This is a genomic window from Lujinxingia litoralis, from assembly GCF_003260125.1.
GTDB classification, from domain to species: Bacteria; Myxococcota_A; Bradymonadia; order Bradymonadales; family Bradymonadaceae; genus Lujinxingia; species Lujinxingia litoralis.
Genome location: NZ_QHKO01000002.1, coordinates 288,358 through 403,700, shown reverse-complemented (window position 1 = coordinate 403,700; position 115,343 = coordinate 288,358). Strand labels below are relative to the sequence as shown.

General features: G+C 63.9%; 76 protein-coding genes, 2 tRNA genes and 1 pseudogene (2 of these 79 only partly in view). 43 read left to right on the top strand and 36 right to left on the bottom strand.

What is annotated here, in order from left to right:
• The 5 genes and pseudogenes from DL240_RS06300 to udk all read left to right on the top strand — a co-directional run.
• Positions 1 to 508, top strand: a pseudogene (locus DL240_RS06300) (ABC transporter ATP-binding protein) (its annotated part extends 173 nt beyond the left edge of the window); the annotation flags it as partial.
• Positions 509 to 717: 209 nt separating this feature from the next.
• On the top strand, positions 718 to 3,201 hold the full coding sequence (bamA, locus tag DL240_RS06295) for an outer membrane protein assembly factor BamA (RefSeq protein ID WP_111729019.1): 2,484 nt from the start codon (positions 718 to 720) through the stop codon (positions 3,199 to 3,201).
• Positions 3,202 to 3,269: 68 nt separating this feature from the next.
• Positions 3,270 to 3,818 (top strand): OmpH/Skp family outer membrane protein, encoded by a 549-nt coding sequence (locus DL240_RS06290; protein ID WP_158542392.1) that lies wholly within the window; start codon positions 3,270 to 3,272, stop codon positions 3,816 to 3,818.
• 81 nt (positions 3,819 to 3,899) lie between these two features.
• Positions 3,900 to 5,879, top strand: coding sequence for a hypothetical protein (locus DL240_RS06285; protein ID WP_111729017.1), 1,980 nt, complete (start codon positions 3,900 to 3,902; stop codon positions 5,877 to 5,879).
• Between the two features lie 53 nt (positions 5,880 to 5,932).
• Positions 5,933 to 6,586 carry a uridine kinase gene (udk, locus tag DL240_RS06280; RefSeq protein WP_111729016.1) on the top strand — a complete coding sequence of 218 codons (654 nt, stop codon included), beginning with the start codon at positions 5,933 to 5,935 and terminating at the stop codon, positions 6,584 to 6,586.
• 27 nt (positions 6,587 to 6,613) lie between these two features.
• Here the strand turns inward: udk and DL240_RS06275 are convergent, their stop codons facing one another.
• Positions 6,614 to 7,990, bottom strand: a complete 1,377-nt coding sequence (locus tag DL240_RS06275) for a serine/threonine-protein kinase (RefSeq protein ID WP_158542391.1) — start codon at positions 7,988 to 7,990, stop codon at positions 6,614 to 6,616.
• A gap of 106 nt (positions 7,991 to 8,096) precedes the next feature.
• Here DL240_RS06275 and DL240_RS06270 point away from each other — a divergent pair, with 106 nt between their 5' ends.
• Positions 8,097 to 9,863: an N-6 DNA methylase gene (locus DL240_RS06270; protein WP_158542390.1), complete on the top strand. Its 1,767-nt coding sequence runs from the start codon at positions 8,097 to 8,099 to the stop codon at positions 9,861 to 9,863.
• Here the strand turns inward: DL240_RS06270 and DL240_RS19580 are convergent.
• Positions 9,860 to 10,051 carry a hypothetical protein gene (locus tag DL240_RS19580; protein WP_146618139.1) on the bottom strand — a complete coding sequence of 64 codons (192 nt, stop codon included), beginning with the start codon at positions 10,049 to 10,051 and terminating at the stop codon, positions 9,860 to 9,862. The two genes, DL240_RS06270 and DL240_RS19580, sit on opposite strands and share 4 nt — an antisense overlap.
• A 22-nt stretch (positions 10,052 to 10,073) precedes the next feature.
• Positions 10,074 to 11,828 carry an asparagine synthase-related protein gene (locus tag DL240_RS06265; protein WP_158542389.1) on the bottom strand — a complete coding sequence of 585 codons (1,755 nt, stop codon included), beginning with the start codon at positions 11,826 to 11,828 and terminating at the stop codon, positions 10,074 to 10,076.
• A gap of 68 nt (positions 11,829 to 11,896) precedes the next feature.
• Here DL240_RS06265 and DL240_RS06260 point away from each other — a divergent pair, with 68 nt between their 5' ends.
• The 11 genes from DL240_RS06260 (at position 11,897) to DL240_RS06210 (ending at position 29,998) form a co-directional block, all read left to right on the top strand.
• Positions 11,897 to 12,091 carry a hypothetical protein gene (locus DL240_RS06260; protein WP_111729013.1) on the top strand — a complete coding sequence of 65 codons (195 nt, stop codon included), beginning with the start codon at positions 11,897 to 11,899 and terminating at the stop codon, positions 12,089 to 12,091.
• Positions 12,092 to 12,216: 125 nt separating this feature from the next.
• Complete coding sequence (locus DL240_RS06255) at positions 12,217 to 13,569, top strand: cytochrome P450 (protein WP_111729012.1); 1,353 nt, start codon at positions 12,217 to 12,219, stop codon at positions 13,567 to 13,569.
• A 151-nt stretch (positions 13,570 to 13,720) separates the two neighbouring features.
• Positions 13,721 to 17,410 (top strand): chromosome segregation protein SMC, encoded by a 3,690-nt coding sequence (gene smc / locus DL240_RS06250; protein WP_111729011.1) that lies wholly within the window; start codon positions 13,721 to 13,723, stop codon positions 17,408 to 17,410.
• Between the two features lie 155 nt (positions 17,411 to 17,565).
• Positions 17,566 to 19,353 carry a signal recognition particle-docking protein FtsY gene (gene ftsY, locus DL240_RS06245; RefSeq protein WP_199589756.1) on the top strand — a complete coding sequence of 596 codons (1,788 nt, stop codon included), beginning with the start codon at positions 17,566 to 17,568 and terminating at the stop codon, positions 19,351 to 19,353.
• A gap of 251 nt (positions 19,354 to 19,604) precedes the next feature.
• The gene (locus DL240_RS06240) at positions 19,605 to 20,339 is read left to right on the top strand and encodes an outer membrane beta-barrel domain-containing protein (RefSeq protein WP_111729010.1); all 735 of its coding nucleotides are present in this window, start codon (positions 19,605 to 19,607) and stop codon (positions 20,337 to 20,339) included.
• A 47-nt stretch (positions 20,340 to 20,386) separates the two neighbouring features.
• Positions 20,387 to 21,139, top strand: coding sequence for an outer membrane beta-barrel domain-containing protein (locus DL240_RS06235; RefSeq protein ID WP_111729009.1), 753 nt, complete (start codon positions 20,387 to 20,389; stop codon positions 21,137 to 21,139).
• 39 nt (positions 21,140 to 21,178) lie between these two features.
• Positions 21,179 to 24,196, top strand: coding sequence for a tetratricopeptide repeat protein (locus DL240_RS06230; RefSeq protein WP_111729008.1), 3,018 nt, complete (start codon positions 21,179 to 21,181; stop codon positions 24,194 to 24,196).
• A complete protein-coding gene (locus DL240_RS06225; protein WP_158542388.1) occupies positions 24,193 to 26,010 on the top strand; it encodes a hypothetical protein in 1,818 nt (605 codons plus the stop codon). The genes DL240_RS06230 and DL240_RS06225 overlap by 4 nt, the downstream gene beginning before the upstream one ends.
• A complete protein-coding gene (locus DL240_RS06220; RefSeq protein WP_146618138.1) occupies positions 26,007 to 27,404 on the top strand; it encodes a DUF4350 domain-containing protein in 1,398 nt (465 codons plus the stop codon). The genes DL240_RS06225 and DL240_RS06220 overlap by 4 nt, the downstream gene beginning before the upstream one ends.
• 25 nt (positions 27,405 to 27,429) lie before the next feature.
• Positions 27,430 to 28,413: an AAA family ATPase gene (locus DL240_RS06215; RefSeq protein WP_111729252.1), complete on the top strand. Its 984-nt coding sequence runs from the start codon at positions 27,430 to 27,432 to the stop codon at positions 28,411 to 28,413.
• Positions 28,414 to 28,417: 4 nt separating this feature from the next.
• A complete protein-coding gene (locus DL240_RS06210) occupies positions 28,418 to 29,998 on the top strand; it encodes a DUF58 domain-containing protein (protein ID WP_146618137.1) in 1,581 nt (526 codons plus the stop codon).
• A 583-nt stretch (positions 29,999 to 30,581) separates the two neighbouring features.
• Here the strand turns inward: DL240_RS06210 and pgsA are convergent.
• Complete coding sequence (pgsA, locus tag DL240_RS06205) at positions 30,582 to 31,202, bottom strand: CDP-diacylglycerol--glycerol-3-phosphate 3-phosphatidyltransferase (protein ID WP_111729004.1); 621 nt, start codon at positions 31,200 to 31,202, stop codon at positions 30,582 to 30,584.
• Complete coding sequence (locus tag DL240_RS06200; RefSeq protein ID WP_111729003.1) at positions 31,199 to 31,909, bottom strand: lytic transglycosylase domain-containing protein; 711 nt, start codon at positions 31,907 to 31,909, stop codon at positions 31,199 to 31,201. Before DL240_RS06200 ends, pgsA begins: the two co-directional genes overlap by 4 nt.
• 264 nt (positions 31,910 to 32,173) lie before the next feature.
• Here DL240_RS06200 and DL240_RS06195 point away from each other — a divergent pair, with 264 nt between their 5' ends.
• The gene (locus DL240_RS06195; protein ID WP_111729002.1) at positions 32,174 to 34,477 is read left to right on the top strand and encodes a glycosyltransferase family 39 protein; all 2,304 of its coding nucleotides are present in this window, start codon (positions 32,174 to 32,176) and stop codon (positions 34,475 to 34,477) included.
• A 193-nt stretch (positions 34,478 to 34,670) separates the two neighbouring features.
• Positions 34,671 to 35,936 (top strand): citrate synthase, encoded by a 1,266-nt coding sequence (locus tag DL240_RS06190; RefSeq protein ID WP_111729001.1) that lies wholly within the window; start codon positions 34,671 to 34,673, stop codon positions 35,934 to 35,936.
• Between the two features lie 232 nt (positions 35,937 to 36,168).
• Here the strand turns inward: DL240_RS06190 and DL240_RS06185 are convergent, their stop codons facing one another.
• The 10 genes from DL240_RS06185 to DL240_RS06140 form a co-directional block, all read right to left on the bottom strand.
• A complete protein-coding gene (locus DL240_RS06185; RefSeq protein ID WP_111729000.1) occupies positions 36,169 to 37,719 on the bottom strand; it encodes an acyl-CoA carboxylase subunit beta in 1,551 nt (516 codons plus the stop codon).
• Between the two features lie 124 nt (positions 37,720 to 37,843).
• Positions 37,844 to 39,382 carry a glycogen synthase GlgA gene (glgA, locus tag DL240_RS06180; RefSeq protein WP_111728999.1) on the bottom strand — a complete coding sequence of 513 codons (1,539 nt, stop codon included), beginning with the start codon at positions 39,380 to 39,382 and terminating at the stop codon, positions 37,844 to 37,846.
• Positions 39,383 to 39,393: 11 nt separating this feature from the next.
• A complete protein-coding gene (locus DL240_RS06175) occupies positions 39,394 to 40,389 on the bottom strand; it encodes a galactose-1-phosphate uridylyltransferase (protein WP_111728998.1) in 996 nt (331 codons plus the stop codon).
• 159 nt (positions 40,390 to 40,548) lie between these two features.
• On the bottom strand, positions 40,549 to 42,528 hold the full coding sequence (locus DL240_RS06170) for a hypothetical protein (RefSeq protein WP_111728997.1): 1,980 nt from the start codon (positions 42,526 to 42,528) through the stop codon (positions 40,549 to 40,551).
• Between the two features lie 564 nt (positions 42,529 to 43,092).
• Entirely contained in the window at positions 43,093 to 43,272 is a 180-nt protein-coding gene (locus DL240_RS06165; RefSeq protein ID WP_111728996.1) for a hypothetical protein, read from the bottom strand.
• Positions 43,273 to 43,315: 43 nt separating this feature from the next.
• The gene (locus DL240_RS06160) at positions 43,316 to 43,777 is read right to left on the bottom strand and encodes a hypothetical protein (protein ID WP_111728995.1); all 462 of its coding nucleotides are present in this window, start codon (positions 43,775 to 43,777) and stop codon (positions 43,316 to 43,318) included.
• 304 nt (positions 43,778 to 44,081) lie between these two features.
• Positions 44,082 to 44,771 carry a hypothetical protein gene (locus DL240_RS06155; RefSeq protein ID WP_111728994.1) on the bottom strand — a complete coding sequence of 230 codons (690 nt, stop codon included), beginning with the start codon at positions 44,769 to 44,771 and terminating at the stop codon, positions 44,082 to 44,084.
• Between the two features lie 21 nt (positions 44,772 to 44,792).
• Positions 44,793 to 48,281 carry a hypothetical protein gene (locus tag DL240_RS06150; RefSeq protein WP_111728993.1) on the bottom strand — a complete coding sequence of 1,163 codons (3,489 nt, stop codon included), beginning with the start codon at positions 48,279 to 48,281 and terminating at the stop codon, positions 44,793 to 44,795.
• 329 nt (positions 48,282 to 48,610) lie between these two features.
• Positions 48,611 to 50,947, bottom strand: a complete 2,337-nt coding sequence (locus DL240_RS06145) for a glutamine amidotransferase (RefSeq protein WP_111728992.1) — start codon at positions 50,945 to 50,947, stop codon at positions 48,611 to 48,613.
• 19 nt (positions 50,948 to 50,966) lie between these two features.
• A complete protein-coding gene (locus DL240_RS06140; RefSeq protein WP_111728991.1) occupies positions 50,967 to 51,731 on the bottom strand; it encodes a DUF4159 domain-containing protein in 765 nt (254 codons plus the stop codon).
• Positions 51,732 to 51,997: 266 nt separating this feature from the next.
• On the opposite strand from DL240_RS06140, the gene DL240_RS06135 reads away from it, so the two are divergent.
• Complete coding sequence (locus DL240_RS06135) at positions 51,998 to 52,744, top strand: Bax inhibitor-1/YccA family protein (RefSeq protein ID WP_158542387.1); 747 nt, start codon at positions 51,998 to 52,000, stop codon at positions 52,742 to 52,744.
• A 189-nt stretch (positions 52,745 to 52,933) separates the two neighbouring features.
• Here DL240_RS06135 and DL240_RS06130 read toward each other — a convergent pair.
• From DL240_RS06130 to DL240_RS06120, 3 genes are all read right to left on the bottom strand, one after another.
• Positions 52,934 to 53,006 (bottom strand) — tRNA-Ala (locus DL240_RS06130).
• 25 nt (positions 53,007 to 53,031) lie between these two features.
• Positions 53,032 to 53,104: transfer RNA gene (locus tag DL240_RS06125), tRNA-Ala, on the bottom strand.
• 145 nt (positions 53,105 to 53,249) lie between these two features.
• The gene (locus DL240_RS06120; RefSeq protein WP_146618136.1) at positions 53,250 to 54,224 is read right to left on the bottom strand and encodes a hypothetical protein; all 975 of its coding nucleotides are present in this window, start codon (positions 54,222 to 54,224) and stop codon (positions 53,250 to 53,252) included.
• 180 nt (positions 54,225 to 54,404) lie between these two features.
• Between DL240_RS06120 and DL240_RS06115 the strand changes: the two genes are divergently transcribed.
• From DL240_RS06115 to DL240_RS06075, 9 genes are all read left to right on the top strand, one after another.
• Complete coding sequence (locus DL240_RS06115) at positions 54,405 to 55,028, top strand: MotA/TolQ/ExbB proton channel family protein (RefSeq protein ID WP_158542386.1); 624 nt, start codon at positions 54,405 to 54,407, stop codon at positions 55,026 to 55,028.
• Between the two features lie 15 nt (positions 55,029 to 55,043).
• Entirely contained in the window at positions 55,044 to 55,472 is a 429-nt protein-coding gene (locus DL240_RS06110; RefSeq protein WP_111728987.1) for an ExbD/TolR family protein, read from the top strand.
• 22 nt (positions 55,473 to 55,494) lie between these two features.
• Positions 55,495 to 56,424 carry an energy transducer TonB gene (locus tag DL240_RS06105; protein WP_146618135.1) on the top strand — a complete coding sequence of 310 codons (930 nt, stop codon included), beginning with the start codon at positions 55,495 to 55,497 and terminating at the stop codon, positions 56,422 to 56,424.
• Between the two features lie 416 nt (positions 56,425 to 56,840).
• A complete protein-coding gene (locus tag DL240_RS06100) occupies positions 56,841 to 57,329 on the top strand; it encodes a hypothetical protein (RefSeq protein WP_111728985.1) in 489 nt (162 codons plus the stop codon).
• A 212-nt stretch (positions 57,330 to 57,541) separates the two neighbouring features.
• Entirely contained in the window at positions 57,542 to 58,246 is a 705-nt protein-coding gene (locus tag DL240_RS06095) for a glycosyltransferase family 2 protein (protein ID WP_111728984.1), read from the top strand.
• Positions 58,246 to 58,986, top strand: a complete 741-nt coding sequence (locus tag DL240_RS06090; RefSeq protein WP_111728983.1) for a TIGR04282 family arsenosugar biosynthesis glycosyltransferase — start codon at positions 58,246 to 58,248, stop codon at positions 58,984 to 58,986. Before DL240_RS06095 ends, DL240_RS06090 begins: the two co-directional genes overlap by 1 nt.
• A gap of 67 nt (positions 58,987 to 59,053) precedes the next feature.
• The gene (locus DL240_RS06085; protein ID WP_111728982.1) at positions 59,054 to 59,686 is read left to right on the top strand and encodes a Crp/Fnr family transcriptional regulator; all 633 of its coding nucleotides are present in this window, start codon (positions 59,054 to 59,056) and stop codon (positions 59,684 to 59,686) included.
• A gap of 17 nt (positions 59,687 to 59,703) precedes the next feature.
• A complete protein-coding gene (locus tag DL240_RS06080) occupies positions 59,704 to 60,981 on the top strand; it encodes a bifunctional folylpolyglutamate synthase/dihydrofolate synthase (RefSeq protein ID WP_146618134.1) in 1,278 nt (425 codons plus the stop codon).
• Positions 60,982 to 61,081: 100 nt separating this feature from the next.
• Complete coding sequence (locus tag DL240_RS06075; RefSeq protein ID WP_111728980.1) at positions 61,082 to 61,306, top strand: RNA polymerase sigma factor region1.1 domain-containing protein; 225 nt, start codon at positions 61,082 to 61,084, stop codon at positions 61,304 to 61,306.
• Positions 61,307 to 61,466: 160 nt separating this feature from the next.
• On the opposite strand, the gene DL240_RS06070 is transcribed toward DL240_RS06075, so the two are convergent.
• From DL240_RS06070 to DL240_RS06045, 6 genes are all read right to left on the bottom strand, one after another.
• On the bottom strand, positions 61,467 to 63,440 hold the full coding sequence (locus tag DL240_RS06070) for an Ig-like domain-containing protein (protein ID WP_158542384.1): 1,974 nt from the start codon (positions 63,438 to 63,440) through the stop codon (positions 61,467 to 61,469).
• Between the two features lie 248 nt (positions 63,441 to 63,688).
• Positions 63,689 to 66,610 (bottom strand): sensor domain-containing protein, encoded by a 2,922-nt coding sequence (locus DL240_RS06065; protein WP_111728978.1) that lies wholly within the window; start codon positions 66,608 to 66,610, stop codon positions 63,689 to 63,691.
• A gap of 378 nt (positions 66,611 to 66,988) precedes the next feature.
• Positions 66,989 to 70,645: an amidohydrolase family protein gene (locus DL240_RS06060; RefSeq protein WP_146618133.1), complete on the bottom strand. Its 3,657-nt coding sequence runs from the start codon at positions 70,643 to 70,645 to the stop codon at positions 66,989 to 66,991.
• Between the two features lie 282 nt (positions 70,646 to 70,927).
• Positions 70,928 to 74,023, bottom strand: coding sequence for an error-prone DNA polymerase (locus DL240_RS06055; protein ID WP_111728976.1), 3,096 nt, complete (start codon positions 74,021 to 74,023; stop codon positions 70,928 to 70,930).
• A 23-nt stretch (positions 74,024 to 74,046) separates the two neighbouring features.
• Positions 74,047 to 75,495 carry a Y-family DNA polymerase gene (locus DL240_RS20665; RefSeq protein ID WP_111728975.1) on the bottom strand — a complete coding sequence of 483 codons (1,449 nt, stop codon included), beginning with the start codon at positions 75,493 to 75,495 and terminating at the stop codon, positions 74,047 to 74,049.
• On the bottom strand, positions 75,473 to 76,090 hold the full coding sequence (locus DL240_RS06045) for a P-loop NTPase family protein (protein ID WP_111728974.1): 618 nt from the start codon (positions 76,088 to 76,090) through the stop codon (positions 75,473 to 75,475). Before DL240_RS06045 ends, DL240_RS20665 begins: the two co-directional genes overlap by 23 nt.
• Before the next feature lie 283 nt (positions 76,091 to 76,373).
• On the opposite strand from DL240_RS06045, the gene DL240_RS06040 reads away from it, so the two are divergent.
• Positions 76,374 to 77,609: a glycosyltransferase gene (locus DL240_RS06040; protein WP_111728973.1), complete on the top strand. Its 1,236-nt coding sequence runs from the start codon at positions 76,374 to 76,376 to the stop codon at positions 77,607 to 77,609.
• Between the two features lie 12 nt (positions 77,610 to 77,621).
• On the opposite strand, the gene galE is transcribed toward DL240_RS06040, so the two are convergent.
• The 5 genes from galE to DL240_RS06015 form a co-directional block, all read right to left on the bottom strand.
• Positions 77,622 to 78,602 carry a UDP-glucose 4-epimerase GalE gene (gene galE / locus DL240_RS06035; protein WP_111728972.1) on the bottom strand — a complete coding sequence of 327 codons (981 nt, stop codon included), beginning with the start codon at positions 78,600 to 78,602 and terminating at the stop codon, positions 77,622 to 77,624.
• Positions 78,602 to 79,771 (bottom strand): hypothetical protein, encoded by a 1,170-nt coding sequence (locus DL240_RS06030; protein WP_111728971.1) that lies wholly within the window; start codon positions 79,769 to 79,771, stop codon positions 78,602 to 78,604. The genes galE and DL240_RS06030 overlap by 1 nt, the downstream gene beginning before the upstream one ends.
• Positions 79,772 to 79,839: 68 nt before the next feature.
• Complete coding sequence (locus DL240_RS06025) at positions 79,840 to 81,105, bottom strand: glycosyltransferase family 4 protein (protein ID WP_111728970.1); 1,266 nt, start codon at positions 81,103 to 81,105, stop codon at positions 79,840 to 79,842.
• A gap of 114 nt (positions 81,106 to 81,219) precedes the next feature.
• Entirely contained in the window at positions 81,220 to 82,713 is a 1,494-nt protein-coding gene (locus DL240_RS06020; protein ID WP_111728969.1) for a M16 family metallopeptidase, read from the bottom strand.
• The gene (locus tag DL240_RS06015) at positions 82,710 to 84,203 is read right to left on the bottom strand and encodes a M16 family metallopeptidase (RefSeq protein WP_158542383.1); all 1,494 of its coding nucleotides are present in this window, start codon (positions 84,201 to 84,203) and stop codon (positions 82,710 to 82,712) included. The genes DL240_RS06020 and DL240_RS06015 overlap by 4 nt, the downstream gene beginning before the upstream one ends.
• Before the next feature lie 881 nt (positions 84,204 to 85,084).
• On the opposite strand from DL240_RS06015, the gene DL240_RS06010 reads away from it, so the two are divergent.
• From DL240_RS06010 to DL240_RS05970, 8 genes are all read left to right on the top strand, one after another.
• A complete protein-coding gene (locus DL240_RS06010) occupies positions 85,085 to 86,794 on the top strand; it encodes a peptide ABC transporter substrate-binding protein (RefSeq protein ID WP_111728967.1) in 1,710 nt (569 codons plus the stop codon).
• Between the two features lie 88 nt (positions 86,795 to 86,882).
• The gene (locus DL240_RS06005) at positions 86,883 to 87,905 is read left to right on the top strand and encodes an ABC transporter permease (RefSeq protein ID WP_111728966.1); all 1,023 of its coding nucleotides are present in this window, start codon (positions 86,883 to 86,885) and stop codon (positions 87,903 to 87,905) included.
• Positions 87,906 to 87,918: 13 nt separating this feature from the next.
• On the top strand, positions 87,919 to 89,319 hold the full coding sequence (locus tag DL240_RS20945; RefSeq protein WP_199589754.1) for an ABC transporter permease subunit: 1,401 nt from the start codon (positions 87,919 to 87,921) through the stop codon (positions 89,317 to 89,319).
• 1 nt (position 89,320) lies between these two features.
• A complete protein-coding gene (locus tag DL240_RS05990) occupies positions 89,321 to 90,451 on the top strand; it encodes an ABC transporter ATP-binding protein (RefSeq protein WP_233497047.1) in 1,131 nt (376 codons plus the stop codon).
• Positions 90,451 to 91,584: an ABC transporter ATP-binding protein gene (locus tag DL240_RS05985; RefSeq protein WP_111728964.1), complete on the top strand. Its 1,134-nt coding sequence runs from the start codon at positions 90,451 to 90,453 to the stop codon at positions 91,582 to 91,584. The genes DL240_RS05990 and DL240_RS05985 overlap by 1 nt, the downstream gene beginning before the upstream one ends.
• Positions 91,581 to 95,366, top strand: coding sequence for a hypothetical protein (locus tag DL240_RS05980; RefSeq protein WP_111728963.1), 3,786 nt, complete (start codon positions 91,581 to 91,583; stop codon positions 95,364 to 95,366). Before DL240_RS05985 ends, DL240_RS05980 begins: the two co-directional genes overlap by 4 nt.
• Positions 95,367 to 95,441: 75 nt before the next feature.
• Complete coding sequence (gene uvrA, locus DL240_RS05975) at positions 95,442 to 98,219, top strand: excinuclease ABC subunit UvrA (protein ID WP_111728962.1); 2,778 nt, start codon at positions 95,442 to 95,444, stop codon at positions 98,217 to 98,219.
• Between the two features lie 124 nt (positions 98,220 to 98,343).
• Positions 98,344 to 98,508 carry a YqaE/Pmp3 family membrane protein gene (locus DL240_RS05970; protein WP_111728961.1) on the top strand — a complete coding sequence of 55 codons (165 nt, stop codon included), beginning with the start codon at positions 98,344 to 98,346 and terminating at the stop codon, positions 98,506 to 98,508.
• A gap of 78 nt (positions 98,509 to 98,586) precedes the next feature.
• On the opposite strand, the gene DL240_RS05965 is transcribed toward DL240_RS05970, so the two are convergent.
• The 4 genes from DL240_RS05965 to DL240_RS05950 form a co-directional block, all read right to left on the bottom strand.
• A complete protein-coding gene (locus tag DL240_RS05965) occupies positions 98,587 to 99,357 on the bottom strand; it encodes a DUF3825 domain-containing protein (protein ID WP_111728960.1) in 771 nt (256 codons plus the stop codon).
• Positions 99,358 to 99,586: 229 nt separating this feature from the next.
• Entirely contained in the window at positions 99,587 to 101,209 is a 1,623-nt protein-coding gene (locus DL240_RS05960; protein ID WP_111728959.1) for a hypothetical protein, read from the bottom strand.
• Entirely contained in the window at positions 101,206 to 101,865 is a 660-nt protein-coding gene (locus DL240_RS05955; protein ID WP_111728958.1) for a HEAT repeat domain-containing protein, read from the bottom strand. Before DL240_RS05955 ends, DL240_RS05960 begins: the two co-directional genes overlap by 4 nt.
• Before the next feature lie 149 nt (positions 101,866 to 102,014).
• A complete protein-coding gene (locus tag DL240_RS05950) occupies positions 102,015 to 104,063 on the bottom strand; it encodes an ATP-dependent helicase (RefSeq protein WP_111728957.1) in 2,049 nt (682 codons plus the stop codon).
• Positions 104,064 to 104,801: 738 nt separating this feature from the next.
• Here DL240_RS05950 and mnmG point away from each other — a divergent pair.
• Entirely contained in the window at positions 104,802 to 106,760 is a 1,959-nt protein-coding gene (gene mnmG / locus DL240_RS05940; RefSeq protein ID WP_111728955.1) for a tRNA uridine-5-carboxymethylaminomethyl(34) synthesis enzyme MnmG, read from the top strand.
• Between the two features lie 72 nt (positions 106,761 to 106,832).
• Here mnmG and DL240_RS05935 read toward each other — a convergent pair whose 3' ends face one another.
• The 3 genes from DL240_RS05935 to DL240_RS05925 are packed head-to-tail and all read right to left on the bottom strand — an operon-like array spanning position 106,833 to position 110,840.
• Positions 106,833 to 107,717, bottom strand: a complete 885-nt coding sequence (locus tag DL240_RS05935; protein ID WP_111728954.1) for an ATP-binding protein — start codon at positions 107,715 to 107,717, stop codon at positions 106,833 to 106,835.
• Between the two features lie 11 nt (positions 107,718 to 107,728).
• The gene (gene ybeY, locus DL240_RS05930) at positions 107,729 to 108,151 is read right to left on the bottom strand and encodes an rRNA maturation RNase YbeY (RefSeq protein WP_233497046.1); all 423 of its coding nucleotides are present in this window, start codon (positions 108,149 to 108,151) and stop codon (positions 107,729 to 107,731) included.
• The gene (locus DL240_RS05925) at positions 108,138 to 110,840 is read right to left on the bottom strand and encodes an HD family phosphohydrolase (RefSeq protein ID WP_158542382.1); all 2,703 of its coding nucleotides are present in this window, start codon (positions 110,838 to 110,840) and stop codon (positions 108,138 to 108,140) included. The genes ybeY and DL240_RS05925 overlap by 14 nt, the downstream gene beginning before the upstream one ends.
• Positions 110,841 to 111,199: 359 nt before the next feature.
• Between DL240_RS05925 and DL240_RS05920 the strand changes: the two genes are divergently transcribed.
• From DL240_RS05920 to DL240_RS05905, 4 genes are all read left to right on the top strand, one after another.
• Complete coding sequence (locus DL240_RS05920; protein WP_146618132.1) at positions 111,200 to 111,703, top strand: hypothetical protein; 504 nt, start codon at positions 111,200 to 111,202, stop codon at positions 111,701 to 111,703.
• A gap of 97 nt (positions 111,704 to 111,800) precedes the next feature.
• Entirely contained in the window at positions 111,801 to 114,110 is a 2,310-nt protein-coding gene (locus DL240_RS05915) for a PrkA family serine protein kinase (protein ID WP_158542381.1), read from the top strand.
• A gap of 46 nt (positions 114,111 to 114,156) precedes the next feature.
• Positions 114,157 to 114,609: a hypothetical protein gene (locus DL240_RS05910; RefSeq protein WP_146618131.1), complete on the top strand. Its 453-nt coding sequence runs from the start codon at positions 114,157 to 114,159 to the stop codon at positions 114,607 to 114,609.
• A gap of 53 nt (positions 114,610 to 114,662) precedes the next feature.
• On the top strand, positions 114,663 to 115,343 hold the 5' portion of the coding sequence (locus DL240_RS05905; RefSeq protein WP_158542380.1) for an OmpA family protein. It continues 534 nt past the right edge of the window; only the first 681 of its 1,215 coding nucleotides appear in the window; its start codon is at positions 114,663 to 114,665; the stop codon falls past the right edge of the window.

Sequence of the window (115,343 nt, the reverse complement as noted above, 5' to 3'; positions counted from 1 at the left end):
GCTGGGCACGCTGGATGCGCCGACCGACGGAACGATGCGCTTTGATGGCGAGGATATCTTCGCGCGCAGCTCGTCCGGACTGGCACGTTTTCGCAATGACCAGGTGGGATTTGTCTTCCAGTTTCATCATCTTCTGCCCGAGTTTACGGCTCTGGAGAACGTGATGATGCCCGGGTTAATCGGGCGCATGCGAAAGAGCGTGGCCGAGGAGCGGGCGATGGAGCTCCTGGAGAAGGTCGGGCTCAAGGAGCGGGTCCATCACCAGCCCGGAGAACTCTCCGGCGGGGAGCAGCAGCGGGTGGCGATTGCACGCGCGCTCTTCAAAAAGCCGCGGCTTCTGCTGGCCGATGAGCCCACCGGGAACCTTGACCTTAAGACCGGTGCCGGGATACACGCCGTGTTGCGTGAGCTCAATCAGAGCACCGGGGTGACCGTGGTGGTGGTGACGCACGACCCGAATCTGGCTGAGACGATGCCCATTCGGGTGCTGGTCGACCAGGGGCAGCTCATCCCGCAGATTCCGGGCGATGCGCGTCTGGAAGGGCGGCTTCCCGAGGAGCTGCTTCACCGCGAGCCTCGCGACCCCCGCCAGATGGCTGTTGCTGCGGAAGAGGCCGCCGGTGCCGACGGAGTCGCTACCACCTATGATGCTCATGACTCCCCCTCTGCTTAAGCGCGTTGGCGCCCCACTTCGGAACGCTCTCAGGAACAGATGTGATGGTTGATGGAAAGCTACGGGCGGCAACGCTGTTAGGCGCGCTGGTGATTGCGCTGGCCGCGCCCGGCGCGCTTTACGCCCAGGGGATGCCCCGGCTTGAGCGCCCCGATATTTTGGAGGCGGCGCCTGCCGCGCCGCGGCAGACCGCCGAGCTCCCCCGGGGGCAGGCCGGCGCCGAAGGGCAGGAGGTTGTCGAGGTGCGAACCTCGGGCAACCGTCGGGTGGAGACGGCCACGATTCTGGACCGGGCCCAGGTGCGCGCGGGTATGGCGCTCTCCCGGGAGCAGATCAGCAAGGATATCCAGCGAATCTTCAGCCTGGGGTACTTCGACGACGTCAAGGTCGACGCGACCCAGGGTGAAGAGGGCCTGGTGGTGACCTTTATCGTCGAGGAGAAGCCGGCCATCGACGAGGTGCGCTACCGGGGCAATGATGCGGTGAACACCGACGATATCGAAGAAGTCGTGGACCTGCAGCGCTTCTCGATCGTCAACTTTGCCGATGTCAGCCGCAGCGCGGCGGCCATCCAGGAGCTCTACCGCGAGAAGGGACACTTCCTGGCCGAGGTCGATTACGAGATCACCAGCCCGCCGGGGCGAGAGGATCTGGCGATCGTGACCTTCGAGATCCGCGAGCATGCCAAGGTGCGTGTGAAGCGGGTGACGCTGCTGGGCAACGAGGCCATCGACGATGCCGAACTCAAGAACATCATGGCCACGCGCGAGGGGCACTGGCTCTCGTTTCTGACGCGATTTGGCAACTTCCGGGAGCAGGATTTCCAGGAAGATCTGCAGCGCCTGATGCTCTACTACTACCATCAGGGCTACCTGGCGGTGAAGATCGGGGAGCCGACCATCCGCCTCTCGGCTGATAAGCGCGACCTCTACCTGACGGTGCGCATCGAAGAGGGGCCGCGCCACTATGTCGAGTCGGTGGGGGTTCAGGGCGACCTGATCACCGATGCCGACACCCTCACGGAGATGGTGGGGCTGGATGCCGGTGATGTGCTGGCCTATGGCGAGATGCAGATGGGCATGCAGCGCATCAAGCGTCTGTATGAAGATGCCGGCTACGCCAACGCCCGGGTGGTTCCGTTGACCCCGTCCTCCGGAGAGGACGCTTCCCGGGTCAATCTGATGCTCAACATCACCCGGGGCCCGATGGTTTCCATCGGTCGCATTGAGGTGGTGGGTAACGTCAAGACCCGCGATCTGGTGGTGCGGCGCGAGATGGTGCTGGGAGAGGGGGACCTCTACTCGGCCACGGCGCTGGAGGAGTCACGACAGCGTATTGAGCGTCTGGGCTACTTCGAGCAGGTTACGGTGACCAGTCAGGCGACCTCGTCACCGGAGGTTGTGGACCTGCGGGTGGAGATCAAGGAGCGCCCCACCGGGACCTTCCAGGTGGGGGCGGGCCTCTCCAGTCAGGAGAGCTTCATTTTCCAGGGGCAGGTCTCTCAGGAGAACCTCTTCGGGCGTGGGCAATCGCTGGCGTTGAGTGTGCAGGCGTCGGGGATTCGCCGACTCTTTAATCTGCGCTTCTCGGAGCCCTGGTTGATGGGGAGTCGCTGGCAGTTTGCCATCGATCTCTACAACTTCGATTACCTCTATCAGGACTTCTCGCGCGTCTCGACGGGGGGGAACCTGACCTTTGGGTATCCGCTGGGCGAGCTGCTCGGATTGGATATTGGCGACTCGTTGACGACGGCGCTTACCTACAAGCTCGAAGACGTCGAAGTTGCCCCCGGCGGGTATTCGGGCACCAACGTGCAGCCGGCCTCGCCGCTCTTTACCGGCGGGCTGACCAGCAGCGTGCGCCTGGCGGCGTATCTGGACACCCGGGATAACCGCATCTTCCCGACCCGGGGGATGTACCACTCGGCCAAGGTTGAGATTGCCGACGGGACACTGACGGCCAGTGAGAACGAGTTCGTGAAGTACGATGTCGATGCTCGCTTTTACATGCCGCTCTTCTGGAACTTTGTGCTCCGGCTCAATGGTAATCTCGGGTATGTGGCGAGTACGTCGGCGGAGCGTCCGGTGCCGATTTTTGAGCGCTACTTTGCTGGTGGTCCCGATACGATTCGCGGCTTCGATCGCTACACGCTCGGTCCGATGCGGCGAGTGCCCTCGTCGAGCGGTGACCCGTCGGGTGCGCTCTCGGAGTTTCACTACGGCGGGAACAAGCGCCTGGTGCTGACGGCAGAAGTGGAGTTCCCGATCTTTGAGGCCATGCGCGTCAACGGGGTGGTCTTTGCCGATGTGGGGAATGCATTCGATGACGGGACGCCTTTCACCCTGAAGCTCGACCTCTTCAGCGACGAATCGCTTGAGTATGCCGATGCGCTGCGGACGTCCGTGGGCCTGGGAGTGCGTTGGTTCAGTCCCATCGGCCCGCTGCGCTTTGAGTGGGGTGTGCCCCTGCAGCCGCTTTCCGGCGAACGCAACGTGGTCTTTGATTTTAGTATTCAAAACGCATTTTGAGTCGGGGGTGACGTCTATCCATTGAAGACCTGATGGAGATGTGACCCACCATGACCCGAGGAGATGGAATGAAGGTTCAACAGTCCAACACGATGAGCCGTCTGGCGGTAGCACTGCTGATGGCGATGGCGGTGATCTTCGGCGGGCTCGCTACCGCGAGTGCGCAGGATGTGAAGATCGGCTACGTCGATATGCAGGAAGCGCTCAATTCGATCGAAGAGGGCAAGCGCGTTAAGGCTCGGTTGGAGCGGGAGTTTGCGCAGCGTCAGGAGCGCCTCGATGCCAAGCAAAACGAGGTGATGCAGATGCGCCAGGAGCTGGAGCAGCAGGCGATGATGCTCTCGGAGGATGCCCGTCGCGAGCGCGTGACGACATTGCAGACGCGAATGCAGGAGCTTCAGGAACTGTACCTGCAACTTCAGAGCGAGCTGGCTCAACAGGAGGCCGAGGCCACCAAGAGCATCTTTGACCGGATGCGCGGCATCATCGCGACGATGGCCCGTGAACAGGGCTACACGCTGATTCTGGAGCGCACCGAGTCGTCGGTGCTTTACGCCGCCGACGGGATGAACCTGACCACCGAGCTGGTGCGCCGCTACAACGCCGCGCGCAACTAAGACGACGTTCTTGTCCAAACGAAGCTCGAGATACAACGAGGCCGGCCTGAACCCAGGCCGGCCTTTGCCATGAGAGAGACGATGCGATCACGCCTTTACCTGCTGTTGATTCCTGGCCTGGCTCTCGCGGTCGGAGGCTGTGACATCGAGGGTAAGGTGCGCTCGCTCCTGGGGCAGAGCGAAGACGAGCGGGTGATCCCGGCCGAAGAGCGGCAGCAGCGCGCGGAGCTTCGGGAGGCAGAGCCCAACGACACCGCCGACCAGGCCACGCCACTGGCACTGGGCTCCCAGATGCGTCCGCTTCATGCGAGCCTGGAGCCCGAGGGCGATACTGACTGGTATGTGCTCGAGGCGCCCGGGGAAGAAGACTGGGTGGTTGACATTCGCGTGGTGCCTGAGACGCCCGGGCTGGACCTGGGGGTGTATCTCGATGTGGGAGGGGAGGAGGAGCATCCGCCGCTACTCTACAAAGTGGCCGAGGCCGGTGAGCCGGAGGAGGTTCCGATGATTTCGGTGCCTGCCGAGGGAGGGCGACGCTTCTTTGTGACGGGGATGGGTAAGGGCAGCGGGAACTATCGTGTGGAACTAAGTCGCCGTATTAGCGCGGGCGCCGTGGAGCGAGAGCCCAACGACTTTCCTCGTTTGGCGTCGCCGCTGGCGGTCCCTGGCGAGGTTCAGGGGGTCTACGATCGTCCTGACGATCGGGACATCTATTTTGTGAAGCCCGAGGCGTTGGATCCCTCGCGGGTTTACAGTCTGGAGATCAGTGCGATTCCGGAGCTGGAGCAGACTTTGCGGGTGTACGGTTCTCCCGACTTTGGGGCAGCGCTGCTGCAGCTTACGGTGTCTTCGGAGCGTCCGGCGTTGATTCCGAATATCGCGTTGTCGGGTGGGGCGCAGGGGCTGTGGTTTGTGCTGACCTCTGGGGAGGCGTACGACCGGGAGCGCGGTTATCGCCTGCGGGTGATCGAGCACCCGCCGGAGCCGGAGTTTAAGATCGAGCGTGAGCCTAACGATATTGCCGCCAGCGCTCAGATCATTGCGTTTGACGATGTGCTGCGGGCGTATCTGCACGCGCCGGGCGATGTGGATCGCTACCGTTTTGAGGTGGCGGCCCCCGAGGTTGAGATCGCTCCCTCGCTGTTGGAGGGGCGTCTGGAAGACGAGGCGGAGCGTGAGGAGCGTGCCGACGCTGAGCCGGGCGGGGTTGATCCCTGGGCCGGGGTGCCGGAGAAAGAGGCGCCCGAGCATGTGGCGCAGCTCACGGTGCGTCCGCTGGGAGAGCATCACCGCCTGGCGTTGAGGTGGCTCCCTCAGGAGGGCAGCACGCAGGCGGCGTTGTCTCTGGAGGCCGGTGAGGTCGACGATGAGCTTACCGTGTGTAACCAGGTGCTCGGTCCGGGAAGCTACGATGTGGAGGTGCGCTCGGTGGAGTCGAATTTCAATCTGGTCAACCGGGGGTATGACTACGAACTCCGGCTGCGCAACGTGGCCAGTACCCCGGGGCTGGAGGTCGAACCTAACGATGAGGCCAGTCAGGCCGACCGTCTGGTCGCTACGGCGTCGCGGGTGGGCTTTATTGCCAGCGAGGGAGACGTGGATGTCTATGCCTTCGTGGTTGGCCCGCAAGAAGAGGAGGCTCGCGTGGAGCCCGTTGAGGTTGAGGCCACGGAAGGAGAGGTGAGCGAGCCTGGTGAGCGGGCGCCGCAGCCCGGAGGTCAGATTCGCGACGCGGAGGTCGAGCAGGTGGAGGCCGCCACCGAGCCGGGTGCGATCCCGGCCGCGGATCCCGGGGCTGCGGCGCCGACCGCCGGTGGGTTGGCGGGCTGGCAGCCTCCGGAGACGGCGCCGGTGCGAGTGCGTCTTAAGGGGAACCGGCTCAATCTAGGATTTGAGCTTCTCGACGATGAGCGGGCGCGTGTGGCGCGGGTTAATCGGGCCGGACCCGGTGCAGATGAAGAGTTGACGATTGACTTGCCTCATGGCCTCTACTATCTCGCCGTCAGCGCGAGCGGGGGCTCAGCCTGTGAGCCCTACGAAGTTACGGTGGAGAAGCCTTAAGGCGCTCGCGCCTCCACCTTCTTTGATGCGGGAAGCGGCCAGCGAGGTAAGGCGTGAGCAACACCAATCCAATTTTAGTCGGAATCGCCGGGGGTACCGGTTCGGGAAAGACCACGGTGGTGCGCCGTATCCTGGAGGCCTTCGATGAGGATGTGATCTGCCTCGATATGGACTCGTACTATCGAGATCTGAGCGAGATGCCGATCGAGGAGCGTCGCAAGTTCAACTTCGATCATCCCGATGCGTTCGACACCGAGCTCTTCATCGAGCATCTGCAGCTGCTCTCGGAGGGGCAGGCGGTCAATAAGCCGGTGTACAGCTTTGCCGAGTCGGTGCGGACCGCCGAAGTCGTCGAGGTGAAGCCGGCGCCGATCGTGATCGTCGAGGGGATCCTGGTGCTTGCTGATGAGCGGGTGCGCGACCTTCTGGAGGTGAAGATCTTTGTGGATGCCGATGACGACATCCGCTTCATCCGTCGTCTGGAGCGCGATGTGGCGGAGCGCGGGCGCACGCTGGAATCGGTGATCTCGCAGTATCAGCGCACCGTGCGCCCGATGCATTACAGCTTTGTCGAGCCGAGCAAGCGCTACGCCGATGTGATCATCCCGCGTGGCGGTAAAAATGAGATCGCCATCAACATGGTGGTGGCCGATATCACGTCGCGTCTGACGCACTTTAAGGTGAGCAATCAGCTCGACCTGATTTGAAAGGGAGACTTCCTCTGGAGCTGCCGATCAGATCGGCAGCTGGAGGATGCCCAGCGCGCTCAGGACCACCAGCGCGATGAGTATGAGCATAAGGGCCAGCATCAGCGCGATTTTCGGGCTGGAGCTGGCCTTTTTCATGTTCTGGTAAGGGGACACCAGCAGCTGCGAGCCGCTGGCGTCGGGGGTGGTCTCGTCGGTCCAGCTCCAGGTCTCGTCTGGGGGTGAGGCGAGCTCGGGAGGGCGCGGAGAGGCGCTGGCGGGGGCTGGTTCGGGAGAGGGGGGATCAGGGGATGCAGTCGGCGTGGGGTGAGCTTTGCGCCGAGTAAGTACGATCACCTCGTCTCGGGGCGCCGGGGGCTCGAGCACGGTGATGATCGAAGAGCCCGCCGAGGCTTCGGAGGGAGCGATGGCCGGCGGGGGCTCGGCCTCGCGCTTGCGCAAGGCATCAAAAGGCACGGCGTCCGCGGGGCTGGGAGAGGGGGGAGTGTTTTCGGATGTCGGGCGCTCAAAGAAGCCCAGGGCTCGCTGCTCAAGTCCCGGGTCGGCCAGGGCTTCGAGAAGCTCCCCGGCGTTTTTGAAGCGATGATCGCGATCTTTTTCCAGGGCGCGGCGGACCACCGACTCCAGACGCGTATTTCGAAGCGCCGCGTTGGTGAAGGAGGGCAGGGGTTCGAAGAGGTGGGCGCGCATGACCTTGACCGGGTTAGGGTCTTGAAAGGGAGGGTGCCCGTTGATCATTTCGTAAAGGATGATACCCAGTGCGTAGATGTCGGTCTGAGGATCGACCTGGTCGCCGGCGGCCTGTTCGGGCGACATGTAGGGCGGTGTGCCCACCGTGGAGCCGCTCAGTGTGAGCGGACGCTGGCCGGTGTCGGCGTGGGGGTCGAGATTGCCCTGGGCCATCTTGGCGATGCCAAAGTCCAGAACTTTGACGAAGTCGGGATCGTCGCCGATCTGAATGAGGAAGATGTTTTCCGGTTTGAGATCGCGGTGGACGATGCCCTGTTCGTGCGCTTCCTGGAGGCTGTAGAGGGTCTGGCGAGCGATGTGCAGAATCTGGCTGAGTTTGAGGTGTTGCGAGGTATGAAGGCGGTCGGCCAGATCCTGCCCGCGCAGGAGTTCCATGACGATGAAGAAAAGATCGTCTTGCTGGCCGTAGTCGTGCACGGTGATGGTATTGGGGTGTTGTAGGCGGCTGGCCAGGCGAGCCTCGCGACGAAAGCGTTCCACAACATCATCGACCGAGGCGAAGCGTGGCGGCAGAATTTTGATGGCGACGTCGCGATCGACATTGAGCTGGCGAGCGCGGTAGACCATGCCGAAGCCGCCCTCGCCGATGGCTTCGGTGAGTTCGTAGCGGTCGGCCAGTCGGGTGCCGGCGCTCAATGTGGAATGGGTCGTCATAGCCCTGGCGAAGCAAAAGGAGATGTCGGGTCCGGGAGGTGCCGGGCGCGACGAAGTTGCAAATTGTGCAGAAAGTGGTCCCCTCGGAAGCATAGGAAAGGGAAGAGTGTCGAGGCAAGGAGGAGCCCTGAATCCGGCAAAAAAAGTCGCCTCCACGCGTACGGAACCGGGCGGCGATGAGTTGTGGCAAGCGCTGGCCCGCGCCGTCATGTGGGAGGCCGCAGTTTGCGGGATGCCGACTCCGGAGATCGTGCGTCGTCTGGAGCAGGTGGTGGAGGGGGCTTCTGTGGAGAGGCTTCGTCAGGCGATCTTGACCTGCGAGGCGTCGGGGCTCGCTGGCAAGGTGGAGGCCGATGGCGAGCGCTGGGATGCGTTGCTGGGCGACGCGGAGCGACGCGCGTTTGGGGTGCATTTTACCCCGGCCCACGTTGCCGATCGTCTGGTCAGCCTGCTCGATGACGGCGAGGAGTCGGCGGTGGCAGAGGCGGGGCTCGTGGTCGACCCGGCCTGTGGCGCCGGGGCGCTCTTGCTGGCGGCCGGGCGCAGGTGGCCCGGGCGGGCGTTGGTCGGTGTGGAGCGTGAGGAGGGACTGGCGTTGGCCTGCGGGCTTCGTCTGCTTGCCGCACAGCGGCGTGGCGAGGCCGGGGATGTCCGGGTGATCGTCGGCGATGGGCTCGATCGTCTGGAGGATGATACGGAGGGGCGGGCCGGTGTTGTGGTGATGAATCCGCCCTATGTGCCGGAGAAGGGCAACGGGGCTTTTCTGGCCGGGGTGCTGGCGGACCATCCGCGTTTCGAGTGTGTCCGAGGCGCGAGGGTAGATTTGCTCTATTACTTTCTGGCCCGTTCGGTGGAGCTCTTGTCGGATGGGGGGCAGGCGGCCTGGCTGACCCCTCCGCACTGGCTTGGGGCGGACGGAGCCGACGCGTTGCGCGCCTACCTCCTGGATGAGGGCGCCATGGAGCGCTTTGCCTGGTTGAAGGCCGGTGACGTCTTCGATGCCGCGCCCGGGACCGAGGTATTGCTCGCGAGTTTTCGTAAGGGTTCGGCGCGACGTGAGGCGATGTGGGGGGGCTCGGTCTCGGCAGGAGAGTTTCGCTGGACGGCGGTCGCTCCCGGCAGTCTAGGCTCGGGGCGGTGGCGCCCCCGCGTGGATCAGGGCGGTTTGGACTGGGGACGTCGGGTGCGTCGGGAGGGGCGTCCGTTGGGGGAGCTGGTACGTGACTTCCAGGGCGTGGTCAGTGGAGCCGACCGCGTGACCCGGCGGCATGTTGCGCACTTTGGCGGCGTGGAGGAGGGCTGGGAGGTTGGAACGCCGATCTTTTTGAGCGAGGAAGCCGAGCCACCGGCGGGGTGGGCGGTGTTGGGAGGGTATGTGCGCCCATTGTTGCGTTCCGGAAGGTTAGAAGCGTCGCGGGTTTATCGAGGGGAGGAGGTGCACGGGTGGATGCTCTATCTTTGCGAGGAGCTTCCCCAGGAGCACCTGGAGGCTGTGGAAGAGGTGCTGGGACCGTATCGACCGATCCTGGAAAGGCGTCGAGAAGTCGTGCAGGGGAAGATGCCCTGGTATCGACTGCACTGGCCGCGTGATCGGGCAGCGATGGCCGCGCCCAAACTTGTGGTGCCGCGTCGCGCCCCGCGACCTTGCTTTGCGTTGGATCTCTCCGGCGCTATCGTTTCCAGCGACTGTACCATCCTCCTGGCACCGCCCGACATCGAAGACGCCGAGGGCTATCTTTGCGCGCTGATGAAGGCACTCAACAGCGCGCATACTGAGCGTTACCTGGGGACCTTTGGGAAGCGAAAGGGAGCGTTGCTGGAGTTTTACAGTTCTCCGTTGCGTGAACTCCCGGTGCGCTTTGAGTGGCCTTAGCCCGGGTAGGGCATGTCCAGGTCGACCCCGCCAGTGATATCGACCCCCTTGGAGGTAGCGCCGCGAATCAGCGCGCGGATTGGGCCGAGCCGCTCCAGTCTCGGGGGCTGGTAGCCGGGCTCTGGCGAGCGGCGGCGGTCGCGATCTTCTGGAGTGCGGGGATGACGAGGGGGTTGGCGAGTAACCATAGGAACCTCCACCAGTGAAGCATCAGGGGGCGCCAGGGGGCGACGAACGCTGGCGAGAATGTAGCCAGAGCTCGGCGGCCACGGCGCGCCAGATCTCCCAGGAGCCGCGCCAGAGCCGCGAGGGCTGTGACAGGTAGTCGGCCAGGGCATGTTGAAAGCAAGGCCCATCAATGACTCGGAGTTCAGCGAGCTGCGCGCCGGCAAACAGACGCAGCGCGCGGCGGGTTTCGCGCTCGGCCAGCCCGCGCTCCACGAGCGCGTCGAAGCTGCCGAGTTTTTTGCGTGTGCGCACCGCTTCGGGCAACACCCCCTGGGTGAGGCGCCGAAGGGGGGCTTTTTGTCGTCCCCCCTCGATGAGTTCCTCAGGGGTTAGGGTTAAAGCTAAGTCCCAGATACGAGCATCAAGGTAAGGGGTACGCACTTGCAGGCGTGCGCGTCGGGCGATGCGCGCCAGGCTGCGCATAATGAGCTCCCAGGCCCAGGAGTTGAGGCGGGCCGCGCGGTAGAGCGCGAAGCGATGCATCGGTGAGAGCAGCGCGGCGCGTGCCGGGCCGGCGGCGCCGGGAAGCCAGGCCGGGCCGGGAGCCGGGAGCGCGCGGAGGCGTTCGCGCCAGGGGCGAAGCCCCAGGCGCTCAATCAGCGCGCCCCGCGCCGGGGCCAGGGTGGTGCGGGCTCCCAGAGCGCGCCCGGCGGCCAGGAGTTCGCGCCAGGCGCCCCGGTCCCACTGGTGGATTAACCAGAGGCCGGGGGGCATCCACAGCGCGTCGTCGGCGCCGTGGCCGGTGTAAAGGACGGAGGGGGTTTGGTCCGCGCAATGGGCCTGGAGCTGGTTTAGAGCAGCGGGAAACCAGGCCAGATCCGGATGAGCGTGGGGGCCCCAGCCGGCCAGGCGTTCGTGTTCGGCCGGGGAGCGGAGGGGCCAGCGCGCATCCACGCCGCAGTGTTCCCAGTGGGTGCCCAACGCGCGGGTGAGCGTGTCGGCGGTGGCGAGCTCGGCCGGGGCGTCGCGCAGGGTGACGGTGAAGGCGCAGCAGCGCCGTGGGTCGGGGCTGCTGGCCAGAAGGGTCGCCGAGTCGAGCCCTCCGCTCAGGGCGAGCCAGGCGCCGGGGGAGGTGAGTCCCGAGGTGCCAAGACGCAGGCGGGCGCCGATCTGGGCCAGGCGCTCGTGGTAGGGGGCGAGCTGGTGGCGTGTGGGAAGCGTGGGAGACCACCAGCGTCGCACCCAGTGCAGGCGCTCCTCGTCGGCGAGAGCCAGCTCGCCGGGGCGAAGGCGCTCCACGCCCCGGATGAAGTCGGCCCGGGAGGTGGAGCGACCGCCGGCCAGGAAGTCGGTCAGGCGCTCGGGATTGATGCCGGCACTGCCGGCGGCCCGGACCACAAGCTCCGGATCGGTGGTGGCTAGCAGGGCATGGCCGCTGAGGAGTTGCCAGGGGATGCGTCCAAAGCGGTCCCGCCAGAACCAGCGCCGGGGGGAGCCCGGGCGCCAGGCAACCCCGGAGTGCACGCCCTCAACCGCAGCGATCGCCCCGCTGAGAGCGTCATCCGGGCATGCTAGCAACGCGCCCCAGTCGGCCTGCAGTGCGCAGGGCTCTCCGATGATCAGGGCATGCCAGGGGCCCCGGTCCATCACTTGATGGCCCCAGCTCGGACCGGGGCGCACCCAGATGCCCTCGGTCAACTCTTGGACGTCCGTCGGCAGAAATGGGGCGCATCTCTGCCCCAGATATAACTCCCCCATGATGGGCTCCTGAAGGGCGATGGTGTGTCTAGCTTTCAAAGATAGTCTCGTTAAAGACGTCTTCATCCGCGCGAGTGCTAAGAAGGTCTCGCGCAAAGGGAGCTACTATGCAGGGGGAGCAAAGCGAGCCACAGATGGCGTCGCTGGCCTTGATGATCTTCTTGATCGGAGCACTGACGCTGGCGTTATGGCCGGCCGCCGCACCTGCCAGCGCTACGCTTCGGGCCACCCAGAACGCGGAGACGGCAGAAGCCGCCGCTTCACGCAACGTGTGGGCCGATCTGGCGCACGGCCGGCGTTAGAGCGCCGGCAAAGAACAGGGGCCTTGACCACAGCGCTCGATGTGCCAACCTTGAGCCATCTTTAAACCATCTTGAGGTTGTGCAGGCTTTCGCTGCGTTGGCGGCGAAGGCAGCGGAGCGCCAGCATGTCTATGCCTTCTACCACGTCATGTTCGCGGCGATCGCCGGGCCCCCGGGGCCTGGCGATTGCGCCGACGTTAGTTGATTTTGTCCGCGGCCCCATTCCGATGCTCCGCGGCCTGCAGCGGCGCTATGGCGAGGCCGTACGTTTTCGTTTCGCGGGAAGTGCGTTCTGGCTTTTCAGCGATCCGGCGCTTATCGAAGAGGTGATGCTGCGCAAGGCCGAGTGCTTCATCAAAGATGAACTCACTCATGAGCTGGATGAGCTGCTCGGTCAGGGCCTTCTTACCAGTGAGGGGGAGCTCTGGCGTCATCAACGCCGGCTCGCCGCACCGACGCTCAAACGCCGCCATATTCAGGGGTACGCCGATGCGATGGTGGGCTTTACCCGTGCCATGATCGCGAGGTGGGGAGAACGGGTCGACCTGGATTTCCACCGCGAAAGCATGGAGCTGACGCTGCGCATCGTCGTGAAGACCCTCTTTAATCTGGAGATGGATCACGAAATAGAGCGCATTGACCGAGCTTTCGGGGATGCGATGGACGCCTTTCACCAGCGCGCGCATACGCCCTGGCGCTTTGTGATGGACTATGTCGATCCGCCACTGACGTCGCTGAATAAGAGCGCGGTGCGCACCCTCAACGAGGTTATCGGCGCGTTGATCCGTGAACGTCAGCAGGAGAAAGAGCAGGGCGATGACCTCTTGTGGCGACTGATTGTGGCCCGCGACGAAGAGGGCCGGGCCATGGACGATCAGCAGCTCCGCGATGAGGCGCTCACGATCTTTCTCGCGGGCCACGAGACCACGGCGTTGGCCATTACCTACGCGCTCTACCTGCTGGCCAATCACCCCGGCGCGCAGCAGCGGGTTCATGACGAACTCGATGCATTCGGCGATGAATTCGGCTCCGACGCGGTGGCAAGACTTCCCTATCTGAAGGCTGTGGCCAACGAGGCTCTGCGCCTCTATCCGCCGGCCTGGATCGTCGGACGCGAAGCCGCCAGAGACGTTCAAATAGGTCCCTGGAAGCTGAAGAAGGGAGAGCAGGTGGTGGCCTCCCCGCTGATGATGCATCGGCACCCGGCCTACTTCGAGGAGCCAGATCGCTTCGTGCCTTCACGCTGGGCCGGAGATCTCGAAAAACGATTGCCGCGTTTTGTGTACTTCCCCTTTGGCGGGGGGCCACGAATCTGCATCGGCAATCACTTTGCGATGATGGAGCTGGTGTTAGTGCTGGCCGTAATTCTGCGCGCGTACCGCGTGGAGGATTTGAGTGAAACTCGCCAGCGGCTCGCCCCTTCGGTCACGCTTCGACCAAAGGGGGAAGTGCCGTTGAGGTTTGTGAGGAGGGGTTAAGTGGTTGTGCTGGAAAGGGAATTTTGGGGTTTGGCTGGGGTGAATGCGGTGGTTGAATACGGAGCCGGGTTAGGGTTAACGTGCGCCCCCTCTGACGGGCTCACCGGGAGCGCGTGGAGATTGGTCGACACCCTGGGGTTGAGCCACCGGCATGAAGCTACGTCGAATTGAGATTGTGGGGTTTAAGTCGTTTCGCGATCGGGTCACCGTTGATATCAGCGACGGGATGACCTGCATTGTAGGGCCAAACGGCTGTGGCAAGAGTAATGTGGTGGATGCCATCAAGTGGGCTATGGGCGATATGTCGCCGAAGAGTCTACGCGGCGACTCGATGCAAGATGTGATTTTTGCCGGCACCGAGAAACATCGTCCCGGGGGGATGGCTGAGGTCACGCTGGTGTTTGAGAACACCGCGCGCGTGCGACAGCTCGCCGAAGATGAGGAGCATCAGGAAGGTGAGGCTCCGCTGGACGAGCTGAGCCTCACGGGACCGGAGGCGGAGCCTGAAGATGCTGAGGGGTTGCCACTTCAGGGGGCCCTGGTCGTTGACGACCCGGTAGATGCCGAGAAGGCGCCCGAGGTTGCGCCAGGCTGGAACTCCGGTGACGGACTGCCACGAGAGCTGCGCCATGTGGCCGAGATCGCGATCACCCGTCGCCTGCATCGGTCCGGCGAGAGTGAGTACCTGATCAACAAGATCTCCTGCCGCCTGATGGACATTCAGAACCTCCTGGCCGGGACCGGCGTAGGCAAGCAGGGCTACTCGATCATTGAGCAGGGGCAGATCGGCTTTATCGTCAACGCCAAGCCTCAACAGCGCCGTTTGATCATTGAAGAGGCCAGCGGGATTACCCGTTATAAAGGCCAGCGCGATCGGGCTGAGCGCAAACTGGAGCGCACCGAGCTCAACCTGCAGCGCACCCGGGATGTGCTCGACGAGATCACCAAGCAGCTGGGCGCTCTGGAGCGGCAGGCGAAAAAGGCCGAAGAGCACCAGCGCTTCAGTCAAGAGTTGCGCGCGTTGGAGATCGCGTTGCTGCTCGACAAGCGTCGCGAAGCCATGGGGCGAGCGACCGAGTCTCGTCGTCAACTCGGCGATGCCCGACGTAGCCAGCATCAGGCGAAAACGGATCTGGAGCAGGGCGAAGGTCTGCTGAGTACGGCCCGCGTCGATGCGCACCAGGCCGAGCGTCGTCACGCCGACTTGACCGAGTCTTTTTATAAGCTCGATACCCGGCTCAACCTGACGCGATCCCAGCTGGAACACTCTACGGAGGCGATCACGCGGGCCGAAGATCGCGCGCTGACGCTGGCCGATGAAAAGCGCAGTCAGGAAGAGCGTCGTGAGCATCTCAAGGTGGAGCTCCTGCGAGTTGAGGAGGAGCTTGAAACTTTTGTGATGCAGCCGGAGGACGATGACGATGCGGTGCAGCGCGTGCAGCAGGAGTTGGAGGCGCTTCGAGAGCGTCGTGATCAGCTTCAGGCCGAACGCGACAGCGCTCAGCGAGAGTTGTCGGAGAGTCGGAGCGATTCCGGGCGCGTCAGTGATCGTTTGCAGTGGGTGGAAGCTCAGCTCGGTGAGATGGATGCCCGGGCTGCCACCACCGGTGAGAATCTGGAAGCGGCTCGCGAGGATGTTGAAGACCTCAGCAGGGCTGTCAGCCGCCTGACCATGGATCATGAACGGGTGGCCGAAGAGGTTGAGCAGCTCAAGCGTCAGAGCGGGGATGCTCAGGAGCGTCAGGCCGAGGCCCGCGAGACCTTAAAAGAAGCCGAAGCCCACGCCCGTGATATTGCGGGGCGCCTGGCTGCCACACGCGCGCGGGTCGAGAGCCTGGAGGAGATGCGTGAGCGAGGCGAAGGCTATCAGGAGGGTGTGCGGCGAGTTGTGAGCTGGGCCAAGGAGCAGGGGCGCGATGATGTGCTCGGGCCGGCCGGCGACTTTCTGGCGGTGCCCGAAGGGCTGGAATCGGCGTACGCCGCCTACCTGGGCGATCGTATTGGCGACATCGTGGTGCGTGACCGTCAGGCAGCGCTTGATGCGTTGGCGATGTTGGCCAGCGAAGATGTGGGGCGCGTCGCCTGCTACATTCTTCCAGAGCCGACGCAGGACCCTCGTCAGGCCCTGGCGGGATGGCTGGAAGGTCTGGCGATTGTCGAAGAGCTGGCCGAGGTTCCGGCCTCCATCGACGATTCGAGGCATCGTGCGTGGGCGACCGCGCGAGGCGATATCATCTTCGCCGATGGTCGGGTGATCGGTGGGGGCGTTGGTGAACAGGCCGAAACTCTTCTGCGCCAGGCGCGTGACCTGGAAAGCGGCCGGGAGGCGCTGTCCGAGCTGAGCGTGGCGGACGAAGATGCTCAAGAAGAACTTGAGGTTGCTCAGGAAGACCTTGTGGTCGCCGAAGATGAGGTCGAGTCGGTACGCGAAGCGCTGCAGGATGCGGTTCATCGGGCACGTGGCTTGATGCAGGAGCGCGACAACGAAGAGCGCGAGCGTATGCGCGCGCTCAAGCGGGTCGAGGCTTTTGAGGGCGAGCTCAAAGAGCATCAGGAGCTGCGCACCGGTCTTAAGGCAGAGCTTGAGGTTCTTGGTGCCCGAGAGGTCGAACTCTCCGAGGCGTTGCCGGCGCTTGAGCAGGCGTTGAATGCATACGTGGCCACGCTCACTGAACTCAATGAGGCCATGGAGGCGCGCAACGCCGAACTCACCGATGAAAAAGTTCGCGTGGCGCAGGTTCGCGAACGCCGCCGCCATCTCGAAGAGAGTGCGCAGCGATTGCGTGGTGCCATCGGTCATGCCGAGGGGCAGATCGCGCGCTTTACCCGTGAAATCGAGGAGCAAGGCGAGCGGGCACGAGATGCGCGGATGCGCACGGAAGCTCTGACGACGGAGCTGGCGGAGGTGGAGCGCGATCACAAGGCGCACCGTGACGAAGTGAAGCAGGCTAAAGTAACACTTGAGGAAGTGGCGCAGGCGGTGCAGGCCCATGAACTCAAGGTGCGTGCGCTGCGTAAGAGTCTCGACGAAGCTCAAGCGTCACTTCAGGCCCTGGAGGTCGCCACCCGCGAAGCCGAGCTGGCCATGGAGCACATCGACGAGCAACTCGCCGAACGCTTCGAACTCACACTGGCTGAGGCTCAACCGCTGGTGCGGGAGATCGAACTGGGGCCCGAGGAGCGCAAGTCACGCGCGGAGTTTTTGCGCAAGCGCATCGAGCGCCTGGGGCCGGTCAACCCGCTGGCGATCGAGGAGTTTGCCGAGACTCAAGAACGCCATCGTTTCCAGGCCGAGCAACAGGCCGACCTGGAACGCTCGGTGGCTGACCTGCGTGATGTTATCGCGCGCATGGATGCCGAGAGTCGGAAGCGCTTTCGAGAGACCTTTGAAGCGGTCAATGCAAAGTTCCAAGAGGTCTTCCCTCGACTCTTCCGTGGTGGTCGAGCCAGTCTGATTTTGACGGACCCTTCGAATATGTTGGAGACGGGGGTCGATATCGAGGTTCAGCCGCCGGGTAAAAAGCTGCAGAACGTGACGCTGCTTTCGGGGGGGGAAAAGGCGCTGACGGCAGTGAGCTTGATCTTCTCGATTTTCTTGCTCAAGCCGACGCCTTTCTCGGTGCTGGATGAGGTTGACGCTCCTCTTGATGAGGCGAACGTGGGGCGTTTTGCCGAGATGGTGCGCGACCTCAGTGGGACCAGTCAGATGATCGTTATCACCCACAACCGTCGTACGATGGAGGCGCCTCAGATGCTCTACGGGGTCACGATGGAAGACGCCGGAGTCTCCAAGATCGTGTCGGTACGCCTCTCCGAGGTGGATGAGGAAATGGCCTCATGAGGGCGTGGCTTCGCCGCCGGGGCGGTTGACGTGCACGCGGAGAGCGGGGCAAAAGGGGCAGGCACGATCACGCGCGCCGGTACCCGAAGGAAGGCTCACCCGTCGGGGTGAGTCGTTGAGCCCGGCCAGGATCAACTTCAAAGATGGAAGGACGGATGAGTGAGACGCTTTTGAGCAGTGCCACGGAGCTGACGCTTCTGGGTCAGGCCGCTGAGGTGGAGCCGGTCAGTTGGTTGCCGATTGTTCTGGTAGCACTTGTGCTGCTGGCAGTGGTCGCCTTCTTGATGTTCCTGCGCAAAGGGAAGGGCGCCGATGTGGAGCGTCCGCGAGCCACGCCGCCAGAGCGAGGGCAGGCCCCCACGGCGGATGTGCTCGAGGATCGCCCCGAGGTCGAGGCCCCGGTCGAGATTCATGAGGGGATGTCACTGGCCGAGATCAAGCTCGCGAAGCGCGCGCGGGTCAAGGGCGAGGGGGCGCGTCGTGAGACGGCCGCCGAGGCGACCGAGCGTTCGGCTCAAGAACATGCTGAGGTTCAAGCTCCACGGGGGGCTGAGCGTGCAGCCGAGCCTTCCCTGGAGCCGGAGCCTTCTGCCGAAGAAGTGGTGTCGGAGGCTGTTGAAGCCGGTGAGCCTGAAGTTGAGGAGGGCGCGGTCGAAGCGGGAGCTCCCGCGCTGGAGGAAGAGGCCGCGGCCGAAGCGCCTGAGGTTGAAGAAGAACGCCAGGCTGAGGTGTCTGAGAGCGAGGCTGCCACGGAGCTTGCCGAGGCCGAGGCGCCCGAGGTTGAGACCAAGCCCGCGCCTAAGCCCCGTCTTAGCCTGCCGAAGGTCTCCACTCCGGAGGCGCCCGGTGGAGTGCGAGAGGAGGGGGGGATCAGCCTCCCTGCGCCAAAGCCCACGAGCGGTCGTACGAAGAGTGGCGCCGGGGCTCTCCCGAAGCCCAAACTGCCTAAGCCCGCGGCCCAGGCAGCGCCCGCGATCGAGACGGCACCCGAGCCCGTGGTGACCAGGGCGCCCGAGCCGGTTGCCAAGCCCGCTGCGGAAGAGCCTGCTTCGCTTCGAGATGGCCTGCAGAAGACGCGCACCGGTTTTGTCGATCGCCTGGGCAAGCTCTTTAGCCACGAGACGATTCCTGACGATATCATTGATGAAGTGGAAGAGATTCTCTTCACGGCGGATATCGGAGCGAAGATCGCTCAGCGAATCATCGATACGGTCGAAGACGAACTCTCCAGTGACGAGAAGCGTGATCCGGCGGCGATCTGGGGGAGTATTCGCTCGTATTGCGAAGATATCCTCAGTAAGCACGAGGGCTCGATCGATTTCGATGCGCATACGCCCTTTGTCATGCTGGTGATCGGAGTCAACGGTGTGGGTAAAACCACGACCATTGGCAAGATTGCCAGCAAGTTGAAGCGCGAAGGTAAGAGCGTGATGCTGGTCGCTGGCGATACCTTCCGCGCGGCGGCCGTCGAGCAGTTGGATGTGTGGGCCCAGCGAACCAACATCCCGATCCATCGCGGCGAAGACGGTGCCGATCCGGCTTCGGTCATCTATGCCGGTATTGAGAAAGGCATGGCTGAGGGGGCCGACGTCATCATCTGCGACACTGCAGGGCGTCTGCATACCAAGGTCAACCTGCTTGATGAGTTGGGCAAGATCGGTCGGGTGACCGGCAAAGCCCTGGAAGGGGCGCCTCACGAGACGATCCTGGTGCTCGATGCCAATACCGGTCAGAACGCCATTCAGCAGGCGTCCATGTTTAAAGAAGCCTGCGATATCACCGGGGTGGTGCTCACCAAGCTCGATGGTACGGCCAAGGGCGGAGTGATCCTGGGGATCTGCGACGAGTTGGACGCGCCGGTGCGTTACATTGGCATTGGCGAAGGGGTTGAAGATTTACGTCCCTTCGACTCCAGAGAGTTCGTGGAGGCGCTTTTCATGTGAGCGCGATCGCGTCGATGGAGGGTGTGCGTCTTTTTACAAGTCACCTGAAGCCGCAGCACGCCACGCCCGAAGCCAGGTCGGGCGCGCTGTGGGCCCCGAAAGGGGCAAGAGGGTGACTTGCCGCTTCAAAAATCCCTGTGCTATATCTCGGCCAGCGATTCGAAGGTAAACCCGTGCGGGGCACTTGCCCCGGTCGAGCTGTAGTGGGCCTGGAGCCAAAAATCTCCCAGGTCCCAGCCTCTGGATGAATCATGTCTCACCGTTGTTTCGCCGCTCGTCATTTGCTTGCTCTTGCTGCGCTGTGCAGTGCTGCTGCCGTGAGCGCGCCGGCTGCCGCTCAAGAAAGCGTGCAGCAGTTCTCCGACACCATTCACGTCATTCAGCGTCGGCCAGTGCTTCAGAAGAAGCGTCTGGACGTGTCGCCGCGTTTTGGCGTGAATGTTAACGACGCGGTGTATCGAAATTTCCGGGTCGGAGCCAACGCCAACTTCCACTTCTCCGAGCGCTTTTACGCCGGGCTGGTCTTTGACTGGTACAACTTTGGCGATGTGCTCGGAGGTCCCACTCAAACCTTCCGGGATGTGGACAGCGAGGCGCGTGCGCGGACTGATGCGGCCTATCTGAACTGGGCCGGTGGCGCCGAGCTGGGGTTTGCGCCGCTGGTTGGGAAGTTTGCCCTCTTTAATCGCGGGCTCTTCTTTTACGACGTGTCGATTTCGGCGGGGGCGCTCTTTGCGAACTCGGCCTCGATCGCGCGCCCCGGCGGTACGAGCGGGTTGGCTGGAACGGCGGCGGTGACCTCCCGGGTGTTTTTGAACGACTGGATGGCGCTCAACCTGGAGGTTCGAGACACGATCTACAGCGCCCAGCTGCGCGGGGTCAGTGAGGGCGTGCTCACCCACTCGGTATCGGTGGGGGCGGGAGTAAGCCTCTACCTGCCCACCAGCTTTGAGTACTCCGATAGTGAAGCCTCGGCGCAGCGCTGAACGCGACGCCTGTGCACTGAATTGTAGCCTGTCTGGTTGAGAAGCTCATGAAGAAGTCGAATCGCTGGCCCCTGGTCTTCGCCCTGGTCTTGAGCGCGATGTGGATGCCGCATACGCCGGCTCAAGCTGCTGAAAGTGACGAGATCGCCGCCGTGGAGAGCGGGCCTATTGTACGGCGTCAGCTCTTGCATCGTTCCGCGCGTTTTGAGCTTCAGCCCATGGTGGCGTTCACCATGAATGATGCTTACACCCGCAATGGTATGGTGGGCGTCAGTGGAACTTACTTTCTAAACAACTCCTTCGGGTTGGGCGCCTCGTTTCAGTATGGTGCCTTTCATCCGCAGACCAATTTGCGTGAGAATTTGGAGCGGACCCTGGCCGAGGGGAACGAAGATGCGCGGCTGGAACGCCTGAGCTACTCCTCCATCGGGTGGGCCGCCGACGTGGGCTTTACCTACGTGCCGATCTTCGGGAAGTTCTCGGTGATGAACTCCTTCTTCTCTCATTACGATCTTCATCTCTTTGGCGGGATGGTGATTGTAAACGAAGGGGTTGAGCCTGCCATTGAGGGCTTTGCCACCGATGAGGGCATCGCAGGAACGCGCCCGGGAGGCTACTTCGGTGGCGGTGCCCGGTTCTTCCTTAGCGACATGTTCGCACTGAACTTCCAGGTGCGTAATTACCTCTACAACCGCGCCGAGATCAGCAGCGGCTCCGCCAGCCCTCAGCTCTCCAATACGGTGATGCTCTCGGTGGGGCTGGGAATCTTCCTCCCGGGCGAAGTGAAGATCTCGCGCTGATTCGCGGCCGCGTATGTGCGGCCCGGTGGCGCTCCTGTTATGGACTTTTTGCTTCGCGCACAGAAGGCTCTCGACCGCGGCGACGCGGTGCGGGGCCTGGTGCAGTTGGTCGAAGGGCTGAGGCGGCACCCAGAGCGTGAAGACGCGCTCGACTTGCTTCTCTATACCTATACGCGTTCGGTCGAATATCCCGGGGTGGAGTCCGATATGCTACGCGCGCTGGAGTTTCAGCCGGCGCGCGGGGAGCTTCTGGGACTGCTCTGCGAAGACCTCGAGTCGCGGGAAAAGGTGGCGATGGCTCGGGCGCTGCGGCAGCTGGCCCGGGAGCAAGGGATGGATGTGATCGTGCCGGCGCCGGCCGTGCCTGGCGCACGTGATGGGGATGCCGAACAAGGTACGGATGACGCAGAGGAGTCGGCGGCAGGGGAGCCCCCCGGGGAGGGGAATGGGGGCCTTGCCGCGGAGGCTTCCGTCAGCGGGGAATCTCTGGCGAGGGAGTCAGAAGAGGCTCCGGAGCAGGGGGAGCGGGAGGGCGCTCGCAAGCGAGGAGAGGTGCTGCAAGATCCTGTGGAGGTGGAGCGCGCGCAAGTTGTGCGGCGCGATGTAGGGCTCCCCACCACCGAAGAGATCGAGCGGCGTCGCCCGAGCCATTCGCCCCGTCATCTTCGCCGCAGGGTTGCGCTCGTCGCGCTCGGGGCCGTGGCGCTTGCGGTGCTCGGGGCAACGACCTGGGCAGGGTGGGAGCATACCCGACGAGTGCGCTTGCAGGCAGAGCTGGATACGCGTCTGGAATCGCTGGATTACATGGACTTGACTCCGCTGGACGATGCGCTGGCCGGAGCGAGTCGGGGGCATCGCGAGAGCTCCGAAGTGGTGGAGCGGTGGGCCTTTGCCAGTGCGGTGCAGACTGTGGAGTTGGGGCCTGGCGAGGAGGAGGTAGGCGATGGCGAGTTGGGCGAAGGCGCATCCACGGCGTGGGGGATGGCTGCCCGGGCGCTTCTGGCGACGGCAGCAGCGGACTGGGAAGCGGCCACCGAACACGTGGTTCTGGCAGAACATAGCGAGCCGATGAGTCTGGCAGCGCTCTATGCTCGGGGGCGCCTGTGTGAGGCGCGCGGGCAGTGGGATTGCGCGTTGGGAGGTTATCAACGCCTGCTGGCTCGCCATCAGCAGTTTGTGCCTGCGCACGCCGGGATGATGCGATTGGCCGCGCACCGCTACGATCAGGCGTTGTGGGAGGCTCATCGTCAGGCGTTGGAGAGGGCGCATCCCGAACACGTCTACGTCGGGTTGACGTGGTTCGAACTCGGGGAACACGACGCCCGACATCAGACGCCGGCGGATGGGGGAGAAGACCTGTTTGTCCGGGCGTGGAGAGGCCTGGCCGGTGCCGCGGAGGCGCTTGATGAAGACGGCGTCCTGGCCATGGATCGTGTGCGTCCGGCGGTGGAACGTACGCCAGCGCTGGCGCCGGGGTTGGTGGTGGCCGGGCAGGCCTCCGTGTTGCTTTTTGAGCCCGAGGCAGCGCGAGACTACTTTTTGGCTGCCCTGGCGGATTCAGGGCTGCGCGCGGAGTTCTACCACCAGGTTCAGGTGATTGCTCCCAAAGGGCTGGTTGCTCTGGGGCGTCCCGACCTTGCGCTACCATTGTCGCTCGCGGTGGACGATGCTCCGACATTGCCGACTGATGCCCAGGCGCAGACCCGAGGGCAGGTGCTTGCGCGCTATGAGGCAACGCGTCCTGCTCATCTGAGCGAGCCTTACGAGGTCGGGGACGCGCCCACTGACATCCGAATCGAGGCGTTGCAAGTGCGGGCGTCGGTATTGCGTGAGTTGGGCTCGTCGGAGCAGGCCGTGCGTACGCTGGAGCCGCTGCTTACGCAGGAGCGGTGGTCCGATGAGGCGCGATTGGGCATCGCCCGGGCCCATATGGTGGCCGGGCGTCGCCGGGCGGCCCGTACGATCGTGGGTCAGATCAAGGATGAGGCACAGCGTGCACAGGGGGTGGCGGCCCTGGCGTATGCCTCGGGCAAGTTTGAGGAGGCTGTCGACGCCCGGGAGGTTCCCGGGGAGTGGGAGAGCCGAAGGATACTGGCGCTGAGCTTTTTAGCGCTGGGTCGGGGCCGTGATGCAGCGGGTGTGTTGGACGAGCGTATGGAACTCGACCTGACCCGGTTACGTATTTATGCGCGTTCGGGAGAGGTGCCCGCGGACTTTGAGTCTGCGGTGGAGCGCTGGAATCAAGTTGGGCCGGTCGGGGTTTCGCACCTTGTTGATCTGGGCACGACGGCATTCTGGCGTCGGGATCTGGAGCGTGCCCAGGCCTTGTTTGAGCAGGCTCTGGAGCTCGCTCCCGGGCATCCGGAGGTCAACTGGCAGATGGGGCTCCTGGAACGCCTGGCGGGTGAGGACGCGCGGGCCCGGGGGTATTTTCGGCGTTCGTGGCGAGGGGATGAGAATGATTCCTCCTTGCTGATCGAACTTGGGAGAGTTCACCTGGACTTTGAGCGTTACGAGATGGCCCGCGAGGCTTTTTTGCTGGCAACGTTACGCGATCGTCGAAGTGTGGCGGCGGTCGAGGGGCTGGGGCGTGCCTACATGCTGGGCGATCCGGCGCGGGGGCGGCGAGATCTGCCCCAGCTGCTGAGAGACTACTCCAGTTCGGCCGGTCATGCGCCGGCGGTGGCGGAGATGAACAAATGGTTGGCCATCTTGCATGGCTCTCGCGAGGGCGATGAGGCCGCCGCACCCCATTTGCAACGCGCCCGCGAGGTCGGCGGCAATCGTGCCGATGTACTCGCCGAGATGGGGCGCTACCACCTGGCGCGTCAGGAGAGCGAGCTGGCGCGTGAGTACTTCGCGCGCGCGCTGCAGAAGAATCCCACCGCCCCTGCACCTCATTGGGGCCTGGCACAGGTTGCCCTGCAGGATGGCGAGCAGCAACGTGCGGCCGAACATCTGGACCGACTCGAAGCACTCGACGCGGAGGCTCCGTGGCCGGAGCTTCTGAAGGCTGCCCGCACTGCGCTTAAGCCGGTGGCGGAGGTCGCTGAGTGAGATCAGGGCCGAGACTGCTGGTAACCTGTACGTTGATGATGGCCGTGATCTGCGGACCTGAGATCGGACGGGTTTCTCCGGCGGCGGCCTTTGAAGTGCGGGTTCGTGGCCATGCTTCGCTGGAGCTGGAGGCCACAGGGGCCGGAACCACGCTGGGGGTAAGAGGACGTCTTGTTGATGACGTGGGGGCGGGGCTTGTCCAACGCCGGGTGGATCTGGTCGTTCGTGATGAGCGGCTGATCGAGGTCGAGCGCGCACGTGTTTACACCGATTTTAATGGGGGCTTTAGCTGGTCAACGGAGCGTGCTCCCGGGGTGTATTCGGTCGAGGCAGGGCATGCCGGATCTGAACACCTGAGTGTCGCCAGCGCGAGGGCCTCCGCCCGTCTCGTGCCTGAGGAGGTGGAGCTGCGCGTGCAGGCGCCAGCTTTCGTCCTCGGTGGGGCGCCGGCTCCGGTGGAGCTTCAGGCCAGCAGTGGTGGGATAGGGGTGGCCACGTATGTCTCGGTCTACCGCGCCAGGGAAGCTGTGGCGGCGGTGGAACTCGATGCCTATGGACGAGGCACCATTGAGCTCGCGCCCTTTCTTAAGCAGGGAGACAATCGCTTCGATTTTGTGGTGGAGCCTTCGCCGTATCGCGACGAGGTGCATCAGAGTCGGAGCGTGCGCCGAGGGGATAGCGTGGCGGTGACGGGGCAGGTTGAACAGGTGTTTTTACGCCTGCAGCGTGGTGTAGAGATAGGGATTGAGGTTTCCGATGAACGCGGGGGCGTGCCGGATCTCAGGGTGGTCTGGGAGGTTCGGCACGATGGGGAGGTGGTGCGGGAGTTGGAGGGGATGACCGATGCTGCCGGGCGAGCGCGCGGGTTTGTCGAGGTCGCCGGTGCGGATGAGGGGCGTTGGGAGGTTTCGGCCGAGGTGTTTCCTGATGCCGGGGCGCCCCTGAGCTGGCCCGGAGAGCGTTGGGACGTGAAGCCTGCGCCCTGGGAGCGTCCGGTGCGCGGGCTCGCTGTGTTGGCCGCCGTTCTGGCCTTGTTGTGGTTTGGTCGCGGGGCGTTGTTGAGTTTTGTGCGCCGGGCACGTCAGATCATCACCGGGTTTCGTGCACGGGAGGCGTCCCGGGGGGGCGAGGAGGGATTTCGGGCCGAGCTCGACCGAGGTCACGAGCAGGTGTGCCTGGACCGGCTGCCGGAGGTGTCGGATGCGTTGGCGTCGGAAGAGCGCCGGGTTGTGGTGGAGCTCTGGGATCGTTGGCGGGAGCGTCCTGTCGCGGAAGGGGTTGTGCGGGTGGAGGGGCCCGAGGGCGTCGAGGAGAGTGTGCGGGGTGGGCCGCAGGGGCGATGTTCTGTGAGCCGTCCGTCGGTCGGTCAGGTGACGCTGATGGCCCAGGCACCGGGGTTTGTGCTGGCGAGTGCGCGCCTGGATGCCTCCAGTCCGGCACGGGTCCGTCTGAGTATGACGCCAGTGCCGTTGAAGATTCGCGAACTCTACCGATGGCTTATTCAACGTGCCCACGGCGACGACCTCTGGGGGACGCTTACCCCGGCGCAAATCGCGGGAGCGCTCTCGCGTCATATGGGGCCCCAGCACGCGGCGGGCCAGGGCTGGCAGCAGGAGCTGGAGCGCTGGCGGGAACTTGCTCCCCAGGAGCGTCCCAACGCGTTGCTTCGGGTGCTGACTGCGGCTGTCGAGGAAACCAACTTCAGCGGACATCATTATGATGTCGAGGTCTGGCACCGGGTACGCGAGGTGGTGCTGGAACTCGATCGTCTTGGGGTAGAGCCGGTGGCCGGCGCTGTGGGGCAAGCGGAATGAGTGCTCGTGTCGTGCATAGGGGCCTGGCCCTGGCGATGATGGTGGCCTGGAGTCTGGTTGCTCACCCGGCCCGTGCTGGGGAATACGATCCTGACTCCACCGACTGGCAGGGGATGGCTCGTTTTGCGGAGCTTGTCCGGCGCCAGAGTGGTGAGCTTCACGTCGTCGATGAGCTCGATTGGTCCCGGGTTCATCCCGAAGACGTGCTTGTGGTGGTGTACCCAACCCGCGCGCTTGACTCTGAGAATTTCGCAGCGTTTCTGGTCGACGGTGGGCGCCTGCTTCTGGCCGATGATTTTGGAGGGGGGGCAGGGCTGATGGAGCGCCTCTCGCTTCAGCGGCTTGAGCCACTGCCCGAGGCCTTGCCTCATCACAACTTTGTGGGGGGGGAGCCCGAGTGGCCGCGTCATGTCACCCGGGGACGCCACCCGCTGCTTGTCGAGGTTGAGGAGGTCATTTCTAATGTGCCCGCGCTCCTTCTGAATCAGGGCGGTCCGGTGGTCGCCTTTGATGAGGGGGCGGGGTTGGTCTACGACATGACCCTTGGTGAGGGCAGGGCGGTGGTGGTCTCCGATCCCAGTCTGTGGATCAATGCCATGCTCCCGGTGGCCGATAATGAGCGGTTGGCTGTTAACAGTGTGGACTATCTCTGCGAGCCTGTTGGTGAGGGTTGTCGGGTCTGGCTGGTCCACGGCGACTTCGACACACGGCATGGCTATCGGCGACGAGGCTCCGGAGATGGGGCCGAAGGGGCGGTGGTCGCGCGCATTGAGAGGATCAATGAGCGGGTTCGCCATATTTTTAAAGAACTGGCGCAGACGGAGTTGCTCTACTTTCTAGGGCTTCTGCTCTCGCTGGGCAGTGTGTCGTATCTGGCGACGGTGTTGCCCTGGCGGCGTTCGCGTCGCCTCAGCGAGTTTGTGCAGCGAGAGCGTCACGAGCTCGCTCCACCTCAGACCGAATTTGATTGGAACGTGGCGCGTTTCTCCCGGCTGGACCGGAGCATCAATCAGGCGCTCCCGATGGCAATTCTTAAAGAGGTGTTCGAAGAGATCTTTCTCGATGCTCTGGGGCTGTGGCCTTCTACCAGTAAGACGCGCCCGCCGATCGACGTGGTGGCCCGGGAGTTTGATGCCCGTTATTCAGGGCGCTTTCCCGATGCTGAACGCGGCCGGCGCCGTAAGCGTGTCCAGGACTTTTTGAGTCTCCTGGCCGGGGTGCCTACCCGTCATCGGGTTTTTCTCGAGAGTGATATTCACTACAGCGCGGGTGACCTGGCGCGCTTTTACCAACAGGCCCACGAGATCTTAGGGTGGATGGGCAAAGAGGCCGACTATGAGCGACGGACCCGTCAACATCACAAACCCCAACTCGCTGCGCGCCGAGGCGGCTGACGAGGGTAGGGAGGGGGCCGCGGCGATGGTTGCCGCGGTGCAGACGCCCGACGGTGCCGCCTCGGCTATTGCGCAGCAGCGGCTGAAGGAGGTGCGTGCGTGCTGCGAGGCGATCCGCGAGGAGGTGGCGTCACTTTTCATCGGCCCGGCCGAGGTAGTGGACGCGTTATTGGTCGCGCTTTTTGCCCGCGGGCATATCCTGCTAGAGGGCGTTCCGGGGGTTGCAAAGACGACTCTGTGCCGGGCCTTCGCTCAGACGCTAGCGGCGGACTTTCGTCGGGTTCAGTTCACCCCAGATCTGCTCCCCAGCGATATCACCGGGACCTACGTGCCTGACCTGCGTACCAGCGAGTTTACGCTGCGTCGGGGACCGGTGTTCACGAATGTTCTGCTGGGTGATGAGATCAATCGGGCCCCGGCCAAGACGCAGTCGGCGATGCTGGAGGCGATGCAGGAGCGCCAGGTGACCATTGAGGGGGTGACTCATCGGCTGTCGTCGCCCTTTATTGTGCTGGCCACCCAGAACCCGGTGGAGCAGGAAGGGGTCTACCCGCTGCCGGAGGCTCAGCTTGACCGCTTTCTGATCAAACTCACGCTGGGTTACCCCAGTGCCGATCAGGAGTTGGAGGTGCTGAAGACGCACCGGCGTCATCGTCCGGAAGCCCGGCAGGTGATCGGTGGCGAGGAGGTCGCGGCGATCGCTGAGCTTGTGGAGGAAGTGCACGTGAGTCACGAGCTGATGCGCTACATCCTGGGGTTGGTGCGTCAGACGCGCACCGATACCCGGGCGCTGCTGGGAGCTTCGCCGCGGGCCTCGCTGGCGCTGCTTAAGGCCGCGCAGGCCCGGGCGTTGATTCGGGGGCGAGGCTACGTGCTGCCCGACGATATTCAGGCGATGGCCGTGTCGGTGCTCGCGCACCGCATTGTGCTGCATCCCGATGCGGAACTCGATGGGACGACCGGCGAGTTGTTGATCGAGAGTGCCCTGCGCGCGGTGCGCTACGGGTGATGTGATGAGTCCTTACCTGACCGGCGCCGGTAAATGGCTCTTTGCCACCGGCGCGATCTTCACCACGTTCGGAGCGCTGGCGCGGGAGCCCCTGGTGGTGCTCTTCGGGCAGATCCCCTGGTGGGTGTTGCTCGGTGCGATGATGCTGATTCTGACGCAGTCCCGTGCGCTGCAGCGGCGTCAGGTTGTGATTGCTGTGGCCTTGCTTCAGGGGCCGCTGCGCATGCGTTATGGTCAGGGGCAGACGCTCAAGCTCAGCATCTCCAATGCCGCGCCGGTCCGTCTGGGGCGGCTGGCCTTTGAGCCGGTGGTCAGTGGCGGCGTGGAGGTGATGGCCAGTCCCATGATCCCGGGGCTGAAAAGCGGATGCCAGGTGGGCTTTGAGGCTCGGGTGCAGGCAAAGCACGTGGGCCGGGCCAGCCTCCAGGGGTTTGAGGTTGTCCTGAGTGGGCGTTGGGGGCTGGTTAAGACCCGGGACTATCTCCCCTGTGTGCAGGTGATTGAAATCTACCCGGAGCAGGCGCCCGACGTGCGCAGGCGAGTGGCACGAGCGCCGGGTAGCGCGGCGCAGCCTCAGCGGTCGGTGGGGCGGCCCGCTTCGGCTGGGACCGACCTGCGGGAGCTTCGTGACTATCAGCCCGGCGATCCGCTGCGTGCTATCGCCTGGAAGGCGACCCTTCGGCAGCGTCGGCTGATCTCGCGCGACTACGATGATGAGCGTGGTCGCCGCCATGTCCTGGCGCTGGACATTTCTACCTCGATGCGCTCGGGAACACCGCCGGGGCTCAAGCTCGACTTTGCGATTCATCAGCTTTGTGCGCAGGCGCGTGCGCTGCTGGCGGAGGGCGATGAGGTGGCGGTCTACAGCTTCGATCACGCGATCTTCGGTGCGATTAAGCCCGGCGTCGGACTCGGGCACTTCCAGCGGGTGCTTCATCACGTGGTGGGGCTGCGCACCATTGTAGACCCGGCGCGCACCGCCTGGGATGAGGACGCCGTAGAGCGCTACATTGCTGACTACCTTCTGGTTCAGGAGCGTCTGGACTTCCGCTGCCAGCAGGGGCTCGACGCGCCGGTGGATCAGCGTCTGCTGCGTCGGTGGTTGCGCGCGCAACTCAGCTGGGAGCTAGCCCGCTGGAAGAGTGAGGCCGAAGCGCACGGGGTGCTGGAGCCTCATGTCAGCGATGCGCGTCGCTTTGCCAGACTTCGGGGGCTGGAGCTGCCGCCTCCTCCTGAGATGCGAGCGGGCACTAAGATCAATGGCCTTCAGGCGCTCTTTGAAGCGGTGCTGGGTCTTGGGAAGGGGCCGGTGCAACTGACGATCTACAGCGATCTCTGTGGGCTAAATGAGGTCGATGTGTTGGAGCGCTATGTGCGCCTGGCCCGGCGTCGCGGCGTGCGTGCTGGTGTCGTTGCCCCTTTTACGCCCGAGTTCGGTCGCGAGGAGCTCCCGGCTGACGAGCACCAGGCTCGTGTGCGGGAACTTTTTGCCATTGCGGAGGCTGGTGAGCGAGCAAGTGCTGCATCGCGTATGGAGGCGCTGGGCGTGCCGGTGGAGTTTGTGGGGCCCCGAAGGGGGGCCTGACTCGGAGTTGGGACTCGAGTCTCAGCGTGAGGGGAGGAATACCCTGGCCCATGAGGGGTAAGTCCGAGAGGTAGGGGAGGGACACCGGCCTTGTTCGGGGTTGAGTCCCAGCCCCCGGGGTAGGATGTCCCCATCGATTCGGTGTTGAGTTCGAGTCGCGGAGGTGTGCGTCTGCCCCGAAGGGGGTAACGGGTGCCATTTGTGGGGATGTTTGTCTCCCCGGGGTCAGTGTCGACTCTGAGCGGCAGGGGGGGGGCTTTACCCCGTGTGGGTTATGGAGTGGCAGTCCGGGGGGAACGCGTCCGCAGCGGTCGGGAGTCGAGTCCGAATTGTGGGGTGCTCGACCCTGTCCAGATGGGAGTGGCGTTCGGGAGTAGGAGGAGGGGGAGCGCTTCGGATGGCGAGCGAGGCTGCCGAGGAGGGGAGGCGCTGCGCAAGCTCTCGGGCCGAGGTGATGTTTCGGCGGAAGAGGCCGCGCTCGGGGCGAGGGTGGGGTCTGGCTGGGAGGGGGCGCGTTGTGCTCGGGAGCGGTCGTGGCTTCGGCCCCGAGCGGTCGGGCCGGGGGGGCGGTGAGGATTTGGGGTCAGGCGGTGGCGTCCGCGTTGTCTTCGCCGCGGGCGCCGATGGCTTTGAGGAAGCCCCAGAAGTACTCCCAGGCGCTCCAGAGGCTGAAGAAGACCGAGATGGCCAGGAGCCAGAAGCCGATACGGTGGAAGTTCAGGGTCAGCGTGGCGAGTCCGTAGTCGATCTCATAGGTGTAGTGAGTGATGAGGAAGACCAGCCCCAGCATCTGGAAGGCGGTCTTCAACTTCCCGCCTTCGCCGGCGGCGATGATGAGGCCCTCTCCGGCAGCCAGGCTGCGCAATGAGGAGATGGAGATCTCCCGGGCTACGATGATAATGACGATCCAGGCCGGGAGGCGTCCCAGGGGGATCAGCATTACCAGGGCGGTCATGACCAGGAGCTTATCGGCCAGCGGGTCGAGGAACTTCCCGGTCATGCTGACCAGGTTGAGTTTGCGGGCCAGGTACCCGTCGACCCAGTCGGTGAAGGAGGCCACCCCGAAGAGAATGACGGCAATCAGGCAGCTAAGTGGGTCGCCAAAGGCGATGAACATGGCCACGACGGGGATCAGGGCGATGCGTATCAGCGTCAACACGTTGGGGATGTTGACGATGTCTTGCCGAATCGTTGAGGCGCTCAAGGCATCTCCGCCTGGGCTGAATAGACCTGGTACCAGTGATAGACCGACGCGACATATTCACGGGTCTGCGGGTAGGGGATTCCATCGTAGCGTCGCACCGCTACATCGCCGGCGTTGTAGGCAGCGAGTATCAGGTTGATATCCCCATCGTATCGGTCGATCAAGATGCGTAGAAACTTCGCACCGCCGAAGACGTTCTGACGAGCATCAAAAGCGTTGGTGACGCCCAGGGATTCTGCGGTGCGCGGCATCAACTGCATCAGGCCCATGGCGCCCGCGTGGCTGACGACCTGGGGTTGAAACGCGCTCTCAATGCGAATGACCGCTTTAATGAACCCGAAGGGCAGGTCGTAGGCCAGGGCGGCCTCCTGGATCAGATCATCGAAGTAGGTCTCGCGCTCGGAAAACGAGGAGGGCAGGCCGCGGCGAGCCCGGGCACGGGCCTCTTGCGCCTGCTCATTGTCGGCGTCGGCAGGGCTGGCGCGAGCCGCCTGGTTTGCCGCGCGGGCGCTTGATGTGCGGGTGGATCGACGAGGGGAGGGACCTTCGCTGAGGACCTCGAGGAGTTTGTATTCCGGGTGGCGCTCGTTGGTGATGAGTACCTCTCCGGAGGGCGTCTCATAGGAGTAGAGTTGGGCGGCGGCCGGCAGGGCCCAGAGCGTGGCGAGGGCGCTCAGAATCCATGGTGCGATGGTGCGACCTGGCATCAGTCGACTCTCTGTAGGGCTGTGGCTAGGGCAGGGGCAGAGCCCCGGCAGCGGCGATCGTTGAGGACATTAAAGTGCAGCCCGAGGTTCCAGGCAAGAAAAGCCCGGCAGGGTACCTCGGGGCGGTTTGGTGGCCCGAAACGGGGGGAAGGCGGTGAGATTGACACCGCCTCTGGGGCTTCCCTACACTCCGCGGGCTGCGCGCTCTTTTAGAAAAGACAGGTATGGCGCGTTCAAACAGGCAAACAGCGACGGATACGATCGATGAGTGAGCGCGCCCCCGGCCCCACGCCCGCGCGGCAGTGGTGGCGAGAGCTTGATACCTTTGTGCAACGTCCCTCGGACTTCTGGCGCGAGCACGCCTGGGTCTTTGTGCTGGCCCTGGCGGTGGTTCTTCCCTTTGTGGGGAGCTTTGGGCTGTGGGATCCCTGGGAGACCCATTACGGGGAGGTGGGGCGCCAGATTACCGAGCGCAACGACTGGATCAGCACGTGGTGGGGCTCTCACTGGGTTGATTCCAAAGGGGGGACCGAGGGCTCATACTTCTATTCGAAGCCGATCCTCTTGATGTGGATGATGGCCATCGGCATGGAGCTCTTCGGAGTCAATGCGTTTGCGGTGCGGCTGGGGGTGGCTCTGACCGGTGCGCTGGGGATCCTCTCGGTCTACGCCTTTGGGGTCAGCGTGTTCACGCGTCGGGCCGGGGCGTTGATGGCGCTGGTGCTGGCGAGTTCTCCCTTCTGGTTTATGCTGGGACGTCAGGCTCAGACCGACATGCCCTTTGTGGGCATGATGACGGTGGGTATGTGCTTTTTCATGATGGGGGCGTTTGGGAAAGACCGCGATCTTGCTGCCAGCCGGGTGACCTGGGGGCTGGGGCTCGGTTGGATCGGGGTGCTGACAATTCCGCAGATCTCGTTGGTGCTTATCGGGCTCTCACGCTGGCGCGGGGCGGATAACACTTTGATCGACCAGATGGGGACGAACCTCAATCTGATCGTCATGATCTTTGGTGGGATGCTCCTGGTGAGCGGGTTGCTGGTGGTGGCGTCGATGGTGTGGAACGACGCACGGCGCAAGAAGCTGGCGCTGGGGGCGGTGCTGCTGACCTGGGGGCCGCTCTTTATCGCGCTGCTCGGGGTGGTGATCAGCGCAGAGGATCGCCCGATGGCACTCCTGGGTTGGTTTATCTGGGGGCCGACGCAGGCCGCGATCTACGCCAGCTGTCTGCTGGGCGTGCTCTACCTGACGCTGGAGCGGCCCACGGTAAGTCGTGGGCGCATCTACATGCTGACGTTTTACGCGTTTATCGGGTTGGCGACCCTGGCAAAGGGGTTGCTCGGCTTTATGCTGCCCGGGGCGGTGCTCTTCCTGTACATTCTGACCACACGGGAGTGGGGGCTGCTGAAGCGCGTGGAGTTCTGGCGAGGCGTGCTGGTGTTTATCGCGGTGGCCTTCCCCTGGTACGCGGCGATGCTGATTCGCCATCATCCGGGCTTCTGGAATCGCTTCTTTGTGCACGATCACTTCAAGCGCCTCACCAGCGGTGTGCATCAGCTGACCACGGGTTCTTTTGAGCACTTTCTGCGCTGGTTGGGATACGGGCTGTTCCCGTGGGTGGGTTTTGTGCCCGCGGCCATCGCGCGTTTCTTTGGCGGGCATAAGGTGCGCCTGAACCGCGATGAAGGTCGCGCCAGCTTGATGCTGCTTTTGTGGGCGCTGGTAGCCTTTACGCTCTTTACGCTCTCGAGCACCAAGTTCCATCACTATATCTTTCCGGTGGTGCCGGCGCTGGCGATGCTGGTGGCGCTGGCGCTCGACGATCTCCTGGACGGTGATCTGAAGCCGGGTGGTGTGCTCTTTGGAGTGGGGGCGTTGATCGCGGCGGTGATCGCCGTGGAGATCGTCAGCGATCCGCAGACCATTAAGAACCTCTTTTCTTATCGCTACGACCGCGAATGGAATCATGAGGCATGGGACCCCTACTTTCAGATGTGGCTCCGGCCCCTGGTGGCCATCTGCGTGGTGGGAGCGCTGGGGACGGGGATTGCGCGAAGCGCGCGTTTTAGGCGGATCAGTGTGGGCGCCATGGTGGTGGGTGGACTGGGCATGGCGTACTTCGGCCTCAATGTGTACATGCCAACCATCAGCTCAACGATGAGCCAGAAGCAGCTCTGGGATCGCTACTACGAGCTTTGCACCGAGGTGGAGCCGCCACCCGGAGCTGACCGGCGCAAGACCTATTGCGAGGAGCCCGTCATCGCGTTTCGCCTCAACTGGCGAGGAGAGGTCTATCACACCCACAACCTGGTCATCCCGATTCGCAGCAATGAGGATTGGGAGAAGTATAAGAAGGAGCAGATCGAGGGGCCGATCTACGCGATCATGCAGAACGCGCGTTATCGTGGGGAGTTTCAGCGCAAGCTCCCCGAGCGTTGGAAGGGGAAGGCCTGTCTGGTACACAATGACAACTTGAAGTTTGTGCTGGCCAAGATTCCCTGTGCGGCTGACGACCCGGATCGCGTCGATCGTAAGGAGAACGAGGGAGGGGATGACGCAGAGCGTTGAGAGGGGGGGCTTTGTTCGGCGTGGGTTTGGAAGAGTGCAATGATATCAAAGCGTTGCGGTGGCTTCCCAAGGAGGGGGTTTGCTGTTACGCTCTGCGCGCCCTGGCGTGTGAATTTTTGGTCCCTATGTTGGGGCCCGCGCAAGCAAGCAACCTGTTCGTTTTTAGTGACATAGTCTTCGACGGAGATAGTCAATGAGCACAGCGAAGTTGACCCTGAATGGTAACGAGTACGAACTTCCCACCTTCGTGGGCAGCGAAGGTGAGGTCGCCATCGAGATCGCCAAGCTGCGGGGCACCACCGGGGCGGTGACCCTGGATAGCGGCTACGGCAATACGGGCTCGTGCAAGAGCGAGATCACGTTCATCGATGGTGAGAAGGGGATCCTGCGCTACCGCGGCTACTCCATCGAAGAGCTGGCCGAGAAGGTCTCGTTTGAAGAGGTCGCCTACCTGGTGATCTGGGGTGAGCTGCCCAACCAGGAGCAGCTGGCCGAGTTTCAGGCGAAGCTGGCGAAGTACGCCATTGTTGATGAAGGCGTGAAGACGATTCTTTCGGGCTTCCCGCGCAGCGCGCACCCGATGGCGATGCTCGGCGCGGTGATGGCTGCGTTCGGCTCCTATTACGAGACGACGGGCGACTCCGAAGAAGACATTCTGCGGATCATCGCCGGGATGAACTCGCTGGCGGCCTACATCTACCGCTACCGCCGTGGTCTTCCCTACGTGTACCCGGCCAGCGGTTTGAGCTACGCCGGTCAGTTCCTGCACCAGATGTGGGGTGAGCCCACCGGTGAGCCGAAGGTCAACTCGGTGGTTGAGCAGGCGCTCAACAAGCTGTTGATCCTTCATGCGGATCACGAGCAGAACTGCAGCGCCTCGACCGTGCGGATGGTCGGCAGCGCCCACGCCTCGCTTTACGCCTCGATCTCGGCGGGTGTCGGAGCGCTCTCCGGTCCGTTGCACGGTGGTGCGAACCAGGCCGTTCTGGAGATGCTCGAAGAGATCCAGAACGATGGTGGCGACTTTGAGAAGTACGTCGGTCTGGCCAAGGATAAGGAGTCGGGCTTCCGTCTGATGGGCTTTGGTCACCGCGTGTACAAGAACTTTGACCCGCGTGCCAAGATCCTGAAGTCAGCCTGTGACGACGTGCTGGAAGACCTGGGTGTCGATGACCCGCTTCTGGACATCGCCAAGAAGCTTGAGAAGGTGGCGCTGGAAGACGAGTTCTTCGTCAAGCGTAAGCTCTACCCCAACGTCGACTTCTACAGCGGCATCATCTACCGCGCTCTGAACATCCCGACTGAGATGTTCACCGTGATGTTTGCTCTGGGTCGTGTGCCGGGCTGGATCGCGCAGTGGCACGAGATGCGTAACGACCCGACCGGTCGTATTCACCGCCCGCGTCAGATCTACACCGGAGCTACCGAGCGTTCGGTGCAGCCGATCGAAGAGCGCTAAGTCGCGTCTGAGATAAGCTGAATGAAAAGCCCCGGCGATATGGCCGGGGCTTTTTTTGTTCGGGTCGGGGCGGCCCGGTGAGGGAAGAGGGAAAGGGAGGGGCCGGGCGCTTTGGGGCCCTGGAGCGATGGTGGTCGGTCTGTGTCTCAAGGGGGGATAGGTCTGGCGGGACAGGGGAACAAAAAAAGGGCCCCGTAAGGGGCCCTGGTTCTGCATCTGAGGAAGGAAAGGCTCAGAGTGGGATGTTGCCGTGTTTGCGAGGCAGGTTCTCAGCGCGCTTATTCTCGAGCATTTCGAGGGCCTGGATCAGGCGGGGGCGAGTGTCTCGCGGGAAGATGATTTCGTCGATGTAGCCGAGTTCGGCGGCCTTGAAGGGGTTGGCAAAGGTCTCACGGTACTCGGCCACGAGCTCGTCTTTTCGGGCTACGGGGTCGTCGGCCTCGGCCAACTCCTTACGGAAGATAATGTTCACCGCGCCATCGGGGCCCATCACTGCGATCTCGCCGGTGGGGTAGGCAAAGTTGATGTCGGCGCCGATGTGCTTGGAACTCATGACGTCGTAGGCGCCGCCGTAGGCCTTGCGAGTGATCAGGGTGACCTTGGGTACGGTGGCCTCGGCGTAGGCAAAGAGGAGCTTGGCGCCGTGCTTGATGATGCCGCCGTACTCCTGATCAACGCCGGGCAAGAATCCGGGGACGTCGACCAAAGTGACGATCGGAATGTTAAAGGCGTCGCAGAAGCGTACAAAGCGCGCGCCCTTGAGGCTGGCGTTGATGTCCAGACAACCGGCCAGGTGGGCGGGCTGGTTGGCCACGATGCCCACCGAGCGGCCTCCCATACGGGCGAAGCCCACGACCATATTTCGGGCGAACGCCTCCTGGACTTCGAAGAAGTATCCGTCGTCGACCACGTGGCCGATGAGTTCTTTGATGTCGTAGGGTTTGGAGGGGTTCTCCGGCACCAGGGTGTCGAGCGCGCCGTCGCGACGGTCAAACGCGTCGTCGGTGGGGACGAAGGGGGGATCTTCGGCGTTGTTGGAGGGGATGAAGGAGAGGAGTTCCCGGATTTTGGCGATGCACTCTTCTTCGGTCTGGGTTTCGAAGTGGGAGACGCCGCTGGTCTCGCTGTGCACGTGGGCGCCGCCGAGCTCCTGCTTGGTGACCTCCTGGCTGGTGACCGTTTTCACGACCTCCGGTCCGGTGATGAACATGTAGGAGGTGTCCTGGACCATGAAGATGAAGTCGGTGATGGCCGGGCTGTAGACGGCGCCGCCTGCGCAGGGTCCCATGATGGCGGAGATCTGCGGGACGACACCGCTGGCGCGTACGTTTCGGTAGAAGATGTCGGCGTAGCCCGCCAGGCTTGCCACCCCTTCCTGGATGCGCGCGCCGCCGGAGTCGTTGAGCCCGATGACCGGAGCGCCGCACTTGGTGGCCATGTCCATGACCTTGCAGATTTTTTCGGCGTAGGCGCCGCTGAGGCTTCCTCCGAAGACGGTGAAGTCCTGGGCGAAGACGTAGACCAGGCGGCCGTCGACCTTGCCGTAGCCGGTGACGACGCCGTCGCCCGGGATCTTCTGGTCGGCCATGCCGAAGTCATTGCAGCGGTTGGTGACGAACTTGTCGAGTTCGACGAAGGTGCCGGCGTCGAGGAGAAGGTCGATGCGCTCACGGGCGGTCAGCTTGCCGGCATCGTGCTGGCGATCGATGCGAGCCTGGCCGCCACCGAGTTCGGCGGCTTCGTTGAGCTCCTGGAGACGTTCGGCGTTGGACTTGGTGGTCATGGGCTGAACCTCTAACGAGAGTGGTGTTGAGCGTATCTGGAAGGGGGAAGAGGTCCCGCGCCCTCTCTGGTTTGTGGCATGCAGCGAAAAACCAGAGAGTGGCGAGCGGGTAGTGCCGGAGGGCTCAGTTTTGTTCGGGAAGTGCGTCGAGGAAGAGTTCTTCGTAACGCATGGCCGATTCGCGCCAGGAGAAATCTTTGCCCATTGCGCGGATCATCAGCGGGCGCCACTTGCGGTAGTTGCGGTAGGCGGCTCCGGCCCGTTCGATGGCTCCGGCCAGGGCGTCGGCGTTGTGCTCGGTGAAGACAAAGCCGGTGCCATTTTCAGGGTCGTCGCGAAGATCGACCACGGTATCGGCCAGCCCGCCGGTGGCGTGGACGACGGGCACGGTGCCGTAGCGCATCGCGTAGATCTGCGTGAGCCCGCAGGGCTCAAAACGGCTGGGGATAAGGAGCATGTCGGCGCTGGCCTGGATGCGGTGCGCCATGGCCTCATCGTAGCCAGCGATGATGCGGGCCCGGTTGGGGAACTGGTCTTCAAGCTGTTTGAGCTCTTTGACAACCTTGTCGGGGCCATCCCCCAGGATGATGACCTGGAAGCCTTCGCGCTCGTCTTTGAGTTCGGTGAGCAGGGAGCGAATGGCCGGGACGAGCAGATCGACGCCCTTTTGCTCGGTCAAGCGGCTGACCATGCCAACCAGGGGCAGGGTGGGACGCACGGGGAGTCCGAGGCTGTGCTGGAGGTGGGCCTTGTTCTGGCGTTTGCCGTTGAGGGTTTCCACCGAGTAACGGACCTCAATGAAGCGGTCGACATCCGGGGACCACACGCCGTAATCGGCGCCGTTGAGGACGCCCTCCAGATCGTCTTTGCGTTCCTGAAGCAGCTCGTGGAGACCAAAGCCGTTTTTCTTACGTTGGATTTCCCGGGCGTAGGTCGGGCTTACGGTCGTGATGAGGTCGGCGTAGCGTAGCGCGCCGGCCAGGTAGTTGAGCTGGCCCTCATCATCGAGAAGTTCACCGCTGGCGTTGTACTTGCGGGGCAAGCCGGTGGCTTTGAAGCTTGTGGCGTCAAATTTGCCCTGGAATGCCAGGTTGTGAATCGTCATCACAAAGCGAGTGTTGGCGAATTCCTCGGCGTAGTAGTGCTTGCCGTAGATGGGGACCAGGCCGGTGTGCCAGTCATTGCTGTGGATGATGTCGATGGACATTGGCGAGGTCAGCGCGAGTTCGACGACGGCGCGGCTGAAGAAGGCAAAGCGCTCGGCGTTGTCTTCAAAGCTCTGGTCGTCGTAGCCGTAGAGGCCGTCGCGATCGAAATACTGGGGGGCGTCGATAAAGAAGACGCGCACGCCGCTGTCCAGGCGCGATTCCCAGACGGTGACCTCAACCTTGGATTGGTTTTTGCTCTTGCGGGGCACTTCCAGGGGGGCGAGTCGACGGCTCAGTCGCATCGCCTTCGGATCGAGGTGTTTGTAGAGCGGCGTGACGATGGAGACGTTATGGCCGCGGCGTGCCAGCGCCTGAGGCAGGCTGGCTGCGACATCGGCCAGGCCCCCGGTTTTGGAGAAGGGGGCAACTTCGCTGGAGGCGAAGAGCACATTAAGCCGGCGTCGGCCCAGTTGGGAGTCGGTGTCTCTGGTCTTGATATAGCGGCTCAAATCCATCGTGTCTTCCGTCAGCAATTTAAATCGCGCAGGTGGCGCGCGGCCACCTCCGAGGCGGTGGCGTTGATGTAGGCGCCCGAGCCCCACTCAAATCCGCCGTGGGTGCTCAATCGTGGGAGCATTTCCAGGTGCCAGTGATAGTATGGTTTTCCCGCGAACGCAAAGGGGGCGGAGTGCAACACAAGGTTGTGGTCCACCGGGCCCAGTGCGTGTTCCCAGCGTGCGAGGATCTGGCGGATGTGGTCGGCAAGTTGGAGCAAAATTGCGGGGTGAGCCTGCGTGAAGTCGGCCTGGTGTATGCGCGGGGCGATCCAGACCTCGAAGCTGGCTCTGGAGCCATAGGGAGCCCAGGCGATGAGTTCGTCGGAGGCAAGGATCAGGCGCTCTTCGGTGCGGCACTCCTGGTCGATAGCGTCACACATCGGGCAGCGACCGTGGTGCGCGAAGTGGGATTCTCCGCGGTCGAGCAGGCGTTGCTGACGAGGGCTGAGAAGGGGCAGGGCCAGGATCTGGCTGTGCGCGTGGGCCAGGGTCGCGCCGGAGCGGGGGCCGACGTTCTTAAAGGGGATGATGTCACGGATTCGTGGGTCCTGGCGCAGGTCGCGGATACGGTCCTGCCAGGAGGCCAGAATCTCAGCGATATGCTCCGCGCTTACCTCCAGCCAGGAGACCACGTGGTCGGGAGCTTCAATGACGACTTCGTGGGCTCCGACTCCGGTGAATGTATCGTAGGGGCCTTCTGCCCGGGCTTGCCAGGGTTGCTCCGGGGTCAGCGCGGGGTAGAGGTTGGGGACGACCCGAATTGCGGCTTTGTGCCCCGGATAGGCCGGACTTGTGTGGGAGCGGATAGGAGCAGGAGTTTTTGTCGAGGCGCCCGGACAGAAGGGGCAGCTCGCCGGTGAGGAGGGGGCTTCGATCAGGTTGTGGTCGCGGGGGCGGCGGGCGCGGTCTCGGGCGAGGATGACGAGGTCACCGGAGACGTTGTTACGGCGGATATCGGAGGGCATCAGGCAGGCTCCGCGGAAAGCGAGAGGCGGACGTCGAGGGCCGCCACGCTAGCGAAGCGCGGAGTAGTGAGCAACCGAGAAGGGGACCTGATGCACGAAGGCGCCGGCCCATCAGGGCCGACGCCTTTGTGTGTTTCAAGAGGAGAGCTTTAGGGAAGGTCAGTTCCCGGTAGACGTGTTCTCTTCGTCGGTAAAGCTCTCCAGAAAGGTCGGGGTCAGGCGATGATCGCTGGTGGTAGAGACATGATCAATCAGTCGCTCCCACTGTTCTTTATCGCTGCGGCCGACATCGATATGGAAGTTGCCGTTGGGGAAGCAGAGCAAGCCGTGGTGTTCCGGGTTGGTCGGATTGTCTGCGGCCTGCGAGGTGGGAAATCCCTGGCGATGGATGCGAATCAGGTCGCCAGCCTCAAAGACTTCTGCGTAGTCAACGATCAGTTCATTCTCGAAGGTAATGACGCTCTCTTCCCAGAGCTCGGGATCGCAGCTGAGGTACTGAATCGCGTGGATCTTTTCGAGGGCTTCGGCGCTCTCTTGACCATCGACGATGACGCGGCTGGGGACGAGGTAGTAGGGAGCGCTGCTCACCGGGACACGCTGTACGAAGAGGGCATCGACCGGGACGTGTTCCGGGGCGTTTTGGCCGGGAGGGAAGTTTGCATCGTCGACGGTGAGGCGCACCTTGTTGACTCGTGCAGGCATGGGGGGAGGGCACACGAAGCCGAGTGCCGCGCTGAAGTCTTTGTAATAGCAGAGGTTGCGTAAGAAGCTGCCTTCTGCGGCATCGCAGGTGTCGAGGATGGTCCAGTTGACCTCGCCATTGATACCAATGAGGTCTCCAATCCAGCCGGCGTCTGATTCCAGCCCCAGCTTGACAGCGGCTCCCACGGATAGTTCCAGGGTACATTGCTCTTCGCCCTGTGTGAGGTTGTTCTCGTAGGATGCTTCAAGTTTGGCGTAGAGACCGGGAACGGTCGCCGTAACCCCCGCGAAGTTGAGGATCAGCGCCTTGAGTTTGACGTTGGCATCAAGGGCAATCGACGCGTTGATTTTTCCGAGCAAGTCGGGGTCATCAATGACATAGGGGTCGGGTTGTGGGTCCTGCTGAATTCTCTGGAAGGCGTTGTTCGAGTACTCCACGCCGAACATCGTATCGATCTGGAAACCCGGGGCGTTTTTGCCGGCCCACGAAGCACTGAGCCCTCCGTCGGTCTGCGCCGTGAATACGACCTCAAAGGTTACGCTGGCGGTTACAGGTACCGGGCCGATGGCAAAGGGGACTTTTACCAGGGTGATCTCAAAGAGAGGTTTTGAGAACTCAAGTTCGTAGTAGAGCTCGAAGACAAGATCACTAAGTGCGGTGATGAAACTTGCGCTGAGCTGAAAGTTGAACACTTTGAGACGCCCGTTGCACTCGCGTTTGTAGAAGGGCATCTCCTGCTCTGAAATGCCGCAGGGGGCGACATCGGGGTAGTGGCTGCTGAAACACTCGCACTCGCTCTCACTGGCCTGGCTTTCTTCACCGAACCAAGAGGTGTCGATGTCCAGTGCGGCGACGGCGTTGTAGATATCAATCGTAATGGTTGGCGTCGTCGACACGCGGCCGCCGATGGTGTTGTCCGGGCAGCTGTCTCCGGCTGTGAAGCCCGTGCTGGCATCGACGGAGCCGTAGGTTCCTTCGATGTCTGAGGCGGATAGATCGACGACCACCGAGACTCCGGAGTGGTTGTCGCATACGCTGGCCTCAATGGTGGGGAAGCTCACGGTGGTGGTGATGCGTTCAAACTCATCGTCGAGAGGTTGGTGGAGCTGGCCTATGCCGTTTTCGTTCAGGCTTTGTTGATGCTGGGAGAGGGCGTTGGTGGACATGTTAGAAGGTTCATCCAGACCGATTTTGGCCTGGATGATCAAGTCGGTCAGCGGCGCATCCTGGACAAAAAATGTGATGTCGGTCTCGGTGCTGTCGATGGCATTGACGCGGTAGATGAAGGGCTCTTCACTGGTCAGGTTGTAGAGGATGTCAGCTCGGGTGACCTCCGTCAGGAAGTCATTGCCAGCCAGCGGAAAAGTGATCGAGCCTTCATTCAATACGGCTGAGGCCAGCGTTGAATCGTCAATCTCGTGAGACCAGGGGACCATGACGACTCCATCGTCGTCTGGCTCCAGATTGTTTGAGTCGGGTGGGTCTCCGGCATTTCCCCCCGTAGCTGGCCCATCATTTTGCGAGTTCTGGCCGGGAGCTGTGTGGCCATTGATAGAACCTCGGCCCAGTTCGGCGTCGCCGCAAGCGGTGGTAAGCGTCAGTCCCAGAAGAAGGACGAGCAGGGCGGGCATTCGGTTGCAGCCGGACGAAGAAACGGGGGCAGCCATGAAATTCCTCCAAATCTAATTATTCAATGTGGCGCAAAAGGCGCCTGAGGTGTCCATGCAGTATCGGGCGTCGCATCTATTGCGGGCACTTAAAGCAAGGCCTGGGCCATCGTCCGAGAAAGCGATCGAGTGGGCTGACTAACCGGTTGGTGTGTCAGCTTGGCTCACCCTCAACTCAGGCTGAGGTCTATATGCTCCAGATGCGCCGAACTATAGTGGGGAGGCCGACAAGAATCCAGACAGCTTCCAGAAGGGCAGGCGCCGTTGTAAGCAAAAAAAAGCCCGACGCGATAAGCGTCGGGCAATTCGATAAAGCCTGGCCTGGAAGCCGGTTCAGCCGTTGAGCTGAGATTGAAGCTGGGAGAAGGCTTTGATCGTTTCTTTGAGGGTCATGATCTCGCGCTCGGTGCGCTCGATGTCTTCCTCGATGGAGGCCTGGGCTTCTTCCAGGTCACGAAGTTTTTTTTCGGCGCTGGAGAGCACCGTTTCAAGCATTTCGTTGGTCTGCGTCATGATTCGAATCCTTATGAAAGCGTCGTGAGAGAGGCCAGGTGGATTAGCCGTTCCACTTCCAGCGGCCGCGTCCGACCTTCTCCATCAGCCCTTCCTTTTCGAAGGTGTTGATGACGCTGTAGGTATAGCTGCGAATGCCGTCGGTAACTTCGCCCTCGATGCGCCCCAGGGATTTGAGCACGTCGGCGGTACGGAACTGTTCGTGGGCGGCACCGAGCTGACGGCAGATTTCGAGGATCTGCTGTCGGCGTGCGCCACGCGGGGGGCGATTGGTTTCGGGGTCGACGGGGATGGAGCTGACACCACGCACGTTCTTGCGCCCTCGCTGGCGGGTGGGGGCCGCTTCACCACGCAGGGCTGCGCGCAGGCCTTCGATCGCAGCGCGGGCCTCCGCGGTTTGCATGCTGTGCGAATCGCGCTTCTTTCGCAGCTCTGCAAGCTCCTGTTCTTTGGTGTTGAGCGCGTCCTGAAAGCGCTTTAACTCATCATTAAAATTGACGCTCATTCGTATCCTCGTTGCGTGGTGTTACGGTGAGTGAAAGGGGTGTTGAATGTTTGCTTTCCCACCCTTCGAGGGTGAATGTGCACGCATGGGCATGCGGTGTCAACCTGCTAAGGCTAAAATTATAGACAAAATATTAACCTGAATTTTCGAGGTTCTGTTCGGGTGGCGGGAGGGAGGGGGGAGAGGGACATTTAAGGTTTCACCCGAAAAGGGTAATTGGCGGAGGGGAGTTAGTGTCAAAAAAAAGCCGGCCCCCTGAAGGGACCGGCTTAAACATGCGCAGAAGTACGGGGGCTGCCGAGGGTTAGCCCAGAAGCTCGCGCAGCGCCTCTGCGTGCTTACGTTGAAAACGTCCGCGCAGAAGGAGGAAAGCGCGGTTGAAGGAGCTCATCGCGCCGAGCATTTCTTCCAGATCGTAGCGGTCGAATTCCCGGCGCATGCCGGCGCGTTCGTTGAGGATAAAAGCACCGTCGCCGTGGCCCAGCTCAATCTCGTCGCGCAGCGCCAGGTAAGGGTCGATGGCCAGAGTCAGGTGGTGGTCGCGAGCCAAACTCAGGGTGCTCTCCACGTCCCAGATGCCCTCGGCTTGCCAGATGACCGGGCGACCGGCCTGGGCGGCCAGGGTGTCGCCCAGGGCCGATATCAGCGCCCGGCTGGCCGTGCCAGGGCGAAATTCCATCGGCGTGGAGAAGAGAATGGCGCGCGCAGCCAGGGCGTGAGCACGCTCCATGGTCTCTTTCCAGGCGTCCAGAAGCGCCAGTGGGAGCTCTTGAGCGTCGCGTTCGTAGGCGCCGACGAGCTGCTCGCCGATCACCGAAGGGGCATGGAGAACAAAGCCGAAGCCCTTCGGGGAGTCGACACGCCAGCGATTGAGCGTGGCGATCTTCGGCGGGTTTTCCAGGCGCTCCAGATCGATCTCGGCAGCGTTGCACAGGGCGAAGGTATCACCCCAGTTGCCGGGGGACGGGTCGCAGGCGTAGTAAAACTTGGTCATAAGACGGGGGTACTCACAGAATCAGGGGAAGTAGAGGACGCTGTCCTGGCCATGCTGAGCGATGAGCTGATCGACGCGTTTGAGCAAATCTTCGCGCTGTGACCACATCACGTTGAGGCGGACTCGGTCAACCTGGCTGGCTTCGGGAAAGAGGACGTTTTCCAGGGTTTCGCGATCCAGCAGGCGAATCGTGGCGACCGTACTGCGGCTAAAACGGGTCGTCCACTCGAATCGCCCCTGCACGCGTCGTGAAGCGCGGGGCTGGAAGGCGTCACCATTGTGTCGGGAGACAAGGCCGCCGTTGATGACCGGGTTGTTCAGCCCGTAGGTTTCGCTGCTCGTGGAGAAGCGTTCCCAGTTGTTGGTCAGATAGTCAAAGAGCAACAGGCTGGAGACCTCGCGGGCGACCTCGGAGGTGGGTTGCGCACCCATGGCGTCGATCAGGGGTTGTTGGAATTTGCCGCTGGCGAGGTTGGCAATGTTGCCGAGTTCTTCGGCCAGGGGCGCTTCCAGGGGGCGCGGCGACGAACTCGCCGTCAGCCAGTCGATCCAGAGGGGGCGGTACTCAATGGGGAAGGGAGCCCGAGCGGCGGTGGGGAGGCGTTCCAGGCTTCCTCGAACAAAGCGTGTGCCGTCGTCGTCGGTCTCCCAGATGGCCTGGCTTTGCAGGCGGGCGATGGTCTCTTTGTCAACCTGGTCGGAGGCCTGTGCCAGGGTGGCTTCAAGCGTCTCGGCCGTCAGAATGGCAGGGGTGGTTTTGAGGATCGCGAAGTTGCAGGCGATGAGTTCGCACAGGCGCCAGGCGGCGATTTCCATGCGCCAGCCGTCTTCCCAGCCTTCCCGGGCCGGTTTGAAGACGTGTTCATCGTCGGAGTCCGAGAGTTTAAAGACCAGGCCCTGGTGGGTGTCGACGTTGTAGGTACCGACCAGCGAGAGTTCGGCCGGATTGTTGAGGGAAATGGGCTTGTACGCGTCCAGATCCGGGTCGCGCTTAAGGGCGCGTTGGTACGCGCTGGTGAATCGTTCGTCGTCGGGAGCCAGCGTTAGCGCCGCCAGGCTGGCCTGGCGCACCATCGACCAGGCTTCGCGCTCTTCGGCAGCGTTGGCAAAACTTGCGAGAAACTCCAGCTCACCTTCGCCCTGTAGCCATCGTTGATGAAGCTCTTCGAAGGTTGGTTGCCCGGCGGCCATCTCTGCGGCAGGTTGCTCTTCGTCGGCGGCCTGCTCGCTGAGGAGTTCGCCATCCGCGGCTTTGGCGGTCTCATCCGGGGGGGCAGGGGCATCTTCCGATGGGGTTGCGCTAGAGGAGGCCTGTTGGGGGGAGGTCGTTTCGTGGTCCACCCAGAGTGAGGAGGGGTTCCAACCGGTGGTATCCTCTACCAGGGTCTGGCCCGGAGTGGTCAGGGTCAGGCCAAGAAGACCGAGCACTCCAATCCCCAACGTGATGCCTGCAACGACGCTCGCCGAAGACTTCTTGCGCGTGGGCAGTGCATCAAACGAGGCAGAGGCGCTCGGGTCGGGCCGGGTGGGCGGTGCGGCGTTGGTGACGGCGGCGGGTACAGGTTCTGGTTGAGGAGTATCTACAAGGGGCGTCTCGGCGAGAGACGGCTCATCGAGAGCTCGTTCGACGGGAGCCTTCTCTGCCGAATCTTCGTCGACAGGAGCTTCGAGCTCCATGAAGGGATCGAGTTCCGGCTCGGAGGGCTCCGGTTGAGACTCCGGGAAGATGTCCTCGGAGGTCTCAATCTCGGCCCCGGAGGGCGCGATGTCATCGTGCGAGGGCGCGGCATCCTGATGGAGAGTCTGGGAGGACTTTTCCTCCATGTCGAGCAGGCTAAAATCGAGCGAGTTGGAAGATGCTTCCACCGGGAGCGGCGGTTCAAAGGCCGGTGTTTCGGGAGCCTGGGCCAGTGCCTCCCGGGGGGCTTTTCGGCGTGGGGTGCCGATGCGGGAGAGGACATTGTGAGCCTCGGCGGCCATTTTGCGTCGCAGTTCCCCGAAGACGGGGTGCTCGGAGACGGGCATCCAGTCTCCGTCGGCTTCGGCGAGTTCTTCGGCGCCCAGGAGTACGCCACTTTTGATCAGTTGAGTGAGGCCTTCTTCATCGACCGGCTCATAGATCACGTCTTCGATGCGCAGGCGGTAGCTGCCCCGGCCGAGCACGTCCTGGATCTCGGAGGTTGGCAGGCGGATATATCCGCTGCCGCGAGTTTCGCCGGCGGTGCCCAATTCGATCGGGTCGACGTTTGGGTCGCGACGGCGGGCCTGCAGTCGCGCCAGCATGGACTGGCTGGTGGTCTGTCCACGTTCTCGGGAGACGCCGGGGAGGGCGGGGCGCCCGGGAAGGGGCGCGCCTTCTGGCGCGCCAAACCCGTCGAAGAGCCCGGAATGATCAGGGGTCTCGGCGCTCTCGTCGGGAGCTTTCTCGGGGATGTCTCCGAGGAGGTCGGCAAGACCCTGCTGAGCCTTATCGGTGGCGGGTTTGACGTCGGAGATTTCGGGCAGCTCGGTCGAGGGCGGCAGATCCTCGGGACGGCGTCGCGGGGCCTGGGCGCGTGCCGTGGGTAACGAGGGAGGCTCGCTTCGAGAGAGGGGAAGCTCGGGGATGGTGCCGCTGTTCTGACTGGCGCGACGTTGCTGGGCCTTTTTGAAGAGACGAGCGAGCGAAGGTTGGTCGTCGCCGTCATTTGCAGGCGCTTCTGCGCTGCTTTGTGCGGACGCCAGGGCGTCGGAGAGTGTCGGACGCAGCTTATCGAGGGAGAGTTTTTGAGCCTGACCCGGGGCCGGTGTATCGCTCGGGGAAGACGAGGGCTCGGAGGGTCGGCTGGCCAGGCGTTGTTTGCTCTGGATTCTTGCCAGCACCTGGCTTTTAAGCGGCTGGTCGGCGGTATCTGTGTCCGACGACACGTCGCCTTCGAGGGTGTCTTCGCGAGCGGCGTCTGCGGTGTTGCTGACCCAGGAGCGCGGTACGCGCTGGTTTTCGGCGGTTTCCCTGAGTTGGGCCGAAGAGACGCGGGGCTGCCGGGTCAAATCCACCGTTTTGCGGGATTGGAGCTCGGTCGTCGTGTCGATGGAGGCGCGGCGAAGCCCCGGGGAACTCTCGTGCTCAATGGCCTGGCGCCATGCTCCGGAGTCGGTGCTTTCGGCCAGACCTTCTTCCCGAGAGGCGGGCGCATCAAAGGGACTGCGGGTGGTGTTGCCCTGAATTCGGGCCATGGTGTCGAGCACGTCTGCTTCGACCGAGGCCGTTTTGTCGAGATGCCCGTCGCGGGTAAAGGGGTTGTTCACACCGCCGGGCAGGCCGGCCATGGTGGCTTTGGGCCCGGAGTGCAAATCGCCGGCCAGACGGGTGAGTCGGTCGATGGCATCTTCGGAGGCATCATCGAGGCGAGCCTCGGAGCTCTTGCGGGGCACGACGCCGAAACCCGGGGTGGAGCTGGGGGGCGTGGTCTCCGGCTTACTGTCGCCAGCGCCTGACTCGGAGCGGAAGATCTTACGCCCGTTTTCCACCGGGATTTCGGTGAAACACTTAGGGCAGGGAACTTCGCCCGTCGGTAGACGTCCCTTCTTGGGGGTAAGGCGAAAGTAGGTCTCGCAGCCAGGACATCTGAGCTCAACGGCATCGGGAGTGATCTCTCCCATGAACGGTACCTGCTGTACGAAGATTTGGGATGGACCGAGCGAGCAAAGCGCGCCACCCGGAGACTCGCGAACGACTGGCGAGTAGGGGTCCAGCGAATTCCACGCCGATGTGTCAGGCGTGGGCTGAGCCCCGACATCTCGGCCACTCTACACCAGCCCCGGGGTACGCTCAATGAAATCGTCGGTAGCGATGAGGCCTAGAGTCTCCCCCACCGTCGGCGCAGAGACCACTCGGTGCCAAGCAGCCCGAGTATCACCAGGAAGAGCAGGGCGCTGTCCCAGAGTTGGACGACCCGTCGCTGGTGAATCTCGACAAAACGGGGAGCGTTAAAGGAGAGGGCGCCCGGGTCAAGTTCGGGGAGAAGGGTGTGGTAGGCCCGGGTGTGTTTGGCGATCTGGGCCAGGAGTTTGTTGCGGGGCACGATGTCGCGGAGTTGCTCGACATCTGGCACCACCAGGACAAGGTTCTCGTCGCTGAGCGTGCCGGAGGAGGTTTCTACCTCGGCTCTCAGGTGATAGACGCCGGGTTCCTTAAGGCTCAGATCGAGCTGATGTTCGCCCGAGGCGTCGGTCTGAAAGTCGACGCTCAGGAGGGCCTGGCGAGTGGGGGGCGTGTCGGATGCGGGTTGTCCGGCCGGGGCGGCAAATACGTCGACTCGTCCCGTGGCGTTGGCCGCCGGGCTGTAGTCGGGTTTGAAGACGCGAATTGAGGCATCGACGGGTTGCCCCGGCCCGGCGATGTCATCGTGAACATCCAGACGCACCAGTTTGAGTTCGGGATCCTGGATAAGCCAGCGAATCGCGCTATTCCAGAACATCTGATACTCGCGGGGGGTACCTCCCTGGGCCAGGTGTTCAAAGCCCCAGCGCCAGGTGGAGTCGCTGGTAATGGCCAGCACGCGGCCTTCGCCGCGTTCCGCTACGGCGATGACGGGCATAGGCTTCCCGCCGTAGGTCAGCGTGGGGTGCGTCGCCAGTACGGTGGCTCCGGGGGAGGGGCCAGTGACGATGTTGGTGCCCTGGAGAGCGGGCAGAGACGCCCAGAGTTCGCGGTTCTGCTCCGGATCAAAGGCCAGCTGGGTGATGGGGTGGCGGTGCCCGGCCTCGGTGAGTTCGGGGGTGAAGTGTTCGCTCTGGGTGATCGTGGCGCCGGGGCCTGCGGGAGGGAGTTCCACAGGTAAAAGAGACTCAATTGGGGTTCGAGCGTATCCGCCACTGGCAAAGGAAAGGTCGCCCCCGATCATCGCAAATGCTCCTCCCTGGCGGACGTAGTCGGCGATCGCCGGCAGGTAGCGCGCCATGTTGTAGGGCCCGAAGTTAAAGTTCTGGAAGATCACCAGATCAAAGCTGCCCAGCTCGCTGTTAAAGAGTTCATCGGTGGGAAAGGGAATCAGACTCATCTCATCGCGCGGCACCAGCTGCGGGGTGTCGTCGGTGCGCAGGATGAAGAAGCTGATGAGATCGACGTTGGGATTGCGCTTAAGAAGCTGCCGCAAAAAACGTTGATCCCAGCTTGGGCGGCCTACTACCTGGAGCACCCGAACTTTGTCGCGGATCACCCGCAACACGAAGTGCTGGGTGTTGTTCTCCAGCAGGGCTTCGTCGTCGAAGTGGGGCACGTCTACGGTGTAGACTTCTTTACCAATCTGGCGAGGGACAAATTCGAACTCCACCTTGTAGCGGCGTTCTTCGGGATGGATTTGTACGCTTTGGGATTGGAGGATCTCGCCATCGCGTCGCAGGGTGATAGGGACAGTCTGGGTGCCCAGGCCGCTGAAGTGAAGTTCCACTTCGACGCTGAGGGAGTTGTGCACGAAGGCAAAGTCGTCGTGAAGGACGCGCGTCACCGCGGCATCACGCATGCCGGCGTCGGCATCCACGGCCAGGGTATGTACCGGCGCCTGAAGTGCCTTAAGAATCTCGGTGGATGCTTCGTCCAGGGGTTCGCCGCGGCGCACTCGTCGGCCAATGGCGCCGGTGTCAATGCCATCGCTGAGGACGATGATGCCGCCGAGATCTTTGCCCTGATAGTGCTCGGGTAGGCGGGTCAGGGCGGCGCTTAAATCGGCGCGGGAGGCGTCGGCCGGGGCGCTGAGTGCGGCGTCCAGGGTGGTCGGGCGCAGCTCGTCGCCGTAGGTAAAGATGTCAAAGTGATGGTCTTCGCTGTCGGCCTCGAACATCGGGCGGAGGCGTTCCAGGGCTTCGTGCGCGCGGTCGATGCGGCGTTGATCAGACTCGGCAATGTCCAGGTTCATCGTCTGACTGGTATCGACGAGCACGGCGACATGGTTCTTTACTTTGGAGACTTTTTTCAGATCGAGGGCCGGCTCCAGGAGCATGAGCACGGCCAGGCCGAAGACCGCCGCGCGCAGCCCGATCAGGGTGAGGCGTCGGTGCGCGCGCATGTCCCGCAGGTCGTAGGCGCTGAAGAGGAGCACGGCCAGTCCGAGCACCCCCAGCGCGGCGATCCAGCCCGGGCTCCAGTCGCCCAGCCAGAGGAGATCGCGGGCATTGTATTCGGAGAGTTGAAGCATGAAGCGCTCCGTAAAAGGCCTAGTCGACGCGCCAGCGTCGACGTCGCAGAATAAAGGGGATGTGGACCTGGTCGGCCTTGTAGTCGATGGTCAGGGCATAGAGCACGATGTTGACGGCCAGGCGCTGGGCCATATCGCGCTGCCGGTCGCCACCGGGGCTGACCTGGTGCTCCCAGCCTCCGAAAGCGTCACGGGCCAGTGCGCCCAGAAGATCGTTGGGGTTGATCAGCACCGAGGCGCGCTCCTCGTCGAAGATGCCCTCCAGGTTGGCCGCGATGTCGAGACGGCCCACCGGTCGATCGATGAGGTAGAAGGACTTGTGCACGGTGTGGTCGCGCGGGACCGTGGCGATGGGGCGGTCGGGAAAGACTCGCGCGAGGTCGCGACGCACCGATTCCATAAAAGGCCCGTCTGTGAGGCCTTCGGCAGAGTCGATGTAAAGGAATCCACCGGAGCTCAGGTAGAGGCGCAAGTTCTCGATCACCTCGTCGGGGAGTGGGTCGTATCCCCGGTCGCCGGCCATGGCGATCATCGGGTGCAGAAAAAGCTCCTCGCGCCGTCCCCAGATTTCGGAGACGACCGGGTTTACCTCCACGCTGGTATGTCGCCCGACTTCCTGAAGGAGCCGTCGGAGAGCGCCGGGGCGCGGATTGTCATTGCCCCCCTGGTAGCGAAGCCGGGCGATGCCGACCTGGTGCTGACGCTCAAAGGCGTTGAGGTTTAAGGGCAACGTCGAGCCGGCCAGGGCGACGCTCAAGAGTTTCAAAAAGTGACGTCGGTTCATGGAAAGCCGTCGCTATCGATGTCAGTGATGTTCGGGGCAAACTCGCCCGGACACCGGCTCAACAGGGCGCCCCGGGGAGGGCATTCCCCAAGGTTCTTTGGTAGGTCGGAGCGGAGTTGCTGCCGACAACTTAACTCGATATCTCTTTGGCGACACCTCGGGAGGTGAAATAGAAAGGATCAGCCCCCGAGTTTTTTGCTGGATTGCTTTCGGTCGACCTTTTGGTCGGTCCGAATATGGACTCAAACTTATCAGGAGGACGAAGGATGCATCGAGATTATCAAGGATACGATGGCGGTGGTGGTCAGGACGGCTGGGAGACGGAGCAGGGGGGCGCTCATGTGGTCAGCCAGGCTTTGCCCGAGGAGCGTCAGGCCTTTCTGCGACGGACCTACGCGCACCTGAGCGCGGCGGTTCTGATGTGTGTGGCGTTTATCGGTCTTTTTCTGAATTCGCCGCTGGCTGAGCCGGTTCTCAACTTCATGTTCAGCACCAACTGGTTGATCATTCTGGCGTTGTTCATCGGCGCGAGCTGGTTGGGGGACTGGATGGCGGCCCACGTGCATTCAAAGCCCCTGCAATACCTGGGGCTTGTGGTCGGCGTCTCGGCCTACGGCGTGTTGCTCACGCCCATGATCCTGGTCGCGCAGTATCAGATCGGTTCATCGGTGCTTTTGCACGCCGGGCTGCTCACGTTGATCGTGTTTGCCGGTATGACGGCGGTGGTCTTTATCACGGGTAAAGACTTTTCGATTCTGCGTGTGGGCCTGGCGGTGGGAAGCCTGGTGGCGCTGGGGGCGATTGTCGCCGGGACGCTCTTTAATTTCTCGCTGGGGTTGGGGTTCTCGATCGCGATGGTAGGGCTGTCGGCGGCGATGATCGTCTATCAGACTTCGAATATGGTGCACGTCTATCGGACCGATCAGCATGTGGCCGCGGCGCTGGCGCTCTTTAGCTCCATCGGGATGCTCTTCTGGTACATCCTGCGCATTCTGATGATGTCGCGCGACTGAGCTCGCTGGCGTACCGACTCGGATGTAGTGATGAGCCGCCGGGTGCGGGCCAGGGCCGAAACTCAAAAAAGCCCCCGACTTCATGGGTCGGGGGCTTTTTTGTGAGATAACGAGAACGCAAAGGGGGCTTTTGCGGACATAAAAAAGCGGGCCCTTCGTCGAAACGAAGGGCCCGCTTTTTATTTCTTATGGAGCCGATGGGGATCGAACCCACGACCTCGTGACTGCCAGTCACGCGCTCTCCCAGCTGAGCTACGGCCCCGGATGAAAAAGGGAATTGAATTGTATGGAGCCGATGGGGATCGAACCCACGACCTCGTGACTGCCAGTCACGCGCTCTCCCAGCTGAGCTACGGCCCCGATTGGGATGGTTGGCTCGTTGCGCCAACGGGGAGCATGTATACGGATGGTCTCACGGAGTGTCAATAAGGTTTTGGAAGAGAATTTGAAGGACGCCGAAAAAGCGATGGATTGGCAGTCTGGTGGTTGTTTTGATCGTATGGGGCTAGTTTTTTGGTGTCTGGGCCGCCTGGTGCTCAAGTTCGCGCAGAAGATCGCGGTAGCGAGGGGTGTCCGGATGGGACTCGACGAGATCGCGAAAGTGCGGGAGGGCTTCGCTTAGCGCTTTGCCGTGAGCGTCGAGGCGAGTGCGCGCCAGGGGAACATCGTAGTCAGGCAGCAAGTCTGTGGCGCGGGCGAGGTGGCGCCGACGCGTGCGTACGTCAAAGGCGTTGGGATCTTCGATGCGCCAGCGTGTCAGAAGCTGGAGCTCGTACGGGGCCAGTTGCAGGCGCAGCGGTTGGCGGGTGTGGATGATGTCGGCAAAGCGGTAGCGCTGAAGCACGCTGAAGATATAGGGGCTGGATGCGTAGCTCCACCGGGCGTCTTCGGTGATCAAGGCGCGCTCGCGCAACATGGGCAGCACGTTGCCGCAATGATCGCGATAGGATTCAAAGCGTTTGGCCGGCGGGGCGGTCGATGCCTCGTGTAACGTGAGCGCTCCGCGACGGATCGCGTCGAGCAGCTCTTCAAGGCCCGAGGCGCAGGCCTCAAACGTTGGTTCGGCCAGCGGCACAAACCCGCGGGGGCCGGTTGCCGGTAGAAGCGCCGAGCTTAAGGTGTCGATGCGCCCCTGAAGCGCCCGGGCATCGATTGCTTCGGCGTCGGTAAACTGAGCACGGTTGGCGGCGACAACCGCCTCCATCAGGGCGTGGTGCTGGGCACGCTGGTCCGAGGAGAGCTCGACGGTATGGTAGTGAGCCTGGCGAGAGGCTGCCAGGTGTTCAACGTCGACGGAAAGGGCGGGGAAGTGGGAGCCGCTGCGGATCTGGGCGGCGTCTTCAGCCGCCCAGTCGGGTTGGGGAGGCGGGCCGAAGGTGCGCCACATCAGCGCTCCGACCACCAGCAGGCTACAGGCTCCGAGTGCCACAGCGACTGCCGGAGAAAGAGAAGGTGGGGTTGGGGCTTTGAGGGGACGCATGTACGCTCCGAATAAATGGTTCGACTTGAAGCCTCCCGGGACTAACTCCGGTAGGCTTCGGATTTTGTTCCATCGCCCGCTATGTTATCCCTGTCGGCCGCTACGGCAAACGCTCCACGTGCACGTCGTTGGTCTGGCCCTTATTCGAACTCAAGACCTCACGGATGTAGAGAGACGACCATGTTAACCGAGATCCTGTTGGATTTTGCGCTGGTGGGTGCCGAATGGGTGCTCTGGCTGCTGATTTTGTTGAGCTTTGCCAATGTTTATGTGGTCCTTGAGAAGTTGCGTTTTTTTCAGCAGCGAAAGGTCGACGTGCATCGGCTGCGCCTGGAGTTTGAGGAGCGCCTGCGAAGCGACGATTTCGATGCCGCCGCCACGCTGCTGGAAGGCAGTGACGCGATGGAGGCCCGGGTGGTGCTCTTTGGAATGCGGGGGCTGGATCGGGGACCGGAAGCGGTGGAAGATCTAATGAAAGGGGCGATGGCTTCGGAGCGCACGCGCTACGAGAAGCTTATCAGCCTGCTGGCCACCACGGGCAATAACGCGCCTTTTATCGGTCTCTTTGGCACGGTGCTGGGAATCATTGGCGCGTTTGCCGCGCTGGGCGAAGCCAGTGAAGAAGCCAACCAGGCGGTGATGGCGGCGATTTCGGAGGCGCTGGTCGCCACCGGCGTGGGGCTGATGGTGGCGATTCCTGCGGTCATCATGTTCAACATCTTCCGCCAGCGGGTGAAGACCTCAACGGCGCAGACCGAACTTATGGCGCGAACGTTGCTGGCGCACCTGCGCCGGAACGACTGAAGTTAAGGAGGAGTCATGGCAGGTTTGGCCGGAGGGGATGAAGACGACGTCATCTCGGCGATCAATATCACGCCCTTTGTCGACATCATCCTGGTCGTTTTGATCATCTTCATGGTGACAGCGACTTACATCGTGCAGTCGCAGATCCCGATTGACCTTCCCAAGGCAGCCTCGGGGCAGGCTGAGGTGACCACGACGCTGGCATTTCAGGTGACCTCGGAGGGGCAATACGCCATGGACGGGGAGTTTTTGAGCCTGGAGGCCATTGCCGAGGCCGTACGCGCTCAAGCCGTAGAAGACGCAGACGTGCGAGCCGTCATCGCCGCGGATAAGCGGGTTGAGTATGGCCAGGTTATCGATCTCGTGGATACGATCAAACTCAATGGCATCGCCAAATTCGCATTGAATATCGATCGCAAGGAGCAGGCGGACGGTGAGCGCTGAGACGTCAACACAGCGCAGGACGTTGCGCGATATTCCTGACCCTCTCCAGGAACGTTCGGCAAGTGTCGGGCAGCGAGGCAAACGCCTGTTGATCGGTGCGTTTCTGGCCGTCCTGGCTCATGTGGCCTTCGGGCTGGGCCTCATTACAGTAGCCCCTTTGCTGAGCACCGCATCTCATGAGCGTGAGCCGGAAGACGAGTTGGTTGAGGTTGACTTCAACTATGTCGAGCCGGAACCCGAATCCGAACCCGAACCCGAACCCGAACCGGAACCCGAGCCTGAGCCGGAACCCGAGCCCGAGCCGGAACCCGAGCCGGAACCCGAACCCGAGCCGGAACCCGAACCCGAACCCGAACCCGAACCCGAACCCGAGCCTGAGCCTGAGCCTGAGCCGGAACCCGAGCATGAAGTGGAGCCTGCTGCAGAAGCGGAGGAGAACGAAGATGAGGCCGCTGGAGCCATGGACCCTGTGCATCTGGAGGGGTTGACCCTGGAGTCCACGGTGGAGGGAGGAGAGGGGCCCGCGATGAAGATCGGGCAGGGGATCGAATCCGGGCGCATCACCAATCGGTACGTGGATCCGAATCGTTTTGGCGACATTAAGACTCGCCCGGGTGCGCGTGGTGACGGGCGAGGTACCGGGATGGGCGATGGCACGGCATCGTCGCCCGGTTGTGAGGATACTGAAGCGCGAGTGGTCCGGGAGGTCCAGGCTGAGTACACGGTGCTTGCGCGTCGGCGAGGGGTAGAGGGGCAGGTTGTCTTTCTGGTGACGATTGGTACCGATGGGCGTGCGAGCCAGGTGGAGCTGGTTGACGGGCTCGGGTACGGGTTGGATGAGGCGGCTGAAGAGGCGATTCGGGCCTGGCGTTTTGAGCCCGCGACGCGCAATTGCGAAGCGGTGACGAGTCGTCGACGGGTGGCCTACGAGTTTGTGATCAGCGAATACTGAACATCCTAATAAAACCGCGGGGGGGCTTGTGGGGCGTGCGTTTTGATCTGCACGACGCACAGTGCTACCCTGCGCGTTCTTCAAGAAGTTTAAGGGGTTGTGCTCGTCAGCTATGTCTCACGAAGAGCTGGCTTGCGTCGTATGCGTTGAGGTCTTCCGAGGGCGGGATGGAGTGTGCCCAAGGGGATGCTGCCGGCGTGATGTAACGCTGTACGCCCGTGCACCTGAACAAATTTTCCATTTTTTATTGACTCTATGGAAATGTGCAGTAATTCTTTGTTCAGTACTGATTGAGTGATCGGTGTCTGCGTGAATCCACGGATGGAGGCGTCAAGATGCGAGCAGAAGAGCAGCAAAGCAGTGCGGTTGAAGTGGTTCGAACAAAACGTTCGTTGGGGGCAATCCTGGAGCGTCAGATGAAGCGCGAAGAGCGTCGACGTTGGGAGTTTCCGCCCGACTTCGCACATGGCGAAGTGATGCTCGGGGAGGCATATGATGTTCTCGGAGCGCGCTGGCTGGAGCAGGCCATTTTCGTGAGTCGGTTCCAAGACGAGTTGTTGGGAGAAATTGTCACGGCGGGGCGTTTTGACGACTACTTTCTCACCGTAGAGCAGTGGGTCGAGGGGGATGAGGAGCCACTGGAGTCCTGGTGGACGTCGCGGGCCCGGGGACGTTCGCGAAGCGTGGGGCTCAGCACAGGGGGAGAGGGGGAACCCCTGGCGGAGCTCGTGATCGAGGTACATCCGGCGCGTCTTCGTGAACTTGAACAGGGGGTGTTGGGGGTGACCCGTGAGGGGGCATCCGCAGATGAGTCGCGCTTCTCACGTCGGAGGCGTGCACATATCGATCTCTTGAGCCTGATCGCGCTTACCACTCGTTTGAGTGATCGAGCAGCCGCAGCGTAACCACCGCTGACAGCCTGGATGACCTTGAGGGGGACGACTCGTGGGGCTAGGATGCGCCCCGCGCAGCCCGGAGCTGCGAATACCTTTGAGCAGGTCGCGAAGGAGCGAGGGTGGTCGAATCAGAGCAGCAGAATTCTAGGTCCGCTGGCGAAGATGTGAGGCGTGGCGGGGTCTGGTGGCCTCGGTATGCACCTGAACAGCCAGAGACTCCGTTGGTCATCGATGTGTTGATCCCCGTGCTCAATGAGGAGGAGAGCCTTCCGCTTGTGCTTGATGCCATCCCGAAAGAGTGGGTGCGTCGGGTGGTGGTGGTCGATAACGGCAGCACGGATGCCAGTGCGCAACGCGCCCGAGAGCATGGCGCCTGTGTGGTTGAAGAACCTCAGCGGGGTTATGGGGCGGCGTGCCTGCGAGGGCTGCGCATGATGGCCGAGGACCCGCCGGATGTGGTGGTGTTTCTCGACGGCGATTTTAGCGACTATCCCGAGGAGCTTCCGCGGGTGGTGGAGCCGGTTATTCGGGGCGATGCGGAGATGGTGATTGGCAGTCGTACCCTGGGGGCTCAGCAACGGGGCGCGTTACTGTTGCAGGCGGTCTGGGGGAACAAGCTGGCCTGTGCGCTGATGGAACTGATGTACGGTTACCGATTTACCGATCTGGGGCCTTTTCGGGCGATACGCTGGGAGGCGTTAGAGGCGCTTCGGATGCGCGATGAAGATTTCGGTTGGACGGTTGAAATGCAGATCAAGGCTGCGCGCCTGGGGCTGGGAGCGGTGGAAGTACCGGTAAGTTATCGTAAGCGAGTGGGGGTCTCTAAGGTCACCGGGACGGTCAAGGGGACGGTGATGGCAAGTTATAAGATTCTCTACACGCTCTTTGCGCAGTACGCGCAAGAACTCCGCGAAGGAGGGCGCTGATGCGAGAGAGTGGCAATACGGAGGTCATTATTTTCGCCAAGGCGCCGGTGGAGGGGCGCGTCAAAACTCGGCTTCAGCCGCAATGTACTCCCTCGCAGAGTGTGACGCTTTACCGCGCGTTTTTGAAAGACGTGGTTGAGATGGTGGCCGGATGGGTTGGGACTCAGGATGGTGCGCGAGCGACGGTGTCCTGGGCAGGAGAAGATGACGACGCGACGCAAGGCTGGATCCGGGAACAGGGCGTGTCTGTGGTCGAGCAAGGGGAGGGAGACCTTGGAGCGCGCATGCGTCGGGCCATCGGAGCGGCCCGTACGCGGGGGGCGGAGACGATCATCATTGTGGGCGCAGATTCGCCAACGCTCTCCGGGGAGCACCTGAGTCTGGCGTCGGCTACGGTTAAGCGATGTGACGTGGTCTGGGGGCCGAGTTTTGACGGGGGGTACTATCTGGTCGCGGTGGGCGCGCAGGAAAAGAGCCGGAATGTGCTCGTAGAAGATGTGATCTTTGAGGGGGTGGCCTGGAGTACGGCGGATGTTCTGGCGCAGAGTTGGCAGTGTGCCAGACGGGCAGGTCTCTTGCCGGATTTGCTGGGCTTCTGGTACGATGTCGACACTTTCGAGGATGTAAAAGTGCTCGAATTTCATCTCCTGGAGTTTCTTGAAAGCCAGGGGTTTGAGGGCGCCCGACATACTCGGGAAGTGCTCTTAAAGTGGCGCCATTGCGGCTATTTAAGGTCCTAGTCCAGTATGCGCCGGATGTTGCGGTCAGCCAGCAGGTTTCCAACTCCATCATCGATCAGGGTAGCTCGTGAGTGAAAAAGGTGTTCGTCAGTGCGCCGCAGGGACGGTCTTGTTTCGAGAAGGCGAAGAGGGCAACCGGATGTACGTGATTAAATCCGGGAGCGTACGGCTGACCAAGCGGATTCACGACACCGAAGTGGTCGTTGAGGATCTGGGAGCTGGTGAGTTCTGTGGTGAGCTTGCGATGCTGGGAGAGCCGCGTCGGCCGGTTTCGGCGGTGGTGACCGAAGACGCCGCAGTGATTCAGGTCGATACCGAGCAGTTTGAGGGGATGATCAAGGGCAATACCGATATCGCGTTGAGGATGCTCAAAAAGCTCACGCAGCGCTTAACTCAGGCTCAGTACCGGGTTTCAAACCTGGTGTTGCGCACCAATAAGGCGAGGGTGCTGCATCAGCTTCGGGCAGAGTGTCAAAGGGTGCGTCGCGTGGAGGGAGCTGCGGAGTCTGCCCCGATCCCGGCGAATCTGGCAGACGTTTTGGCGCTGGAGATTGGCGAGGTGAAGCAGGTTCTCAATGAACTGGTTCGCGACGAACTCATTATGATCGATCGGCGAGGCTACTTTGAGATTCTGGATAGCGAGGCCTACGATCGTTATCTGCGCTATCTTGAACTGCAAGACCGCTTTGCGTTCCATTGAGTGCTCGCGAAGAAGGGGTGACTCGCTGGGAGGCGCTTCAAACGCGCCTCTTTGAGCAGAATCGCTTTACGATCAAGCTGGGGTTGGAGCGCATGCGCGCCGCACTGGGGGCGGAGGGGCATCCGGAGCGTAGGGCGCCGGCGGTAGTGGTGGCCGGGACCAATGGTAAAGGGACGGTCGCTTCGTCGCTGAGTGCGATTCTGGGAGCACACGGGCTTCGTGTGGGGCTGTATACCAGCCCTCATCTTGTCGGGTTTGAGGAGCGTTTTCGCGTGGGGGGCAGGCCGCTGAGTCGAGAGGTGCTGCTGCCTGTGATGGAGTACGTATTTCAAGCCTACGGGGATGTGAACCGTGTGGGGGAGGATGCGTTGACCTTCTTTGAGCTGACCACGCTGATGGCAGCATTGGTGTTCGCCACTGAAGAGGTCGATGTCGGAATCTATGAGGTTGGGCTGGGAGGGCGGCTGGATGCGGTCAACGCCATTGAGCCCGCGCTGAGCGTGATTACGACGATTGGTCGTGACCATGAGGCCTATCTGGGACATGCCATTGCCGCGATCGCCGGGGAGAAGGCCGGGGTGATGCGTGAGGGAGTACCTGTGGTGATAGGGCCCCAGGAGCACGCGGAGGCGATGGACGTGCTGTGGGAGCGCGCAGGCAGGAGCCCACGCTACCGTATCGATGAGGCCGAGGGTGTCGGGGATGTGGGGCCTGGTGAGCACTGGTCAGCGTTGGCTCGCCGGCATCATCGGAGTGCCTGGAAGGCAGCCCAGATCTTTCTGGGGGAGCGTTTCGATGCCGGGTTAGCGCGCCAGGGGCTTGAGCGCTGGCGTTGGCCCGGGCGAATGGAGCCTCGTCAGGTGCGCGTGCCTGAGGGGGTAGAGGGCCGAGTGTGGCTGGACGCGGCGCACAATCCGGCCGGGATTGCCGCGTTGGCCCGTGAAGTGCGTCGCGGGGTCTGTGGGGATATTGGTGCGGTGGTCTGGGGCGCGCTCGGGGATAAGGCGCAGGAGGGACTGGGAGAGCTTCTCTCGGAACTTGGAGTGGGGGTCTGGGCGGTGGAGATTGCCTCGCCACGCGCTTTGACTGCGGAGGGGATGCAAGCACTGGTGCCTGCCAGGTTGTGGCGTGGAAGCGGCCGTGCTGGTGAGAGCCTTCGAGAAGCCCTCTTGAGCTGCGAACCAGATCAAAGCGTATTGTGCTTTGGGTCTATCTATTTGCTTGGAGAGATTTACGGGGCGTTGGGGCTGGACGTCGAAGCGCTGGTGACAGAGGCCCAGGAGTCGGCCGATTGAAAGGGGCTTGTCGGTGCCTAGATTTCGACCTGTCCCGAGATGGAGCGCGGAGCGCGGCAGAAGGACTGCCGCGGGGCGCTCAACCTATTAGGAGTGGCTCATGACTGAGAAGTCCGAGTTTGAATCGCATCCCGACAAATCCGCATACCACGACAATAAGCGAGAGCTCCTGCGCCGAGGTCGCGAACGCGGGGAGCTGACCTGGAGCGAGATTCTGGAGGCCTTGCCCCGGGAGCATCTTGGAGAGGTGGAGATGGAGGTCTTTTTGTTCACCTGCCGGCAGATGGGGATCGAGGTGAAGGGGGCTCCCAGCTCGTTGGCTTAAGAGCAGGCAATGACGCGTTATGTAGGGCGAGTGTTTTGCGTTGGAGCCCCGGGCTCATTCCTGTCTGTCTGAATCAAAAAACGCCGCCTCCGAAAGGAGGCGGCGTTTTTTGATTCAGCTGCGCTCAGCCCGGCAGAGGTTGCGGGCTGAGCGTTTCTATTTAGTTGCCACTGTCGGAGCGGCTTCCGTGGAAGGTGCCGTCCAGCACGGTGGCCGAAGATTCGGTGCTGAAGCGGAACTCGGCTTCCCATTTACAGCGCAGCTCAGGCTCCGCCTTGCCCAGGTGTTGGATGAAGGGAAGGGCGGGCTGGGTCGAGCCGGGAGTCGGCGGGTAGACGTCGGGCTGGTAAAGTTCACAGGGCTCGCCGGCGGGGGTGCCGATGCGGAAGTTGTCTTCGGAATCAGCAACCAGGTTGTCGTTGACATAGTCGCGAACGGCGCCGGCCGCTTCGGTCTTCATGACTTCGCAGGCTTGTTTGACGGCACGGTGGAACGTGCTGGTTTCGTCGGAGTTCACCTCAGTTGCGAGAGCGGTGCAGTCGACGAAACGGTCGAGCATTGCGTCGAGGGAGTCGACAACGGGGCCGCCATCATTAAAGAGGCGAGGGAGCAGGACCTTTTCAATCACGGCCAGGATGAGGCTGCCATACTGAAGGGTCAGCGGGTGCTTCTCAATCTTAAGAGCGGTGGAGCCGATCATAGTGGCGCCGAAGTTGCCATAGACAGCGGAGCCGCCTTCACCGACTTCAAAGGAGCGGATAAGCACTTCGGAGCAGGAGGCCGCCTGACCTTCGCAACCTCGGCTCCATTGCAGGACGATGTCGTTCCAGCGCTGAACGTTGTTTTCGGCGTGGAGCACGGCCTGGGTCTGGCCGGCGGCGATGTCGATGACCGGTTCTTCCATGATCTGGATGTCACCTTCGACGGTGAACTCTTCGAGCATGGAGATGACGTCGTCGATGATCACCTGGGCGTCGGTAGCCCAGCTAGGCAGGAAGCCTTCGATGGCGTCGTCCAGGAAATCAAGAGCGAGAGCGAGGGCCGCACTATCCTGGAAGTCTCGAAGCGTCTCGGCGAAGCTTCCCAGGGAGTCACCGGCATAATCGAGGATGAAGTCGAGGAGGCCGCGAGTTCCTCCCGGAGGGCAGTAGCTTTGGGTGGCCGGGCAGCCCAGGATGAACTGCGCAGGGCTGGTGGCCAGGGTGCCGATCAGGCTGAGCACGTCGGCCACGGCGGGAGGGAGGCCGCTGACGATGTTGAAGGTGTGGGTAACCTTGTAGATGCCGGCGATGCTGGGGATGTAGTCGTAGAGGTCGACATCGACGACGGAGTTGACCCCACTTTGAACTGGCGGGTTGTTGTCCGTGCAGCCGAGCGCGGCGATGACCTGACGGGCGCCGACATTACGGATGGCAACGCTGAAGATGGTGTAGGCCTGGTTGTTAGGCACCGAGTTCAGGATGAGGTTGTTGACTGAGCCGTCGGCGTTGACGGTGGCATTCAGGGCGAAGTCGGCGCCGGTGACGTAGCCGCGGGCGGCGAATTCGTCTTCGAGCTCCGCGCAGGTCATGTCGGCCGGCAAGAAGCTGGTATTGACCGTGTCGAGAATCGCCGTGCCGCCGTGTGTGTGTTTGACGATGTAGGAAGCGGTATCTTTGGCGTTAATTCCCAGGTTGAAATCCAGGGTGTTGACGCCCTCCTGGCCAACGGAGGCTCGGACACGCAGGGTGCCGGTGGCAACGGCAGGGTCGCTTCCGGTGCGCACGGTGGTCGAGGCGATCCCGTCGGCGTTGGTGATCCCGTTGGCGGCGGAGAGGGAAGAGCCCTCGGCACCGGATTCGCGCTCAAGTTGGAAGCCGATCATCGCGTTGCGGATAGGGTTGCCATCGGCATCAACCAGGCGCACGGAGAGGGTCGTTGAGCCGTCGACAGGGAGAGAGCGAGCGCAGGAGAGCTGAAGCGGGTCGCAGGGCTCGACGTGCTTCAGGCTGCTGGTTCCCGGAATATCGGGTTGTTCATGGTCACGTGGATCGTCTCCGCCGGGTACGTTGACGGTGCTCTCGCCGCATCCAAGCGTCAGTGAGAGGCTGCCGGCAGCCAGCAACATGAGCCATTTATTGGAATACCTTCCCATCATTTTTCCTCCGCAACACGCGCGGGTCTGGCGCGTCGATCGTGGTGAGGCACCGCGGTGGCGACGCGCTCAAAGTGAATCCATATGTAAGAGGGCAGCGAGGGCGGCGCGGGCAAAACCGTCGACGCTTGCTGATCTTATCCTGTAGGTCAGTCGTGAGTATACCGAGGGGGTGTCGGCGGTCAAGGTGACGATGAGATCCGCATAAAACCTCACTCATAAGGGGGGCGAAAGAAATGCGTGAGGGGTTAGACGGCTTCTTCGACTCGGGGGGCGTTCCAGATCGGGGGGCGAGTGGCCTTCTCGAAGAGGTGCTCGGGAGAAATGGCCGGGCTGAAGAAAAAGCCCTGGCCGTATTGGCAGCCCATATCGCGCAATAACGTCCATTGAGCGGCGCTTTCAATGCCCTCGGCCAGAGCCTTCATCTGGAAGTTTTGAGAGAGGGTGACGATGGAGCGTACGATGTTCGCGTCGCGGTGATCGCCGGGGAGGTCTTTTACAAACGAGCGGTCGATCTTGAGGATTTGTACCGGAAGTTGTTTGAGGCGCTCCAATGAGGAGTACCCGGTTCCGAAGTCGTCGATGGCCACGCGCAGGCCGTGTTCTCGCAGGCGATGAACCACGCGGATGCTATGATCGGGATCGGCGAGCATGGCGGATTCGGTGAGTTCCAGCGCCAGACGGCCGGGAGGGATGTGGGCGTCGCTGATGGCGGCGAGGATGCGTTCGACGATGTCGCCCCGCAAGAATTGCAGGGGGGAGAGGTTGACGGCGACCGAAAGGTCCAGGCCTGCGCTGCGCCAGGAGCGGATTTGCTGGCAGACCTGGGAGAGAACCCAGTCGCCCAGGGGAAGGATCAGGCCGGATTCTTCGGCAGCCGGGATGAAGTCGGCCGGGGAGATGACCTCGCCGGTAGTGGTCGTCCAACGAAGCAAGGCTTCGGCGCCGGTGATCTTGCCGGAGCGCAGATCGATGATGGGCTGGTAGGCGACGGTAATCTCGTCGTCGACCATGGCGCGGTGAAGGCGCGACTGAAGGGAGAGGCGGCGCTGTTGACGCGTGGCGATCTCACCGGCGTAGAACGAGCAGCTGGCCGGGCCGGACTCTTTGGCGTGGGCCAGGGCGAGGTGAGCGTGTTTGATCAGGGCTTTGGCCTCGGAGGCGTCCCGGGGCCAGGTGGCCACGCCGATGCTGGCGCTGAGATAAGAGTCCTGCCCTTTGAGAGTGAAGGGGCGGCTGAAGGAGGAAAGGATCGCGCTGGTGTGAGCCCGAAGCTCTCCGGGGCTCAGATCGGAGGGCAGGAAGGCGACGAATTCGTCAGCGCCGATGCGTGCCAAAAGAGCGTCGGTTGGGAGGATGGCCTGGAGACGGTCGCGGGCGTCGAGGAGGAGCGTGTCGCCGGCATCGTGGCCCAGGATGTCGTTGACCAGGTGGAAGCGATCCAGGTCGATATAGAGAAGGACGGCCGGGGCTTCGGGATGCTCGCCGGTCCAGTGGTCGATGGCGCGGATGAGCCCATGGCGGTTGGGCAGGGTGGTAAGACTGTCGTGGTAGGCGAGGAAGGTCAGGCGGTCTTCGGCTTTCTTTTGGGCGGTGATGTCGGAGATGACGCCGGTGATACCGGTGGGGACCATGTCGCTCTGGCGTTCGACGTGGCCGTGGTCTTCGAACCACAGGATCTGCTGGTCGTCGCGATGTCGGCAGCGGTAACGGACCACGTAGGTTTCGTCGTGGTCGATGGCTGTCGCGATGGTTTCGGTGATGTGTTCGAGATCGTCGGGGTGGATGCGGGAGCGCCAGAGTTGGGGGTCGTTGTAGAAAGCCTGTGAAGGGTAGCCCAGCAGGCGCTCGGCGGCGGGGCTGATAAACGAGGTGGCAAAGTGGGGCAACTCCGCTCGGTAGAGGATGTCGGGGACGGTGTCGACGACATTTCGAAAGCGCGCCTCGGAGGCACGGGCTTCGTGGAGCAGCTGATGTCGATGCAGAGCCACGCCAATCTGACGGGCGACGGCCTGGAGCATCGCCAGCTGGCCGGCGTCGAGCGAGCGGTTGGAGCTGTGAGTGCCTACCAGGAGAGCGCCCCCGGGGTGACCTTCGCTTTCAATGGGGACGCTGGTGATGCTTTTGAAGCCGAGTTCCCGGTAGGGCTGAAGCGCAGGGTCGGGAGTGAGGGAGAGATCAATGGAATGAGATGTTCCGGAGCCAATAAACCGGGCTGCGAGCTCGCGGTCCCGGGGTTCGGAGGCGATGTCATCCGGGGAGATGCCAAGGTGTTCGAGACCCTGGCACCAGCGGTAGGTAGGCGCGCGGAGGTCCGGGTCGTGGATGGCGACGGCTCCGGTTTCGAAGTCTGTGAGGCGAACCGCGGCCGCGACGGCTTTGCGCCCAAGGACGTGGAGATCTTGCTCACTGGCGAGATCTTCGATGACACCGCCGATTCCTTCGAGATGTGCCTCGGCGCGGCGGACATCGCCGATATTGAGATGATCGGCCACGTAGCCGGTCAGGTGAGTCTGGCCGTCGTAGAGGGGGGCAAGTGTTAAGCGTACTTCGACGTGAGAGCCGTCTTCCCGGTAGCGGATGACCTCAAGGGTGAAACGGCCATCGGTGCGAGCGCGGTCCAGAGCGACGGCCAGGGGAAGGCCGGGGCTCTTGTCGAGTTGCATCAGATCGCCGAACGAGGTGCCCAGGAGCCTGTCCGGGGAGGTGTGGAGGAGGTCGCAGAGAGCCGGGTTGGTGTCGACGAACACCCCCTCCAGGTTGAGCAGTGCGACGCCGTTGGCCATGGTGTCGATGATGCGGCCGATATGGGCATCGCGCGCGACGACCTGACGCTCCACACGGTGGAGCGCCCGGAGGTGGCGGCGCAACAGCGCATAGAGGGCTGCGCCGCTGGCCAGGATAAATACGATGCCTTTGCCGGTCTGGGCCAGATCGCGAAGTGCCGGGGTCGGAATCAGGCGATTGAGCAGCGCATCGCTGGCGGTGACCCAGAGGGTTGCCGCGCCGATGTAGAGCAGGGCTGCACGGCGGTTGATTGCCGGCGAAACCGGTGTGTGTCTGGCAGTGGGCTGGCTGGCCGGGGCGATCAACGCGCTGAGACGTCCGGTTGCCCTGGGATCGGGAGCGTGTGGCTCTTCAGGTGCGTGTTCGGTGCGGGGGGAGCTCATCGCTGGCGAGGCCTGGGGGGCGGTGGGAGGCGGCGCTGTGGAGCATAACAAGGATGATGCCCGCCAGGTCAACGCCGGATTGGTGCGCGTTGTCCGAAGATACAAAAAAACCCGGCAAAAAGGCCGGGTTCATCCATACAGCCATCAACTCAGAGTTAGAGCGGTCGAGGCATTTTTATGGGGCGCTACCATGTGCATCATCCTGAAGGAGGTTCAAGCAGGCGACCGCTGGCAGTGTCTTACTCCCGGAGTGCGCGCAATGCAACTTTCTTTCGAAAATAGAAATAAAAGAAGGCCGCGCGGAGTTCGCGCGGCCTTCTGCGGGTTTTTTTGTGGGGGGGCGCGACCTGCCCCGAGGGAGCAGGCCGCGAAAGCGTATCAGGGCAAGAAGGAGCCCCAGACCAGGTTGTCGATGGTCACCTGACCGCTCTGAATGGAGCGAATCTCCAGGTCGAAGGTACCCGAGATGTTGATGTCTTCGAGCAGGAGTTCGTGGACGGTGGCATCGGCACCGCTGGCGTTGCCGAAGACCTCCGAGGTGCCCACGGAGGTACCGTTGACGAAGACTTCGATCTGGCGGTTGGCGCCGCTGGTAAAGGCTTTGCGCATCTCCAGGCGAAGGGAGTTGATGCCGCCTTCGAGCCCCTGCACGATGAGGGACTTGTCACCACTGCCGCCGAACATCAGGCCACGACCGTCGATGGTGTAGTCGGAGTTCGAGGTTTCGTCGACCAGGCGGCCACCGGTGTAGTTGAAGGTGTAGCCCGAGTCCCCGACGAAGCTGCCGGCACCGTAGGTGTTGCCCGGGCCGTCGAAGTTGATGAAGGACTCACTCTGCTCGTCGGGGGCATTGGCCACGGTGACGTCAGCGCTGAGCGTGGTGGTGCCCAGGGTGGCTTCGAGGGTGTAGTCCCCGGCGCCTTCGTTGAAGGTCAGCGTGATATTGGCGCGTTGCTCGCCAGCGGCGAAGCTGACCTCGGCCGGGAAGGGCAAGGTCGTCTCGACGGGGAGCAGGTTGAGGCTCACCGTCTCACCGGCGGCGCCGGCGGGCAGGTTGAGTTCGAGGTCGAAGTTCACCTGGTCGCCTACGAAGATGGTGTCGGCGCTGGCGCTCAGCGAGGAGAGCTCACGCGGGCTCGCGGCGCTGTAGGTGGTGACCGGAATGGTCAGTGTGACGCCATCAAGCGTGACGCTGATGGTAGCTTCGGCATCCGGGGTGGTGGCGGCAATGGCCACCGTGACGCTCTGCTCACCATCGGCCAGAGTCGCGCTGGTCGGACCCGAGATGATGCCGGCCGGGTTGTAGCTCAGCGCGAGGGTGCTCTCGCCCTGAGAGGCGCGATTCAGCGAGAGGGTCAGCTGGCCATCGGCGCCGTCGGCGTCGATGAAGAGCGCTTCGGGGGATGCTGCGGCGAGGAAGGGGGGGCCACTGACGACATCAAGCTCGGAGCGGGGCTCGACCTTGGAGTTCTCGTTGGCCCAGCGCAGCACACCGGTGATGCTGGCGAAGCTGTTTCCGACCTCGGGCTTGGGATCGATGGTGTACATCAGGTTGTTGATGCGCAGCCCGCTATCGACGGCGAATTCAAAGGGGTTGTCACCCTGGCCGGGGCCGGGGTCGGGGCTGTTGTTGGTGACGGTGACGTCTTCGACGCGGACCAGGACGCCCTCATAGGCCTGACGCAAGGCGCCGTTGTTGGCAACCTCGGCCGGGCTCACTACCGTCGGGGCCGGCAGCGGGTAGCCGCTCTCCAGGATGTTGATGGCGCTGACGTTACCTACCTGGAACTGGCCGTAGAAGAGCGTGGACGAGCCGGTGAGGTCGATGCGGTCGCCGACCTGGGGGAAGACCGTGCCGCCGCGGTTGTAGACGTAGATGCCGCTGTACTGGTCGCCCTGGTAGTCGTCGCTCTGGGGATCGACCTGGACGAAGAACCCTTCACCTTCGGCTACTGCGGTGACGATGACGCCTTCGAAGGTGCCCAGGGAGCCGGGGTCAGTGGTGCCATTTTTGATCGAGTAGATGGAGACCGGGCAGGCTTCACCCTCGCCAAGGAAGGTCTCAGGGCAGGGGCTGCAGGCGTCGCCGTAGGCATCGCCGGAGGTGTTTTCCTGACCGGGGTTAAAGTGAACCGGGCAGTTGTCGGTGTCGTTGGCCACGCCATCGCCGTCGAGATCGTCGGGATCAATGGTGTTGCAGTTCGGATCCTCGCTCAGGGGGCAGGGGTCGCAGATGTCGCCGATGCCGTTGCCGTTGGTGTCGGGCTGCTGGCCGCCGTCCATGGGACGGATGGGGTTGAAGTAGGCCGGGCAGTTATCGACAGCATCCGGGATACCGTCACCGGAATTGTCGGTGTTGTCGGTGAGTCCGGAGTATTCGTTGGGGCGGAAGGGCATGCAGCTGGGCTCGTCGTCGGGCTCACCACAGAAGAAGAGTTCGTAGGCGTTGGAGCTTACCGCCGAGCGAATCGCGCTGAGGGACTTGCCGGCGTCGAGCTCTACGCAGAGGCGGCGACCGCGTTCGCAGACGTCGATCTGCTCACAGCCATCCAACTCGGCGGAATCGACCAGCGCTTCGATGAGTTGAGCGTCGCCGTAGAGCGGCTCGCCGCCGCGGAGCACCAGCACGATGTCGGCAATTTCGGCGTCGATGATCGCGCGGTATGGCAGGCGGTCGGTGCCGTCGAAGATGGTGATATCACCGACGTAGCCCTCTTCCAGGCGTCCGATCTGGTCGCCGGCGCCCATGGCGTCGGCGGCGTTGGCGGTGGCCATCATCCAGAGTTCTTGCTCGGTGAAGGTCTCATCGTAGTAGAGGCGGTTGAGGTAGTCGGCGCACTGCAGTTCGCGGAGCATGTTCATCGAGCCGCTGGCCGACCAGTCGGTGCCCAGGGCAATCGGCACACCGAAGCGCTTGAAGATCGGGGCCTGGGCGGTGTTGCCGTAGAGATCAATGTTGGTACGAGCCGACCACACCAGGGTGGCACCGCGGCGAGCCATCAGGGCGATATCGCGGGTCGAGAGCCCGATGCCGTGGATGATGGAGGTGTTGTCCTGAATCAGGTCGCTGCCGGAGGCGCCGGAAGCGCAGTGGAATTCGTTGTTGGCTTCCGGGTCGATGCCCTCGGAGAGGTGGGGCAGGTAGACGCCGGAGTTGAGGCGGCTTTCGTTGTCGATGTTGGGGTAGTCACAGCCGCTGGCGCGCAGCGTGCCGTTGGAGTCGCCCAGGGGGAAGGTACGGTAGGAGACGTCCACGCCACTTAAGCCCTCGGTGTAGCTGGTGTTATCGAGGTTGCGCAGCATGCCGCTGGCGTCACCGCTTCCCACCGAGCCGACCACGCTGGTGGCGCCGCCAAAGAGCATGCGCAGCTCACCGTAGAGGATCCCCTCGTGGCTGTTATCGGAGCCGGGGCTGGTGTTGATCTGGTCGTGGCCGCGAAGCCCTCGGCGCCAGTCGTGGCGGTGATCAAAGCGCTCTTCGCCGTGAGGACGGGGGTGAGAGAGGGAGTAGGTGATGTGATCGTGGGGGTTGATCAGCCCGGGGGAAATCACGCCGGAGGGGCAGGAGACGATGGTTGCATCCTGAGCCTCGGGGGTGTCGGCGCAGCCGCAGCCGGAGCAGACGATCTGGCGGTTGGGGCTCTGGTCGTTCAGGAGGAGCGAGCCCTCATGGTAGACGTCATCGCCGGCCAGAAGGGTGCCGCGGAAGAGGATATGATCGCCGTTGCCGGGGATGACGACACAGCGCTCGCCCTGGGGGGGCTGGGGCATGGGTTCGTCGCAGGCGATGGCGTCTTCGGGGGGATCGGTGATGTCGACATCGGTATCCGGATCGACATCGGCGTCCGGATCGACGTCAGCGTCCGGATCGACGTCGGTATCTCCGGCATCCGGATCGGGGTCGACATCCTGACCGACATCGGGATTTCGGTCGGGTTCGGGATCACCGCCACAGGCGCTGAGCGCCAATGTGGCTGTGAGTAGCAGGGTTAGAGAAAGGAGCAGCGGTGAGCGTACGGACCTGTCTGGCAACATGGGAAAATACCTCAAGTGAGTCATTCCGTGGGGCGACGCGTTTTGCTGATGTTAAGGTAGTGAAATCCTGGGCGAACTTCATGTCTCCGGGAGAGAGGTTCCGGAGGGAGAGGGGAGTGTGTAGCGCAAGCGGGGGGCCTTTGCTGTCACGACTCGGTGAATTCTCAAGGGGGGGAGGGAGGGGAAGGGAGGTCGGTCATCGACCCTGCCCGGCGTTGTAGCGAGTTGGGGGAAAGGGATCAAGGCGCCCCGGGAAGGAAGGTGCCAAACAGGGAGGGCGGGTCAATGAAAGTCCCGGGAGCGCAGCTTCGGGAGCTCCCGGGGAAGATCGGGGCGCCAGAGCTGGTCGCTGATCAGGTGGGTCACCCCCTGTTCATGTTGCAGGGTGCCGGAGACGCCCAGAAAAGGGGTGGTGCGGGCCAGGACTGCAAAGCGCTCAAAGACGTCGGGGTAGATGATGATGTTGGCCAGGCCGGTCTCATCCTCCAGGGTCATAAAGACCACGCCCGAGGCGGTGGCAGGGCGCTGGCGGCAGATGATGAGTGCGGCGAAGTGGACGCGGCTTTTGTGGGGAAGCGCGCTGAGTTCTTCGGCGCTGGGCAGTCCAAGGGCGCGAAGGTGGGGGCGCAGCTCCTGGAGGGGGTGGCCGTGGGTGCTATGAAAAGAGGTGCGGTGATCCCACTCGATGGCCTCCAGGCGGCTGAGCTTTTGGAAGGCGGGCGTGGGCTCGGGACTTTGGAGAGGGAGGCTTAAGGGGAGGCCGGTTTCGGGGCGTTCGGAGAGTTCCCAGAGGGCCTGGCGGCGGCCGACGCCGATGCTCTGAAGGGCACCGGCTTTGGCCAGACGCTGATGGTCGCTGATGGGGAGGGGCACGCGTGCCCGGAAGTCGGCGATGCTCTCAAAAGGTCCCTTGTTTCGGGCGTTTATGAGGTGTGTGGCGCTGGCGCGGGAGAGGCCGCGCAGCTGGCGCAGGCCCATGCGCAGGGCAAAGGGAAAGGGTGGGGTGTCGGTGGGCTCCAGGGTGCAATCCCACTCCGAGGTGTGAACGTCGATTGGGCGAACGTCCACGCCTCGGCGGCGGGCGTCTTCGACCAGGGTTGAGGGGCTGTAGAAGCCCATGGGCTGCGCATTGAGCAGGGCGGCGGTGAAGACCACCGGGTAGTGGCAGCGCAGCCAGGAGGTGGCGTAGGCCAGGAGTGCAAAGCTGGCGGCGTGGCTCTCGGGGAAGCCGTAATCGGCAAAGCCTTGAATCTGGCTGAAGACACGTTCGGCGAAGTCGGGCTCGATGCCCTTTTGAATCATGCGGGTGATCAGGCGCTCGCGGTGACGTTCGATGTGTCCGTGTTGTTTCCAGGCGGCCATGTCGCGGCGGAGTTGATCGGCCTCTCCGGGGGTGTAGTCCGCAGCAATTACGGCGAGCTTCATCACCTGTTCCTGGAAAAGAGGGATGCCGAGGGTGCGCTCCAGTACCGGGATCAGGCTCGTGTGGGGGTAGTCGATGGGCTCAAGTCCCTGGCGGCGGCGCAGGTAAGGGTGGACCATGCCTCCGGTGATGGGGCCGGGACGTACCAGGCTGATCTCGATGACGAGATCGTAGTAGGTGCGGGGTTTGAGACGCGGAAGCATGGCCATCTGCGCGCGGCTCTCAATCTGGAAGACGCCCAGGGTGTCGCCCCGGCAGAGCATGTCGAAGGTGGCCGGATCTTCGGGGGGGATCGAGGCCAGATCGAGGTGGCGCTGGTGGTGTCTGGCCAGCAATTTAAAAGCGCGATCGAGCATGGTCAGCGCGCCCAGGCCCAGGAGATCGACTTTAAAGAGCCCCAGCGCCTCCACGTCGTATTTATCCCACTGGATGACGGTACGGCCTTCCATAGAAGCGTTTTCGACCGGGACCAGATCGCTGACGCGATCGCGGGCCAGAATAAAGCCACCGGGGTGAATGGAGAGATGGCGGGGGAAGGTGAGGATGGCGTTGGTCAACTCTTCGAGGTGGCGGTGGAGCGGGAGCGTGGGGTCGAGCTCGGCCTGCTCCCAGACCTCGGCGCCGAGCTGACTGCGATGGCCGAGCAGGCGGGCGAGGCGGTCGACCAGCGCCTCGGGGAGCCCCAGCGCTTTGCCCACGTCGCGCACCGCGGAGCGGGGGCGGTAGCGAATGAGGTTGGCGACCATGGCCGCGCGTTGTCGGCCATAGCGGGCGTAAACGTGTTGGATGACTTCTTCGCGGCGCTCGTGGGCGATGTCCAGATCGATATCCGGGGGCTCGGCGCGCTCCGGAGAGATGAAACGCTCAAAGAGCAGCCCCATACGCACCGGATCGACGGCGGTGATGCCCAGGCAGAAGCAGACCGCGGAGTTGGCTGCTGAGCCGCGTCCCTGACAGAGGATCTTCTGCGCGCGGCAGAACTCCACGATCTCCTTCATGGTCAGAAAGTAGCCGGCGTAGTCGAGTTCCTGGATGATGGCGAGTTCGCGTTCAAGATGGGCGAGGACCTGGGAGGGGATCCGGGCGTCGTAGCGCTGACGGGCTCCTTTTAGTGTCAGTGCGCGCAACCAGGAGTCGGGGGTGTGCCCCCGTGGGAGGTCTTCGAGCGGGTAGCTGTAGCGCAGCTCGCTCATGCTGAAGTCGCAGCGCTCGGCGATCTCCAGGGTGCGGGCCAGCAGGTCGGGGCGATCGGCAAAGCGGCGCGCCAGGGCGTCGGGTGGGGTCAGGGTGTAGAGGTCGTTGGGGCGCAGGAGGTGGCCGGCCCTGGAGAGTTCGGTGGTGTGGCGGATGCAGGTCAGGATGTCCTGCAGGGGGCGGCGCGCGGGGTGGTGGTAGAGCACCTCGGTGGCGCCGACGCCGGGCAGGCCCCAGCGTTCGGCGCGGGCCAGCAGCAGGGGTTCGCGGGCCTGCTCCTCCTGGTTCTGGTGGCGGAGGAACAGGGCGTAGAGGCGGTCGTCGAAGGCTTCCTTGAGCAGGCCGGCCGTGGGCGCGGGGAGCTCGTTTTGCCAGAGCAGGCTCTCCGGGCCGCCCCAGAGCGCGAGGAGGTCTTCGGCGTGTTCGGCGACCTCGGTCCAGCTCACCTGACTCTGCCCCTTCTCAGAGCGCAGGCGTCCCCGGGTGATCAGCGCGCTTAAGCCCGCGTAGCCCTTGCGGGTCTGCGCCAGAAGCACGATGGAGGTGCCGTCATCGACGCTGATCTGGGCGCCGGTGATGAGCTTGAGCGCGCGGGTTTTGGCCCGCTGGTAGGCGCTTACCGTGCCGTAGAAGCCGTCGCGATCGGTGAGCGCGAGTGCCGGCAGGCCCAGATCGGCGCCTTGATCGACGAGCTCCTCGGGGTGGCTGGCGCCCTCCAGGAAAGAGGCGTTGGATTTGCAGAAGAGCGGAGCGTAGAGCATGAGCGCGAGGGGGAGGCGGGGGGTTAGAACTCGGCGTGCACGTACCAGCGGTGGCGGCGGTGATCGTAGAAGGTCCAGATCAGGCGCTCGTCCTCGGTGACCATGAGGTGGTAGTCGCGATGAATCTCGCGCACCCACCAGCCACCGCAGATGGTGTGTGGCCCCTGGCGCGTGCTCACGCCGGGGAGTGAGCGCAGGCGCTGTGGTGAGGGATAGAAACGGCGCACGGCCTGTGGGTGGGGAGCGCTCGGGGGAGAGGGGAGGGGGATGCGTGGGAGGGGCTCCAGGACGAAGCGCCCCTCGGGAAGGTGGGCCTGGCGAAGGCGCACTCGCTGGACGACCTCGGTGCCAAAATGTGCGCGCAGCCGGGCCAGAGCCCGGTTGGCGGCCTCGATATCGCGGGTGCTCCGGGCCGCGCCTCCCAGGTCCAGGCGGAGCTGCTCGGTGCAGGTGCGCTCGCCATGGGCCACCAGGGTCAGGTGGGTCACGCCGGCGGGAAGCTCCAGGCTCTCCAGGCGAAGCCAGATCAGATCGGAGATTGTCAGCGCATCAAGGGTGGGCTCGGCAGGTTCAATGCGTTCGCTCAGGGCGGGGTGGTGGTCGAGTTCGAAGTGAAGATTGAGCGCGACGAGTTTGTCGTGGGTCTCCTCCAGGCTGCGAAGCAGGGGGTGAAGGTGGCCTTTGAGCAGAAAAAGGAGGCGGTGGGTGTTGCGCTCGGCGTAGTCCAGGTGGTGGTCCACCTGCGCCGGCGCTTTGAGCGTAAAGGGTTCAATGGGAAGCTCCCGGTCGCCGCGGGCCTGTCGGTAGAGCTCCACCAGCGCGGGGCTGAGTCGGCGGTGGAGCCCCTGAGCCGGCAGGGCCAGAAGATCATCGAGGGTGTGCAGGCCCAGGTGGGTCAAAAGTTCGCGGTCGGCCCGGGGCAGATCCAGGGCGGTGAGGCGGGCCTGGCCGGCGGCCCGGCGCTCGGCCTCCGGAGTGTCAAAGGCCCCGGAGGTGTCGGCGGTGCGGGCGATGACGTAGGTCAGCGCGCGGCGAAAGCCCACCGCCAGGGTGACGCGGATATCAAAGCGCTCAAAGATACGCCGGCGCAGGGGGCCGGCCCACTGGCGCCAGTCCGGGTAGAGGCGGCCCAGCCCGGAGGCATTGAGCCAGAAGAGCCCCGGGAGCTCCTGGTGGCGCTCCACCTGAGGCGAATACTCTCCGAGGGCCTGCGCCAGGGTGTCGGCAAGCGACGCCACCTGGTCTGGATCCACCGTGCCGGCGCGCAGCGCCGGGATCAGTGCCAGGGCTTCCCCGTAGTGCATTCCCCGGCTCAGGCCGGCCTGACGCGCGCTGGCATTGAGCCCGACCAGACGCCCCTGAGGGTGGTCGCGATCCAGGAGTGCGGCCGGCCCCTGGCGCCAGTCCGGATGGCTGCGCAGGAGCACCTGCAGCGGGAAGTCGGCGGCGTTAACGCAGGCCCAGCGGTCCATCAAAATCCTCCACCAGGCGATGGCCCGGGCCTCGGCATTTGTCTTTGAGGATCGTCAACTCGGCCTGTAGCTCGCGCGGATCGAGTCGGATCCAGCGTGCCTGGGCCCGCAGCGCGATCAGCGAGCTGAGCGAATCTTCGTGCGGGGATTTATGGCTCAAGAAGAGCAGCGCGCTGGCGTGAGTTTCGGCCAGGCGAAGCAGCCGCCCCATCAGCGGAGCGGGCAAGAAGCTGCGCGGGGGCAGATCGACGATCACCAGCCCGAAGGCGCCGCTGCGCAGGAGCTTGTCGGCGGCCCGGGCGGCCTGACGGGGCTCGGCCAGGTTGATGATCGGCAGCGCCTCCCAGTCCAGTCCCCAGGCCGCGGCGTCGGGCGGGTAAAAGAGGCGAGCGGTGGAGCCCACCCAGGCCGTCGGCTCCTGCGCGCGCTGGGCCTCGGCGATAAGTTTGAGGGCGATGGAGACCCCGGCGGCCGACTGCGCGCTGAGCTCGCTGAGTTTTCCTTTGAGGGTGCTCAGCTCCCAGCGCGCGTGCTCTTCGGCGCGCAGGAGCTCGGTGCCCCGGCGAATCCGGGGCAGAGCGACGAGGTTGGTCATCGGATCATCTCACACAGGGCAGTCATTTGGAGTGCATTCACCTGAAGCACAGGCAGGGCAGCGGGCGCCGCTACATGTGTTCAGTAACTATATGCCTGTGCAGATGTCTGGCAAATGATTTTCATCAAAAAAGCGCAAAGAGCCTGCGCCGGGGGGAAGGCTTCAAGGGGGCCGAAAGGCGATCGGGGGACTGCCCCTTTACTCAATCTGCGCCCGGTTGATAAGCACAGGCGCGCTGCGCGCTAAAGGCAGCGATGGCGATGACCCCGAACGAGATGAAACCATGCGTGTTGCCGTTGTGACCGGAGCCTTTCCGGCCTTAAGTCAGACCTTTGTGCTCAACCAGATCACGGGCCTCATCGATCGAGGCTGTGAGGTCACGATTCTGGCCGATCCGCCCCGTAAGGCCGAGAAGGTGCATCCGGATGTGGAGCGCTACGGGCTGATGGCGCGCACGGTGTACTGGACACAGCTGGGGCAACCGGCGCCCGATCAGGCGTTGGATGGGGTGCGCGCGCTGGTGCTCTCCAGGAAGCGGCGCCTGCTCAAAGGGGCGCTCCAGGCGGTGGGCTCGACCCGGCGCCACGAAGCCCGGCTCTCGGCGGCGTTGATGGTTAAGGCTGCGCACTTAAGCCGGCTCAAGCCCTTTGATGTGGTGCTCTGCCACTTCGGAAACCTGGGGCGGGAGTGCCAGATCTTAAGGGAGATGGGCGCGCTCCAGGGGCGGCTGGCCGTGTTCTTTCATGGCTACGATATGAGCGTGTTTCCCCGGGAGCGGGGCCCGGGCGTGTATCGGGAACTCTTTAAGGGGGCGGACCTGCTCTTGCCGATCAGTGAGCACTGGGAGCGTGAGCTGATCGCGATGGGGGCTCCTCGTCACAAGATCGCCGTGCACCGGATGGGCATCGATACCACGCGCTTTGAGTTTAAGGCTCGCCGCCCCGATGAGGGGGGGCAGGTGCGGCTGCTGACCATCGGGCGTCTGGTGGAGAAAAAAGGCGTGAGCTACGCGCTGGAGGCCTTTGCCCGGGTTCGAGAGCGCTATCCGGGGGCTCGCTACCATATTGCGGGTGACGGTCCGCTGAGTGAGTCGCTCAAAGCACGGGCCCGGGAGCTGAACCTGGGAGACGCGGTGGATTTTTTGGGGTGGAAGCACCAGGACGAGATCATTGAGCTCCTCTCCGACCACCATGTCTTGCTGACCCCGAGCGTGCGGGCGGCCAACGGCGATATGGAAGGGCTGCCGGTGGTGTTGATGGAGGGGCTGGCCACGGGGATGCCGGTGATCAGCACGCATCACAGCGGGATTCCGGAGCTGATTCGCCATGAGGAATCCGGGCTGCTGGCCGAGGAGCGCGATGTGGAGGGGCTGGCCCGGGCGCTGGCGACTTTGCTCGATGCGCCGCAGGACTGGGAGGGCTACGGGCAGCGCGGCCGGGCGATTGTGGAGGAGGAGTTTGCCATTGAGGGGCTCAACGACCGGCTGGTCGAGCGTTTGCGGGAGCTGGCCGGCCGCTGAGCCCTCCTGATCTCAGGCGCGGGTCTGGGCCTCCCAGTCCAGGGCGCTTTTGACGATCGTTTCCAGATCGTCATGGCGCGGCTCCCAGCCGGTGGCCTGGCGCAGGCGCGTGGGGTCGGAGATGAGCTCGGGAGGATCACCGGCGCGGCGCGGGCTCTGGGTGACGTTGAGCTTTTTGCCGACCACGCGCTCCACCGCGGAGACGACCTGGCGCACGGAGTAGCCGTGGCCGTAGCCGCAGTTGAACACCGCGCTGGTCTTGTGCTCTGCGAGAAACTCCAGCGCGCGCAGGTGGGCGTCGGCCAGGTCGCTGACGTGAATGTAGTCGCGCACGCAGGTGCCATCGTCGGTGGGGTAGTCGGTGCCAAAGATGGCCATCGACTCGCGCTGACCGGTGGCCAGCTGGCAGGCGACCTTGATCAGGTGGGTGGCCTGCGGGGTGGATTGCCCGGTGCGCCCGGCCGGATCGGCCCCGGCGACGTTGAAGTAGCGCAGCGCCACATAGTTCAGGGGGTGCGCTCGGGAGACGTCTTCCAGCATCCACTCGGTCATCAGCTTGGAGCGACCGTAGGGGTTGATCGGCCGGGTGGGGGAGTCTTCGGTGACCGGCAGGTGTGCGGGCTCCCCATAGACCGCGGCCGTCGAGGAGAACACAAAGCGGGGGACGCCGGCGGTCACCGCGGCTTCCAAAAGCGTGCGGGTCCGGGTGGTGTTGTTGTCGTAGTATTTCAGCGGGTTTTCGACCGACTCGGGCACCACGATGCTGCCGGCGAAGTGCAGAATGGCGTCGACCGTGTGATTGGTGAAGAGACGCTTTAAGAGGACGGCATCTCCCACATCGCCGATCACCAGTCGGGCCTGAGGCGGGATGTTTTCGCGCACCCCGGTGGAGAGGTTGTCGAGGATCACGACGTGGTGCCCGGCGTCGACAAGGGCCCAGGCCACGTGGCTTCCGATGTAGCCGGCGCCGCCGGTCACGAGGAGGGTGGACATCAAAGCTCCAGAGGTTCGAGGGGGGAAAGGGCCGCCTGGTGGCGGTCGATGGCATGGTTGAGCGTCTGACTGGCCTGGCCGAGTTTCGGATAGAGGGGGCTCTTCTCCAGCGCGGCGCGGCCCAGGGAGAGTGCGGTGGCCAGTGGTTTTAATGCGCCTTTGTAGAGGGTGAACTCCGCGGCCCGGGGGGCTTTGCGCCGCGCCGGGGCCGGGCGCACATAGAAGCGGGCCACGTGCTGCCAGAAGCGCGCCGGGGCCTGGCGCACGTGGGCCAGGGCCGCCGCATCGTCGAGCTGCCACCAGGGCTCGCCGGCGATGCCGGTGACGCGGTTGGTGATCACCCGGGCCCCCAGAAAACGCGCTTCCAGGGGCATGCGTCCGGCGGCCTCAAAGGCCTGGGGCAGGTAGATGAAGCTCTGAGAGTGTGCCAGGACGTCGAGCACCTGCGGGGGCCGCAGGTGCCGAATGATAAAGGGTTCGATGGCGTGGGTGCGGCAGAGTTCAAGTGCTTCTTGAAAGCCTTTGGAGGCCGAACCCGAGTAGCAGATGGTGGCCCGATGCTCCCGGGGCGGCTCGTCCTGGCGAGTCGGGTCGGCCCGGCGGTCGAGGCGCTCAAAGAACGCGCGGTTCATCAGCGAGGAGCCCAGGATGGCGTGGGGGGCCCCCTGGTAATAGGGGTTTTTCGCGTAGTGACGGCGCTGGTTCTCGGTGAGAAAGATCGCGCCCAGGGCCGAAGCAAAGAGGGTGTGCACCGCCGGGTTGGGGCAGGTGCAGGTGGCGCCCCGGCGGTGCATCGCGTCGTGGGCCGAGGGGAAGTTTCCGCGCCAGCGGCACAGGCGCAGATCGTGCTCAAAGAGCACATGGCGGCCGTGGGCGGCCAGCGCCTCCAAAAGGCGCGGGGAGGCGGCCTCCAGGTTGCCCAGGATCAAGAGGTCGAAGTCGGCCACCTCCTCCGGTCGGAGCTCGGCGGTGCGCAGGCAGGTCACCGGGATCGGGGCGGCTTCCAGGGCGGCGGCGTCCGTGAGTTCGGCGCCCCCGGGGTAGGGCTCATCCGGGGTGCGCGGGGCGTCGGCGAACTGGTCGGCCACAAAGGCCACCCGGGCCCCGGCCAGAATCTCGGCGGCGCTCGCCAGTGGCGAGGGGGCTTTGGTGGGGGGGCGTTCTACCACGGGGGATCCTTGCGTCGGGGGCTGCGGTCGGGGTGAAGGGCCACAGGCCGGTCATCAACTGGGGGGCTTCAGGGCGTTGCCAATATCCGCTGGTAGACGGCAGCGGTCTCCCGGGCGCAGCGCTCCCAGGAGAAGGTGGCCGCACGTTCTTGGCCACGGGCGCGCAGCTCGCGCAGGCGCGACTCCGGGGGCTCCGCGGCAAAGAGCGCGGCGAGTTCCCGGGCCCAGTCCCGGGCCGAGTTCGGATCGGCCAGGATCGCGGCGTCGCCCACCACTTCGGGCAGGCTGGATTGCGCCGCGGCGATCACCGGGCAGCCACAGGCCATGGCCTCCAGCGCCTGCAGTCCAAAGCCCTCGGCCAGCGAGGGATAGCAGAACACGCGGGCCGCCGCATAGAGGGCGGGGAGATCGGCGTCGTCGACAAATCCCGTCCAGCGCAGGCGATGGGACTGCCCCAGGCGGGCGGCCAGGCGTTCGTGGTCCTGGCGAGCCGCCTCGTCGATGCCCCCGGCCAGGACCAGCTCCAGCTCCACTGAGGCCGGCAGCTCGGCCAGCGCGCGGATCAGCAGCGGGGTGTTTTTGCGATAATCGTAGCCCCCCAGGTAGAGCGCGAAGGGCTTTTGAAGGTTGAAGCGTTGCTTGAGGTTGTTGATCGCCTTCTCGGATGGCGGCCGAAAATGGCCGTGATCGATGCCATTGGGCACCACCGTGATGCGTTCCGGGGATACGTTAAAGCGTTGCTTGAGCTCATCGGCGGTGGCCTGGCTGATGGCGATGATATGGTCCAGGGCCTGCCAGCGCCGGCGCAGCTTCATGTAGTGGTGGTAGACCTGCCAGTAGCGATGCCCCTTACCCATGTAGTGTTCGGGGAACTGCAGGGGGATGAGGTCGTGGCAGGTGATCACGGTTTTTAGTCCGGGCCCCACCGGCGCCGACCAGGGCTCGGTGGCGTGGTAGAGGCGAGCCCCGGCGCCGCTGAGTTCGGCATGGAGCCGGAGCTCGTTGAGTAAGAATCGGCCCAGATGCGTGGTGCGGGGACGGCGCAGGGTCCAGGTCGCAAAGCCCTCGGGTAGCGCCCTGTCCGAGGGGCCGTCGGTCCGGCGTGCCGCACTCGTTGGCGAGGCGTCGGGGTGCAGGCGCAGGAGCGCGGCCGAGGGAGGCTCCTCCAGCCGGCCCATGGCGCTTACGAGCCCGTGCACGTAGCGGCCGATGCCGCGGTTGCGGTGGCCGGTGTCCAACGCGGTGGCGTCGATGACGATCGGGGCGTGTCGGGGCGCGTCGAGCCCCGGCAGCAGGTGGGGGCGGAGTCGGGAGAGGAGGGGGGGAGAGGTCATAACGAGCTGCGGGGGTGGGGCGCGGGCGGCAGCGGCCGCGCCGGGGATCTACCGGGAGAGGCGACCAGGGCCCGGGGGAGGAGCCCCCTTCGCCCTGGTCGCTCGCCAGACGCTTTAAGGCGCGGCCGGCGCGTCGCTCTCTTCACCGAGCACCTGGTCGGCGTCGACCTCATCGGTGGCCTGCGGGCTCACGCCAAAGATCTCCGCGGGGAGCTCGGAGGGCTCGCCAACCGCGGCGAACTGGTAGGTGTTGATGTAGGTCTGCGCCACGCGCTGGATGTCGGCCGGGGTGACCGCGTTGATGGCATCCAGGAAGGTGTCGACCTCCTGCCAGCCGCCGCCCAGCAGTTCGTGGTCGGCCAGCATGCCGGCCTGGCTGGCGTTGGTCTGCAGGTTCATGTAGTGGCCGGTCAAAAAGACGTTGCGAATCTTCTCGAGGGCCAGCGGGTCGAGGCGCTCGTTTTGCAGGCGCGCCACCTCGTCGAACATCACCGGCAGCGTGGCCGCCGGGTCGGTCGCCGTGACGTAGAGGTAGCCGAAGTTGGCCTTGCGCGTGGCCATGCCCGCCGAGACCGCGTAGGTGAGGTTGCGTTTGGTGCGGACCTCCTCAAAGAGACGATCGCGCAGGTAGCGGGTGGCCAGGAGCATCGCCGGGTAGTCGGCATGATCCAGGGCCGGGGCGCCAAAGTACCCCATGATGTAGTTGGTCGGGATCTCCTGGGCTTCGATGCGCAGCGCGCGTTCGCTATGCACCACCGCCGGCACCGCCGGCGCCTCGGCGCCGGTCGGCGCCAGTCGTCCGAAGCTCGCCGCCACGCGCTTGATGAGCTGGTCGTGGTCGATGTTGCCCACCACCACCAGGAGCATCCGGTCGGGCTGCAGGAGGCTGCGCTGCCAGGCCTGCAGCTCCGCGGTGGTCAGGGCGCTGACCGATTCCACCGTGCCGACCTGGCGATTGGCATAGGGGTGACCGGCGAAGTAGAGGTCGCTGACCATCTCGCCGACCAGCGCGTCGGGGCTGTCGCGTACGCTTTCGATCTCGGCGATCTGGCGGGCGCGGCGCAGCTCGACCTCCTCATCGGGGAAGGCCGGCTCCAGCACCGCCTGGGTGAAGAGCTCCCAGGTGGGCTCAAAATGCTCGACCACCGAGCGCATGGAGATGCCCGAGTAATCGGCCGCGGCAAAGGAGCCGATGGAGGCCCCGATGGCGTCGAGCTGTGCGTTAAAGGCGTCTTTGGGCGTGGAGGCGGTGCCCCCGCCGGCGGCCACGCTCAAGGAGAGGCGCTCAATGCCGGCGATGCTCGCGCTTAGGTCGGCCTGCCCCCCGGCGGTGAGCAGCCGGGCGACGACCACCTGGTTGGCGGGCGTGTTCATGTGGATGACCTTGAGCGCCCCCACGCGGGTGGCGCGGATGGTCTCGGTCGAGCCCAGGTCCTCGATGGTGGGCTGGCCCTCGATCCACTGCAGCTCGCGCAGCTCGGGGATCGGGCGCTCGGCGCTGGCCAGGGTGCTCTCCACCGGCGCCTGGTCGGGCGCGGGGGCGGGGGAGGCGCAGGCCGCCACAAGCGCGGCCAGGGTCAGAGCGGTGATGGGACGGGTGATCTTCATGGCTGACCTCCTTGGCGGGCTTCGGTGGCTTGTGGGGCGTCTTCGGCGATGCGGGCGCGTACGCGTTCCACGACCTCCTGGAGGCGTTCCTCGCTCAGGCCCAGCTCTTCGATATGCGCCGGGCTGGCCAGGGCGCCGACCACCATGGGCTGGCCCTCAAGGTAGGTGCGCACGTAGTTGGCGATGTCGTCGCGGGTGATGGCCTGCAGATCCGCGATGTAGCTGCGGTAGTAGTCGAGCCCGGCCACCGCCCACCAGAAGGTGACGGTGTGAGCAAAGGAGCTGGTCTGCTCGCGGCCGTAGATCTCCTGAACGGCCAGGATGGTCTTGGCCGCCTCCAGCTGCTCGTCGGTGAAGTAGTCCGGATCGGCAAAGCGGGAGACCTCGATGAGAGCGGCCTCCAGCGCGGCGTAGAAGGTGTCGGGGAGGGTCTGGGCCGTCAGGCTGATCGGACCGGTGAAGGCCTGGGTGTAGTAGCTCAGCGAGGCTCCCAGGGTGAGCTGGCTGTCGATGAGCTCTTTGTAGAAGCGGCTGGTCGGCTGGCTCAGGATAAAGCTCAACACGTCGGCGGCGTGCGTGGCCACCGGGTCTTCGCCCACCGAGGGGCCATGCCAGTTGAGCTGGAACACCGGCATCTGCACCTCGCGCTCGACCACCACAAAGGCGTCGCCCTCCAGGGGGGGATGGGGCGGCACCGGCTCGACCTCAAAGGGGTCGGGCCCGCGCTCCCACTTGCCAAAGATGCTCTCGACGGTGGCAAAGGCCTCCGCGGGCTCCACATCGCCGGCGACCATGATCACCGAGTTGTTGGGCACGTAGTAGAGCTCCTTCATGCGGGTCATCTGCGCCACGGTGGCCGCGGTGATGGCCTCGCGCGAGCCCAGCGGGTCTTTGCGCGCCGGGTAGCGGTACCACAACAGGCTCTCCACCCCGCGGTTCAGCCAGTAATAGGGGCTCGACTCGGCGCGGTCGGCCTCGCCAAGGACCACCTCTTTCTCCCGGGCAAACTCCGCCTCGTCGAAGTTTGGCGAGACGGTGGCGTCGTACATAAACTCCAGCCCGGGCTGGAGGTTGTCGGCCGGCAGGGTGAAGAAGTAGTTGACGCGCTCGCTGCTGGTGGTGCCGTTGAACACGATGCCCAGCTCGCGCATCCGCTCCAGGTAGGCCTCCTGGTTGGGGATGACGGCGTTGCCCTTAAAGAACATGTGCTCGTAGAGGTGGCTCAAGCCGTTGAGCTCGGGCGTCTCGGTGTAGGCGCCATTTTTGACCGTGAGCTCGATGGTCACGATGGGCACCGAGGGGTCGGGGATCACCAGCACATCCAGACCGTTGTCCAGCGTGCGGCTCTCCATGAGCTCGCCGGCTTCCTGTGTTTGCTGCGCCGAGGCCGGGGCGTGCAGGGCGGGGGTCAGGCTCAGCGCCAGCGCGCCGGCCAGGACCAGGGCGGCTCGGGAGCTGCACCTGGTAATCGCATTAAGAGGGGGGGTCATGCCTTCTCCGGGGTTTGAATCCATTCATTTGATGCGGCGCATCATCGGGCGAAGACCAGCGTCGGCAGGTGTATCACCGCCGCCGAGCCCTGCCAACCGGGCCGGCCGCGGCCCTGGCGAGCGCGAAGGTGCGCGCCGCCCGGCGATTGACAACGGGGATGCCGGGCGGTCTCCCGCTCTCCGGTGGTCACCCCAAAAGTGACGCGATGCGTGCCCCCGGGCCCGGGACTCGTCCGAGAGGCGGAACTGCCGATCGGCCAGTATTTATGCGCTTAGGTGAGCGTAGTTTAAAATGAAAAACGCGTCGCGAAGGCTTTGATGGGGGCCCGGGGAGGTGCCGCCAGGCTGGCGAAGGCTTTGATGGGGACCTGAAGAGGCGCAACCGGGCTGCGAAGGCTTATGCGGGCGTTTTGCGGTGCCTTAAGGGGCTGCGAAGGCTTAAGCGGGCGTTTTGCGGTGCCTTAAGGGGCTGCGAAGGCTTAAGCGGGGGCTTCGGCAGCCGGAGCGGGGCTGGCGAAGGCTTAAGCGGGCGTTTTGCGAAGCCTTAAAAGGCTGCGAAGGCATAAGTCGGTGTGGTTCAAATGCAGCAGGGGTGGAGAGAGGGTCTGCGGCCCGAGTTTTAAGTATGGAGAGGGTGATAAGAGGGTTCGCGGGGCGTGGGGAGGGGCTGCGGGGCGTTCAAGAGGAGATGGGCAGGGGAGTGGGGGAAGGTAGAGGAGTACCGGGACGCGGCGTCGGGGCACTCCTGACACGGGGTTAGGGGGCCCGGGGGGCGATCGCGTGCGGTAGCGCCAGATTGACACCCGCAACGATGAGCCGTTACAAACGAGCCCGTTGAATCACGAGATTTTTAGGTCCCTTCTGGCGTTGAGGTCGATACGATGGTGATGAGTTCGGGCAATACAATGGCGCGTCGCGTGCTGATGGGCGCGCTGGCCGGAGCGATGACGTTGAGCATCTGGGGCTGCGATAAAGAGCCGGCCCCCTCGGGTAAGGGGCAGGCCAAGGGCGGCCAGGCCGCCGAGTTTGTGGCCGGCTCCAAGGCCGACATGTTCACCTTCGCCGTGGCCGCCGACCCGCAGACCCTGGACCCCGGTCGCATGAGCGGGGCGCCGGAGGGGCGCGTGGCCTTCAACCTCTTTGAGGGCCTGATGATGCCCGGTCCGACCACCGAGGGGCTTAAGGAGGCCAGCGAGCTGGTCGTGCCCGGGGTGGCCGAGAGCTACGAACTCAGCGAAGACGGACGCACCTACACCTTTAAGCTGCGTGAGGACGCGAAGTGGTCCAATGGGGAGCCGGTCACCGCCGAGGACTTTGAGCGCTCCTGGCGCCGGGTGCTCACGCCGGACTTTCCCAGCGATTACCAGAGCTTTATGTGGGTGATCGATAACGCCGAGGCCTACTCCAAGGGTGAGATCACCGACTGGAGCCAGGTGGGCGTCAAGGTGGTGGATGCGCGCACCCTGGAGGTGACGCTGGCTCAGCCCACGCCTTACTTCCCGGAGCTGGTGGCGTTTTACACCTTCTTCCCGGTGCCGATGGACCTGATCGAGGAGAAGGGCAACGCCTGGACGCGGGCCGAGAACATCGTGAGCAACGGCGCCTACACCCTGGAGAGCTACCGGGAGCAGCAGGACATGCTGCTCAAGAAAAACGAGCACTACTGGGACAAGGATAACGTGGCGCTGGATCAGGCCCGGATTCGCATCATTCAGGACACCAACGCCGCGGTGAACGCCTACCGCACCGGCGAACTCCACTGGAGCGGGACGAGCCTGCCGGTGGCGCAGATCACCGGGCTCTTGACCCACCCGGACTACCTTCAGGAGCCGATGCTGGGGGTCTATTACTACCGGATCAACGTCAGCGACGAAGAGAGCCCGCTGGTCGACAACCGGGTGCGTCAGGCGCTGGCGATGGCGGTCGACCGCCAGTCGCTGGTCGAAGACACCATGAATAACCTCTACACGGTGGCCAATCACTTCGTGCCCCAGGGGCTTCCCGGCTACACCGAGCAGGGCCCGGGCCTGAGCTACAATGTGCAGCGCGCCAAGGAGCTGCTGGCCGAGGCCGGCTACCCCGACGGGGAGGGATTCCCGCGGGTGCAGCTGCTCTACAACGTCGATGAGAACCACAAGCTGATCGCCGAGGCGGTTCAGGCGATGTGGAAGCGCAACCTGGGCGTGGACATTCAGCTGGTGAACAAGGAGTGGCGCACCTACCTGCAGGACGTCTCCTCGATGAGCTACGAGATTGCCCGCGCCGGCTGGATCGGCGACTACAACGATCCGATGACTTTCTTGGACATGTGGGAGACCGGCAACGGCAACAACAACACCGGCTGGAGTGACGCGGAGTACGACGAGCTCCTCAACAAGGCCCGGGCCGAGCGCGACCCGGCCCAGCGCATGGCGTTTTTGGCCCAGGCCGAGGCGATTGTCCTGGAGCGCGGCCCGGTGATCCCGGTGTACTACTACACCAACAACATCCTGGTTTCGCGCTTCCTGGAAGGGTTTGAGCCGCATAACCGGGACATCCACCTGATCAAATACCTGAGCCTCCCGCAGGAGCCGGCCGCCCCGGCCGAGTGAATCAGGTGAACCCCAGAGACGTCCCGGGCGCGCCGGCCATGCTGGCTGCCGCTCCCGGGCAGTGTCATTTGACAACGCGGAGAGTGCAGTGACCCGCTTTATTATCCGGCGCCTCCTCAGCTCGGTGGTGGTGATCTTGACGATCGTCACCCTTTCGCTGTGGATCACGCGCCAGGCCCCGAGTAACCCCTGTCTGCAAGAGCGCGAGGCCAACGCCTGCGCCTGCATCAAAGAGCACGCGCTGGATCGCCCGGTGTTCCCGGTGCATTCGCCCCCGCCGCTCACCCCCTTAGAAGGCTGTCAGTACTGGGAGTCCAGTGGCGCGCTGGTGCTGGGCCCGCTGGAGGTGCTGCCGGTCTCGGAGTGGAACGAGACCCAGTACTTCATCTACGTGGCCACCCTGCTTCAGGGCAGCCTGGGCGGGTCAATGGTGACCGACCGCACGGTGATGGAGACCCTGGGCGCGGCGCTCCCGTACACGGTTCAGCTGGGGATTCAGGCGCTCTTGATCGCGTTGTTGATCGGGGTGCCGGCCGGGCTCTTTGCCGGGCTGCGCCAGAACACGATGCCCGATTACAGCGTGATGACCGTGGCGATGATCGGGGTGAGCATCCCGAACTTCGTGCTGGGGCCGCTTTTGATCATGCTCTTCTCGCTGAAGCTGGGGTGGTTCACCGCGGTGGGCTGGGAGAGCTGGGCCGATAGCGTGCTGCCCTCGATCACCCTGGGGCTCTTTTACGCAGCCTACATCGCGCGGCTGACGCGCGGCGGGATGCTGGAGGTGATCCGCAAGGATTACATCCGCACCGCCCGGGCCAAGGGGCTGAGCGAGCAGCTGGTGGTCTTTCGCCACGCGCTCAAGGGCGCGCTTCTGCCGGTGGTCAGCTACCTGGGACCGGCCTTTGCGGCGCTGCTGACCGGCTCGGTGGTGGTCGAAGAGATCTTCAACCTGCCCGGGGTCGGGACCCACTTTGTGCGCTCGGCGCTCAACCGGGACTACAACCTGGTGCTGGGCACCATCATCCTCTACTCATCACTGCTGGTGGTTTTGAACCTGGTCGTCGACATCCTCTACACGGTGCTCGACCCGCGGGTCAGCTACGACGACTAAGGGAGAGATCGATATGACGGCAAATTTGCCCCCTACAGGGAGTGACGGTCGGAGTCGGCCGGGCTCACAGGCTCCGGATCCGGCCCCTCAGCCCGAGCTGATCGAGGGGACCAGTCTGTGGAAGGACGCGTTTCGGCGTCTGAAGAAGAACCGTGCGGCGATGGGCGGGTTGATCATCGTGATGATCATGGCCAGCTGCGCCATCTTCTACGAACTCCTGGTGCAGTATGGCACCCGTTTCAATCAGGAAGAGCAGCACAGCTACGTGGTGCCTCGCCCCCCGGGGTCGTACGCGGTGCCCTCGGAGTATTTTGCGCTGATGTCGCCCCAGGGGCAGTGGTCCTTTGAGGCCATTGATACCGATGACGATGGTCGGATCACCCCGGAAGAAGTGCAGCTGGCTTATCAGCGCTGGGAGTTTGAGCGCATCGATCGCGACGGTGATGAGCGCCTCTCCTACTCGGAGTATGCCGCGGCGCCTTTCTCGGTGCCTTCGCCGACCGAGTTCATCCCGGCCTGTCGGCAGTGGTCGACGATCAAGCGCAATATGGCGCCGATCAATCACCCGGATATCTTCGCGTGTGATGCCGACGAAGACGGGCTGATGGGCTTTGAGAGCGCCGGACGCCTGGTGGAGATCGTGAGCCGCGGGGAGTCGCGCGATATCGTCGCGCGCTTCGACCCGGAGAGCCTGGGGTATTTGACCCCGGAGACCTTTGTGGGGCTGCCCCGTCCCCAGCGCAACTGGCTGGGCACCGACCAGCTCGGGCGCGACCTGTTGAGCCGGATGCTCTACGGCGCGCGCATCTCACTGGCGGTGGGCCTGCTGGCCACGCTGGTCTCTTTTCTCATCGGTGTGAGCTGGGGGGCGACCGCCGGCTTTGTGGGCGGCAAGGTCGACAACATCATGATGCGTATCGTCGACATCATGTACGGGCTGCCCTTTATGTTCCTGGTCATCCTGTTGATGGTGGTGTTCGGCCAGAACATCTTTTTGCTCTTCATCGCCCTGGGGGCGGTGCAGTGGCTGACGATGGCGCGGATTGTCCGCGGGCAGGTCATCAGCCTGAAGGGCCAGGAGTTTGTGGAGGCCGCGCAGACCATCGGTGTCTCCCGGGTGGCGATCATCTTCCGCCACCTGATCCCCAACGCCCTGGGGCCGATCATCGTGTACGCCACGCTGACGGTGCCGGCGGTGATGCTGGAAGAGGCCTTCCTCTCGTTTTTGGGGCTGGGCGTGCAGGCGCCGATGACCTCCTGGGGGGCCCTGGCCAGTGAGGGACGTCAGCTGATGGAGACGGCTCCCTGGCTTATCATCTACCCGGGAGCGGCGCTGGCGGTGACGCTTCTGAGCTTGAACTTCGTAGGGGACGGGCTGCGCGATGCGCTCGACCCGCAGCTTCGCAAGGACTGACGTGACCAGCGACATCAAGACGGCAGAGGAGGGCAGCGAACAGGTGCTGCTCAGGGTGGATGATTTAAAGACCTACTTCGACACCGACGATGGCGAGGTGCGGGCGGTCGACGGCGTAAGCTTTGAGGTCCGGCGAGGCGAATGTGTGGGGGTGGTCGGGGAGTCGGGCTCGGGGAAATCGGTCTGTCAGATTTCGATTCTCGGGCTGATTCCCTCCCCGCCGGGGCGAATCGCCGGTGGCGAGGTCAGCTTTGACGGGCGAGATCTGCTGCGGGCCTCCAAAAAGGAGCTGCGCTCGATTCGGGGCAATGAGATCTCGATGATCTGGCAGGACCCGATGTCGAGCCTCAACCCCTTTTTGAAGATTTCGCGCCAGCTGATCGAGCCCCTGCAGACCCACCAGGGCTTAAGTAAGGAGGAGGCCCGGGAGAAGGCCATCGCGATGCTGGAGAAGGTGGGCATCCCGGGGCCCCGGGAGCGCATCGACCAGTACCCCCACCAGTTCTCCGGGGGGATGCGCCAGCGGGTGATGATCGCCATGGCGCTTTTGTGCGAGCCCAAGCTCCTGATCGCCGATGAGCCGACCACCGCGCTCGACGTGACGATTCAGGCGCAGATTCTGGAGTTGATCAAAGATCTGCGCACCGACTTTGGCACCAGCGTCATCATGATCACCCACGACTTAGGCGTGGTGGCCGGGATGGCCGACCGGATCATCGTGATGTACGCCGGCCGGGTGATGGAGGTGACCGAGGCCGACAAGCTCTTTAAGAGCCCGGGCCACCCCTACACGGTGGGGCTGTTGAAGAGCGTGCCGCGTCTGGATCGCGGCCATGAGGAGCGCCTGATTCCCATTGAGGGCCGGCCGCCGGACACCTCCAAGCCGATCCCCGGCTGCCCCTTTGCCCCGCGCTGTGCCTGGGCCGAAGAGAAGTGCCTGCGGGAGCGACCGCCTCTTTTTGAGGTGGCTCCGGGGCATCGCTCCGCTTGCTGGCGTGCCAGCGAGGTTTACCTGGCCGAGCTCGGCTCCAAAGCGACCACGGCGCAAGTCACCCGGGTCGAGGAGCTGGCCCGGCGCGCCAAAGTTACCGAACAAACCCTGGCCGAGCTTCAGGCCGAAGGGAGCCCCTGATGAGTCAAGCACTCCTGAAGATCGACAATCTCAAAATGCACTTTCCGGTCTACCGCGGCGCCTTTGTGCGTCGGGAGGTCAACCGGGTGCGGGCGGTCGACGGTCTGAGTTTCGAGATTATGGAAGGGGAGACCCTGGGGCTGGTCGGGGAGTCGGGATGTGGCAAGTCGACCACCGGTCGCTCGATCATCCAGCTCTATCGGCCCACCGAGGGGCGCGTGGTCTTTGACGGACGCGACCTGTGCACCCTCTCGGAGAGCGAGCTGCATCCGCTGCGCCGCGATCTGCAGATGATCTTTCAGGACCCCTACGGCTCGCTGAACCCGCGGATGACGGTGGGCGATATCATTGGCGAGCCGCTCAAGGTCCATAAGCTGGCCAGCGGCAAGGCCGCCCGGGAGCGGGTCCAGGAGCTGATGGAGACGGTCGGGCTCGACCCGCGCTTTATCCGTCGCTACCCCCATGAGTTCTCCGGCGGGCAGCGCCAGCGCATCGGCATCGCCCGGGCGCTGGCCTGTGAGCCGCGCTTTATCGTGTGCGATGAGCCGATCAGTGCGCTCGACGTCTCGATTCAAGCCCAGATCATGAACCTGATGGAAGATCTCCAGAAGGAGTTCAACCTGACCTACCTCTTCATCGCCCACGACCTGGCGGCGGTGCGGCATATCTCCGATCGCATCGCGGTGATGTACCTGGGCAAGATGGCGGAGTTGGCCCAGGGGCGAGAGATCTACGACAACCCGATTCACCCCTACACCGAGGCGTTGATCTCGGCGGTGCCGATTCCCGATCCGGAGGTGGAGCGGGATCGTCAGCGCATCGTGCTGGAGGGGGATGTGCCCAGCCCGCTGAACCCGCCTTCGGGCTGCGTGTTTCATACCCGTTGCCCCTATGCCTGGGAGCGTTGCGCGATGGAGGTGCCGCGCTTCCAGCAGGCCGAACCGGGGCATTATGTGGCCTGCCACCTGGTCGATGAGCCGATGCGTCGGGAGCGTGCCTCCAGCGCGCGCGATCTCAAGGCCCGGGCGCCGGCCCCGCTGGAGCAGCCCCTGGAGTCGGCCGCGGCGCCGTCGGACGGAGAGACCTCGGGGGCCGGGGTGGCCCGCGAGCAAAATGCCAGGGGTTCGGTATGAGAAGGTTCGGGGGACTCTCCAGGCTGGCCATCGGTACCGTGGTGGCCATCGGCCTCTTGACCGGCTGTCGCGACGTGGTGCGCGTGGAGGGGGAGCTCGCCGCGGCTGCCTTTAAAAGCGCCGCGACCTCGCTGACCAAAGACCCGGCCGGGCGCTGGTACGTGGTTGTGGCTCCCGGGCAGGCGCTCTCGCCATACGCGGTGATCGAGTACCAGGGGCAGGTCCATGCCTTCTGGACGGCGGCGCGCGGGGAGCGCAGCGCGGAGCTCTTGCCGCTGACCCGGGTGCCGATCGAGTGGTTCAACGGGGCGATGCAGCACCCGGGTGCGACCACCACGACGCTGGTCGAGGGGTTTAGCGACGAGTTGTTGGCCAGCACGGTGGGGATGTGGGCCGGCGGGGATAGCAAAGAGATTCGCTGGCTGGGACCGATGCCCACCGGGTTGCAGAGCGCGGTGGTGCTGCGGGCCACCGGCGGCGGCGATGCCGGGCTCAGCGAGCGGATGGTGGGCACGTTGGTGGTGGATGAGCAGGGCGTGCACCGGGCCGAAACGGGCTTTAGCGCGGCCGAGGGGCCCTATCTGGTGATCCCCGAGGCGCCGGTGATGACGCCTCAGCCCACGCTGGCCACCTATACCGGGGAAGGGATCCCGGAAGAGGTGCTGGCCGATGTGGTGGAGCGCGGGGCGGCGCAAGCGGTGCGCACGCTGGCGGAGCTGCGAGAAGTGGGGGCCGGCCGGGGCGCCGAGATCCTGGTGGGCGAGGGGGCGCAGGGGCTCTTGGTGGGCCTGAGTACGGAGGGGTTGAGCCCGGGCTTTGGGCCCGGAGCGCAGCGCCTGGCGTTGGCCGAATCCGGCGTGTGGGTGGGGCCGCAGGCCACCGAGGAGATGCGTCGCCATGTGCTGGAGGCGATGGTGGCGATTTACCACGGCTATCCGCTCAAAGCGGCCTATCACCTGGCGCAGGTCGAGGGGCTGAGCGTCGACGGATCGGTGCCGGGAGCGGAGCTGCGTCAGCTCGATCTGCTGGCGGCCGCGGGGTACGGGGCCTGGGCGCGTCGGGAGCTGGCCCGGGAGGCCGAGGGCTATGGCGCCGAAGCCTCGCTGGCCATTGCCCGGGCCTACGCCTACGAGGGGCAGTGGGACGCGGTGGTGATCTACGCCGAGCGCGCCGCCGGCTATTTCGAACGCTGGCCTACGCCGCAGCGTGAGCTGGGGCGTGCCCGGGCCTACGAACTCGGCGCGTTGGCTTCGGTCTGGGCCGGGCGAGAGCGGGGGCTGGAGCGCGCCCAGCAGCGCCTGGCGCGGGCGCTTACGGAAGTGCAGCGCGTCGACGACCCGCTGCGCGCCGGGCGCATCGCCCGGGTGCGGGGTTGGCTGGCGCTCAACCTGGGCAATGCCGAAGAGGCCGAAGAGCATCTGGAGCTGGCTCGTCAGGGGTTTGCCCGGGCCGGCAGCCGCTATGAGGAGGGGCGTCTGGCCCTGAACGCGGCGTACGCGTTTTATGTTCACGGAGCGCGCGACTCGGCGCTGCGTGCGTACCGACGCTGGGAGCGGGAGCACGCTCCGGAGGCCCGCCCCGAGCAGCAGATCATGGCGCGCGCGCTGGCGGTGGCCCTGGCGGTCGAAGGGGCTCCCACGCCGGGAGAAGAGAGCTGGGCTCAGCTACGGGCCCGCGCCCGGGAGCTTCGGGCCTGGGATGCGCTGCTCTTTGCCTCGATTGAGCACTACCAGACGCGCCACTATGAGGGCGCCGACGCCACGGGGCTGGGGCGAGCGGTGCTCCTGGCGAGCTCCCACACCGCGCTCTCCCTGCTCGATAAACGCATTGATGGAGCGCTCGCCGGGATCTGCGCCGAAGTCCTTTTTGTGACGTCTGCGGGCCCGCTGGGCGGGCAGCCTGTGTACCAGTGCGCCAGCGTCGCCGAGCGCTATTTCGACGACATTACCAGCGTGGAGCCCCTCTTTGGCGCGGCGTATCGCTTCCTGCAACATGGCGACCTGACCGGCGCTCGGGCCGCGCTGGCGTACGTGAAAGAAGGCACGCCGGGGGCCCGCGATTGGGCGATTACCCGGGCCCAGATTTACCTGCTGGAGGCCGCGATCCTGATCGATGAGGGGCGCGATGAAGATGTGCCGGCGGCCCTGAGCGCGGCGTACGGCTTGCTGGACCAGGCGCTCCCCGCCGGGCAGCGTCCGGACGTGCTTTTGAGGCTGGCGGAGTCGTTTGACCTTCGGGGGTTCGACGACCTGGCGATTCCGCTCACCGAGGCGGCCCTGGAGGCCGCACTCTCCGGGTACTCAAAGAGCCTGGCCTACGACGCGGCGCTGGCGCTGGCCGAGCGCCTGTGGCGTGCGCAACGCTGGGAGGACCTGGCCGCACTTGAGTCTCCGGAGAGTGCGCTGCACGCCGCCCGCGTGACGCTCTACCGGGCTCAGGCCGAGGCGATGTTGGCCAACGCCGGGACCGCCCGGGAGTTGAGTGAGGAAGCGCTGGCACAGGCGCGCCAGTTTGGGGATCTGCAACGCCTCTCGGTGGGGCTCCTGGCGCTGGAGCTTGCGCTGGAGCGACGTGACCTGGAGGAGGTTGCCCGGCTTGGCGAGCAGCTCCAGAGCGACGCCGAGGGCGCCCGGCAGAGCGTGCGCAACAGCGAGGCAGGGCGCGTGCTTCAGGCGCGCCTGCAGACGCTGCGCGCGCGTTACGATGGGCTGACCGGCGAAAGGGAGCGCGCGATTACGCGTATGGACCTGGCCCGCGAGATGTTTGACGGGCTGGCGCTTGACGTGGCCCCCGGGGTGCGCGCCGAGGTGCTCGAAGGCAGCGCCCGGGTGACGCCCTCGGGCGACAAGGCTCGCGCGCACACCGAGGCGCTGCGCACGCTCTTTGATGCGGTCTCACGCGGCGATGATCGCCGGGCCCGACGCGAGATCGCCCGGCGCCTGGCTGGCCAGCTCATCATGCTCAACGAAGGCGCCCGTGCGCTGGAAGTCGTGTCGCTGATCAACGCTCGTGGTGACGCGATCTCCGGGGTTCGGGCATACGCCCATTGCGTGAGAGGAGAAGCGCTGGGGCTCATCGGGAAAGAGGCCGCCAGATATCATCTGGAGCGCTGCGCGCAGCAGGCCCCGGCCGATGGCGAGTTGGCCTCGCGCAGCCTCCTACTGACGGCGCTCTCCACTCCCGAGGCTTCGCTGGCGTACCGCGCGGAACTCGCCGCGCATCTGCTCCAGAACCACAGCGATCGACTCAGCCCCTTTGAGCGTCAACGCTTCGAGCTCATCGCCGGGCTGGCCGCCGGGCTGGTTCGCCTCGATCCGGAGGCCGAGGCGGAGCTTCGGAAGCGGATCACCCAGGCCCCCGACACGCCGGCGCGTATGGAGGCGGTCCGGGAGCTTGGCGAAGCTTTGCTGAAGGCGGGGCATTTTGAAGAGCTGGAGCGTCTGCTTCACGCCGAGTCCTCGACCTTCCACGCGCCTGGGGTTGACGGGGCGCCCTACCTGGCGCTGCTTCGGCTGAGCTCGCTGGTGCATCAGGCGCGCCCTTTTGAAGCGCTGGCCTACGCGTCACGCGTGCTGGTGGAGGCGCCGACACAGACGCCTCACGACGAGGCCCGCGTCGCGCTTCTGATGGCCAACGCTTACCTGCAGCAGGGGCAGCCCCTGGTGGCCCAGGTGGCGCTCGAGCGCGCCCGGGAGGCGATCCGCACGATGCCCGAGCCCCATGACGCCGCGCTGGTCGCTGAATTCGAGGCGCTGGAATCAGCGGCCAGGCCAAGCCGTTAGTCGCCCGTATCCGTGCGCACCCCGCTGGGGGCTCGCGCGCTGCTTTATCCCCCCCTTTGTCAGTGAGATCAGTCTATGGACGCCGTCCGTCTCAAAGGTGTTCGCACGCATAACCTCAAGAACATCGCCTGCGTTATCCCGCACTATCGCCTCACGGTGGTCACCGGGGTGAGCGGGTCGGGGAAGTCCAGCCTGGCCTTTGACACCCTCTACGCCGAGGGGCAGCGTCGCTACACCGAGTCGCTCTCCACCTACGCGCGCCAGTTTCTCGATCGCCTGCCTCGCCCGCCGATCGACGTGATCAACCACGTGCCGCCGGCCATTGCCCTGCGTCAGAAAAACGAGGTGAGCAATGCCCGCTCCACCGTGGGGACCGTCACCGAGATCGATGACCATCTGCACCTGATCTACACCCACGTGGGCGTGACCTACTGCCCGACGTGTGAGATTCCGGTGGGAAGAGATAACCCGGCGGAGGTGGTCGACACGCTTCTCCAGGAGTTAGAGGAGGGCGCCCGGGTGATTCTGGTGGCCCGGGTCGCCCCCGAAGAGGCATCCCAGCGGGCGCTTCTGCTCGAACATCTGGTGGGACAAGGCTACCGCCGCCTCTACATCGAGGGGCAGACCCTGGATGTGACCGAGTCGGGCGTGGAGTCCCTGCTCGATATGGAGTCCTTCCCGGTGGTGGTGGACCGTCTGGCGCTGCGCCACGACGATCGGATGCGCATCGCCGAGGCGGTGGAGGCCGCGATGGGGCTGGGCCGGGGGCGGGTCGAGGTGTACGAGCACCGCAGCGAGCAGCCGCCGCGAATCTTTGACCAGGCCTTTCGCTGCAACAGCTGTGGTCTGGATCTGATGGAGCCCCAGCCGGCGCTCTTCAGTTTCAACAGCTCCGTGGGGGCCTGCCCCACCTGCACCGGGTTTGGAAAGACGATGGGCGTGGATTACGCCAAGGTCATTCCCAACCCGCGGGTGACGCTGGAAGAGGGGGCGGTGGCCTGTTTTCAGACGCCCAAGTACCGCACCCAGCACAAGAAACTGCTCGGAGCCTGCCGCGATGCGGGCATCCCCATCGACATCCCCTACGGCGATCTGGTCGAGGAGCATAAGCAGTACATTCGCTACGGCGGCAAGGGCTATCCGGGGTTGGCGAAGTTCTTTAAGAGCCTGCACCAGAAGCAACATCGCACTGATGTGCGCATCATGCTCGCGCGCTACCGGGGCTACGATCTCTGCGAAGATTGCCAGGGGACGCGCCTGCATCCCAACGCGCGCAACGTGCGTTTTGCCGGGCGCCTGATCAGTGATTTTTGGGAGATGCGCATTGAGCAGGCCCTGGCGTTCTTTGATGTGCTGGAGCTGGAGCCCTCGGTGCGCGCGCGTATCGCGCCGCTGCTCGATGAGATCACCCACCGGCTGCTCTATCTGCACGAAGTGGGGCTGGGCTATCTGGAGATGGGGCGCCAGTCCCGGACGCTCTCCGGCGGGGAGATGCAGCGCATTCACCTGACCTCCAGCCTGGGGCGCGCGCTCACCGACACGCTCTACGTGCTTGATGAGCCCACCGCCGGGTTGCACGCCCGCGATTCCCAGAAGCTGCTCGAAGTGCTGCGTGGGCTTCGCGACCTGGGCAACACTGTGGTGGTGGTCGAGCATGACCCGGAGATCATTGAGGGCGCCGACCATGTGCTGGAGCTCGGTCCGGTGGGCGGGGAGGGCGGCGGCGCCCTGACGTATCAGGGGCCCCTGAGTGGATTTGATCTGGAAGCCCGCGTGGACTTCTCGGAGTGCGAGGCGATGGCCGCGCGCGTCGAGGGGCCGCCGCCAGGGCAGGTGCGCATCGTGGGGGCGCGCCACCACAACCTCAAAGATATCAGCGTGGCGATTCCCCATGAGCGCATCACCGCTGTCACCGGTGTGAGTGGTTCGGGCAAGAGCACGCTGATGGAGGATGTGCTCTTTAATGGTTGGCGCCGTATGCGGGGGCAGGGGGGCGTGGAAGCCGGCCATTTCGAGGCCCTCGAAGGGCTGGAGGGATTTGCCGATGTGGAGATGATGGACCAGTCGGCCATCGGTCGCTCCTCGCGCTCTAACGCCATGAGCTACACCAAGGCCTATGACGACATTCGCAAGATTTTCTCCGGAACCCAGGATGCCAGGCGCGCCGGGCTGACCATGGGAGACTTCTCCTTTAACACCTCCGGCGGGCGGTGCGAGGTCTGCGAGGGCACGGGCACGGTCACCGTGGAGTTGCACTTTATGGCCGATGTGGAGGTGCCCTGCGATGAGTGTGGAGGCAAGCGCTTTGGGCCCCGGGTGCTGGGCGTACGGTACCGGGGCAAAACCATCGATGAGGTCTTTGAGCTGACGGTCGATGAGGCGGTCACGTTCTTTGAGGGGCACGCGGCGTTGCTGCGCAAGCTCAAGCCCTTGCAGGAGGTGGGCCTGGGCTATTTGCGGCTGGGGCAGACCACGGCGACCTACTCCGGCGGAGAGGCACAGCGCTTGAAGCTGGCCACCTACATCGCCGACGGGCGCAAGCGTGGGGAGACCGAGCCGGTGCTCTTTATCTTTGACGAGCCCACGGTGGGGCTGCACCTCAAGGATGTGTCGGTGCTTCTGGTGGCGCTTCGTAAGCTGGTGGAGCTGGGGCACACGGTCATCGCCGTGGAGCACAACACCGACTTCATCGCCCGCTGTGACCACGTCGTCGATCTGGGGCCGGAGGCCGGCCCCGGGGGCGGCCAGGTGGTCGCTGCGGGGAGCCCGCAGGAGGTGGCCGGCGTCGCGGCGAGTGTCACCGGGCGTTACCTGCGCGAGCTCCTGGAGGCCCGGGCCCGGCGCGCGAGTTGAGCAAGGAGGGTGGCGAGCATCCCGAGTATGTGAGCGTGTGATGGTGGTTAGCTTCCCCCCTGAACACGGTCACTTAGGTCTTTGACGGCTCCGGCAGGGTTGTCCGGAGTCCGGGAGGTTCGCGATGTCGGTACTCCGGGTCATCTTTGCGGTTTTGCTCCCTCCGCTGGGGGTCTTTTTGACGGTCGGACTGGGTGGCGCGTTCTGGCTCAACATCCTGCTGACGCTGCTGGGCTACATCCCGGGCATCGTGCACGCGATCTGGGTCATCGCCAAAGCCGACACCTGAGGCGGTTCACACAAAAAAGCCGCCACCTTCCAAGACCGAAGGTGGCGGCTTTTGAGCTTTCGGGGGCCCTGCGCTGACTCAGGTGCGCAGCCAGTTATCGTCCAGGCGCCCGATGAGGCGCGCGTTGGAGTAGGCCTGATCCAGGGTCAGGCAGGTGGCCACGCGGTAGTAGCCTTCGCGATGCTCGACGACCGCGGCCAGGTCGGCCTCCGAGGGCTTGCGCAGGCAGAGGGGCAAGAGCAACTGGATGCGGCCGCGATGGTACTGAGGTACGGCGATGCGGTAGTTGCGTCGCACCCGCGCCAGGGCGTTTTCAAAGCCGCCGGTCAGCAGCGTCTGCAGCTGAAAATCCCCCATGCCATCGAACTCTTCGGGCAGGCGCTCGCGGTTCTCGGCGATGATATGCTCGGTGTTCTTTCGCAGCTCCAGACGCGGATCGAAGATGACCTCGGTGGGGTCTTCGAAGTACGTGGCGATGTCGGGGAGCGTGGGAAAGCGGTTCATCCGCGTATCACCCTTGCGGACAAAGCCCTGAAAGTACCAGGGCTGCCGGTCGGGGATCTTGTTGTCGCCAAAAATGGCGTAGATCGGCTCCTGGTGTTCGGTCACCAGGCCGGTATCAAAGCACGCCCCGGTCTGGTCGTCGGTGGTGACGATTTTGCCTTCTTCTTCGACCCGATTGAAGGTGTGAATGATGTAGGAGTAAAGGATCGGGCGCGGGAAATCGCTGTCCGTAAAGCGGTACTCCCAGTCCTCGGCTTCGGCCATCTCTTCGAGCTCAGCCAGGTGCTCGGGGAAGTCGGGAAGAAACGCAAATTGTTTCAGGGGAGGCAGGGCGGTGTCGTACATACAGTGATCCGGGGAAAAGTAGGGGGGGCGCGTCCAAACTGCCCCCCGGCAGAGCGCCGGTCCAACATGTACAATCTGCGAGGGGCCAGGCCCGGGGGCGCGGCATCGCGCGTTGCGAACTGTGGGAGCGAGGCGGTGGGATGTCAAGCGCCAACACGTAGAAACAAAGACGCCCGGGGCCTGAAGCGGGCTCGGGCGTCTCTGGGTATAACTCGAACGTGGTATCGGCTCAGTAGGTCTCGACCATCGCGTTGTTCATCAGCACGAAACGCTGATGAGGAGTGAGCGTGCGCTGATGTTGTTCGCCCCAGCCAAACGAGGTCCAGAACATGGTGTTGGTCGCGCCGTCGTTGACGCATTCATCGGCCGAAACGAGCCTGTCACCGTTGGTGTCGCGGGAGAGCGGGCACTCCGGGGTGTCGTCGAGGGGATCGTGGTCGGTGCCGGTCCGCTCGGTGGTGTGAAAGAGCCCCAGGTAGTGGCCGGCCTCATGGGCAATGGTCTCGGCAAACACGTCGGGGTCGGAGCGCAGGTAGGCCAGGGCAGCGGTCGCACCGGAGCGCACGACGCCCGGGCGGCTCGGCGCGCCGGGGAGTCCGCAGGAGAGGCCCAGGATGGTCATGCCGGGCGCATCGTCGAACATCAAGAGGTTGATTCCCGGGAGGTTGCCGGCGGTGGCCACCTGACGCATCCCGCGGCAGAGTACCTCGTCGTCCTGCGGGGCGGCGAGCTGGCGACCCAGCGTCCCCCCGACATCGCGGTAGAAGATGGGGCCGAGCGCGATGCCGATATTGGCGTAGATCTGGCGCATGATGTTGAGCGCGTACTGAAAGTCCTCATCGCTCTGGGCGGTGGCCGCCGAGAGGATGTTCTGTTCGGCGAACCAGAAGGTCACCGGGAGGCTGCCCCCCTGAGGGGAGCTCGGACCGCGCTTGATCATCGCGTGCACGCGGACCTGGGTCGGGTCTTCCGCCCAGAAACGCACGGTGTAGGTCCCCGGATTCAGGGCGTACTGTGGCGAGTTGGGCATCAGCAGCCCCATCTGGCCGCCGTAGGTGACGGGAGAGAGGTGCATCAGCGATTGGTCGGAGCGCTCGATATCGTAGAGCAGCGTCCCCTGCGGGGTAGCGACCGTCCAGATGTACGCCGTGGCATCGGGCGAGGCCAGCTCGACGATGAGTGAGACCGAGCGCACATCACCGGTGACGGCAAAAGAGCTGTCCCAGACGTCTTGGGCGCTGGCCTGAAAGTCGGTCAGGGTCACAAATTCGATCGAGGAGCCTCCCTGGCTGCTGACGCATTGCCCGGTGGCATTGCACAGGAGCCCTTCAGCGCAGTCGGCGTTGGCGTTGCAGTTGCGCAGCCCCTCGCGCTCGCCACAGTCACCACAGTCGGTGCCGTAGGTGCACACGTTGTAGCTGGCGCCGGGGCCGCCGTCGTCGCACTCCCCATCGTTGGCGTGCTGACAGGTGTTAGTGCAGATGGGCTCGGGGTCGGGCTCGGGCTCCGGTTCGGGATCCGCGGCGCGCGCGCCACAGTCGGTGCAGTCGGTGCCCAGGTCGCAGTCTCCGTACTGAGCGCCGGGGCCGCCATCATCGCATTCGCCATCGTTGGCGAACTGACAGGTGTTGGTGCACAGGAGCGTGGGGTCCTCGCCGGTGTCGGTACCGGTGTCGGGAGTACCCGTATCCGGGGTCGGGTCGCCGGAGTCGTCCACAGGACCGGTATCTTCTTCGATGACGATCAGCGGCTCTTGCGATGGCGAGGAGGTGGGGACGCAGGCCGGCAGCGCGCTTGTGAGGAGGGCGCCGACCATCGCCAGCTTCAAGAGGTTCAGGGAGGAGCTTCTCATCGGGTGGCCTCATTCTGTTCAGCGCGGTCCATGACCCGCTTCATCTCTTCGCGCAGCTCGGCCTCCGGCTCATCCCCCACCCGGGCCCGCAACAGGTCGATGGCCGCCGGCGTGCCGATGTCCTGGAGCGCGGCGATGGCCGAGGCCCGCGTATGGTACTCCGGATGCCCCAGCGCGTCGTTCAGCAGCTCCAGGCCCTCTTCGCCGTAGGCCCGGCCGTAGGCGCGAACCACCAGGCGGCGCGCCTGGTCGGAGGTTTTCTCGTCGCGGTAGACCGCTTCGTAGGTGGGGGCGACGTCGGGGTGGTCGGCAAAGAACTGTAAGGCGCGCAGCGCATGGTGCTGCTGCTGCAGAGAGACCTTTGGCGAGCCATAGAGTTCGAGGAGCACCGGCACGACCTCCTCCGCTTTGCCGACCGCGTGAAGATCGGCGGCGGTGGGGACGTACTCAAACCCACTAAACAGCGTCTGGAGCCGCATGTGCATGGTTTCCGGAGCCCCTTTGCTGCCCGGGGAGTCCTCCGGCGCGTCGGTGGAGGGGGGCGTGGCCTGGGCGGTGGAGGAGGCGGCGTCGGGACGAGTTTGAGCGTCCTGACAGGCGCTAAGCGGCAGCGCCAGCGCGGCAGCCAGGATGAGTGGGGCGTATCTATCGAGCATGTCTTCCTCCAGGGGCGAACTCCGTGGTCCGCGAAACCATCATCGAACTCAGGATCGATCGGTTATGAGCTATTTTGCGGTGTCTGGTGCGCCAGCACCCTAACGAATGCCAGGGTGTCATAAAAGGCAGAGCCTCAAAACACTCGGGCTCAATCGCTTTCAAAAATGGCCGATTTTAGCGCGGCCAGGTAGCGCAGATTCTGCTCGTCGCGCTTCTCCGTCAGCGAGCGGCTGCCCCCGGCCCGGATGGTGCGCAGCAGTTTGAGCGGGATCTCGTCGAGGAAGCGGCTGGGCTCACGCTCCTCTTTCTGGCCGAAGCGGGTGCGCTCGGCGGCCGAGGTCAGGTAGAGCACCTCTTTGGCGCGGGTGAGCCCGACGTAGGCCAGGCGCCGCTCCTCGGCGATGCCGTCCTCCGATTCCTTGCTGCGTTCGTGGGGCATGTAGCCCTCTTCGATGCCCACAAAGAACACGACCTTAAACTCCAGGCCCTTGGAGGAGTGCAGGGTCATCATTTTGACCCCGCGGGCGGCGTCTTCGTCGCCATTGTCGTAGGTCCGATCCAGCGAGATGCGGTTGAGGTAGCCCTCCAGCGTGCCTCCCTCGCGCTCTTCAAAGGTGGCGATGGAGCTGAGCAGGTCTTCGACGTTATCGACCCGGCGCCGGGCGATCTTGGGGTTTTTCTCGATGTTGCGCAGGTGCTCGATGAGTTTGGTGCGCTTTAAAAACGCGCGGCCCACCTCGGTGAGGGAGTCGCCCTGGCGCTCGGCCTCGCGAAAGCGGGCGCGGTAGCTCTTGAGCATCTGCACCAGCTCGCTGAGGTGGGAGGCGCTGGTCGGGCCGATGCCGTGCACCAGGTCGGGCTCGGCGGCGACCTTCTCCAGAGTCTCCGAGAAGCTCCATTCCTGGTCGTGGGCCAGATCGCTGATGCGCTCCAGGAGGGTGGGGCCGATGCCCCGCGGCGGGACGTTGACGATGCGCCGCAGGCTGATCTCGTCGTTGGGGTTGAGCGAGGCCTTGAGGTAGCCCAGAAAGTCTTTGACCTCTTTGCGATCGAAGAACTCGGTGCCGCCCACCAGGGTGTAGGGGATGCGGTAGGCGCGCAGGGCCTCTTCAAAGAGGCGGGCCTGGGGGTTGACGCGGTAGAGGATGGCGAAGTCGTCGTACTCTAGCCCTAAGTTGAGCTTGAGGCGCTCGATCTCGGCGGCCACGTACTCGGCCTCCTCCCGCTCATTGGCGCATTCCACGTAGAGGATGGGCTCCCCATCGCCGTTGGCGCTCCACAGCGCCTTTTCTTTGCGCACCGAGTTGTTGGCGATGAGCTCGTTGGCCGCTTTGAGGATCGTGTTGGTGGAGCGGTAGTTCTGCTCGAGCTTGATGACCCGGCACTTATTGAACTGGTGCTCGAACTCCAGAATGTTCTCGGCCACCGCCCCGCGAAACCCGTAGATCGACTGGTCGTCGTCGCCCACCACCACGATGTTCTGGTGGTCGCGGACCAGCTCATCGAGAAAGAGGAGCTGGGTGTGGTTGGTGTCCTGGTACTCATCGACCATCACAAAGCGAAAGCGCTCCGACCACTTGAGCCGGGTGGCCTCATCGGCCTGGAAGACCCGGACCGGCAGGCAGATCAGATCATCGAAGTCCACCGCGTTTAAGCCCCTAAGCGCGCTCTGGTAGCGGTGGAAGATGCGCTGCGCGAAGGGCAAAAGCGGGTTGGTGCGCAGCTCTTCGACCTCCTCCGGGTCGCTAAACGCCATCTTCGCCCGGCTGATCAGCGCGAGCACGTTGCGCGGGTCGACCATCTTCGGGTCGAGCTGCAGCTCGGTCATCGCGTCTTTGACCACGGCTAGCTGGTCGCCCTGGTCGAGGATGGAGAAGGGTTTTTTGTAGCCGATGACGTCGATGTCCTGGCGCAGGATGTCGGCGCCCAGGCTGTGAAAGGTCGAGAGGTAGATCTCCCGGGCGCCCGGGCCCACCAGGTGGGAGACGCGCTCCTGCATCTCCTGGGCGGCCTTGTTGGTGAAGCTCACCGCCAGGATGTGGCCCGGGGCAATGCCCTGCTGCAAGAGGTACCCGATGCGGTGGATGATCACCCGGGTCTTGCCGCTGCCGGCACCGGCCAGGATGAGCAGGGGGCCGCCGATATGCTCGACGGCCTGACGTTGTTGGGGGTTTAGCAGGTGGAGTTGCAGATCCATGACTCGGCTCACTTCAAAGGCGCACTTCGTGTCTGGCGGCAAGCTAAGTCAGCACGGGGTTTTTTGTCCAACGTTCCCGTTATTTTCGCACGGAGCGTCGGGACTACCGCGCTCAGGTCGCGCTACTCTCTCTATGAGCCATCCGCGTAGGGGGCTGAGTTGGCGATCTGGGTGGCGAGTACCAGAGGTCAGGGGGCTGAGTTGGCGATCTGGGTGGCGAGTACCAGAGGTCAGGGGGCCGAGTTGGCGATCTGGGTGGCGAGTACCAGAGGTCAGGGGGCCGAGTTGGCGATCTTGGTGGTGAGTACCAGAGGTCAGGGGGCTGAGTTGGCGTTCTCGGGTGGTGAGAACCCGAGGTCAGGGGGCTGAGTTGGCGATCTGGGTGGCGAGAACCAGAGGTCAGGGGGGCCGAGTTGGCGATCTCGGGTGGTGAGAACCAGAGGTAAGGGGGCTGAGTTGGCGATCTGGGTGGCGAGAACCAGAGGTCAGGGGGCTGAGTTGGCGTTCTCGGGTGGTGAGAAGCGCAGGTCAGGGGGCCGAGTTGGCGTTCTCGGGTGGTGAGAAGCGGAGGTCAGGCCCTTTCACGCATGGGGTGGCGTTGGCGGAGTCGAGCAAGGCGAGGTAGCAGGGAAGCGGTGTGCTTGTAGAAATGCCAGCGATTCCCTATAGGTTGGCCCGTTGGTTCGCGCGAATCCCTGCGGTCGGCGGCCCTGAACCCGATCTGATAGAGAGCACCCGATGTTAAAAAATCCCAAACGATACGACGCGATTGTCATTGGTGGCGGTCACGCCGGAAGCGAGGCGGCCAGCGCGCTGGCGCGCCGCGGACACGCCACGTTGCTGATCACCATGAACGTGGACACCATCGGCCATATGAGCTGCAACCCGGCCATCGGTGGGGTCGCCAAGGGCCACCTGGCGCGTGAGATCGACGCGCTCGGCGGGGTGATGGGGGAGATCGCCGACGCGTCGGCGATTCACTACAAGCGCCTCAACACCAGCAAGGGGCCGGCGGTGCGCTCCAGTCGGGCCCAGTGCGATATGGGGGCCTACCGCCGTCATATGCAGTGGAAGTTGATGAACACCGAGAACCTCGACATCAAGCAGGGCAGCGTGGAAGACCTGCAGGTGGTCGACGAGGGAGGACGCCCGCGGGTGACCGGGGTGATCTCCAAGCTCAACGTGCTCTACGAGGCCGACGCGGTCATCGTGACCACCGGGACCTTCCTCAAGGGCCTGTGCCACGTGGGACTCGATAACTTCAAAGCCGGGCGCGCCGGCGATCAGGCCGCCTACGGCTTGAGTGAAACGCTGGGGCATCTCAATCTGGAGATGGGCCGGCTTAAAACGGGCACCTGCCCGCGCCTGGACAGCCGCACCATCGACTGGGCTTCCCTTGAGACGCAGCCCGGCGATCGGGTTCCTCGCCGCTTCAGCTTTTACCACGAGCCCGAGATGATGGAGCAGGTCGACTGCTACATCACTCACACCAACGCCGAGACCCATCGGGTGATCGAGCAGGCCATCGATCGCTCGCCACTCTTTACCGGGGTGATCGAAGGGGTGGGGCCGCGCTACTGCCCGAGCCTGGAAGACAAGGTCGTGCGCTTTGCCGACAAAACCTCCCATCAGGTGTTTCTGGAGCCTCAGGGGCTGGACACCGTGGAGGTCTACCCCAATGGGCTCTCCACCAGCCTGCCGCTGGATGTGCAGATGGCCTTTTTGAAGACGATTCCCGGGCTGGAGAAGGCCGAGATCGTGCGCCCGGGCTACGCGGTGGAGTACGACTTTGTGAACCCGGTGCAGCTCGACCACACCCTGGAGCTGCGGGCGGTTGAGGGGCTCTTTTTGGCGGGGCAGATCAACGGCACCTCGGGCTACGAGGAGGCGGCCGCCCAGGGGCTGATGGCGGCGATCAACGCCTCGCGCAAGCTGCGTGGCGAGGGGCCCTTTGTGCTGGGGAGAGACGAGTCTTATATCGGGGTGCTGATCGACGATCTGGTCACCCGCGGGGTCGACGAGCCCTACCGGATGTTTACCAGCCGGGCGGAGTACCGACTGCTGCTGCGCGAGGATAACGCCGATCTGCGCCTCTCGAGCTACGCCCGGGAGCTGGGGCTGCTTGACGATGCGGCCTGGGCGAAGTTCAGCGCCAAGCGCAACGCCATGGAGGCCACGCTTAAGGGGATGCGCGAGCAGATGGTGGGAGCCTCGGCCGAGAACCAGCGCCTGGCCGACGAGGCCGGCATCGGCAGTCTGGGCAATGGCGCCACCCTCGAAGAGCTGTTGCGCCGCCCGCAGGTGAGCCTGGAGATGGTCCGGCGCCTGAGCGCGCAGCTGGCGCCGGGGCTGGCCGATGAGATGGCGCGCCTGGATGAGATCGCCAGCGAAGCGCTGGAGATTCAGGTCAAGTACCAGGGCTACATCGATCGCCAGCTCGAGCAGGTGGCGCGCCATCGTGAGCTGGAGTCGCAGGAGCTGCCCCTCGATCTCGATTACCAGGAGGTGCACGGCCTCTCGACCGAGGTGCGCGAGAAGCTCGCGCAGGTTCGCCCGCGCAGCGTGGGGCAGGCCTCCCGGATTATCGGGGTGACCCCGGCGGCGATTTCCGCGCTCCTGGTGCATCTGCGCGCCGTGGCCAGCCAGGCCGGAGTTGCCGACCGAATAAGAGGGGCTCATCGCCAGGGAGCCCAATAAAACAAGGCCGGTCCCCTCGATTTCAGCGAGGGGGCCGGCCTTGTTTTTTAGGAGGGGAAGAGGCGCGCGGGGTCAGCGCCCCTGGGCGCGGGCGCGGCGGTAGTCGGGAGCGTCGACGTGAACGAAGTCGGCCATCTCATGCAGTCGGCTAAACACCCGGTCTCCCACGCGCTCGGAGAGGGTGGCGGCGGTGGCCAGGCGGCGAAAGTCGGGGCTGCCCACATCCAGGGTGTTCGAGGCGCTCTCCCGCACGTCGTAGTTGGTGGTGAAGAGGGTGGTCAGCCCGGCGTTGTAGCGCTTGGAGATGATCTCATCGATGATCGAGAGCTGCCACTCGGTGTTGCGGCCCTTGCCGAGCTCGTCGATCGCCAGGACCGGGACCTCGGAGAGGGGGCCCAGAATGGCGGTTTCGCCGCGTCCCTGATCAAAGCCCTCTTTGATGGCGCTGAGCAGGTGGGTGAACTCGATGAAGCGGGCGTTGATGCCTTTCTCCAGGGTCAGGTGGCGAATGGTCCCGGCCAGGAGATGGGTCTTGCCGGTGCCGACGGTGCCGTGGAGCAGGTAGCCCCGCTCGCCAGGGGCAAAGGCCCGGGCCCAGTTGTAGAGGCGAAAGCGCACCTTGGGCAGGTTGCCGATGGGCTCTCCGGAGGCGCCCTGGGTTCGGGGGTAGTGGGTCTGAAAGCCCTCCAGGGTGGCGTTGCGGTGGAGGTAGGGCACCCGGGCATCGTTGAAGGCTTGAATGCGCCGCTTGAGCGCCCCACAGACCCCACACTGCCGGGCGACCTCGTAGCCCTGCGCATTGATCTCGTAGGTGTATTCCTGGCCCTGACAGGCCGGACAGACCGAGAAACACCCCTGGCAGATCTCGGCGTGTGCGACGTCCCCGCGGGCGGCGATCTTGTAGCGCGCACGAGCACATTGCGGGCAGGGGTCGGTGTAGTCGTCCAGGTACTTCATAGCGGGCTGACTCAGGCAGGGGAGGGGGCGGCGCGTTGGACGGTGATCAGCTCCCAGAGGCGGCTTTCTTCGGCGCGCATCTGCGCCTCTTCTTCGGGCTCGGCGTGGTCGTGGCCGACCAGGTGCAGGAGTCCGTGCACAAAAAGGAAGGTCACCTCGTCGACCAGCTCCCAGCGCAGCGCTTCGGGGGCGATGCCGGCGGCGGCGGCCAGGCGCTGGCGATGCTCGGCCGAGGCCACCAGGCGCTCGGCGTAGGGCAGACTGATGACAATGTCGCCCAGGGCGAGCGGGTCTTCGGGGAGTTCATCGGCTTCGTAGAGCGGGAAGCTGAGCACGTCTGTGGCGTGATCTTCACCGCGCCATTGGCGATTGAGTTCGCGGATCTCGTCGTCGTCGGTGAGCACCACCGAGAGTTCCGGATCACGAAGTCCCAAGGCGAGGTAGGTCGTCTCGAGGGCGTGAGTTATCGTCGCCTGAATGGTCTCGGCCAGGGGATGATCCTGTGCGCTTCCCGCTGTCATGATCTCGACGGGCATCGTCTTCCTTGGAGTCGTCTGGAGGTTGGGCATCGTCGTCGATCTCCCAGACCTCGGAGCTGGCTTCAGCGGCCGGCGCCGGCGTGTTTTTGCGCTCGACGCGGCGGTTGGGTTCGGTGGTTCGAGGGGAGCGGGCCTTCTTGCGCGCGTCGGCGCTCTCCGAAGACTTCTCATTCTCGCGCTTGCCACCCGGGTACTCCGGGCGGTGGTGGTAGATGCCGGTGAGAATGCGTGTGAACGCCCGGGCAATCTTGTTGAGGTCCTGCAGCGTCAGGTCGCATTCGTCAAGCTGCCCGTCGGTAAATGCCTTGTTGATCATCGTCTGCACCAGTCCCTTGAGTCGGGCGGGGCTGGGGTTGGGCATCGCACGGCTGGCCGCCTCCACGCCGTCGGCCAGCAGGCAGATGGCGGTCTCGCGGGTCTGGGGGCGAGGGCCGGGATAGCGGAAGTCCTTCTCGTCGACCTCCGGGATGTCCGGATCTTCGGCCTGTTTGGCCTTGTGATAGAAGTAGGCGATCAGGCTGGTGCCGTGGTGCTGAACGATGAAGTCCTGGATCTCGACCGGCAGGCGGTGCTGGCGGGCCATGTCCAGGCCGTCTTTGACATGCGCCTTGATGATCAACGCGCTCATGTTGGGCTTGAGCTTGTCGTGGGGGTTTTCGCCGAGTTTCTGGTTCTCGGCAAAGTACTGCGGGTTTTTGGCTTTGCCGATGTCGTGGTAGGAGGCGCCGACCCGGCATAGCAGCGAGTTGGCCCCGATCTCCTCGGCGGCCGCCTCACAGAGCGAGCCCACCATCATGCTGTGGTGGTAGGAGCCCGGCGCCCGCAGGACCAGCTCCCTGAGCAGCGGGTGGTTGAGGTTGGCGAGCTCCAGCAGCTTGATGTCGGTGGTGTAGCCAAACACGGCCTCAAAGAGGGGAAGCACCGCCGAGATGAAGAAGCCCGAGGCCACCCCGCCGGCAAATCCCAGCGCGATGTGGGCGATGGCCGAGACCTGGAGGAGTTCGCCCTGGAGCAACAAAAACGCCACAATTGCCGAGGCGTTGACCACCCCGACGGCCAGGCCGGACCACATCAAGGCCATGCGGTGCTTGACCTGCTGGACGGTGGTCACGCCGACCAGGGTTCCCATCGCAGTGAAGGCCGAGAAAAAGAGCGAGTTGTCGGCGATCACGCCGACCAGCACGGCAAAGAGGAGGGTGAAGATCACCGCGTGCTCGCTGTCGAGCACCAGGCGGATGAGCATCCCGCCGGCCGCCACCGGGATGGCGTAGTACCAGGCCTCCACCGGGATCACCGAGAGCTGCTCGGCCAGGGCCGTGCTCAGAGCAACGCCCACGCGGGTAAAGAGGAGCATCACCAGGAGGGTGGTGCCCATAAAGACGATATCCCGCGGCTGAGGGCGGAACTTGCGGATGTTGCGCCGACCAAAACCGTAGAAGACCAGGAGCAGGAGCAGGCTGAAGATCGCCACGCCGGTCAGCACCTGGGTGGTCTGGAAGGAGTCGTCGCCTTCGAGCATTTCCCGGACGATCCGGTAGTGACGCTCGGTGATGATGTGGCCTTTGTCGATGATGATCTGGCCGCGGCGAAACTCTTCGCTCACCACCTGGTCGGCCACCGATTCGCGGGCGGCTCGGCGTTTCTCCAGGGTTTTGGATTCGTTGTACGTGGTGTTGGGCCGCACCAGGGCGGTGGCCGTGGTCAGGACGGCCTGACGCAGCTCGGCGCCGCTGACCCCGATCAGGTCGCGACGCGCGGCGTCTTCCACCTGGCGAGAAATGGCATCGAGCCCGATGAAGCGTCCGTCGAGTTCGGTGACGTGATACTCCAGGATGAACTGCTCACCACGGAGGCGGCGCAGGTAGACGCCGTTGTCGCGCTCGCGCTCGATGCGTCGGGGGTTGCTCACAATCCAGCGCGACATCACCTCGGCGACGATCGCGGCGATGGCGTTTTCGGCGTCGACGGGGAACCCCCGGCGGGCCAGGACCTCGAAGTCCTGTTCGGCGATGCGGGTCTTGAGGTGGGACTCAAAATGGGCGTCACGAGCCCCGAAGGCCACGCGGACCCTTTCGGTGGCCGAGAGCGTCTCGATCAGCCGCCGCTGGAGCAGGGCCGGGGTGGAGGTGCCGGACTCCAGCTGCGCCAGGCGTTCGGGGTCGTCGCGCTCGAGCTTCTGGCGCGCGTCATCGGCGAGCACACCCCGCATGGCCGCGAAGGCCGCGCTGACCTGCTCGCGGAGTTGGTCTCCCAGGCCCTCCTGCCAGTCAAAGACCGAGGGGACGGCCAGCGAGACCTCATCGCGCAGGCGTTCGGAGGCGACGTCGTCGCGTTCAGTAAAGGGGAAGTCGCGGCTGGCCTGCACGGTGACCGGGGCCACCTGTCCGATCATCTCCTCGTTGATGCTGCGATCGCGACTCTCCAGCCCTCCGCTCATCGTGGCGACGATCGCGGCGACAAACACCGCGAAGGCCGCGAACTGAAAGAGCGCGTTATCGAAGAGCTTGCGCAGTCGCTTCTCGCGAAGCGTGCGCGTTGCCGGCGTCATAAACGCACGGGTTTGTCGGCGTTGCTCGTTGGCCATGTCGCCATCACGAATAAAGGTGCACAAGGGGCGTGGGAGCGCGAGTCGAAGCCAGCATGGTATCTTCGGGTCACGGGCGCAAGCGCGGGTGGGCTTGCATCCCCTCGCTATGAGGGCAGATAACAGGCCGACCAGGGGCTTCATTTCGAGGGCAAAATGCGCTCGCCAGGTCGGGGCCGGGGACTCTAAACAGGGAAGGGGATGGGAACAACCCCGAGTTCCAGACGGCTTTTAACTGGAGTCTGATGGCAAAGCGAGCCGTGTAACACCTGTCTGATGTGCAGATGGGGCCGGTTCCTGGCACGCCAACCGATAATACAGGCGCCTTTTAAGGGAGGCGCACGACGATTGAGGACATCATGCAACGACGATGGATGTATCTGGGCGCGGTCGCGCTCCTTAGCGTGGGGCTGGGCAGCGGATGTGAAGGCAAGCCGGCGCCGGCGCCCCCGGAGCCCGGCGCGATGGGCGGGGGAGCGCAAAGCGGGCAGGGAGCGGAGCGCGCCGGTAACTACCGGGTCGAGGCACCGGCAGCGCCGCTGACGGTGGGCGCGGAAAGCACCGCGGAGTTGGCCGTGGTGCCGGGTCCCAACCTGAAGATCAACCTGGAGTACCCCTGGAAGATCGAGTTCGAAGAGGTTGAAGGTTTGACGATGGCGACCACACTTCTGAATCGCCAGGCGCTGCAATTAAGCGAGGAGCGCGCGACCATCCCGCTGCGACTCACCCCGAGCGCGGCTGGCGAGTACACGCTCAAGGCTCGTGGCAACTTCAGCGTGTGCAACGATGATCGCTGTGACATCCTGCGTGATGAAGCGCTTCAATTTAAGGTGACGGTTCAGGACGCCGCCGAGCCCTCCTGAAAGTGCCGGCAGCGGGCGGAGGCTTCCGCTGTCGCTAAGGCCGGGGGGGGGCTGGTGGCTGGATGATGGATTTCTCTCAGAGGCAAAGGACACCATGATGGAGAGCAAGAGTCTGCTAGAGCGCGTGGCCACCGAGGTCCAGGAGGACTTTCAGGGCAACCGACGCATCATGAGCTTCCCGCAATTCATGGAGGCCTTCGCCCAGCATCCGCGCCGACATGCCCGCAGCAGCGCCCAGTACGTGCGGGACTGTTTCGGGTACTACGGGCGGGAGACCAAGCCACAGTTCTGGGGGGATGTGACCCATTTTGGGCTCTTCAACACCCCTTTTGACCAGGGGCGAAATCGTCTGGTCGGCCAGGAGCGGGCCCAGGAGCAGGTCTTTAAGCTGCTGGAGAACTTCGTGCGCGAAGGCAAGGTCAATAAGCTGATCTTGCTCCATGGCCCCAATGGCAGCGCCAAGAGCACCTTTGTCGATACGGTGATGCGCGCTCTGGAGTACTACTCCTCGACCGAAGAGGGGGCGCTGTACCGGTTTAACTGGATTTTTCCCACCGAGAAGCTCGCCCAGGGAAGCTCGATCGGATTTGGGGGGTATCAGACGCGCACCGTCGACGCCTCCAAGCTCGAGAGTTTCGCCTTTCTCGATGAGGAGGACATCGACGCCAAGATCTCCAGCGATCTCAAGGACCACCCTCTGTTGCTGATTCCTCTTAAGCAGCGTCAGGCGCTTTTGCAGGAGTATATCGATGAGTGGATCATCCCCAGCGAGGACAACCATAGCGACGAGCTGCGTGAGCGCCTTGATGGCGAGGATGAAGGGGATGAGCGGGCGGCGCCCTTTACGCTGAGCGACACGATCTTGCGTGGCGATTTAAGCCACACCAACCGCCAGATCTTTGATGCGTTGCTCACCGCGTACCGGGGCGACTTCGCCAAGGTGATCAAGCACGTGCAGGTGGAGCGTTTTTACGTCAGCCGGCGCTACCGCAGCGCGGCGGTCACCGTGGAGCCGCAGATGCGGGTCGACGCCGGGCTGCGTCAGCTCACGGTGGATCGCAGTCTGTCAGCGCTGCCAGCGAGCCTTCAGAATCAGACGATCTTCGAGCCCTTCGGTGATCTGGTGGATGCCAATCGCGGCGTCATTGAGTACGACGACCTCTTCAAACGGCATCCCGACTTTAACAAGTATCTGTTGGCCACCAGCGAGAAGGGCACCGTTTCGCTGGAGAATCGCATCCTGCATCTGGATACGGTGATGATGGCGACCGCCAACGAGGACTATCTCGACGCCTACAAACAGACGCCGGATTACTCGTCGTTTAAGGGGCGGGTGGAGCTGGTTCGGGTGCCCTATCTGCTGGATTACACCGTTGAGGAGATCATCTATCGGGAGCAGATCGCGAGCGTGAACTTCACCAAGCGTATCGCGCCGCACACCACCTTTGTGGCCGCGCTCTGGGCGGTGCTCACCCGGCTCAAACGTCCCCAGGCGGATCAGTATCCGGCGATGATCCGCGATATTGTCGGCAGGTTGAGCCCGCTGGAGAAGGCTGACCTCTACTCGCATGGGCGCGTGCCTGCCAATATCGGCCCGGAGCGCGCCCGGGAGCTGAAGTCGGTCGTCCCGAATTTGATGGCCGAGGGCGAGGGCAGCGCGAGCTATGAGGGGCGCTACGGTGCGAGCCCGCGCGAGATGAAGATGATTCTGCTCAACGCCAGCCAGAACGAGCGCTATCCCACGCTTTCGCCGCTGGCGGTGTTTGAGGAGATGGAGAAGTTGGTGCGCGATCCCAGCGTTTTTCCCTTCCTGCAGATGAAGCCCGATGGGCCCTATTACCGCCACGATCAGTTCATCGATGTGGTTCGGGAGCGCTATCTGGACATCATCGATCTGGAGATTCGCAGCGCGATGGGGCTGGTCGAAGAAGAGCAGTACGGGGAGTTCTTCACGCGCTACATCGACCATGTCAGTCAGTGGCTCAAGGGCGAGAAGGTCTACAACCGGATCACCGGCCGGTATGAGAAGCCCGATGAGGAGCTGATGGCCGAGATGGAAGCCACCATCAATCACGAGGAAGATCCCGAGGATTTTCGCCGTGGGTTGATCACCTCCATTGCGGCGTTCTCGATCGACAATCCCGGCGTGAAAGTTGACTACCAGCAGATCTTTCCGATGTTCTTTGAGGCCCTTCAGGAGGCCTTTTTTGAGGAGCGCCAGCGCCAGATTCAGCGCATTGAGGAGAATCTTCTCACCTACTTTGAGGGGGATGACGGGGCGTTGAGTAGCTCGGAGAAGGCGACGGTGGAGACAACGCTGGAGAACCTCAAATCGCGCTATGGCTACTGCGATGAGAGCGCCCGGGAGGCGGTGGCGTTTTTGCTGTCGAGTCGCTATAAGGGCTGAGCAAGCTCGAAGCCGAACGACCCGATGTGGAGAAGAGGAGAGCGAGATGAGAGCAGTAGGGCAGAAGATGCTCTGGGCGGCGGTACTGTTGACGCTTACGTTGTTTGCCCAGGTAGGCTTTGCAAATAACGCCGAGCGCAGCCGCCAGCAGATTGGCGAGTTTCGCTCGCAACTCGAAGAACTCGAGGCCTCCGACCGCAAGCAGGCTGCCACGCGCGATATTGAGATGATCGAGGGGTGGCTCCAGGAATCCGAGGTGCTTCTGGCCAATGGTCAGCAGGAGACTGTCACCATGCGGATGCGTCGGGTGGAGTACGGGCTGGATATGGTTCGTGCGATGATTCAGGCCGGCAATATTGATGCCAGCGCCGAGGGGCAGGAGGAGCGCTACCACCAGGCTCGCGCCGAGATTGAGGAGCTGCAGTCGGAAATCGGTGCGTTGGAGGGCCGTAAGGCGGAGTTGGAGGCCGAACTTGCCAGGGTGCGGCAGCAGCAGTGAGCGCGACCAGAGCGATGGACACCACCCCAAAGGTAGATCCCGGGAGTCGAAGGATGCGAGGCAGTTTCAAGAGCAAGATGGGGGCGATGGTCGCACTCGGTGCGGCGTCACTGATGCTGGGGGCGGGGTGTTCGCCCAGCCCCAAATCCGACGAGTTGGTCGAACTAGAGCGCATGCTTCAGGACCCGGCCGCCCAGGATTTGCGCGATATCCCCAACGCGGCGCGCTTCCATCAGGAGGCCCGGCAGTTGCGTCTGGTGTCGGAGGAGGCTCGTGAGGAGCGCAATGATGAGCTTTCTCAGGAGTATGCGGTGCTGGGGACCCTTCGCTATCGCACGGCCGTGGCGATTGCGAAGCAGTTCGAGGCTGCAGAACGCCTGAAAGTCGCCAACGCAAAGATCGAAGAGGTGAACCCCGATCTGCGTGCGACCAATGAGACGCGTAACGCGCTGGCGCGCGATATTCAGCAGCTGGATGCCGAGATTCGCACCGCGGTGCGTGAGCGCGAGGCGCGTCGCCAGGCTGAAGCCTCGCGTCGCGAGAGCACCTTCAATGCCGCGCAGCGCGACAACGCCGATACCAGCACTCAGGACCTTCAGCAGGTCAACGCGAGGATCGAGGCCGCCGAGGCCGCTCGCGCAGCCGCTCTGGAGTACAAGGCGGATGCCTACGAGCGTAGTCGTGCGGTGTTCAATCGCGCCGAATCGCAGCTGAGCAACGCCCGCGACCTGCTG

What these genes read in the sequence shown, in the direction of transcription:
- bamA (WP_111729019.1), top strand. Translation starts at nt 718, where the DNA reads ATGGTTGATGGAAAGCTACGGGCGGCAACGCTGTTAGGCGCGCTGGTG.
- DL240_RS06290 (WP_158542392.1), top strand. Translation starts at nt 3,270, where the DNA reads ATGAAGGTTCAACAGTCCAACACGATGAGCCGTCTGGCGGTAGCACTG.
- DL240_RS06285 (WP_111729017.1), top strand. Translation starts at nt 3,900, where the DNA reads ATGCGATCACGCCTTTACCTGCTGTTGATTCCTGGCCTGGCTCTCGCG.
- DL240_RS06275 (WP_158542391.1), bottom strand. Translation starts at nt 7,990, where the DNA reads ATGACGACCCATTCCACATTGAGCGCCGGCACCCGACTGGCCGACCGC.
- DL240_RS19580 (WP_146618139.1), bottom strand. Translation starts at nt 10,051, where the DNA reads ATGGTTACTCGCCAACCCCCTCGTCATCCCCGCACTCCAGAAGATCGC.
- DL240_RS06260 (WP_111729013.1), top strand. Translation starts at nt 11,897, where the DNA reads ATGCAGGGGGAGCAAAGCGAGCCACAGATGGCGTCGCTGGCCTTGATG.
- DL240_RS06255 (WP_111729012.1), top strand. Translation starts at nt 12,217, where the DNA reads ATGTCTATGCCTTCTACCACGTCATGTTCGCGGCGATCGCCGGGCCCC.
- smc (WP_111729011.1), top strand. Translation starts at nt 13,721, where the DNA reads ATGAAGCTACGTCGAATTGAGATTGTGGGGTTTAAGTCGTTTCGCGAT.
- ftsY (WP_199589756.1), top strand. Translation starts at nt 17,566, where the DNA reads ATGAGTGAGACGCTTTTGAGCAGTGCCACGGAGCTGACGCTTCTGGGT.
- DL240_RS06240 (WP_111729010.1), top strand. Translation starts at nt 19,605, where the DNA reads ATGTCTCACCGTTGTTTCGCCGCTCGTCATTTGCTTGCTCTTGCTGCG.
- DL240_RS06235 (WP_111729009.1), top strand. Translation starts at nt 20,387, where the DNA reads ATGAAGAAGTCGAATCGCTGGCCCCTGGTCTTCGCCCTGGTCTTGAGC.
- DL240_RS06230 (WP_111729008.1), top strand. Translation starts at nt 21,179, where the DNA reads ATGGACTTTTTGCTTCGCGCACAGAAGGCTCTCGACCGCGGCGACGCG.
- DL240_RS06220 (WP_146618138.1), top strand. Translation starts at nt 26,007, where the DNA reads ATGAGTGCTCGTGTCGTGCATAGGGGCCTGGCCCTGGCGATGATGGTG.
- DL240_RS06215 (WP_111729252.1), top strand. Translation starts at nt 27,430, where the DNA reads ATGGTTGCCGCGGTGCAGACGCCCGACGGTGCCGCCTCGGCTATTGCG.
- DL240_RS06210 (WP_146618137.1), top strand. Translation starts at nt 28,418, where the DNA reads ATGAGTCCTTACCTGACCGGCGCCGGTAAATGGCTCTTTGCCACCGGC.
- DL240_RS06200 (WP_111729003.1), bottom strand. Translation starts at nt 31,909, where the DNA reads ATGCCAGGTCGCACCATCGCACCATGGATTCTGAGCGCCCTCGCCACG.
- DL240_RS06195 (WP_111729002.1), top strand. Translation starts at nt 32,174, where the DNA reads ATGAGTGAGCGCGCCCCCGGCCCCACGCCCGCGCGGCAGTGGTGGCGA.
- DL240_RS06190 (WP_111729001.1), top strand. Translation starts at nt 34,671, where the DNA reads ATGAGCACAGCGAAGTTGACCCTGAATGGTAACGAGTACGAACTTCCC.
- DL240_RS06185 (WP_111729000.1), bottom strand. Translation starts at nt 37,719, where the DNA reads ATGACCACCAAGTCCAACGCCGAACGTCTCCAGGAGCTCAACGAAGCC.
- glgA (WP_111728999.1), bottom strand. Translation starts at nt 39,382, where the DNA reads ATGGATTTGAGCCGCTATATCAAGACCAGAGACACCGACTCCCAACTG.
- DL240_RS06175 (WP_111728998.1), bottom strand. Translation starts at nt 40,389, where the DNA reads ATGCCCTCCGATATCCGCCGTAACAACGTCTCCGGTGACCTCGTCATC.
- DL240_RS06170 (WP_111728997.1), bottom strand. Translation starts at nt 42,528, where the DNA reads ATGGTCCCCTGGTCTCACGAGATTGACGATTCAACGCTGGCCTCAGCC.
- DL240_RS06165 (WP_111728996.1), bottom strand. Translation starts at nt 43,272, where the DNA reads ATGACGCAGACCAACGAAATGCTTGAAACGGTGCTCTCCAGCGCCGAA.
- DL240_RS06160 (WP_111728995.1), bottom strand. Translation starts at nt 43,777, where the DNA reads ATGAGCGTCAATTTTAATGATGAGTTAAAGCGCTTTCAGGACGCGCTC.
- DL240_RS06155 (WP_111728994.1), bottom strand. Translation starts at nt 44,771, where the DNA reads ATGACCAAGTTTTACTACGCCTGCGACCCGTCCCCCGGCAACTGGGGT.
- DL240_RS06145 (WP_111728992.1), bottom strand. Translation starts at nt 50,947, where the DNA reads ATGCTTCAACTCTCCGAATACAATGCCCGCGATCTCCTCTGGCTGGGC.
- DL240_RS06140 (WP_111728991.1), bottom strand. Translation starts at nt 51,731, where the DNA reads ATGAACCGACGTCACTTTTTGAAACTCTTGAGCGTCGCCCTGGCCGGC.
- DL240_RS06135 (WP_158542387.1), top strand. Translation starts at nt 51,998, where the DNA reads ATGCATCGAGATTATCAAGGATACGATGGCGGTGGTGGTCAGGACGGC.
- DL240_RS06120 (WP_146618136.1), bottom strand. Translation starts at nt 54,224, where the DNA reads ATGCGTCCCCTCAAAGCCCCAACCCCACCTTCTCTTTCTCCGGCAGTC.
- DL240_RS06115 (WP_158542386.1), top strand. Translation starts at nt 54,405, where the DNA reads ATGTTAACCGAGATCCTGTTGGATTTTGCGCTGGTGGGTGCCGAATGG.
- DL240_RS06110 (WP_111728987.1), top strand. Translation starts at nt 55,044, where the DNA reads ATGGCAGGTTTGGCCGGAGGGGATGAAGACGACGTCATCTCGGCGATC.
- DL240_RS06100 (WP_111728985.1), top strand. Translation starts at nt 56,841, where the DNA reads ATGAAGCGCGAAGAGCGTCGACGTTGGGAGTTTCCGCCCGACTTCGCA.
- DL240_RS06090 (WP_111728983.1), top strand. Translation starts at nt 58,246, where the DNA reads ATGCGAGAGAGTGGCAATACGGAGGTCATTATTTTCGCCAAGGCGCCG.
- DL240_RS06075 (WP_111728980.1), top strand. Translation starts at nt 61,082, where the DNA reads ATGACTGAGAAGTCCGAGTTTGAATCGCATCCCGACAAATCCGCATAC.
- DL240_RS06070 (WP_158542384.1), bottom strand. Translation starts at nt 63,440, where the DNA reads ATGGGAAGGTATTCCAATAAATGGCTCATGTTGCTGGCTGCCGGCAGC.
- DL240_RS06065 (WP_111728978.1), bottom strand. Translation starts at nt 66,610, where the DNA reads ATGAGCTCCCCCCGCACCGAACACGCACCTGAAGAGCCACACGCTCCC.
- DL240_RS06060 (WP_146618133.1), bottom strand. Translation starts at nt 70,645, where the DNA reads ATGTTGCCAGACAGGTCCGTACGCTCACCGCTGCTCCTTTCTCTAACC.
- DL240_RS06055 (WP_111728976.1), bottom strand. Translation starts at nt 74,023, where the DNA reads ATGCTCTACGCTCCGCTCTTCTGCAAATCCAACGCCTCTTTCCTGGAG.
- DL240_RS20665 (WP_111728975.1), bottom strand. Translation starts at nt 75,495, where the DNA reads ATGGACCGCTGGGCCTGCGTTAACGCCGCCGACTTCCCGCTGCAGGTG.
- DL240_RS06045 (WP_111728974.1), bottom strand. Translation starts at nt 76,090, where the DNA reads ATGACCAACCTCGTCGCTCTGCCCCGGATTCGCCGGGGCACCGAGCTC.
- DL240_RS06040 (WP_111728973.1), top strand. Translation starts at nt 76,374, where the DNA reads ATGCGTGTTGCCGTTGTGACCGGAGCCTTTCCGGCCTTAAGTCAGACC.
- galE (WP_111728972.1), bottom strand. Translation starts at nt 78,602, where the DNA reads ATGTCCACCCTCCTCGTGACCGGCGGCGCCGGCTACATCGGAAGCCAC.
- DL240_RS06025 (WP_111728970.1), bottom strand. Translation starts at nt 81,105, where the DNA reads ATGACCTCTCCCCCCCTCCTCTCCCGACTCCGCCCCCACCTGCTGCCG.
- DL240_RS06020 (WP_111728969.1), bottom strand. Translation starts at nt 82,713, where the DNA reads ATGAAGATCACCCGTCCCATCACCGCTCTGACCCTGGCCGCGCTTGTG.
- DL240_RS06015 (WP_158542383.1), bottom strand. Translation starts at nt 84,203, where the DNA reads ATGACCCCCCCTCTTAATGCGATTACCAGGTGCAGCTCCCGAGCCGCC.
- DL240_RS06010 (WP_111728967.1), top strand. Translation starts at nt 85,085, where the DNA reads ATGGTGATGAGTTCGGGCAATACAATGGCGCGTCGCGTGCTGATGGGC.
- DL240_RS20945 (WP_199589754.1), top strand. Translation starts at nt 87,919, where the DNA reads ATGACGGCAAATTTGCCCCCTACAGGGAGTGACGGTCGGAGTCGGCCG.
- DL240_RS05985 (WP_111728964.1), top strand. Translation starts at nt 90,451, where the DNA reads ATGAGTCAAGCACTCCTGAAGATCGACAATCTCAAAATGCACTTTCCG.
- DL240_RS05980 (WP_111728963.1), top strand. Translation starts at nt 91,581, where the DNA reads ATGAGAAGGTTCGGGGGACTCTCCAGGCTGGCCATCGGTACCGTGGTG.
- uvrA (WP_111728962.1), top strand. Translation starts at nt 95,442, where the DNA reads ATGGACGCCGTCCGTCTCAAAGGTGTTCGCACGCATAACCTCAAGAAC.
- DL240_RS05970 (WP_111728961.1), top strand. Translation starts at nt 98,344, where the DNA reads ATGTCGGTACTCCGGGTCATCTTTGCGGTTTTGCTCCCTCCGCTGGGG.
- DL240_RS05965 (WP_111728960.1), bottom strand. Translation starts at nt 99,357, where the DNA reads ATGTACGACACCGCCCTGCCTCCCCTGAAACAATTTGCGTTTCTTCCC.
- DL240_RS05960 (WP_111728959.1), bottom strand. Translation starts at nt 101,209, where the DNA reads ATGAGAAGCTCCTCCCTGAACCTCTTGAAGCTGGCGATGGTCGGCGCC.
- DL240_RS05955 (WP_111728958.1), bottom strand. Translation starts at nt 101,865, where the DNA reads ATGCTCGATAGATACGCCCCACTCATCCTGGCTGCCGCGCTGGCGCTG.
- DL240_RS05950 (WP_111728957.1), bottom strand. Translation starts at nt 104,063, where the DNA reads ATGGATCTGCAACTCCACCTGCTAAACCCCCAACAACGTCAGGCCGTC.
- mnmG (WP_111728955.1), top strand. Translation starts at nt 104,802, where the DNA reads ATGTTAAAAAATCCCAAACGATACGACGCGATTGTCATTGGTGGCGGT.
- DL240_RS05935 (WP_111728954.1), bottom strand. Translation starts at nt 107,717, where the DNA reads ATGAAGTACCTGGACGACTACACCGACCCCTGCCCGCAATGTGCTCGT.
- DL240_RS05925 (WP_158542382.1), bottom strand. Translation starts at nt 110,840, where the DNA reads ATGGCCAACGAGCAACGCCGACAAACCCGTGCGTTTATGACGCCGGCA.
- DL240_RS05920 (WP_146618132.1), top strand. Translation starts at nt 111,200, where the DNA reads ATGCAACGACGATGGATGTATCTGGGCGCGGTCGCGCTCCTTAGCGTG.
- DL240_RS05915 (WP_158542381.1), top strand. Translation starts at nt 111,801, where the DNA reads ATGGAGAGCAAGAGTCTGCTAGAGCGCGTGGCCACCGAGGTCCAGGAG.
- DL240_RS05910 (WP_146618131.1), top strand. Translation starts at nt 114,157, where the DNA reads ATGAGAGCAGTAGGGCAGAAGATGCTCTGGGCGGCGGTACTGTTGACG.